Consider the following 115,343-nt stretch of genomic DNA (forward strand, 5'->3'; position numbering starts at 1 on the left):
GCCCGCTACTACACCTCACCCGAAGACGACCTCTACGCCCTGTCTCCCCATCCGCTCGTACAGACCGTCGTCGTCCAGTACACCCAGGCCGCCGCCGAGCATCAGACCCAACCGACGCCCGAAACCGAGGTCGCGCTCACCCAGGCCGAAGACTACCTCCGCGTCCTGGTAGACCCTCTCCAAGAAGTCGCGGCTCTCATACACCAGCACGCTCATTCACCCACCGACCACACCACCGACCCCGCTACCCGTGGACCACCTGCCGCACCTGCCGATCAAAGCTCCCGGCAACCACAACACCCGCCGCCCATCGGTTTCCAGCCGCCCAGCCCGTCGCGGCAGGATGGTTCGGGACAGTCGCCACGTGCGGATGACTTCCCCGCGCCCAGCTCCGCCCCCGGTGCCGGCACGGCTGTCACACAACACGAATCGTCTGAAACCGAGCTGCCGCAGCGGCCGCTGCGCGCTGCCGAAGAACAGCGCTTCCTCGACTGGTATCGAGGGCGGCCGGCCGATCGGTCAGGGCTGTCTCGCCAGAGTCTCGCGGAATATGTCGAGATGCACCATCTGGAGCTCGATCAGGTGCGGCGATGGTTGACCGGGGCAGGGATCGAGGCGAATAGTCACGCGGCGGAGCCCATCGCGCAGCTTCCATGGCCCGGCGAGGGCGACAAGACGACATGGCTATCGGAAATGCGCCGATATCTCGGGATAGCACCGGCCGAGATGGACGCACTGGTAAATGTAGCTCGAGGCACCTGGGAGGAAATCGAACGGGGGGAACGGGACCTGGAAATCGAGCAGATCAGGGCCTTGCTGCGTCGGGTACCCTACGCCCGGAGAATGTACACGGATGCGTCGTCATATTACCCGGAGCTGCTCACCGATAACGGCACTGCCGCGTACCCCGAAGGTTATCAGGATATCGGTGCATATATTCGTTCGATGCGCACCGAATCGGGTCTTTCAGAAGAGGACTTGGCCGCTGCGGTAGGAAAATCGAGCGGCACGGTCAAAAAGTGGGAAATAGGCGACATCTGGCCCCCAGCCCCCACGGTTCAGATCATTGCCGAGGCCTCCCCGTTCTCACACAATGCCACCTATGACGAGCTCGTCGAGTGTTTTACATACCTCCCCAGGGCGACCCTGATATTCCCCGACCCACGTGCCGTCGCATCCTTCGGTGAGTATCTCCGGCACTTCCTCCGGGTCAACCAAATCAAGGATTCGGACGCTGCGCGCGTTTTCGGACTCACACGAGTGCACATCGGGCGTCTCAAAAAAGGTGCAGAGATAGATGAACTGACGATGCTGCAAATCTACCGTGATGTGCTGCAGGAGCGCGGTGTCGAGCGATGGAATGACCTGGCCGAGGCGTGGGGTCTCACTTACCGGATGGACCCGGCAGGCGAGACCGTTCCCGATCCGGCCCTTTTCCCTACGGTCCACGATTGGCTGACCGCAGTACGCCTTTACTACGGAATGAGTCGATCGCAATTCGCGGCACGAACCGGAGTAACGAAGAACACAATCTCCCGAAGAGAGACACAGACAACACCGAGCGTTGTCGCGCTCCGGCAACTTCGGGACATTCTCGAAGATTTCGATGAGCAACTACCGGGGACACCCTTCACCAATGAAACTTTGGTGAAGGGATTGCAGCGGTTTTACGCACGCCGAGACGTGGGAACCGGAGACGAAGAGGATACTCGTCTGATCTGGGAACTGATAGCGACTCGGCCCGGATCCCCCGAGGAGCGGGGAATTCGGAGCCAGATTCTGGAAAAGTATCTCTGGATTGCGGAGGCAGCGCCACGGTATTGGACGGTTCCGGGAGAGGAATACCAAGATCTCGTCCATCGAGCCCTCGAGGCGATCGGGGTGGCCGCCGGCACCTTTGTTCCGCCTGGCGAATTTCCCAGAGCTGCCATGGCGAATGCCCGCTGGGCTATGAAGAATATCTACTACAAGCAGATGTACGCGAATTTCGGTTCGAAGGACCGCGAGCTGATCTACAGCGTAGACACGTACATCAGGAACCATACCGCTGCCCCCGGGGCCGCCGAACCCGATAACGCCGAGATCAGTGCGGCTCTCGGACTGGAGCTCACCGCCGTCGAGAAAGCGAAGCAGTGGCTCCACCTGCGCAAACCGATATTCCTGGATCAATCGAATACCGGCACCGACGAAACCGACCGAGACGAGAGTGACGACACGCCTCCGGTGGATGTGGCGGCACCCACCGGCGCCCGCTCCACTTCGGAAAGTGAACTCTCTGACGAGAACTTTGCGGCGAAGCTGAGACAAGCTCTGCCCGAGCTGTCCGACGCAGCGCGGCGCACCGTGCTGCTCTACCTCATACAGGACATCTCGCTGGCCGAGTTGTGCACGCGACTGAACATCGGGCAGGAATCGGCCACGAAGCTGATGGCGAAGGCCACCGAAAGCATCCGACAGGTTTACGTCGCGGAGCGTGACGGTGATCCGGCCGACGCTCCGCGCCCGGACGTCGGGCAGTCGAAGCCACCCGCGGAACCCACCGGCGCCCCCACGCCGAGAGGGGACGACAGGCCGCACGATGATCCGGTGCAGGGCGAGTTCGCCCCGATCCGTGCAGCTCTCTCCGATTTCCCGGACGGACACGTCGATGCCGCCGAAGCGATGTTGGCCGCGTTGCTGTCGACGACTCATGGGCGTACGCAGGTGCGGCACGGCCTTTTCGGAGAGCCGGGCAACCGGTGGGTAGTCGTCGAGGTGACCGAGGAATTCGACGCGACCTTCGACGTGGCGTCCGAACCTGCTCTGCCCGTGCGCGATGTACCCGGCCGATCAACGGAACCGGGCCGACTCACCGAGTTGCTCGACGAGAACGCCGCAGTGTGGGGCTACGAGTTGGCTCACCTCGGGCAACACGCCCGCAGCGGCCACGGTGGAAGAAGGAAGAGGTGGTTCAAGCTTTTCGAATCTCCCGGACAGCATGACCCGTCGAATGTACTGCCCGACCCGATCGTGAAGCTGAGCTTCGCGCGGGAGTCGGTGCCACGTGGCGTCGGGACCTCTCGCCATGCCGCGCGTGAGGTGCTGACCGGCGCGGGCTGGCAGGACACCGACCAGATCGAAGACGTGGAACTGTCGGTCACCGAACTGGTCACCAATGTGCACGTGCACAACGCAGGGGACGCCGAGATCCGGTACTGGCTGTTCGATGACGTGTTACGGGTAGAGATCGCCGACGAGAGCCGAGGTTTGCCGAAGTGGCAGCCGGAGAGCAACTTCGCCGCTCTCGAGGACACCGCACAGAGCAGCCCTGACGAGGCCTCGGCCGACTTCGACGTGGACGACTTCCTCGACGCCATCGATCTGGGCGCACTGATGGCGGGCCGGCGAGAACCGGGCATGCGCGGGCGCGGCTACGGACTGCTGGACGACATGGCCGCCGCATGGGGCGTGGACTTGGGCCGCACCGGGGGCAAGACGATCTGGTTCGAGGTTCAGCGCAACAGCCCACCGGGCACAGCACAGACCGATCCCGAAACACCGGGTGTAGCGCCGATGGCGCCTCAGCTCCCTCCGGACACACGGCCGGGCCAGGTATCGCAGGCACATTCACGGACAGAACCGGCGAACGACGATCCTCCAACCGAGCCGTCCATCGGCGAAACCACCAGCGACGAGACGCCGTCGGTCCGACCTGAGCAGCCGAAGCGCTCCGGCGGCGGCGGGCTGCCCCCGTCTGGAGTCGAACCCTTCCACGATGTCGATCCCCGCGCCGCCCTGGACCTCCCGCCCGGCCCGGAACAGAATCGGCGCTTCGGACGCGGACGTAGACCCGACTTCCGAGTCTTCCATCACCACGAAGACGATCCGCTGGGCCGCCCCTATGGCCCGGGCGTACCGCGTCGAGACGATGGCGAATCGAGCCACCGACAGTACGAGGTGGCTTCGCCGGATCGTCCGGATGCGGTGCGCCCCGAAGAAAGCACAGACATCGATTACATGCGAGTCACTGTGCGCGGCGGAAAGTTCTACCGCGATGGGCAGTTGTATACCACTGGATCCCTAGGTGACATCTTCCTCATCGGCACGGACCCGGACGACATCCGTGTGGCGCCCGCCACCGAGGCTACGCACCCGGCGCTGTACCGGACCTATCGAAACCGACGTGAAGGTCCGATCAGCCTTGGTGTCTGGCTGTTCACCGCTGGTGAACCGGACTGGATACATTTCGGCAGCGGCGCGTTCAGCAAGGCATCGCGGGATCCGAAGTTCGGCGCTTATCTGCGACACAGGCTGATCAGTCTCGACGTAGATCTCGACGGCGTCACCTTCAACGTCAGGAGCAAGGACAGCCAAGGCCGGCTGTGGCATTCCGATGCGGTGCGGACGACGGTCGGCTCCGTGATCGACTCCGGCGGGGACAGTGCCGAAAGTACGTTCACCGGGTTCGGCGATGACTACTGGGTGACCGTCACCGCCGTGGAAGCGATGCCGGATGGCGTGGCGATAACGTTGTCGTTCAATCCTGTTCTCGGCGCTCCCGGTTCGGTGACGCTCGTGCTCGGTCGCGAAGGCGGGGTCATCACCGCGGAATACACCGATATCGAACTCGGTTCGGACGCTGCCCTGGTTGCGGCAGCATTCACCGAGTTCCATTCATCTCGGCTCGAGCCCTGGCTGGCGGAGTCGGACGTGCGCTTGGCACTCCCGACTACAGCACTGAGCCCATCCGTCGGACGCAGAGCCGGACCCGATCCCAGCGTCTTCCATCACGACGAGAACGATCCGCTTGGCCGCCCCTATGGGCAAGGCGCTCCTACCCCGCCCGCTGCGGGCGAACCGTCGGCCACCGCACCGGCCGACGGGAGCGAGGGCGTCGCGCTCGCAGGAAGCGTCGATCCGCGTGTGCGACGAACACCCGAAAACGCCTCGGTGCCGGAAGGTGATTCCTCGGCGCGGCAGTTGCTCGCGGCTGTCGACCCAGCACTGCTGGAGTTGGTCCGTGAGGGCGTCGCGGTCGAACGCGATGCCGCCATCCTCGATACCGGTGTGGCCGCGGAACCTGCGGATGTGGCGCGCTTCCGGCGCCTGGACGACATGCTCGCGCACCTCGACGAGTTGCGTGCGGTGCGGGGGCGATCGGAGGTGACCAGCGCACCGGATCGCCTCCGTCTGCTGGTCCACCACTTCCACGCCGCCGCGGAATGGCTGACGGCCTTGATGGACGCGAACCACGTCACCGACGGACAGGTGCACCCGGACCTCGAGAGTCGGAAGCTGGACGCCATGCTCGGTCATCTCGACGAACCGGTGGCCGCGATGGGTCAGCGGAACACGACCGTCCCACGAGAACGCCTCACGCTGCTGGTCCATCACTTCAACGCCGCGAAGGAGCGGCTGGCCGCGTTGATGGACGCGACCAACGCGGCCAACGGGCAAATCCATCCAGACCTCGCCACTCGGATCCAGCTGGCAACCGAAGCTGTGAACCGGTATCGATCGTCCGACACGCGCGTCACACACGTTCAGGCAGCGTTGGGGTCCCCCGGGCGGAGTGATGTGGAGGCCGGGGGTAGCGACCCGGTGACCGCCGCCGGCCCGGAAGACCGATCATCGGCCGAACTCGCGACACACGACGGTCCACCCCGAACCGACGTGCCGCGAGAACGGCTGGCCGCATATGTCGAGCTGGGAGAGCTTCCACCCGGGACGCCCGAGCATGAGCGGTTGGCCGACGACATCGCTCGACGCGACGCACTGGCTCACCGCTGGCTCACACTCGAATTGGGCGTGCTCGCCTTCGAACACCGGCTGCGCGCACCGGATCTGCCCCGAGCCACTGTGGACGACCTCACCCGCAGGCTGAATGATTGGCGCGCCGAACTCGAACGCGCACGCCGGGCGCTGGCCCCGCGGCACACCGACCCCGCGGCTCTGCGCGGAACACCGCCTCACGCGCGCGCCGACTCGAGCATGCAACCCGAAGAGGCGCGTCTGGCGTTTCAGGTGGTCAACGATCGTTACGGACGACAGGTCGTCACCATCCCCGCCGGTGTGCGGGACACGGCTCTCATCTTTTCTCGGGGAGACCTCGCGCGGGCGGTGGGTGAGGACAACCTGCATCAGTTCGCCTCGTTGACCGAAGCTTTCGACCTCATCGACCAGATGCCCGCCAAAGCGACAGCGATCGTGCGATCGCTGTCGAGCTTCAATACCGACAACGTGTTCGTATTGACCAAGGACAGCGGCGGCCCGGTCGTTGAAATCAGCCCAACCATCGCACGGATGAAGCCGATCGACCGCTCCACGGGCGCAACGAAATTCGATTCGGTCGTGCGCAAAGTATGGGTTGCGCTATACGACGAGAACGGCGTGCTGATACCTCCCCCGGCTTCGAATCCAGGCGGCGTCGCGCCGTCGATCGGGCCCAGCACGCCTGGCCCGACGACGATGCCGCCAGAGCCCGCACAGCGCTCGCAGCAAACGCCCCCAGCCGACCCGGCCCCCACATCCCGGCAAGGCGGTGCAGCTGACCCGCGCCTCGCGATGTTCACACCGAAACAAGGCGATCCAGCACAGGAAGACCGCGGATCGGCTCAGCCGCAACAAGTCGTGTGGCCGGAGGCGCCCACCGACGCAGACCACGCACAGCCCCACGAACCGGCTCTTCCAGCCGAGGGGGATCCATACCAGCCGGTCGGCGCACCCCGTTGGCGGGATCATTACGAAGTCGATCTGACCTCGGCAGCCGGGGTGAGCGACCGGGGCGGGCGAACCGGCGAACAGCACAACGTGAACGAGGATTTCTTCGCAGTCGAGACGGCGTATATCGGTCACGAGCGTTGGACTTTGGCCGCGGTCGCCGACGGCGTGTCCAGCCAAGGAGACAGTGAAGAGGCATCGGAGGCAGCTGCCGAAGCAGCCGTGGCTGTTCTCCATGAGGAGGCAGGCCGTGTCGCACAGGGCGGCAGGCCGGACCCGGAAGGAACCACGAAGAAGGCGCTCGAGGCCGCTGACCGTGCCGTTCGCGATCTGATAGCGGGAAAGTACGCTGATCCCCCTCTTCCGCCGGCCACCACACTGGTGCTGACCCTCGCCACTGCGACACAGCTCATCACCCTTTCGCGCGGCGATTCACCCGCCTTCTGGATCCCGCTCGACGGTGGCCCCGCGATCGAATTGACCAACGCCGACCCCGCCATCGTCGAAATGGCGAAAAGCCTCGGGATGACCGTGCACGCGCTGCGGCACTCATGGCTCGCTTCGAATTTGAACAGCTATCTGGGTGACACCGAATTGGGCGACATCGAAATCAGTGCGCGCGACCTTCCTGGAAACGGCTTCGTAGCATTGTTTTCCGACGGTGCCGTGAACATCTACTACGAAGACGAGTCGAACGCGGGCACACCCGAGCAGAAAATCGCCGACATGCTTCGACAGAATCTGGCGGAATCGTCGGGCAACCTGCTCGGTGCGGCGAGGGCATTCGTACAACACGCCATCGATGAGGGTGAACACGACAACGTCACCGCCGTGCTGATCGGCACGCCGTCTCCCGAGACCGGCACCGCGAAAGCCCCGCACGCGGCGACCGAACCCGACGACCGACCCGTTCCGCCCGAGGGCCACGTTGGACCCGCCCCAGCACCGACGCATCGCACGCCCGGCGCCACGCCATGGGCGGGAGCTGCGAATACCGAGCAGGACTCTCCGTCGAGCACACCGTGGAGCTCGAGCGCCGCCGAACGGTCCACCGCCACTCCCGCTGACGACCCGCGAATCCAACAACGCAGCGCCCGCGAGCCTGACCCGTTCGCCGCCACTCGTTTCCGCGCAGCCGGCTGGAACCGGCGCACCCACCGCATGAACGCGGTCCTGGCCGTCCAACGCAACAACGATATCCCGGACGATCCGGTGCACGGGATCCGTAACAGACAGCGCACAGCACCGGACGCGCCACCCTCGCCCGACCCGCCACCCGCACCGGACGCCCCACCCTTACCCGACCCGCAACGATCCGGCCACGACACTCCCGAGCATCGGTTACCCCTGTCCGCCGAGGCTGCGTCCACCGGCGGAGAGGCTGATCTGCCACCCATACCGGATCTGCTCACCTCCTCATACTGGGAGCTGCGGAACTGGGCGACCATGCTGTATGTCGAGGACGCGGAGGCGCTGATCGCCGCTACGCATGCCAGAACCGTTGCGCACCTGAAAGCTTTCGATCGGGGTGAGCCGCCACCCGCAGCGGAGATGATCGGCACGGCACGGGCACTGAACGTCCTGGTATGGGAGCAAAGCAGCCGTCTCTGGGAAGACATCCCTCTCCGGGGACTTCGGGACTACCCGATGCTGTTCAGGGTTGGGCGAGAGATGTCCGCCCGACTCCCGGAAGCAAGAGAGCTGTATATCGCGGCCAGTAACGTATTCAATGTCGCTGGGGCCCTACCCAGGGACATCACCGGTGACGCACCGACGCGATGGGCAAACCCCGGCGACGAAGTTAATTTTCTGCACACTGTTCCACAGCACATCGGGCGTATGACCCACTATATGGAACGTGCAGTGGCAGCAATCCCATGGTCGGAAGAAGACGATCTTTCATCCCGGAATATGAGACCGGGTATCGAACACCTCGGTCCCACCGCCAGCGCCTTGGCGCAGATATCTGGCCTATCTCATCATCTCGAAGAGGTGCGGAGACATGACGGAACGGATTGGTCGGAGTATATCGATGGCTATCTGGTTGCCCGGTTCGGGACGGCATTCGACCCGAGCTTGATTCGAGCCATCCGATCACTACCGTCGGAGGCAGTGGCATTCACACAAGCACAGACCGGATCGGATGAGGCTTTCGGAGGGGCGGCAGCAGCTTATCTATCCGATATCACTCTGGTGGCCGAGCACTATCTGACCCGCAGCCGCGACGGCTCGTACGCATTCGACCTGTTGCGCCGAGCGGATGAAGCGTTCAGCGCAACGGCTGCGCGTCTGGCCGATTCACAAGCTGCGCAGGACGCCGCCCGAGCGATAAGACTGCTGCACAAAGACATTGCCGACGTCCGCGAGGAGCGAGAAGACTACGAGGTCATCATCGTCGGCGGTAATGCACTCGCCCATTTCGAAAACCCCGCATTCGCCGAATCGATCGATCCTATTCTGCGAGAACTCCACTCCATTACTGCGGAAAGAGATGCGGCCGATTCCAAGGTGCCGTCGACGTCCGACAACGAACCGGCGAACCCGTCCATTGGCAGCGCCGAGTCAGCTGCGCGACCTCCCCGCGGCACCCCATGGAGCGGTCATCGCGCTACCGCGACCACATCCGACGTCGACAAGGTATCGACCGAGCAGGCAACCCCCGACGACCTCGAATCGGCGACCACCGCCGGTTCCATGGATCAGGCCACCACAACTCCCACGCCTTGGGATCGAACCGCGCAGAACGAGCCCCACTCCGCCCTGACCGGAGACGATCTCCCAGTCCACCACATACCGCCCACTGCAGCGCGTCCCGACCGTACTTCGCTGGAAGGCGCTATGGACTCGGGAGAGGGTGGGCACAAACCCCACTCGCCCATGTCGGTAGGCCAGTCAGGTGGCGGAGCCGCGCAGCAGCAGACCGATGCGACCTCGGAACCGGAGACCCCCACGGCCGATGCCGCCGCAATCACAACCGTGCGGGAAGCCGGACTTCGCCCGGAATATGACGCCGTGCCAATGCCACCGGACATGTACATGTACACGCCGGAAATCGCCGCAACGCTCGACTACACGAATGTGTATACCGCCACCGGGGGCGGAATCAATGACGAAGACGCACCCTATACCACCGGGCCGGAAGGTGATGTATTCTTCCTTACAGCCAAGGGCGACCGCTCGATGCCGGCTCCCCCTGGAACGCATGCTCTGCTTTACAGTACATTTCCCAATCCCGACATACATGCATATTCATTCGGGCATTGGTTTATCGACGGTGGCCGGAAGGTATACATCACCTTCGGCAGTAAGATGCTTCCAAAAGCATCGGCCGACCTGAAGTACGTTGCCCAGGGCCTATTCGAAATGGCCGAGCGTGGTGTACCGGTCGAATTCGACGACAACATACTTGGAGACCTGTGGCGAAAGCAGATCCCGGTTAGCGTGCCGACCGCCGGTCCACTGATCGATCAGCGCGGCGAAAGCCCCCACCCGGCAGTTCCCGATGCTCGTACCATGTTCCCTGGGGCCACCGCTCAGTTCTGGATGTACGTCACAGCCGTTGTCCCGGCGGATGATTCGCTATCGATCGTATTCTCGATCAACCCGGTTCTGGGAAAGCCGGGCCGGATCACCTTGGTACTCACGCGCGAAAATGACGCAATCACAGCCAAATACACGGATATCGCCCTCGGCGAGGATGCCGATCGGGTAACCGCCGCGATCGACGACTTTCACACCAGGGTTGTGGATCCGTGGCTGACCAGGTCGGGAGCCGTTTTCACCGGCAGCGATGCGCCCGTAGATAGCGCGACCGATGATCCGGGAGCTCACCTGCAAGAACTGCGCATTCGCCTGGAATCGACACGGGCCGAACTGGCCGAGGTATTGGGCGTGCTCACGGATCTGGTGCGAGCCGGGTGGGTGCGGCAGGCAGTGACCATCGCTCAAGGGTGGATTCGAGGGCTGGACGAAACAGGCTGGGCGGGGGTGGCTTCAGCCCAGGATATGGACCTTCTCATCGACTGGGTCGCACTGCGGCTTCCCGTGCTTCGGGACATCGAAGCCGCGAATGCGGCGCAGGCCGACCCGGTGACACAGCAGCAGCTCGCAGATCCAGGCGAGGAGCTGGATCACCAATTGGCGAACCTACTAGGACTATCAGAACCTGGCACGACAGCCCACACATCCGCCGACAATCCACTGATGGAGCTACGTGCGCTCGCCGATGCGACGAGCGACCCGGGCCTCCAGCGACTCGTCGAGGCGATCGAGAACTTCCTGCTCGCCGACCGCGCCGTCGCTCGGTTCGAGAATGAGATGCGTGTCGGCAGCGAGCCCCGCCGCGGGCAAGCGGAAGCGACCAAAGCACCGGACGATCCGGACGCGGCCTCCACCACACGGATAAGCCGAGCGCCCAGCGAAAGCACGCGCGAAAACCCAGACGAATCAGCGCCGTCCCACCCCGGTGTGGTCGACTCCGACTCGTCGCCGCGGTCTCCTTTTTACGGTTGGGACGAGAATGGTCGCTACGTCGAATTCGAGTTCGACGATGTCTGGATCATCCCGGTGTCTTCGTCCGACGGGAAGATTTCTGGTGCAGGATTTCCTGGGGACGAGCAAAATGCCGATGAGATCAGAGCGTGGGGCCTGACGGACAACAGGCCGGGAAACCGAGAATTCATACCCGTATGGCCGGTGTCGGATGTGGCCACAAGAATGTCGGATATAGCTCCGACATCGCAGTGGGCTGACGACCCGCAGCCCGAGAAAGCCCCGTACTTCGATGCCGAAACAAATGCTGAGCCGATCGTCTTGTTCGCGCATGCAGAAGAAGACGGCTATCTGATCAAGCTCGCAGATCGGCAGACTGGGCAGCGTAGGGGAGTCCTTGTCGACGGGGTCGTGTTCGGCCGCATTGTGTGGTCGAGTGATTACTTCCAAACCGCCCTTGCCCAACATCCGGGAAGTCAGTTGCTGCTGGTCGGGTGCAGCGCAGCGGCCGGAGATGCACACCGGTTGCTGTCGAACTATCTCCACAAACAAGGTTTCACAGGGGATGTCTGGGGCGGTCGCGACATTATGCTCACGAGCGATGAGGGGCATGTATGTATTCGGATCGAAGTGGCCCCGGACGGCACCATGGTTCCGCCATTCGACGTTACTCGCGCTCCCGGATCTCCTGACGAGGAAGCCCCGGCAGAGTCTCCGCCTCGGCAGGCGGCACAGCCGGAGGCGCGTCCGCCCAGCCAGGGGGCTGAACCGTCGACTACCCCGGGCGGACTCCCACCCAATCCGCTACCCCCGGGGGTCGAACTCTTCCACCATGTCGACCCCAACCCTGTCGACGCCCACTTCCCACACCCCCCACATGGCATAGGAGCGAACAAACAACGAAACCTCAACCAGCACCTTCTCGAATTCCACCACCACGGCAACGGCGATGACCGTTTCTGGGACGAACCACATCCGGAGGACGCACGACAACAACTGGAAGAAGGCACCCCCCAAACCGACCCCGACATCGCACGCGAACGCGCCTTACCCCCGGCCGACGCCAGCGCACTAACCTCCGACGACCACGCCAGCTCCGGAGACGGCGAGGCATTGCTGGCGGTCAAGGTAGCGGCCGAGGCAGCTCTGGACGCGGCCGCCAAGGGGGACGAGCGCCAGCTGAAACGGCTGCGGCGGGCCATCCGGCAACTCGGCAACCGCGACTATGAGCAGTACCTCGAGCTCCGTTTCCTGCAGGGTCTGACGGTTGCCGAGGCCACGGCCGCGATCACCGCCAACCGTACGGCCGATGCCGCCAAGTCGCTTCGGCGCCGCGCCGTGCATGCCTTCGCCAAGATCCTCCCCGTGACCCCCGAAGAGTTGCTGCAAATCCTCGACACAGCAGCGCCCAAGACGAGCCTGGCGGAGCATGCCAACCGAATCGGGTGGGAGAACGCGCTGCGTCTGAGGTTGCGCGCGGCGATTCTGTCGGGTGGGCTGGCCGAGGGTCGCTCTCTGCCCGGGGCACTGGCCCTCGCCCAGCATCTGGGCATACCGTGGAAGCGCCCCGTGGGTGACGCATATCGTCAGCTCTCCGACGAAGGCTATGTGGTGATCAAGCATGCGGTCGGAGTGGCTGTAGCGAGCCACGACCGATGGCCCAGCACACCGGCGTTCGACGTCGGATGGCTGATTGCTCCCGCAGATTTGCTGGAGATCTTTACAGCGGAGTCATCGATCAGGGACCTGGTGGATGCAGCCCGGGGCGCTTGGCGCATGGTTTCGACCGCTCTGCGTCACGCGATCGTGTCGGGAGAGCTGCCGGAAGGCGGATTGTTGCCTACGGCTCGGGAACTCGCCCATTATGTGCCGACGTCGACGGATTCCGTGGCCAGAGCCTATGGACAGCTGAGCGCTGAAGGGTACTTGGTCACCAACACCAGGCTGGGCACCGCGGTGGCGAGTCGAGACAAGTGGCCGACCCCGACTCCTACGCCGACAACGCCGCCCAGAGGCCATGGCCTGTCCGATCTCGATGTCAAAGTGCTAGAGCTGACCGCGGAAGGCCTATCCGTCAGAGAGATCGCAGAGGCCGCCGCTGTCCCTCGGAAGAAGGTGCACTACAGCCTCGAACGCATTCGCGTCAAGCTCGGCGTCAGTGGCGATCGAGCGGAGATCGTAGCGGTAGCCAAGCAGAGACGAATCATCGGCGACCAGGATCATCAATTAGGCTCCCGGATCACGAGTCGAGATAAGTGGCCCGTGCAGGCATCCGCCACACCGGCGGCCGATTCCATCAAAGCGGGCGTTACGAACACGGGTTCGCTACGGTACCTATGGCCGGAGGCGCTGCTGGAACTCGGAGCGGACGCGACGCTCCAATGGCTGACCACGCCCGCCGAACGCCCGTCGGGCACCGACCTCGAATCGTGGTGGAACGACCGGCTGACACCGGCGCTGCGCGCGGCGATGATCCAGGCGTTTCCGTCCGAGGTCCTGGCGATGGACATCGCCCTCTCACCGGAGACCGTGGCCGCTGCCGAGCAGCGGCGGATGACGCTGCTCGAAAACTCCCGGGACGCCCGGACCGCCGCTGTACCCGCCGCAGCTCAAACCACCGCGAGCAACCCTGATAGGCCCCGCGGACGCGAGGGGGCACGAGACCAGCCCCGTGATCCTTCCGTGGCGGAGGAATCGGTCCGTACCGCGATCGACGAGTCAGTTCCGCGGTGGCCGTCCGCCGCACGGACGGCTGCGTCCGACACCGCCGTCGCGGTGGCGGCCGACGCCGCTCGGCACGGGGCCACGCGGACAGCGGTCGTGACACCGCACGCGGACGTACTGCGGGTCACCGTCGAACACGAGAGCGCCGCCGATTTGTCCCCGGAACTCGTGCGAACATTGGAGACCGGCACCACCAGTTGGCGGGCCGAATCGTCAGGCACCACTCGCCGGGTTATCTTCGAATTCCACCTCCGCGGTGACTCGGCGGACGTGCCCGAACGCGCCGACCCCGCAGACGATCCGGTCGTGGGTTCCCAAACTGTGCGGGTCGGTCCGATGGACGATGCGTCGGCCACGATCCGCGCTTTGGCGTTCATCATGATCCGACCGGATATCCCTTTCTGGAACCACATCGGACCTGCGGTGAACGAAGCGGCGGCGCTGGCGGAGACGCTGGTGCGAGAAGTGGGCCGGGAGGGCCGGGCGGTGAGCGCGACGGCGACGATCACCCGGTCCGGCCGGTGGGCCCTGGATGTCGTCGAGGAGGCCGCCGACTCGCCGCGATCCGGCCGTACCGTCTTTCGGCCGAGCGAATACCGTCCGGCGAGCGACAGCATCGCCGAGATCCTCGATCGTGCAGTGGCTCCGGGCGCGACGACACGGGCCTCGGAGCCAGGGGCCGCGCCGGAGCGTCGCGATGTCGTGGCCGACGCCGCTGGGAACGATCCCCTCCGCCTCCTCACTTGGAATATCGCGGGTGCGCGCCGTTCGCGCTCCGCCGAGGCGTTCGACTACGTCGACGATCTGCCGTCTTTCGTCCGGGTATTGAGCGAGATCGGCGCGAAGGTCGCTTTCTTGCAGGAGTCGGAGGTCGGCCCGGACGGTTCGAACGCACGGCAGTTGGCTGAGATGCACGGCTACCAGTACGTCTACGAGACAGTGATGTGCCCGTCACACATGGATACGACCAAGGCGATCAGCCTTGCCGTGCTCAGTGATCGGCCGATCGAGGCCGCTGTCGACATACTGCTGCCCGCTACGGGCGTCGAGCTCACACTCGGGGGCCGAGCACTGGAGCCGGACGAGCAGTTCGACCGGTACGCGCAAGCCGTCCGGATCGCCGGTACCTGGTTCGTGAATCTCCACCCCGCGCCCCTGGGTTTCTTCGGCCGCAGCTACGAGGAGCACCAGGACGTCGAAGGCGCGGCGCATGCCAGGGCGATCGAGCAGTTGCTGCACTCCCTGGCGGATGGCCTGCGGTCCCTGGCGGGTGGTCCGATCGTGTTGCTCGGCGACTTCAACACCGATGACCCTGGTTCGGTATATCGAGCGCTGATCGGCGAGTTGGGTCTCACCGCCGCGCTCGATCCGGCGACCAAGACCGTTCCCTGGGGCAGTGCGCCGGACCAGGTGCTCGTTTCCCCGGAACTACGGACGACCCGCAGCGGCATCGTAAGCACCGAAACCGACCACTACCCGGTAGTGACCGACCTTTCGGCTGCCACCCCCGATTCGCTCCCGGTTACAGCGCGCGAAAGCCGTGCAGTGAACCAGCCTTCGACCGTACAACGCTCGCCGGAAGCAGCGGCACAGCCAGACCGCACTTCGTCCAGGAACGAGCAGGTGTACGAACAGCCGCCTGCGAAAGGTGGACAACCGAGTCCGGAGGTGGCCCTCCGGATCAGCAACCTCGAGGCGCGACACACGGAAATCAACACGATGACCGTGCAACGCCATCGGGAGGGAAAGGCGGTCAGCGCGGATAGGTTGAATCGGGCCTACGGCCGGATCGAAGCCGAACTGGCCCGTCTGAGGAGTACCGAAACGGTAATCGACGACGTGCCGGTGGTCACCGGCCCAGACCACCAGCTGGCGATGGACTCGGTGTTCCATCCCGAGCGCGCCTACCAGCGGGCCTACCGTGACGCCATGAACAGGCTGCTCGGTTATCCCTTTGTCCGCGCCAACCTCGCGCCGGCCGAGGCACAAATCGGGCTGACCGAGATACGACGGGCGATCGACCGCGCCGCCGAGCTCGCCGCTGATATCGGCCGCGCGGAAGAAATGGGGGAGATCGAGGTCCTCGTAACGATTTTCGAATGGACCGAGCAAGCCGATGCGGGCGGTCAACCGATTCCGCTCGAAGACGATCAGGCAGATCCCCGGGGTGGTGAAGTTTCCGAGACGGCGACCATTCGACTGCTCGACTCCGCCGACAGTGACGCAGGCGCGGCCACAGAGATCGCATCGACGATTTCGATGCAAGCGGATCCCATTCGGAACGAAAACGACTCCACCGACATGCGACGCGAACAGGCTCGTGAACGGGGCCACCAAGCCGCACTGCCGGACGACACCGTGTACGCGGTCCCCGAACCCGACGAAACCGCCGCCTTGGGCCGCGTTTCGAAGCTCTACGCCGCGCGAATGCCGGACGGCAGGACCGTTCACTTCCGCCTACTGGGCCACCCATACGGCTACCCGATCCTGCTCTCGCCCGGCACGCCCGTCGGAGTCGACGGCCCGCTACCGGATCATCAGGCGCTGTACGACCGCGGATTCGCGGTCATTGTGGTGGAAAGACCCGGTTACGGCGACTCGGATCCGCTGCCAGGACGCACCGTAGCCGATTGCGCCCGCGACATCATTCACATCGCGACCGAACTCTTCGCGTTCGACCGCTATTCCGTGCTCGGACGATCCGGTGGTGGATCGGTGGCCATCGCGGTCGGGGCGCTGGATCCCGACCATGTCGACCGGGTCGTCTCCCTCGTGGGTACCGCTCCCCGGCTGGACGACATGGGTGAGTGGATGACAGGCATGGCCGAGCCGAACCAGCGGATCTACGCCAGGCCCGACATCGAAGCCATGACCGCGACGCTCACCGGCATGGCCGAGAACATCGCGAGGGACGGGGAGTGGTTGCTCCGCTACAACCAGGAAGCCTTCACCAGGGTGGACCACATGTGGGTCGGCACACACCGCAAAGAGCTCGCACGCGGTTATCAACGCGCGTTGCGGAACTATCCGCAAGCATGGGCGGACGACGCTATTCAGCTGACCGGGCACTGGGGAATCCGGTTCGACCAGTACCGCGTCCCGGTAGACATCGTGCACGGCGCCGCCGACCAATTCTCACCTGTCGACCACAGCCGCAATAACGCCAGGCTGATCCCGACATCGAAGCTGTATCTCTTCCGCGGCGTCTCCCACATGATGGGCATGGACGCACTGCCTGTCATCGCGAGCCACTTCCGTGCCGAACGGGACGCGTTCTGTAGTTCCTGGCGCGACGACCAGCGCATACAAGCGATCCAGCGCGCCGAATCGAACCCCCTGCCGTTCCCGAAGTGGATGTACTGGGCGCGCGACAGATGGGATTCGGTACCAGACTACGAAGAGAACGGTCCAGTGCTGGATCTTCCGCCGCACCGTGCCCGTGGTCTGGATGGGCTGGGTTTCGATCCGCCATCCGCAGTGCCGGATCCATTCAGCGGAGTGGCGCGCGGAGTGCCCCACGGTGTGGTGGCGCACGCCGCCGACCCGAACCGCCGAGAGTACGGCGCCCTCGAGGGAACCGATCACACCCCGGTGCAAGCGGCCACAGCGCAGTCCGGGGATCAGGGGATGCCTCCCGAAGACGCGAATTCCACCCGAGCGGCAGCGGACTCGGAATACTGGGCCGAGGTAGACGCCGCCATCGAGCGAGTGGTGGCGATCAACCCCGCGTTCGAGTACCTCCGTAAAATGCCGAAGCCCGCCGAGGGGGCGCCATTCGGAGCGGAGTGGGTCAGCAATCGCCGGGAATGGTTCCACGCGTTGTTCCACGAAGATGTCGAGACGCTGCGGGAGATAGAACTCACCGAGAAGGATCTGCTCGAACTGGCGCGACTGATCAAGCGTGCGCCGCTCTACATGACGCTCATATTGGTCAACGTGACCGGTTCATCGATCGATCAGCTGGTGCATGAGCGCAAGGTCGATTGGCGCACATTGTTCTTCACGCAGGAGAAGATCACCCGCGACGGCGATACCATCCCCGTTTGGAAGTTCCGGACCCTGCGGGTGGATGCGCCCCCCGAGGAGGCCAGCGACCGGAACGTCATCAACGAAATCACCCCGTGGGCGAGGCTGCAGCGCACCACCTCGATGGACGAGTTGCCGCAGCTGGCGTTGATCGCCGCCGGCATCATGCAGTACTACTCCGGCAGACCGATGCTGAACCCGGACATCGAGCTGATGGACGACGCCCGCAGGCGCGGGGTGATCACCGACGAAGAGTACGCGTTCTGGCTCGGGTATCTGAAGGACGACTTGTGGTCGGCTGCGTTCTTCCCAGGGTGCCGGTGGCTCGAAGCCCAGGGAGACGACTACCTGAAGGCTCGGGTCCTGTGCGCCTTCATCTGGTCGCGGATGGGCTCCCGCGCGGCCGAGGAGTACCTGATGGAGGTCGTCGACAGGTACCTGTTCAGCACGGTCCTGCGGGAAGGCGCTGAGTTCGTACTCGGCACGGCGACAGAGATCGTGGAGAGCATCGCCGGTCTGCTCCCTGGGCAAGCGGGGCGAAAGATTCTGGAAACCGGGCAGCACGTCTTCGGCGGCGTGACCGGTGCGATCGGAAACGTCATTCGCGGCGTGGCCGGTCGGGCCGCGGACCTCGTATACCCGACGCCCGAGAACCACACTGACGCCCCCGGCAACAACAACTCTGCGCCCGACGCCAAAGACCGGGGCCGCAATACTGAGCCGAGAACACCCGATGTCGGCGCCGACCGCGATGCGTCTGATGACAACGTCGATCTCGACGAACCGCTGTATGTGGCACACGTCCCGGACGACCTCGATGAACCGCTCTATGTGGTGACATCCGAAGAGGAAATGGCGATCGATCGATCGGACGAGCCGATCTACTCGGTGTCGCCATACGCACACCTGTCCCTGTATCCAGTGCTGCGAGATCTGCTGCCGGTCAAGGAGTACCGGCATCTCGGTGGCGATCAGGGTGTGGTGCTGCCACGAACGACGGCGCTGGCGCTCCGTGACACCGCGGTCGAGCACGGTCAGCCGATGTCGGGTTCCTACAACAACGTCTACCTGCTCGGAGATTTCGCGATCCGCATCCCGAAGGAAGGCCCGGATCGGCTGGACTTCGTGCTCTGGCCGAAGGAGTACCAGACGTTGCGCGCGTTCGCGCAGGCCGGGGTACAAGGGGTGCCGCGGGTGCTGCACGTGGAGTTGGACGATCAGGGCGAGGTGCTGTTCGAGATTCAGCGGCGGATCTACGGCGAACCTGTGACGAGCCTCCACGACCTACGGGTGCTCGAGGCTATCGTGGAAACAAATCGTCAGCTGAATGCGGTTCCCGTCCCGCAGACACTATTGCCGCTACCGGCCGGATACCCGGAATCGGGCGATTCGGTAGGGTTCTTCCGAATGCTCATGGAATTCATCGAGCAGAAATATCAGCGATATCGCTCGGTTGAGCCGTACCGAACCATGCTCGCTCACGTCGGGCTGGGTGCCTCCCTGAGACCCGTACTCGAGTCGGAAATACCGTACATTCGTTCCCAGCGATTCACCGTCATACACGGCGATCTGACAGATGCCAATATTTTGGCGAACCTACAAGGTTACGAAATCGTGGACTTCGGGCTGGCACTCTACGGTCCCAAGGACTACGAAGCGGCGGTGTTCTCGCACCGGAGCCCGAGCGCCCCAATGGTACTCGACCGGCTCCATGGTCACCTGGAGCCCTGGGTTCGTCTGCTCGATGTGAGCCGAGTCTTCATCGACACTGTCCGCTTGGTGGACGCGGCGACGTCACCGGACTCCGACCACCCTCAGCTGTACGGGTTGGCTTGGAATGTGGCCAAGTCACTTGGCCGGGCCCAGCAGTACGGCCCTGATCGGCAGGTTCTGGCGGCCGACGAGATACTCCAGCTGGCTTACACCCTCCGGGTGGAGACCGCGATCGATCGCGAAGAGGATCTCTTCATAACCGCCGCGCCACAGGAGCCCTATCCGACCGATACGCCGGAGGACCGATCCCCGGAGTGATAGTCATTCCGGCAGCTCTCGCCTGCCTTTATCCACTCGGCTGTTGCCCGATAGGGAGGAGGGGGCGGCGCAACATCGGTATCGAAGCTTCCGCCCAGCGCGACGCGGACCAGGAACCGGCTCGGCGGAATAATGGGAAGGTTCAGGGGCGGCGGCGCGCGTAGTGATGCTGCTAGAACATTCTCCGTCATAGTTCATCGGGCGTGAGATGCGCCCGAGAAGGAGGAGAGTTGGCGGACGAAGCGAACGAATTGACCGCCGACCACAACCTCGCCCGGGTCTTGGCAGCGAACGGACCCGCGGGCTGGCAACGCGTCGACGCGGCTTTCGCGCTTACCGCGGTTGGTGAGATCTGCCACGTCGTCTATTCCGTCGGGACGCAGGCGATAGCGGTGGACCTGCCGGATTCCGCGGTCGACCTGATACGCCAGATGCGCATCGCGGCGGCGCGGTCCAGTTCCGGCCCGTGGTGGCGACTGCTGGTGTCCATGACCAGCTCGGCCGAGATCGAGGTCGCCTACGACTACGGCGACGAACCCTTCCCGGACGGTCAACTGTTCGTGCCGGAGGCGTATCGGGCCGACCTCGAGACGTATCCGCGCGAGAAGGTGCCGGTGTGGCTGGCCGCCTACATCTGGCACGGTGACCGGCAGCGGCGCACCCCGCAGCAGGCCGCCGCCCAGGCGCGCGCCGACCGGGCCGAACAGGTGTGGGCGGTACTCGCGGAGAACGAGTTCCCGCCGTTTCCGCAGATGTGGGCGCGTTGGACCACTATCGCCGCGGCCTTCGTGGCCGCGAAGAAGGAATGGGGCCCACGGATGCTGCCCTGGGTAGGCGTGTTCGAAGGCACCTCACGCGGGGGATCGACATTGCACGCGCTTCCCGCCGGACGGGCCGTATTGTCCGGTGGCGTATGGAACGCGCCGACCTTGGACGCGGTGTACAACGCGGGCGCGCCGATGCCGGAGCTGTACGGCGGCGCGCCGGACTGGTTGGCCGACCCGGTCTTGAACCCGCGGGCGGCATCCGGCCTGTTGTCGTTCTGCTACTGGTGGGAAGCGGGGCGCTGGTACCGGGGGCAGTCACCGCCCGCGCAGGAGTGCGCGCCCGCCGTGCCGGGCATGTGGACGCGGGAGACGGCGATCAAGATCGTGGCGGGTCTGCTCGCGGACAGCGCGGGAAGGGACGCGCCGGAGGCCATCGGCGCGTTGTTGTCCGCGGCCGAGGCGGGGAGAGTGACGCGATCGGAGCTGGTCGCCGTATTCGGCGATGACGGCCGTTACGACATCGACGGCGCTCTCTATCAGTTCTCGGCGGCCGGGCTGCTGTCCACCGTGCCCGAGCCGATGCCCGCCGCACAGGCGATCGGCCGGGTACGGGACTACATCACCGGACGGCAGCTGGACACCACCGGGTATCCGCTGTCGCAGCTGAGCGCCGATCGCTTCCGCTTCGGCTGGATGGTGCACGTGCCCGCCCACGCGAACGCGCAGACCCGCCGGGCGATCTTCTACGTCGCCGACGACGGTGAGTTCGCGCACTCCTCCTCCGCAGACGACCCGGAGCGATTCGTCGCCGCGTTCGAGCAGCGCTTCCTCGACCGCCACGGCCCGCTGACCTGACAGCACGCGCGGGTACCTTTGCCACCGGTTCGCTGAGCTACTTTTCGTTATTCTGAACTCAGTCGGTAGAAGTTGCTGTCCGCGCGGCGCGACACTCGGGTACACAACGGCCGTTCGCCGCCCGGCACCCGAGCAGGAAGGTCGATCATGTCGCTGGAAGCCAACAAGGCGCTGGTCCGCCGGTTCTATCAGGAGATCGACGCGGGAAACGTCGACGCCATGGACGACCTCGTCGCGGAGGATTACCTCGACCACTCGCCGCCGCCGTTTCCCGGCCTCGCCACCGGCCGCGAGGGCCTCAAACAGGCCTTCCGCATGTTCTGGGACGCCACTCCCGGGAGGCACGTGATCGAGGATCAGCTCGCGGAGGGCGACCGGGTCGTGACACGGCTCACGGCGTACGGCCGCCACACCGGGGACCTACCGGGGATACCGGCGACCGGGAACGAATTAACGATGACCGGTACCGCGATCCACCGGATCGCGGACGGCAAGATCGCCGAGAAGTGGTCCGACAAGGACGTGCTCGGGTTCCTTCAGCAGCTCGGAGTATTACCCGCCCTGGGAGGACACTGACCGACTGCGGCCTGATCGCGGCGTTTCGAAACACGAAAATAGGGAAAGCCGCGTATCAGTACCAATCCGATAAGCGGCTTTCCCGTCTGTGGGCGAAGGGGGACTTGAACCCCCACGTCCCGAAGGACACTGGCACCTGAAGCCAGCGCGTCTGCCATTCCGCCACTCGCCCGAGCGACTGGGAGACAGTATCACGGCCTCGCGCCGGATACGAAATCGCCATTTCAGAGGCCTGACCGGCAGGCTGGACAGGTCCGGGAACCCGGGGCCGTCGCCAAGAGTTACAGGTGTGGACGATCGTGGATATCATGCAATGAACGTGGTCGATTAACGACACGCCATACACGCGTGTCGTTGTTACGAATCAGGAAGAGACGCGCACCGAAGGGAGGCCTTGATGGGCATCGTTTCGCGATTCGAGCGTCGCCTGCAAGGTGCCGTCGGTGACGTGTTCGCCCGAGTATTCGGCGGCAGTGTCGTACCCCAGGAGGTGGAGGCGGCGCTGCAACGCGAGGCCGCCGATCATGTCCAGGACGTGGGCGGAGGGCATCTGCTGGCACCCAACAGCTATGTGATCACGATCAACTCCTCCGATCACCAGCAGTTGGACGCCGACCACGACCTCACCACCCGCGCGTTCGCCAAACACCTGCAGGACTACATCCGCGAACAAGGCTGGCAGACCTACGGCGAAGTACACGTGGCGTTCGAGGCATCACCTACGCTGCACACCGGACAGTTCAGGGCGAGTGGCCGCGTCGATCCCGACGCCGGACACAGAGCCGGCGCGGCTCGCGGCCCCGAATCACCGCCACAACGACCTGCAAACCCGCAACCAGGAGCTGGCCCCATGACGCAGAACTCAGGCTACGACCCGAGCCGTGAGCCCGCGGAGTCCGATCCACGCAACCGCGGGTACGCTCCACCGCCTGCCGGTCGCGGCGGTGCGCAGAACGGCGCGTACCGCGACGACTACGGCCGCGGTGGCGCGTACGGGGCGGATTACCAGGCTCCGGACGCGCAGCAGGGTTACGGCGACTACCAGAACGGCTACGACTACCCCCAGGGTGGCCAGGGCGGTCAGGGCTACGGCCAGCAGGGTTACGGCGAATCCGGCTACGGCCAGCAAGCAGGCTACGGCGAATCGGGCTACGGCCAGCAGGGCGGCTACGCCGAACGCGGTTACGGCCAGCAAGGCTACGGCGACCAGGGCTATGGCCAGCAGGGCTACGCCGATCAAGCCTATGGCCAGCAGGGCTACAGCGATGCCGGTTACGGCCAGCAGGGCTACGCCGAGCCGGGCTATGGCCAGCCAGGCTATGGTCAGCCCGGATACGGGCAGTCGGGATACACCGATCCGGGCTACGGCGATCAGAGCTACGCCGATCCAGGCGGCTACGGTCAGGACGACCAGGGCGGCTACGGTCAGGCGTACTCGCAGCAACCCGGCTACGGCGCCGCGCCGCAGGCTTACGCGGGCGGCCAGGGCTACGGCGCCGCGCCGCAGGCCGGTTCGGGCTATTCGGCGACCCTCCAGCTGGACGACGGCAGCGGCCGGACTTACCAGCTGCGGGAAGGCAGCAACATCATCGGCCGCGGCCAGGACGCGCACTTCCGCCTGCCCGACACGGGCGTGTCGCGCAGGCACATCGAGGTGCGCTGGGACGGACAGACCGCGATGTTGTCCGACCTCGGCTCCACCAACGGCACGCTGGTGAACGGCTCCCCCGTGCAGGACTGGCAGCTCGCCGACGGCGACGTCATCCGTGCGGGGCACTCCGAGATCCTGATCCGTATCGTCTGATCCCGTAAGCTCGCGGTGCAGGTCACGACATGGCTCTCGAGGGATTCGTCGGCCGTATCGTGATCGAACTCGACCGACGGCCCTATGATGCTGCCTACACACGCGCGGCGCCGACACCGGGGCCGGCAAGACCAGCAGGCTGGTGGGGGTGGTCGAACCGCACCTACGGCACCGACGTACACGGTCGAACAGGAGGTGGAGCGCCGTGCAGGGACTGATCCTGCAACTGACCCGTGCGGGGTTCCTTCTGCTGTTGTGGTTGTTCGTGTGGGCTGTGCTGCGCACGTTGCGCAGCGACATCTACGCGGCATCCGGCATTCGGATTCAGCCCAGGGCCGCACGCGGTTCCGCGGTGCTGCCTTCCTTCAGCCGGGGCCAGAAGGGCGCCAAATTTCTTGTGGTGACTCAGGGTTCACTCGCCGGCACCCGCATCTCGCTCGGCACCCAACCGGTGCTGATCGGGCGTGCGGACGACTCCACGCTGGTACTCACCGATGATTACGCCTCGACCAGGCATGCGCGACTGTCTCCGCGTGGTGACGACTGGTACGTGGAAGACCTCGGCTCGACGAACGGCACGTACCTCGATCGCGCGAAAGTCACCACCGCCGTCCGTGTTCCACTCGGCACGCCTGTTCGTGTCGGCAAAACAGTGATCGAGCTGCGATCGTGACACTTGTTCTCCGCTACGCAGCGCGCAGCGACCGTGGTCTCGTCCGAGGCAACAACGAAGACTCCGTGTACGCGGGCGCCCGGCTGCTCGCACTCGCCGACGGCATGGGTGGCCATGCCGCGGGAGAAGTCGCGTCCCAGTTGATGATCGCCGCGCTCGCCCATCTCGACGACGACGAACCCGGCGACGATCTGCTCGGCAAGCTCGACGCGGCGACCCGAGAAGGCAACGCCGCCATCGCCGATCAGGTCGAGGAGGAGCCCGAGCTCGACGGCATGGGCACCACGCTCACGGCAATCCTGTTCGCGGGCAAGAAACTCGGCCTCGTGCACATCGGCGACTCTCGCGCCTATCTGTTGCGCGGCGGCGAGCTGGCCCAGATCACCCGGGACGACACATTCGTCCAGTCGCTGGTCGATGAGGGCAGGATCACACCGGAGCAGGCGCACACGCACCCGCAGCGTTCGCTGATCATGCGCGCGCTCACCGGCAACGAGATCGAGCCGACGCTGATCATGCGCGAATCGCGCGCCGGCGACCGCTACCTGCTGTGCTCCGACGGGCTCTCGGACGTGGTCAGCGACGAGACCATCGCGAACACGATGCGCGAAGGCACCACCGACGAGTGCGCCGACCGGCTCATCGAGCTGGCGTTGCGCAGCGGCGGTCCGGACAACGTGACCGTCGTCGTGGCCGACGTCATCGATCTGGATTACGGCCAGAGCCACCCGATCGTGGCGGGCGCCGCGTCCGGCGTCGACGAGGACTCTCCTCCGCCCAACACCGCCGCGGGCCGGGCCTCCGCCCTGCGTCCGCCGCGGTCCGCGCCGCGCCGGGCCGCCGCCGCGCCCGAGCCGCCCGCGAAGAAGTCGCACCGGCTGCGCTGGATCGTGCTCGCGCTGGCGCTGGTCGTCGCCGTCTGCGTGGGGCTCGTGGTCGGCTACAAGATGATCCGCAGCAATTACTACGTCGGCGCGGACGACGGTTCGGTGGTGATCCTGCGCGGGCTGCCCGGGTCGATCCTCGGCTACTCGATCCATGACGTGAACCTGGTCGGTTGCGTGACCCGCAACGGTGAACTCACCCTGTCCGAGCCCGGCGCGGATTCGCCCTCCTCGTGCAAGCCGTTGAAGGTCAGCGATCTGAAGCAGACCGGCCGTGACCAGGTGGACAAGGGATTGCCGCCGGGTTCGCTGGACAAGGCCAGGGACTCGATGACCTATCTCGCTCAGCGAGAACTGCTACCGCCGTGCCCGGTCAAGGAATCGGCGCCGCAGCCGGGAGTCGTCCCGTCCGCCGAGACCACACCACCCGCGCCCAACGGCGCTTCGCCCGCACCGGCCACCACCACACCCGCGCCCGCGCCTGCGCCTGCGCCTGCGCCTGCGCCTGCGCCGGAACAGGGTGACGCCAGGGGCACCGAGATCAAGACGCCGACCAAGTCGGAGGCTCCTGCCACGCCGTCGAGCACCTCGCCCAATCCCCAGACCACGGGGGAGAACTGCCGGGTGACGGACTGATGTCCGCGCCGGCACCGCCGTCGGCTGGGGCTTTTCCCAGTCCCCCGGGCGGCTTCGCTCCCGCGCCACCGCCGAGCACCAGACGCAATGCGGAACTGCTGCTGCTCGCGGGGGCAGCGGTCATCACCACCGTGTCCCTCTTCCTGGTCGAGGCCAGTCAAGAACAGTCGATCACCTGGGATATCGCCAAGTACGGTCTGGCCTACCTGGCACTGTTCGCGGTGGCGCACCTGGCCGTGCGGCGGTTCGCCCCGTTCGCCGACCCGTTGTTGCTGCCGATCGTCGCGTTGCTCAACGGACTCGGTCTCGTGCTGATCCATCGGCTCGACCTGGCCGACCAGCAGACCGCCGCCTACAACTCGTGGGCGACCCCCTCCCCCGACGCCAATCAGCAGATCCTGTGGACCGCGCTGGGCACGCTGGTGTTCATCACACTGCTGATCGCCCTGCGCGACTACCGCACGCTCGCCCGCTACAGCTACACCCTCGGCCTGATCGGCCTCGTCGCGCTGGCCATCCCGGCGCTGCTGCCCAGCGCGTTCTCCGAGACCAACGGCGCGAAGATCTGGATCCGGCTGCCCGGGTTCAGCGTCCAGCCGGGTGAGTTCGCGAAGATCCTGCTGATCATCTTCTTCGCCTCGGTGCTGGTGGCCAAGCGCGAGATCTTCACCGCCGCCGGGCGTCACGTACTGGGCATGGAGTTCCCGCGCGGCCGCGACCTCGGTCCGATCCTGGCCGTCTGGATCGTCTGCATCGGCGTGCTGGTGTTCGAAAAGGATCTCGGTACCTCGCTGCTGATCTTCAGCACGGTGCTCGTGATGCTCTACATCGCCACCGAACGGGTCGGCTGGCTGGTCATCGGCGGCGGACTGCTCGCACTCGGATTCATCTTCGCCTACCAGTTGTTCGGCCACGTGCGGGTCCGGGTGGAGACCTGGCTGCACCCGTTCGACGACTACAACAACACCGGCTATCAGATCTCGCAGTCACTGTTCGGCCTGGCCACCGGCGGTCTCGCCGGAACCGGCCTCGGTAGCGGCAGGCCCAACCAGGTGCCCTTCGCCAAGACCGACTTCATCGTCACCACGATCGGCGAGGAGCTCGGCCTGATCGGGCTCGCCGCCGTGCTGGTGCTGTTCCTGGTGTTCGTGGTGCGCGGGCTGCGCACCGCCCTCGCGGTGCGCGACAGCTTCGGCAAGCTGCTCGCGGCCGGTCTGTCGTTCACCATCGCGATCCAGCTGTTCGTCGTCGTCGGGGGTGTGACCAAGCTGATTCCGCTGACCGGTCTCACCACTCCGTTCATGTCCTACGGCGGCTCCTCGCTGTTGGCCAACTACGCATTGCTGGCGTTGCTGATCAAGGTCTCCGACGCCGCCCGCGCACCTGCCCCGGTGCGTAAGAAGGAACCGGCGCCGATCGCCGACGCGCAGACCGAACTCCTGCGCCGCGACGGGGGACGACCGGATGCGGGGCCGCTGACATGAACACTCCACTACGCCGAGTCGCGGTCGCGGTGATGGTGATGGTCGTCGCACTGCTGGCGAACGCCACCTACGTGCAGGTGATCAAGGCCGACGACCTGCGCTCGGATCCACGCAACTCCCGGGTGCTGCTCGACGAATACGCCCGCCAGCGCGGGCAGATCTCGGCGGGCGGCACCGTGCTGGCCAGCTCGATCGCGACCGACGATCGCTACAAGTACCTGCGCGCCTACCCGAGCGAGCCGGAGGCGTACGCGCCTGCCACCGGCTTCTACTCGATGCAGTACGGCAGCACCGGTTTGGAACGCGCCGAGGATTCGGTGCTCAACGGCTCCGACAGTCAGCTGTTCGGCAGCCGTCTCGTCGACCTGATCTCCGGCCGGGACCCGCGCGGCGGCAACGTGCTCACCACGCTCAACCCGCTGATGCAGAAGGTCGCCTACGACCAGATGACCAGCAAGGGCTACACCGGCTCCGTGGTGGCCATCGAGCCGAGCACCGGCAAGATCCTCACCATGGTGTCCACGCCGAGCTACGACCCGAACCTGCTGTCCGGGCACGACGGCGCGCGCGGCACCCAGGCGTGGGAAACGCTGAGCGCGGATCCGAACCACCCCATGTTGAATCGCGCTATCTCGCAGACCTACCCGCCCGGGTCTACGTTCAAGGTCGTGGTCACCGCGGCCGCGCTGGCCAACGGCGTCGCGACCCCCGACGACCAGTTCACCGCCGCGCCGACCTTCACACCGCCCGGCACCAGCACTCCGATGGAGAACTACAACGGCACCACCTGCGGTCCGAATCCGACCGCTTCGTTGTTCGAGGCGTTCCGGCGCTCGTGCAACACCGCGTTCGCCGAACTCGGCATCAAGGTGGGCGCCGCGGACCTCAAGGACGAGGCGGCCGCGTTCGGCGTCGGCCCGCACCGGGGGATCCCGATGCCGGTGGCGGAGAGCACCGTCGGCCCGATCTCCGATGACGCCGCCCTGGCGCAGAGCAGCATCGGACAGCGCGACGTGGCGCTGACCCCCTTGCAGAACGCGGTCGTCGCGGCGACCATCGCCAACGGCGGCGTCCGGATGGAGCCGTACCTGGTGGATCAGTTGCAGCGCCCGGATCTGAGCGAGCTGACCAAGACCAAGCCGGTCTCGGTCGGCCAAGCCGTCAGCGCCGATGTAGCGTCGACCATAACCAACTTGATGATCGCGTCGGAGAGCAACACCTCCGGAGGTGGCCAGACCCCCTATCAAATCGCGTCCAAGACCGGCACCGCGGAACACGGGACCAACCCGCGTAACACGCCGCCGCACGCTTGGTATATCGCGTTCGCCCCCGCGCAGAACCCGAAGATCGCCATCGCGGTGATCGTGGAGAACGGTGGGGACCGGGCGCTTGCCGCGACCGGTGGCTCGGTCGCCGCGCCGGTGGCTCGCGCGGTTCTTGACGCCGGTCTTCGAGGGGGCTGAACGATATGGATGTGCGAGTGAAGGTACGGGGACCTCGATGCTGAACAACGGTGCGATGATCGCCGACCGATACCGGCTGCAGCGACTGATCGCGACCGGCGGCATGGGCCAGGTCTGGGAAGCACTGGACACCAGGCTCGACCGCAGGGTCGCGGTCAAGGTGCTGAAATCGGAGTTCTCGGCCGACCCGACGTTCCGGCATCGATTCCGCACCGAGGCGAAGACCACCGCCCAGCTGAATCACTCCGGCATCGCGGGCATCTACGACTACGGCGAGACCATCGACCCGCAGGGCAGCGAGATCGCCTACCTCGTCATGGAGTTCGTCCAGGGCGAGCCGCTGAACACCGTGCTCAACCGGCTCGGCAGGCTGTCGGTGGCCCAAGGACTCGATCTGCTCGAGCAAACCGGGCGCGCCCTGGACGTGGCGCATCGCGCTGGCGTGGTGCACCGTGACGTGAAGCCGGGCAACATCCTGGTCACGCCGACCGGACAGGTGAAGATCACCGACTTCGGTATCGCCAAGGCGGTGGACGCCTCCCCGGTGACCAAGACCGGCATGGTGATGGGCACCGCCCAGTACATCGCACCGGAACAGGCGGTCGGCGAGGACGCCACCGCGGCCAGCGACGTGTACTCCCTCGCCGTGGTCGGTTACGAAGTGCTGGCCGGACAGCGGCCGTTCACCGGCGACGGCGCGATCACCGTCGCGATGAAGCACGTGCGCGAGACACCGCCTCCGATGCCGGCCGATCTGCCCGGCAACGTGCGCGAACTGATCGAGATCACGATGGAGAAGGACCCGTCGCGGCGCTACGCCAGCGGCGGTGAGTTCGCCGACGCGGTCGCCGCCGTCCGCGCGGGCCGCCGCCCACCGTCGCCCCGCGGAGCGCACTCCGCCGCGCCCCTGACCGGCGCCACGCGGGTGCTCCCGCCCGGCCCGACCGCCGTGATCCCCTCCACGCCCGCCGACTTCGACGGTGCGACGGTGCGCTACTCGACGCCCGCCGCGGGCGCGGTGGGCGCGGCCCATCAGGGGGGCACCGTCGCGGCTCCGGCCACGGTGCTGAGCCGTGGTGCGGCGAGCGGTCCCCCGCCCGGTAACGGCAACAGGTTCACCACGACCCAGAAATGGCTGACCGGGCTCGGCATCGGCGCCGTGCTGCTCGGGGCGCTCACGGCCTACCTTCTCTTCGGTGGAGACACCAATCCGGATTCCACGCCGTCGCCGACCGTGACGGTCGCGCCGAACCCCAAGCCCGTCCCGCCGGTGGCCACGACGACCCCCAAGCCCGCACCTCCGCCCGTGGACACCGAGACCTACGAACCGCCCACCACCGAGCCGAAGACCACGACACCGGAGCCGACGACGACCACCCCGCCGCCCACCAGCACGGCACCGAGCACGACGAAGCCGCCGACGACCACCGCGCCCACCGCCACCACCAGCCGTCCGCGCATCCCGACTCTCGACATACCATTCCCGGAGATTCCCGGTGCCCGTGGGCCTTCGGCCACCCGCAGCGGATCCGCCACTTCTTCGCAAGGACTGCCATGACGACCCCGAAGAATCTCTCGTCTCGCTACGAGCTGGGCGAGATAATCGGGTTCGGTGGTATGTCCGAGGTGCACAAGGCTCGCGACATCCGGCTGAGCCGGGACGTGGCGATCAAGGTTCTGCGGGCGGACCTGGCCCGTGACCCCACGTTCTACCTGCGGTTCAAGCGCGAAGCGCAGAACGCGGCCGCGCTCAATCATCCGGCCATCGTCGCGGTCTACGACACGGGCGAGGCGGAGGTGGACGGCGGCCCGCTGCCGTACATCGTGATGGAGTACGTCGACGGCGACACGCTGCGCGACATCGTGCGCGGCAAGGGACCGCTGCCGCCGCGCCGCGCGATGGAGATCATCGCGGATGTCTGCGCCGCCTTGGACTTCAGCCACAAGGCCGGGATCGTGCACCGCGACATGAAGCCCGCGAACATCATGATCAACCGGTCGGGCGCGGTGAAGGTGATGGACTTCGGCATCGCCCGCGCACTCGCCGACAACTCCAACCCCATGACCCAGACCGCGGCGGTGATCGGCACCGCGCAGTACCTCTCCCCGGAGCAGGCGCGCGGCGAAACGGTGGACGCGCGCTCGGACGTCTACTCCGTTGGTTGTGTGTTGTTCGAGATCCTCACCGCGGAGCCGCCTTTCACGGGTGATTCCCCGGTGGCCGTCGCCTACCAGCACGTCCGGGAAGACCCGCGACTGCCCTCGCACGTGTATTCCGGGGTGCCGCGCGAACTGGACTCGGTCGTGCTCAAGGCGATGAGCAAGAATCCGGCCAACCGATACCAGACCGCCGCCGAGATGCGCGCCGACCTGATCCGGGTGCTCGGCGGCCAGAAGCCCAGCGCCCCGATGGTGATGACCGACGAGGACCGCACCACCATGATGGGCGCGGACGAGCCCCCGCCGCGTAACTACCGTACGGTCGAGCGCCACGACGACACCGCCGAGCAGGATCCGGCCGAGCCGAACGGACGGCGCCGGACCGCCTACATCGCGATCGGCGCCGTCGCGGCCGTCGCGGTGGCTTTCGCGCTGTTCTGGGTGCTGCTCGGGCCGGGAAGCCGACCGGACCAGGTGGCCATTCCCGACCTGTCCAACAAGTCCTCGCAGCAAGCGCAGGACGCGCTGCAGAAGCTCGGCTTCACCGTGGCGATCCAGCAGAAGCCCGACAGCAAGGTCGCCACGGGCAACGTGATCGCGACCCAGCCCCTCGGCGGCTCGCGGATCGACGAGGGCAGCACGGTCACGGTCCAGGTGTCCTCGGGTCCCGCGCAGGTCCAGGTGCCGAAGCTGACCGGTCTGTCCCAGGAGCAGGCCGAGCAGGTCTTGAACTCCAAGGGCCTGCGGATCAATCCGAACGTCGAGCGCAAACCGTCGAGCACCGCCGAGAAGGACCAGGTGATCGAGCAGAATCCGTCGCCGGGTTCGAAGGTCGACGTCGACTGGGAGATCGTCGTCACCGTCGGCACCGGCCCGGAGGCGGTCCGCGTTCCCTACGTCGTCGGGCAGAGCATCGACGTGGCCCAGCCGAACATCGAGGGCAACGGCTTCAAGGTCGTCGTCCAGGAGGTGCAGTCCTCGAAGCCCAAGGGCGAGGTGGTCGCCTCCAGCCCGGCAGGCGGCAGCAGCGCCGAGAAGGGTTCCACGGTCACCGTCCAGGTGTCCGCGGGTGACCTGAAGATGCCGTCGCTGGTCGGTCTCACCGTCTCGCAGGCGGTGGAGAAGCTGCGCGCGGAAGGCTGGACCGGCAGCACCAGCCAGATCAGCCAGTCCCCGCAGGGCACCTTCGACGCAGGCAATGTCGGCCGCATCCTCAGCCAGCAACCGTCGGCGGGCAGTTCGATCCAGAAGAACAGCGCCATCCTGGTCGGCGTGGGGGTACTCGGCCCGCCGTGATCGGCGCCGCCGCCGGTATCCAGAAAACGAGACCAACCGGTGTGAATTGCGGGAGAATGATGCTGCTTCATCCCAATCAGCGCAGCTGAGCACGAGGAGGTAGCTCATGACCACTGCCAGGGACATCATGAAACCGGGCGTCCAGTGGATTTCGAAGGACACGACGATCGAGCAGGCCGCACGAACCATGGCCGAACTCAACGTCGGGTCCCTGATCATCTCCGACCAGAACGAGCGGATGTGCGGCATCGTCACCGACCGCGACATCGTGGTGAAGTGCATCGCCCAGGGCAAGGCCCCATCGGATTGCCGGGTGGATGAACTGTGTGAATCGACGCCCCGGTGGGTCGATGCCAACGCCGACATCGCGGAAGTCCTCGACGAGATGGAAAGCAACCGGGTCAAGCGCATGCCGGTCATCGAGGACAAGCGGTTGGTCGGCATGATCAGCGAGGCGGACCTGGCCCGGCATCTGGATGACAACCAGCTCGGCGAGTTCGTGACCGCCGTCTACGGACGTCCCTAGGTTTCGGACCGGCGCGGAGGAACGTACCCGACAACGTCTTCCGTGTCCGCACAAAAGCACTTCGGCACCGTGCGGCCGCGCTCCCGCTCGGCGATGAACTCGAGCGGTCGGGTGTCAGGTGAGTTCGGACCGCGGACGGCCGATGGCCGTCCGCGGTCGCTCGTCCTCCACGGTCGCGCTGCGCGATCAAGCTGAAAGCCTCGCGATTGCGGCGCTTGGCGAGTTCGTTGGGCGATCGGCAGCGTCCTGGCCGCGACACCGCCCCTTCGCGGCGGCGTAGGCGGGCCGCCCGATCCAGCCGTCGGAGGCCGCGACCGAGGGGGCCTCACGGCCAGACTGCGCCGAGGTGTCTCGCGCGCGTGCCCGGACGGTGCGGGATCGTCGACGTGCGCCGACGTCAGACCGTCTCGGCCTTCGGCAGGTAACGCAACACCGCGACATCCCCGACTTGCGTCACGCCGGTAAGGCGCATCCGGCGATGAGGCGCGCCCGGAAAGTCGGCCGGGTCGAGAAAGCGCGGCGCCGCGATGTCTCCCACCAGGATCGGGGCGATCGCCAGATGCAGTTCGTCGGCCAGATCGTCGGCGAGGAACGCGGTGTGGATGCGGGTGCCGCCCTCCACCATGAGCCGGTCGACACCCCGTCGGCCCAGATCATCCAGCAATGCACCGAAATCGAGCTCGGTCCCGAGATCCACGACCTCGGCCAATCCGGCCAGGCGGGCGGTGAGCTTCGGCGCGGCCGCCGCGGTGGAGTACACGAGCTTGTCGCCGCCGTAGTGCCAGAACCGCAGCTCCGGGGCCAAGTCGCCGCTCGCCGATACGGTCACCTTCAGCGGGAATTCCGGTTTGCCCGCCGCGAGGCGCGCGGCCCTGCGTTCGGCGTTGTCGACCAGCAACCGCGGGTTGTCGCTGCGCAGTGTCTGCGCGCCGACCAGGATGGCGTCGGAGTCCGCGCGGACCTGGTCCACCCGGTCGAAGTCCGCCGCGTCGGACAAGCGCAGCCGCTGCGGGCTCGCGTCGTCGATGTACCCGTCGATGCTCGCCGCGACCGACAGCAGCACATGCGGACGGGTCACTGCAACACCAGCGCGGCGACCTCCGCCTCCAGCGTCTGCACCAAACCCTCGGCGGGGCGCTCCCCGCACACGCCGAGCCAGTTGGCCAGCATCCGGTGCCCACCCTGGGTGAGCACCGATTCCGGGTGGAACTGCACGCCGTGGATGGGCAAGGTGCGATGACGCATGGCCATCACGATTCCGCTCTCGGTGCGTCCGAGCACCTCGATCTCCTCGGGCAGAGTGTCCTCGACGACGGTGAGCGAGTGATACCGCGTGGCGGTGAACGGGTCGGGCAGACCGGCCAGCACACCCGCGCCGATGTGGAAGACCTCGCTCGTCTTCCCGTGCAGCAGCTCCGGGGCCCTTATTACGGTGGCGCCGAACGCCTCGCCGATCGCCTGGTGGCCGAGGCACACGCCGAGCAGCGGAACACTCTGCTCCGCGCAGGCACGCACCAACGGAATGCTGGCGCCCGCACGGTCGGGTGTGCCGGGGCCGGGACTGATCAAAATGCCGTCGAAATCGCCTACGACCGCGCCGACGTCGGCCAGATTCGGGTCGTCGTTGCGCCAGACGACAGCGTCGACACCGAGTTGCCCGAGGTACTGCACCAGGTTGAAGACGAAGCTGTCGTAATTGTCGACGACCAGAACACGCATGACATCGAGATTACGTCCCCGCCCGGCACCGCGTCGCATCCATTACCTGTTGGGATAGCCTAGACACCACGACCTGCAGCCGAATACGAGGACGTCATGCCCAAGTCGAAGGTCCGTAAGAAGACCGACTATACGATCAACCCCGCCAGCCGGACGCCGGTGAAGGTGAAGGCGGGGCCGTCTCCGGTCTGGTATGTCGCCATCATGCTCGGGTTCATGCTCGCCGGACTGGTGTGGCTGCTCGTCTACTACCTGGCGGCCGAGCAGATCAGCTGGATGAACGACCTCAACGCCTGGAACTTCCTGATCGGCTTCGGCTTGATGGTGGTCGGGCTGATCATGACGATGCGCTGGCGCTGAGCACAACGCCGACCCGGATTACAGACGTGTCATTCATGCACACCTGTGGATGAGCCTGTGGACAACTCGAGGAGCGATTGGGGAGTGCTGTGAGTCCGGAACTCCCGGTCCCCGGCCCGCGGGACCGCGAAGAGCCGCGCCTGGCCTGGACCACGCCGACACCCGCGCTCGTCGCGGTCACCGTGGGGGGTGTCGCGCTGGCCGTCGCCGCGGTGGTCACCTCCGAAGCGGCCAGCCGCCTGCTCGTGGGACTCGCCGCCGTCGGACTGCTCGCCCTTGCCGGGCTCGGGTTCCGGCAACGCCCGCGACTGTCGGTGCTAACCGGCGCGCGACCGCGCATGGTCGTCCGCACGCTGACGGGGGCGGACGAATACGCCCCTGAGCAGATCATCCGCGCCCGCGTGGTGAGCTACCGACGCCTCGGGCGCAAGATGCCGATGTTGGAACTCGACGTCCAGCACGACGGCACCGAGCGGCTCCTGATCTTCGGCCGCTGGGACCTGGGCGCCAGCCCTGAACTCGTCTACCAAGACCTGGTAGGAGCACTGCGGCTCACCGAGGACAAGACTCGCTGACGTGCATTCGTCCCACGCGGACGCGGATGTTTCACGTGAATCGAATCCGCGTGTCACGCAGCGGAAGTGATCGCGCTCACTGCCACCGTTGCCAGCGCCGCGACGGCGACGAGCGCCACCGCTGCCCAGCCGACCACCCGTGCCGCTTGCGGCGTTTTCACTCGCAGCCACCCGGGCAGGAACAGGATGCCGAGGGTCGCGAGCGTGCCCGCGGCCAGACCGCCGAGATGGCCCCAGAGTGAGATGCCGGGCAACGACAAACTGATGACGACGTTGATGCCGATGATGATGAGCATCTGATTCGGGTTCTGCCGCAACCGGAGCAGGATGATCGTGATCGCACCGAACAAGCCGTACACCGCGCCGGACGCGCCCGCCGTCAGGCTGTTCTGCGAGAACAGCATGACCCCGGCGGACCCGCCGAGCAGCGAAGCCGAGTACACCGCGAGATAGCGCGATCGTCCCAGCACCAGCTCGGCATCGCGGCCCACCACGTACAGGGCGAACATGTTGAGCAGCAGGTGGATCGGGCCGTAGTGCAGGAATCCGGAACCGAGCACCCGCCACCATTCGCCGTCCGCGACGGCTGGCGCCCATAGCACCCAGTCCAGGAACAGCGTGGAGCCCAGCTGGTTGTCCATCAGGTTCTTGGACTGGACCGCGGTGATCGCGTAGATGACCACGTTGATCGCGATCAGCGCATAGGTCACATAAGGGGCGGACGTCCGTGCCGCTGCCGCACCCGAGACCGTCCGCACCGGCGCGACGCCGCGCTGCTCCGCGCGCAGACAGTCGACGCAGTGGTGGCCGACGGCTGCGGGACGCAGGCATTCCGCACAGGACGGCCGCCCGCACCGCGTGCAGGCCAGGCCGGTCGGGCGATTCGGATGGCGGACGCACGTGGGTGCGGGCGGCTGGGGATTCATAGTCTCATTCGATCGTGATCTTGGTGATGACGACGGGTTCCAGCGGCCGGTCGTTGCGATCGGTCCTGGTGGTCGCGATCGAGTCGACGACCTTCCGGGAATCCGGGTCCACCACTTCACCGAAGATCGTGTGCTTACGGTTGAGATGCGGCTGCGGGCGGACGGTGATGAAGAACTGCGAGCCGTTGGTGCCCGGCCCCGCGTTTGCCATCGCCAGCAAGTAGCCCCGGTCGAACCGCAGCTCCGGGTGGAACTCGTCGCCGAACTCGTAACCCGGGCCGCCGCGACCGGTACCGGTGGGATCGCCACCCTGGATCATGAATCCGGCCATCACGCGATGGAACAGAGCGCCGTCATAGAACGGGCCGGTGGTGCCCCCGCTGGCGTTCGCGGTGGTGTACGGCGCCGAACCCTCGGCGAGACCTAGGAAATTGCGCACCGTCTTGGGCGCGTGGTTACCGAAGAGCGCGAGCTTGATATCGCCGTGATTCGTGTGCAGCGTTGCCACGGATGTCTGATTCGGTGAGGTCACGACGCCCATCGTGCCACGGTTGGCGATCCAGCCGCGGAACTGGGCCGGACCGTGCTGTGAGCTGGGCCTCCTGCGCGAATCGGCGGGCTGTGCCTAGAGTGGTGCAATGACCTCGGGGCGCTTGCATGTCTCTTCGCGTTCACGTAACCGGCTCCTCCTCGCGGCGGCAGTCGCGCTGGCGGGCGGCGTGGCCTATCTGGTCCGTAGCCGGCGGCCGCAACAGCCGGAGCCCGCCCCCGCTCCCCCGCGCATCGGGTACTCCCGTAACGGCTCCGCGCCGGCGCCCTTGGCGGAAGCCGGCGCGGAACACGATCGCTGATTCGGGAATCGCCGGTCAGCGACTGACCGTCTTCTTGTACTGACGCAGAGCCAGCGGCACGAACACCACCATGATCACCACCACCCACACCAGGGAGGTGATCACCGGGTGCCGCAGCGGCCAGGAGTCCGACGTCGGTGCGATCGGACTGGTGTTGCCGAACAGGTCACGCGTCGCCTGAGTCAGCGCGGATACCGGGTTCCATTCCGCGATCACCCGCAGGGCGGTGGGCAACTTGTCGCTGGGGACGAACGTGTTGGCGATGAACGTGAGCGGGAAGATCACCATGAAGCTGGCGTTGTTGAACACCTCCGGCGCCCGCACCAACAGGCCCACCACGGCCATGATCCAGGACACCGCGTAGGCGAACAGCAGCAGCAGGATGTAGGCCAGCACCGCGTCCAGGAACGAACCGCGAATCCGCCAGCCGACGACCAGACCGGTCAGCGACATCACCGTCAGGCTGACCACGTTGATCACCACATCGCTGATCGTGCGGCCGACCAGCACCGCCGACGAAGCCATCGGCAGCGAGCGGAATCGGTCGATGATGCCCTTCTGCATGTCCTCGGCCAGTCCCGCGCCGGTGAAGGTCGCGCCGAACACCACGGTCTGCGCGAAGATGCCCGCGATGAGGAACTCGCGGTACCCGCCGGACAGACCGGGCACATCGATGGCCGCGCCGAAGACGTAGGCGAACAGCAGGACGAACATGATCGGCGAGAGTGTGGAGAAGATCAGGACGTCGGGTACCCGCTTGATCTTGATGACATTGCGTTTCGCGATCGTCACGCTGTCACTGACAACGATGGACAGTCGCTCGCCCAGCGAGGGCCGTGTCAGGGCCGGGGCCGTCGCGGTCATCGGATCGTTCCTTCCGTAGCTTCCAGCTTGTCGTTCGCCGCGTCGTCGCCGGCGCTCGTCTCCGCTTCGTGGCCGGTGAGGGTGAGGAAGACGTCGTCCAGGGACGGACGGCGCAGACCGACATCGTGGATCTGTACGTTGTGCTCGGCCAGCCGCCCGACCGCCTCCACCAGAGCCTGCGATCCGTCGGCGACCGGGACGGTGATCCTGCGCAACCCCGGTTCGAGGTGGATCTCGCCGTCGGCCAGGCTTTTCAACGCGGTCTCGGCCGTCGCGAGATTGTCGACGCGGTCCACGGTCAACTCGATCCGGTCGCCGCCGACCATGGTCTTGAGTTCGTCCGCGGTGCCCTTCGCGATCACCTTGCCGTGGTCGATCACCGCGATCGAATCGGCGAGTCGGTCCGCCTCTTCCATGTACTGCGTGGTGAGCAGCAACGTTGTCCCGCCTGCGACCAATTCCTCGATGACGTCCCAAAGATCCAGACGGGCGCGGGGATCCAGACCGGTGGTCGGCTCGTCGAGAAACAGGACGGGTGGATTCGCGACCAGCGCGCCCGCCAGGTCGAGACGACGGCGCATACCGCCGGAGTAGCCCTTGACCGGTCGGTCCGCGGCGTCGGTGAGCCGGAATCGTTCGAGCAATTCGCGCGCTCGTTCCTTACTTCGCTGTACGCCCATGTGATAAAGACGTCCCACCATTTCCAAATTCTCGAAACCGGTGAGGTATTCGTCGACCGCGGCGTATTGCCCCGACGCCCCGATGCGGGAACGCAGCGCTTGCGGCTCGCGCAGCACATCGATTCCCGCGACCGTGGCGCGTCCGGCATCCGGCACCAGCAGGGTGGTGAACACCCGGACGGTGGTGGTCTTACCTGCGCCGTTGGGTCCGAGCAGTGCGGTGACGGTCCCTTCCGGGACGCTCAGGTCGAGGCCGTCGAGGGCCACCAGTTGGCCGTATCGTTTGACCAGACCCTCGGCGACTATTGCGTCGGGCATGATTCTCCTGGGGTTGATGAGTTCGATGTGATGCAGTGCGACGCCAGGCGCCCAACGACTCGCTGGATCGGGTGACCGGCCGATACCCGAGTCAGTATTGTCCCGCCCGCCGACAATTTCATCCGATTTGTTCCGGGTGGGCGGCGTCGGGAACTACCCGGGCACAGCAGAAGGCCGCATTCCGATCCAGTCGGTGCTCGGGGGTACCGGATCGGAATGCGACCGGTTCGATGGTCCCGCGTGCCCCGGCATCGGAGCGCGCGTAGCGGACTACCCGAATCGAGGAAGACCCGTACTCGAATGGGTGACGTTCGAGCGCTAGCTGTCGCGACGAGCGGGTGCGCTCGGCGGGAACCATCGAGTCGGTGAACACGAACACATGTTCGCATCGGGGTACGACAAGTTCGGGCGACACGCACGCCGCGCGGCGCCACACCCGGCGTGGGCGACACGCCGGACTTTCCATCGATTTCATGGCGCGGCGACTGGTCGGCATGTTCTGTGCCGCTCGGTGCAGCAGCAGGTCACCCCCATGAAAGGACTCGGAAGAGGTTGCTCGCCAAGGCTTTTGGCAAACTATAGGACAACAGTCCGGAGCGAGGGGGTCGGCCGGTCGCGCGGCAAGGGCCGTCAGAGGTCGTCCGGAAGGTGAGCCAACCCGAAAAAACTTGGAACGTGGCCGTCCCCGCGCACACACAATCACACATCATCGAGTAGCATCGTTCACGTCGGCCCCTCCCCCCCGGGCCGACCCTACGCGGGCCTCGGCTAACTCCCCCCCTTCGCCGAGGCCCGCTCCCCATTTCAGGCCGCGTCGGGTCGAGCGCTATTCCGACTGGTCGTCAGGTTCTATCGCCCGCCACGCGGCGGTGAGCCGTTGCCCGCGCACCCGCCCCGCGGTGGCCAGCAGCGGCCGGTCGCGCTCCCACCGCTGTCGCGTCACCGGCTCCGCGGACTGCCACAACGGCTCGAGTTCGGCAAGCAGCGAACCGAACAATTCGAAGACGCCGCCGAGAGCGATGTGCACGCCAGCGGAACTCGGCGCGGCGATGTCCAGGCCACGCACCGCGGCGACCGCGGTCAGCAACTGTTGCCGACTCGCCCGCGGCCAGTCCGACGCCCGGGCCACCCGTACCAGCCAGCCCAGCGTGGCAGCCAGCACGTGGATGTCCTCGATCGTCCGGAACGGCTTGAGGTAGTCCAGATAGCCGTCGCCGGGCAGCACCAGCACGGGCGCGCCGGTCAGCACGACGGATGCGTGCGGAACCTCGGGCGCGAACGGGAGCGCTGGACGATCGGTGAGACGCACGCCGGCGTCGCCTGCCTCGACCATGCAGGCGCGCAGCCGATTCCGTCCGTCGGGCGCCGCGCCGACACTGGCGATCACCACCAGCTGTCGTGCGAACGAGCCCATGGTCGCGAACGACTTCGTACCGTCGACCAGCCAGGCCCCGTCCCGTTCGGTGAGCGTGGTGTGGATCGCGGCGGGGTGGCCGCCGCCCTCCTCGGTCGCGCACATCGCGACCAGGTCGTCGTCCGGCAGGTCCGGAATCAGCGTCCGCAACGCCTCCTGATAGCCGGACAAGAAGGCGAACCCGAGCCGGTCGGCGCCGAAGCCACCCGCGATCGCGATCTCCACCGGCTGGTCGAATCGATTCGCGGCCACGCGATGTCGCGTCCACGCGGCGGCGACATCGTCCAGCGGCGCGGTCGCCACCGGCTCGGTCAGCAGGAAGTCGAACAGAGTATCCACCTCAGCACGGTAACCGAGTAGCGATTCCGCCTGGGCCGGCTCGGCCGCCTGCCACATGTGGCCACGCAGATCCATCTCCTGCTACCTCGTGCCGACGCCTCGTACCCGGTCCATCCCGAGCCCTACCCCAGCCGCCGCGTCCGGACGCTCGATGCCGGTTGCGCAGGGTGACCGCGCGGGACGCGTTGCCGCTGGACAGTGGCGAGCTATCGGCGCTGCGTCCGCGAATCCGATGAACTGCCTGCTTCACTGGGGTGTCGCGCCGTACCGGAAGGAGTTCGACCTGTGCCGGAACTGGAGGAAAGTCGGAGAAAAGCACTATTCGACTCCGAGGCCAGACTGTCCTGGGTACTGGCCGCACTCGCCGGGCTGATCGGCGCTGCGGCTTTCACGCATACGGCCGGCTATTTCGTCACGTTCATGACGGGCAATACCGAACGGGCTGTCCTCGGGTACTTCCACGACGAGCCGGACATGGCGTTGGCGGCCACCGGGTTGCTGATGTCATTCCTCGCCGGTGTCGTCGTGGCCTCGTGGTGCCGAAGGCGTTACTGGTCCGGGCACCCGCACGGATCCACCCTGCTCACCACCGCGTGCCTGGCGCTCGCATCCGTCATCGACATTCTGGAGTATCGGAGGGGAATCGAGCCGATCGGGCTGCTGCCGATCATGCTCGTCGCTTTCGGCGTCGGGGCGCTCAACACATCGTTCGTGCACAACGGTGAGGTGTCGGTCCCGCTCAGTTACGTCACCGGGACACTGGTCAAGATGGGGCAGGGTATCGAACGTCATCTCAGCGGCGGCGACTACGCAGACTGGCTCGGACACTTCCTGGTCTACACCGGTTTCGTGCTCGGCGCGCTGCTCGGCGGACTGCTGAGCCTGCTGGTGGCGGGTTGGGCCATGCTGATCACCGCGACCGTGGTGTGCCTGTTCGTCACCGGATTCACCTACCTGCACCTGGACCGGCACGGTCCCCTCACGGACTGAGTCGCCGGGCATCTGTCGGTGCTCGTCGCGGCAGTCTCTGCCGACCGGGAACCGCCGGTGTGGATTCACCAGAGGAAGTCAGAATCGGCGGGCGCCGGACACCGGCATCGAGGAGAGCGGGGAAGTGGTCACCCCGACACCGTAGGTCGATGCGTGGATGACTTTGCCCTCGCCCGCGTAGAGGGCGGAGTGGCTTCCGCCGTAGAACGACACCACGTCGCCTGGCTGCAGGTCGTCGAGCGGCACCGGCGTTCCGGTGGCGAGCTGGTCGTAGCTGGTGCGCGGCAGCTCCACGCCGGCCTGCTCGTAGGACCACTGCACCAAACCGGAGCAATCGAAGGAATCGGGGCCGACCGCCCCATAGCTGTAATCGGAGCCGAGTTTGGTTCGTGCCGCGTCGACTGCCATCTCTCCGGCACTCTTCTGCGGTATCACCGCCGCGGGCGGGGTGGGCGCCCTCGGCATGATGTCCGGGAACTCGGCGAGGAACGGGAGTTCGATCTCCGGGAGTGCGCCGAGGAGCGGAATCTCGATCGCCGGAATGATCGTCGGCACCGGCAGTTCGATCGCCGGGACGACGACCGAGACCGGGAACTCGACCGCCGGGCCGAGCGTGGCCGGTGCGATTTCGATGTGCGAAACGGGAGTAGCGGCGGCGGTCTCGATTTCCGGGATTCCAGCCGTTACCGGAGCTTCCGTGACCGGAAGGATAGCGTTGTTCCGGAACAGCTTTTCCGGTGCGTCGGGAAGCGGTACTTCGTCGGAAACCTCGAATGTTCCTATGCCCGGGATGGTCACCGGCTGAGCAGATGCCTCCGCGGCGTTGAACAACATGCCCAGCAGGGCGGCCGCTCCCGCGGTGAGTGCCCAGAAGACGGCACGCCGCAGGTAGCGGATATATCGGACGTCGGTCGATGATGCCATGATGCGGTCCTCCGATGCTCATATCGCTTGCCTTCGGTGGGCCGTACGACGCCGTGGTTCCCGACGCGTGGGACGTCACCAAAGACTTCGAATTGATTCGAAAACCATCACGGTGATTCGTCAGTCCAGCGGATCCGATCCGAGCGTTCACCTTTCGGCATATATCGCACCTTGTAAAGCACAACGCGCCTTTGATTTCGTAACGAAATAATAACTCGTTTCGCCGTGTGGTTCTGCGATATGAATTCCACGACACCGAAATGTATTCACCCGGAGACACTGCGCCCCGCACGGAAACGGTTTCGCTGCGGGGCGCATCGTCCTTCGTGGTTCACGCGGTGATCTGTTCCTCGATCTGTCTGGCGATCGTCCGGAGCCTCGCCGCGAACTCGCGGGCCGCGCGCGGGTCGTCGTTGGACCCTCTGACGACGCGCTTGGTCAGCGCGGCGAGCCGGGATTCCATGGCGGTGAAGATGTCGGCCGCACGGTCGTTCTCGCTGCCCTCCAGTTCACCGCGCAGCCACGCCTGAAGACGCTCGATCACCACGTCTTCGTCATAGCGTTCGGGCAGCAGCGCCACCGCTTGCCGGAGCTTTCCCGCGGTGACCTTCACGTCGGCGCCCGCCGCCACGGTGGTGTACACGGTGACCGCCGCGTCTTCGCCGTATTCGGCCACCACCGGCAGCAGTTCACGCACCTGCCCCTCGTTGATCGCGGGCGCGATCGGATGCAGCCGCGCGGCCAGCGGCCAAGCGCGAATGAGCTTGTGGGCGTAGGACCGCTGCATGTCCCACCGCTGTTCCACGTACTCGTCGAACGTCTCGTGGCTGTCCCGGTACAGTCGGCCGTCGCGCACGATCTGCAGGGCGCGCCCGGCCGCCCAGAACGCGATGCGCAGCGTGTCGATCGACGATTCACACACCGTCAACTGCGCGCGCTCGCGGTCGCTCAGCGGCCCGTCACCCGCGTCGGGCACCGGCATGGTCAAGACATTCGGGCTCACGGCCGGCTTCGACCGCCGCCATTCGGCATCGCGCAGCGGTGAGACGGGCGGGGTGTGCTCCGCGGCGTCGGACAGCGGATTGGCGCCGCCGATCGAACCCTTCCTGCGTTGCGGAGGCATCAGGCCGGCACCTCCAATAGTGCCCGGTACGCGTTCACCAGCTCGTCGCCCACCTGCCGGTATTCGCCGAGATCCTCGATCGGGTTCTCCGCGCCCTCCCCGACCTCCCCGTCGGCCGCTTCTCGATACCATTTCCACGCGCTCAAATAGGAATCGAAGACGTCGTAGCCCGCGCTCTCCAGATATCCCCGCTGCGCCCGATATTCGGTCGAGACATTCACACCTTTCTTCATGATCACCGGCACTTTGGTCATCAGCACCCGCACCCGTATTTCCCGGTTGCTTTCGGCCGCTGCCTCCTCGGCGGCTTTGAAGGTGCTCGGGACTCGTTTCACCTCGGACGGGCTGACACTCGTCAGCAGCAACAGTTCATCGCTCTCGGGAATCGCGGCCTTGAAGATCTCGGCCGACTCACCCCCGGCATCCACGATGATGACGTCGAAATCGGCGGTGTTGTCGGTGATGCAGTCGTTGACGTGCCGCGAGGGGAAAGCGACCAGGTCGAACGGCACCTCGATGCCTCCTTTGACCAGGCGCCGGTACCAGGAGTACCCGGTTTGGCTGAGCGGGTCGGCATCGATCACCAGCACCCGACGTTCGTGAACCGAAGCGAAGTAGCTCGCCAAGAAGAACGCTGATGTCGTTTTACCGACACCGCCCTTGAGATTCCCCAGCGTGATGACCAGAGGTTCGGGCAATTCGAGTGGCGCAACAGAATTCGTCATAGACGGTCCTCCGAGGGTGAGGAATGCATTACTGTGCCGGGCCAGTCTGGCACAGTGCCGGCTAATACCGTCCGATTGCGCCGTGTTGTCGCGGCTGTGCCGCCACTGCTCTGTGTCCAATTGGACACAAAACCCGTCGGTGGATCGGCCGAGGAATCCATCGTGCCGCCGAAGCGAGGACCGGCAGGGCAACCGCCTTACGTCGTCGCACCTTCCGCGTCACGATGACACCACCGAACCCAGCAGAACTTCCCCATATTGGGAATATTCGAGGTTAGCTCGGACTGTGCCAGACCGATGATTACCGCGAAGACTCTCGCGGTTCGATGAGGGACCGTGTCGAGAAGGGCAGTTTGTGATGGAGCCGCAACCGGTGACGATCCGGCGTGACGACTGGCTGTTGTTACTCGATCGCGGGTGGAAGCGGGCCAGCCCCTGGTCCGAACCGCCCACAGAAGCCGTCATCGGCGGCTGGATGATGGACGAGGGCGGCAAAGCCGGTCCGTTTCAACCGAATCCGGCATATCTTCCCGGTGACGAAGCGACACCGACCGACCCCACAGATGCGCTGCTGCGTTCGATCGCCGCGGGCAATCCCGTCGGCGAGGAACTGCTGGCTCTGATCCGCAACTCGGTGGTCGAGATAGTGTGCGATGAACAGGACAAACCGATTGTGGACACCGCGCCGGACGGTGTTCGGTGTGTGCTCGTAGCCACCGCGGAAGCACAAAAGGTGGACGTGGAGCCCAACCGCTGGTGGCCGGTACTCGGGAGCGAACTTCCCTCGGTGGTTCCCTCGGGAAACGATATCCTGCTCAATCCCGGCGGGCCGGCCCCATTCCGTCTCGCGGCGGAGGTGTTGCGGGGCGCCGACCGAAATCAGTGAGAGCGCTCCGTGTTACCCGTATTCGCCCGGATGGTCGGGCGTCTGGATACAGCTGTCGAGAACGCGGCACGAGCGGTGGCAGGCCGCCTTACAACCACCGGCGCTCATCTGCGGGGGACGGCTGTGCGCCTCGAACACGCCGATGCGGAAGGCGCACTTCCCTTCCGGCATTCGGACACACAACCTGTGGCCCGGCGCATGGTCGGTGCGGATCTTCGTTCAGGACAGTTCGTCCGCTTCCAGGCCGACGACGTCATCACCATTCCCCTGACCGATTCGCGGGGGAACGTCATAGGCGTGTCGTTTCCTTCGAGAAGGGGCGATGTCGGGAGCAAGAAGCGATGGGCGCGTGCGAAATTCAGGTCCAGCGATCACGTGCACTATGCCTTCTGGAAGGAGGATCCGGAGGCGAAGAAACCCAAGTGGGTCTTCGGCCGCCGGCGCGCGGCGCCGTGGGCGGACACCGACCCCGTCTACTCCCATGCGCACGCCGACGCCCGCACGTTCCATGTCTCGATCAAGACGGGGCGTTGGGGATCGAAACCGGTGCAGATCGATGGAGCGACATACGCGGAGTTGCTGGCCGCCAACAAACATTTGGCGCAAGCGCTGGACACGAGAGCGGGGCCATTGGTCCTGCTGTCTTGCAGCCCGGCTCGACCCGGCGGTTCCGCAGCGGCATCGATGTCCGGACACCTGCACAGCCGGACGAACATCGATCGTGACGTGTACGCCGCGAAAGGTGACGTGATGACCCAGACATGGCGCTCGCGCGAGGAGGTCTCAAGTGTCGGCGTCGAGGTGGATTCTTCGGTCGGAGACGCAGCCGACTCCCTGTGGGAAGTTCATCGGGCCCCTCGCGACACCCCCGCGGGGTCCGACGACCAACTCCCGCCCCCGACCGTGCGGAACGAGCTTTGAACTGCGTGTTCGTGGAGCCTAGGGGAATCGAACCCCTAACCCCTGCCTTGCAAAGGCAGTGCTCTGCCAATTGAGCTAAGGCCCCGGGTTTCAGCGGGTGGTCACCTCGTGCCACATGTCCGCGTCGCTGCGCCGGCGCAGTTTGGAGATGCCGAAGAGAACCAGAAGCGCGACACCGGCGGTGAGCAGAAGTTTCATGGTATCCACCCTACTGCGCCGCGGGAAGCGGGCCCAGGAAGGCTCGAGCCGTCGGCGCGATCCTCGCGAGCGCGCGACCCGAATCGAGGCATGGCTGCGCAGAGTCCCGGCAAGCCCCGGGCGGAGCGCTGCACGGCGCCGTCCGGACGGACGAGAACCGCGCGAGCGCCGGCCCGCCGCAGCCACCTCCGCAGATCGGTCCCTGGGGCTGCTATCACCAGCACTCCCCCGCGTTCGCTGACCAGTGCGCGGTCCGCCGAGGTCGGTTGAACCGCGGTGACGATCGCGTACCGGCCCCCGATGACGTCGTCGTAGCGACGACCGTCCTCCAGGACCGCGTTGGGCACCAGATGGCCCGCCCGGCCGCCACCCAGGCGCGGCCGCGCGACCAGCCCGGACCGGCGTAGCGGCGGTGTCTCGCCGCTGGTGACCAGTGCGTGGAAACCGGGTAGGCGGCGCAAGCGCGGAGCGAGGAGGCGGCGCAGCAGGTTGCCCAGTTCACCGCCCTCGGTCATCGCAATGCCGGTGATCTTCGCCAGCCGAATCATGTTTCGCGCGTGTGGTTTTCGTTCGCTCTCGTAGGAGTCCAGCACCTGTTCGGGCAGGTCTCCGGCGAGCACGCCTGCGAGCTTCCAGGTGAGGTTGGCCGCGTCCCGCAGGCCCGCGCCCATGCCCTGGCCGATGAACGGTGGGGTTAGATGGGCGGCGTCGCCCAGCAGGAAGACCCGGCCCGCCCGCCAGCGGTCGGCGAGCTGCGCGCGGAAGGTGTACTCGGCCACCCGGAGCAACTGGACTTCCTCCACCGGAATATCGCCGGTCCAGGGGCGGATCAGCTCGTGAACCCGGCCGATTTCCTCGTAGTCGGCCGCTGCCTCACCGGGACGCAGGCGGAACTCCCATCGATACCGTGTCGTTCCGATGCGCATGTAGGTCGCGGCGCGGAAGGGATCGCAGACCTGATGCACGCCTTCCCATGCTCCGAGGTCGGCCGTGGTGGCCACGTCGACGACCAGCCACCGTTGCTCGAAGTTCAGCTCACGCATCTCGGCGCCGATCGATGCGCGAACCAGGCTGTTCGCCCCGTCGCAGCCCAGGACGTACCGCGCATGGATCGACTCCGCCGCGCCGGTGGTCCGGTCGGTGAAGTCGACCCGGGCGCCGCGGATCTCCTGGGTCACCGCGGTGACTTCGGCATCACCCCGAACAGTCACTCCCCTATGGCGCTGCGCCGCGGTACGCAGAATCGCCTCCAGCTCCGGTTGGTCGAACATGTTCGCGTCCGGGTACCCGTTGCGGCCGCCGGCCGGATCGCGGGGGAATTCGGCGAGCACCCGCAGATCTCGGTCGAGCAGACGCAGGCCGAGCGCAGGCCGGGAGATGGCGTCGAATTCGTCCCCGACGCCCAACCTTCCCAGGAGCCTGCGGATTTCACCGTCCAAGTGCACCGCGCGCGGCTGCGGATAGATGCGCTCCCACCGTTCCAGGACCAGCGACTCGACACCGTATCGGGCGAGCAGTAGGGCCGCGGTGAGCCCGGTGGGTCCGGCGCCGACGATCACGACCGGAACGTTCACCGGGCGGCTCCCAGCAGCGTCACGAGATACACGACGGCGACGAGGCAACCCACGATCGCCGGGGCGAACTCGCGGACGCCGTCGCCGATGCGCACGTGGACGACGACGGCGCCGACCAGCAACAGCGCCAGGCCGATCCCCGCCGCGAGGCCGAGCTGCCACCAGCCGATGCCGAGCAGGAGCCCCAGGGCGCCCGCGATCTCCGCGAAGCCGATGCCCCGGTAGGCGGCGACGGAGTATCCGGTGTGCGTGGCCCGTTCCCGCATCGACGGCACCGCCAGTATCTTCGCCACACCGATCGCCGAGAAGAACACCGCCAGCACCGCGGCGAGCAAGACCGATGCGACGCTCATCGGAGCACCCCGCGTTTCCACGCGAGCGCGTACCGACCCGGAATCACCGCGACAATCCTTTCGCCGCTGGTGTGGTCCAGCTCGACAATGGCGACTTTCGCGCCGTCGTCGACCGTGACCGCGATACTCCCCACTCCGGCCGGCTCGTCCAGGGCGCCGAGAAGATCCCGGCGGGTTGCGTCGGCGCGCGGCGGCCACCGCAGGTCCTCGGTCACCGGTACCTCACCGTGGTGCGCTGACGGCCGAGGTCGATCGCGCCGTCGTCGGTGGCTATCGCGGCCTCGATGACGTCGCCGTCGTGCAGATACTTCGGGTTCTTGGCCTGGTTCTTGAAGAACATCTTCCACTTGACCGCGGGCGGAAGCAGCGAGCCGATGATCTCGACCGGTTTGGGCGGGGCGCTGATCGCCGTGCCGACGGGGGTTCCGGTGAGCAGCAGGTCGCCCGCGTCCATGCGCTGGAAACCGGTCAATGCCCGCAGGGTCTCCAACGGCCGGTAGATCATGTCGGCGACGGTCATGTCCTGACGCAGGCCGCCGTTGACCCACAACCGCAGCCGCAGATCGGTGAACCGTTTCAGCTCGTCGTCTTCCAGCAGCACGAGCACAGGTCCCACGGGGGTAAACGTCGGATACGACTTCGCCTCGTAGAACTGGGTTTTCGGCAACTGGACGTCGCGGGCGGAGATGTCGTTGGTGACCACGAGACCGGCGATGTAGTGGGCCAGGTTGTCGCTCGTGATCTCCGATCCGACCGGCATGTCGCGACCGAACACGAGCCCGATCTCCACCTCGTAATCCAGCAGCCGCACATGCGCGGGCCGGATCACGTCGTCGTGCGGGCCGCTGATCGACCCCGAGGCCTTGCGGAAGAACGTCAGCGGCACCTTCGCCGGATCACCGCCGGAATCCCGGACGTGCGAGGCGAAGTTGGTCATCTGGGCGACCACCCGGCACGGCGCGGTCACCGGCGAGACCGGCGCAAGGCTCTCGACCGGCACGACCTCGCTGCTCGTGGACGCCGCGCGGATCGCCTGCCGATCCGCCAGCAGTTGCCCGGTGGTGGTCGCCATGGTGTCGACCCTGGCCGCGCCCGCGGGTGTGACCACCCACCAGGCGTCGGCGGTGCGGAGAACGGAAATGCTCATGAACCGGCTACTTTCAACAGGCCGCGCAGGCGACGGAGATCGAATTCGTTGTCCTCGCGCAGCGCGTCGACCATCGTGCGCAGCTCGCGAAGGGTTTCCCGGCTCGGTTTGAGGCCGAGGAAGTCTTTGCTGGCAGGCGGCCCCCACTGCGCCAGCCCGGAGGCGGTGAACGGCGCCCAGCCGGGTTCCACCGTGCAGTCGAACATGTCGCCGTCGCTGAAATGCTCGACGAGGAATCCCTCCGGGTCGCGCCAGTAGTCGAAGATCTGGCTGCCCTGGATGTGCCTGCCGATCCCCCACGACCGGTGGTAACCGTGATCTCGCAGGTACTCCCCGCCCGCGGCCATGGCATCCAGGTCGGCGACTTGGTAAGCCGAGTGCACGTACCGGTTCGCCGGGCCGAGCACCAGTGCCAGCGTGTGGTGGTCCGCGGGCGTCCGGCCGCGATCACAGCGGATGAAGCTCATCACCGGGCCGCGCTCGCGTTGCCCCGGGTAGTAGAGGAAGTCACTGACGATCAGCCCCAAGTGCCCCAGGTACCAATCGAGCGTTTCGAGATACCTGGTGGTCTGCACCACCACATGCCCGAGACGCTGAACCCGCGCGGGCACCCGGGGCGGCCGCTGCGTCCGATTGACCCGCGCCACTTCGTGCCCGAAGTTGAACGTATGCGGCTGCTGGGCGGGCAGAGCGGCGAGCTCGTCGGTGTCGGCGACTACCCGCACCCGCAATCCGCTCGGGTCGGTCAGCTCGACGGTCGACCCGCCCACGGTCTCGGGCAGGGGCGCCACCGTGCGGCCTGTGGCCTCGGCCAATCGGAGCAGGTCTGCGGTGTCCGCCGCACGAAAGGCCGGGCCGGCGAACCGTGAGCGCACGCCTCGGTGGATCAGCACGCACGGTGCCTGCGGATCCGCGCCCCGCAAGTACAGCTCGTCTCCGGTGCGGAACGAGGTGGCGAAACCGAACGCGTGCGCGAAGACCTCGGCGCGCTCCAAGTCCGGCTTCTCGAATTCGAGCCACGCCAGATCGTGCACTTTCACGATCGGTTCGCGCGCCCGCCCCGGATGTTCGCCCGCTACCGCGCCGTTCTCGCTGTGCAATCCGCTGTGTGGGTCGTGACGGTCCATCAGCGACCACTCCCTTTCCTTGTCTGACGATATCGTCACATACGACGCGATTTTCAGTCAAGGCATTACTGAGGAATTCGTCATTATTGAACCGCAGCGCTACCATGGTCGGGCGCCGACAGGGAGAGGAGCGGGCATGACCGATCGGACCGAGGTGGAACCCAACCGCCTGGAGCGCCGCAAGGCCCGTACCCGAGCCGCCCTCGTGACGGCGGCCCAGTCGTTCATCGCGACCGGGAAGCCGAACGCGCCGATCCTGGAGATCACCCAGGCCGCGGATGTCGGCATGGGGTCGTTCTACAACCACTTCCAGAGCCGGGAGGACCTGTTCCAGGCGGCGGTGGAGGAAGCGCTCGAGAAGCACGGCGCGGTACTCGACCACTTGACCGAGGGCATGGACGACCCCGCCGAAGTCTTCGCGCAGAGCTTCCGGCTGACCGGCCGTATGCACCGCAGACTGCCGACCCTGAGCAAGGTGCTGCTCAACGCCGGCCTCGGGCTCACCACCTCCGACAGAGGACTCGCACCCCGCGCTCGGCGCGATATCGAAGCCGCGGCTCGCACCGGTCGGTTCCAGGCGCCTGACGCGGAGCTGGCCATGACGATCGTGTCCGGGGCCGCGCTGTGCCTCGGCCAACTGCTGCACGATCACCCCGAGCGCGACGACGCGGCCGCCACCGATCAGGTCACCGAGGACCTGCTGCGCATGTTCGGTATTCCCGCCGACGAGGCGCACGAGATCTGCTCGCGTCCGCTGCCGTCCCTCGACTAGGCCGCCGGAGCACCGGCAGGCGTCACCCGCTGTTGGCCCGGACGGCGCTCGCGGTGAACTCCTTGTCCAGTTCGGTGCCCTCGATGTCGAGATCGGGGACGTAACGTCCGAACCAGCGCGGGTGGTACCACATGCGCTCGCCGATCAGGGCCATGACCGCGGGCACCAACGTCAGCCGCACGACGAAGGCATCGAGGAGCACGCCGATCGCCAGCGTGAGGGCCAGCGGCTTGACGACCGGGTTGTCGACCCAGGTGAAGGCCACGAAGACGGCGAACATGATCAGCGCCGCCGCGCTCACCACCCGGGCCGAGTGTGCCACCCCGTTCTGCACCGACCCGGTCGCGTCCCCCGTGCGGCTGTATTCCTCTTTGATCCGGGAGACGACGAAGATCTGGTAGTCGCTGGAGAGCCCGAAGATGATCGCCAGGATGATGATCGGCAGAAAACTCAGCGTCTGCGCTTTCGTCACACCGAAGAATGCCGCTCCCCATCCCCACTGGAACACCGCGACCTGGACGCCCAGTGCCGCGAAGACAGACAGGATGAAACCGACGATCGAGGACAACGGCACCAGCACGGTGCGAAAGGCGATCGTCAGCAGCACCAGCGCCAAGCCGACGACGACCAGGAGAAAGATCGGCAGCGCCTCGGCCAGCCGGTTGGAGGTGTCGATGTTCGCGGCGGTCGTTCCGCCGATCAGGAAGGTGGCGCCCGTATTCGCCTCGATCCGGTCGCGGTTGTCGCGCAGCCGGGTGACCAGCTGCGCGGTCGCCTCGTCGTCCGGCCCGGTGGTCGGCACGACCTGGATGAGTACCAGGCCGTCACCACTGCCCGCGGGCTGAACCGCGGCGACATCGGGTTCGGCGCGCAACCTGTCCGTCAACGTCTGGGCGGCGTCCGGGGTGGCGGCCCTGGACAGATCGGTCACCATCAGCAGCGGTCCGTTGAAACCCGGACCGAACGAACGGTTGACCAGGTCATAAGCCTTGTGCGCTGTGCTCGATTCCGGCTGCGACTCCCCGCTGGGCAACCCGAGATGGATCCGGGTGACCGGAATCGCCAAGACGATCAGCGCCGCGATACCGAGCACGAGCAAAGGCAGCCGATAGCGCGTGACGAACCGGCCCCAGCTGTGCCCCATCGTGCGCTCCGGTTCGTAGGCCGCGATCCGCGCCACCTCTTCGGCGCGTCCGGGATGCAGCGGCGGCGAGACGAAGCGCGCGACCGTATCGCCTGCGAACCCGAGCAGCGCGGGCAGCAATGTCAGGGCCACCAGCATCGCCACCAGCACGGCGCCCGCCGCGGTCAACCCCATCACCGTGAGGAACGGGATACCGGCGACCGCCAGCCCGCACAACGCGATGATCACCGTCACCGCGGCGAACACGACCGAACTGCCCGCCGTGCCGACAGCCAGGGGTATCGACTCCTCCGCTGCCAGACCCAGCACGATGTTGTGCCGATGCCGGGACAGGATGAACAGCGCGTAGTCGATTCCGCACGACAATCCCAGCATCAATGCCAGGGAAGTCGCCGCCGCGGGCACGTCGACGAACGCGGCCACACCGAGGATCGCGGTCAGACCGATCGCTACGCCGACCAATGCCGTGACGATGGGCAGGCCCGCGGCGACCACCGCCCCGAACGTGATCAGCAGGATGACGAAGGCCGCGGCGATGCCGAGGATCTCCGGCGTCTCGGGCACCTCGGCGGTGAAGCCCGGGTACACCGCTCCGGAGAACTCCACCTCGAGCCCCGCCTCGCGGGCGGGCGCGGCGAGGTGGTCGACCTCATCCAATGTCTGCTCGGTCACCTCCCCCACCTGCACCGAGAACTGGACGCTGCCCAAGGCGACGCGCTGATCGGGTGAGATCGTCTCGGCCTCGAACGGGTCGACCACTGTGGCCACCTGCGACAGCCCGCGCAACCCGGCCATGACCTGCTGGATCTGCGCGCTCGCCTGCGAGTCGGTGACCTTGGCCCAGCCCGGGGTGGCGAACACCACCTGCATCTGCGCGCCGCTGTAGGCCGGCATCCGCTGCTTCAGCAGCGAAACAGCATCCTGCGACTCGGTGTTCGGAATGGTGAAGTTGTCCGTGGTTTTGCCGCCGCTCACCGCGGCGAACCCGATCGCGCAGGCGAGCAGCACCAGCCACACCGCCAGCACCCACCAGCGCAACCGAGCGACCGTGCGGCCGAGGGCGAACAGATACCGAGACATGCGGGTCCTCTCATCGAGCAACCGACAACACATCGAAGAACCGGATCGTGACGCTGCGACCAACCCTAAATGTCCATACCGGGCCGGACAGTGGCATCGCCGCAATCGACCTTCACCTCGGCGCCACAACCTGCCGTTTTGACCATCTCAGCGGGGAGAAGGTACCGTTTCGAGGCGTCTGTACGCGCAAGCCGTGACAGCTGCGGGGCCTTAGCTCAATTGGCAGAGCACTGCCTTTGCAAGGCAGGGGTTAGGGGTTCGATTCCCCTAGGCTCCACTCCTCGAAGGCTCATGCTCGCAAAGAGCATGAGCCTTTGTCGTTCCACGGTTTCGTGAATGCAATCCTCGTACCCCGCCCAGCGGGCTTCCCGGACGTGATCGCGTTGAGTGGTCGTGGTCCGAGTAAGCGCCCACTCAGGTGGTTTTCACGCGTTTCCGAGCCAGCGGGATTCGGATGGTCGACGACCAGATGAAGAGAAGATGGAGTGGGCCTAGGAGGACTTGAACCTCCGACCTCTTCGTTATCAGCGAAGCGCTCTAACCGCCTGAGCTATAGGCCCGTAGTGGTGTTGTTCGCGTGAACAACAACGTGTAGAGACTACACAACAGTTCTCCGATGAACCAAAACGGCTGGTAGAAGCCGTGCGGCCAAGGGAAACGGCCGGCACCCGACCAATGGTGGCGGGTACCGGCCGTCCGTGGATGCTGGACTTGCTTGCTAGTCGGGGTCGGCCAGGGTGACCTGGATACCGCCGACGAGATCGCAGCACTGGTTGTAGATGAAGGTGCCGACGGTGCCGAGCGCGGTGAACAAGACGACGTTGATCAGGCCGATCACGCCCGCGTAACCGAACACGGTGCCCGCGTCGATCAGTCCCACCGAGCCGCTGTCCTGCGACACCATGTCGGTGAACGTGTTGTTCAGCCGCTCCCACACACCCATGCCCTCGAGCACGATGTAGAGCAGGCCGACCGCGAGCATCCACACGAAGAACATCGCCACGCTGATGACGAGCGAGATCTTCAGCGTCGACCAGGGATCGATGCGCCGGATCTGCACCGTGGCCCGCAGCGGCTCCCCGGAGGCGACCGCGGCGACCGCGACCGGAACCGCGGGCGAAACCGGCCCGGCCTGCGGAACTCCTGCTTCGTTCGGCGGCAGCGGGTGCCGGATCTCGGACAGGTCGGGCATGTCCTTGATCAGTTCCGGGCGCGCGATGCTGCGGGTGGGCCCGTCGATGCCGACCGACTTCACCATGGCCGCTTCCTTGCGCGCCGCCTTGGCCGCCAGGTCGGCGGTGGTGCGTGCGTTGGACGTGCCGCCGCCGAGACCCCCACCGCCGGAGTTCGGGCGTCCGGTGACCGGCGCCTGACCGGGACGGTACAGGTTGGACTGCGGCTCCCGCTGCGGCAGCTGCGCCCACCCGTCCTGGTACGGCGACTGTTGCCCGCCGTTGCCTGCGGCGCCGACCGGTTGCTTGTCCTCGCTCTCGGGCGCGGACTGCGGGGCCTGGTTGTTGATCCGCGCCGTCTTCTGGTCGAACCGGTCCTGGCCGTCGCCGCCGGGCGCCAGGTCCGGTGCGCCCTGCTGCGGCGCGAAATCACCCTGCTGGTCGCGGATCTCGCGCTGCTGAGCGTTGTTCGGCTGGTTGCCGCCGGGCTGGTTGCCCGGCTGCCCACCCGGGTGCCCCCCGGACTGCGGCCCGTTCGGCTGGCCCGGGTGACCACCCGGCTGCGCGCCACCGGGGTGACCGCCGGCCTGGCCACCACCGGGGTGACCGACCGGCTGGCCGCTCTGCTGGCCGCCGCCGGGCTGACCGTTCTCGGCCGAGGCGACCGGCCGTGGGATCGGCCGCGGCGGGATCGGTGACGGTGCGATCCGCTCGGTCACACCGTTCGTCTGGTGCCGCTCGTCATTCGGCTGATTCGGAGTGGTCAATGGGAATCCTTGGGTCCGTTCGTTGCCGCCGCTGATGGGTTACTTCTCGGAGGAGTCGGTGTCGCCGCCACCGGAGACCTGATCGGGATCGGGCTCGTCGGCATTGCGCGCGATCGCAAGCAAGGTATCGCCCTCCGCGAGGTTCATCAATCGCACGCCCTTGGTCTGTCGTCCGGCCTTGCGAACCTGCTTCGCCGCCGTCCGGATCACGCCGCCACCGGAGGTGATCGCGTACAACTCATCGTCGTCGTCGACGATGAGCGCCCCGACCAGGGTGCCACGTTTCGCGTCGAACTGGATGGTCAATACGCCTTTACCGCCGCGGCCCTGCGCGGTGTACTCCTCGATCGCGGTCCGCTTGGCGTAGCCGCCGGAGGTGGCGACCAGCAGATATGTGCCGTCCCGAACCACATTGAGCGACAACAGCTCGTCGCTCTCGTTGAACCGCATGCCCTGGACACCGGAGGTGGCGCGCCCCATCGGCCGCAGCGCCTCATCGGTGGCCGAGAAGCGGATCGACTGGCCGAGCGCGGAGACCAGGAGCAGGTCGTCGTCGGCCGAGCAGAGCACCACACCGACCAATTCGTCCTCGTCGCGCAGATTCACCGCGACGATGCCGCCGCTGCGGTTGGAGTCGAAGTCGGTCAGCTTCGACTTCTTCACCAGGCCGTTCCTGGTGGCGAGCACCAGGTATGGCGCGTCGTCGTAGGACTTGATCTGGATGATCTGGGCTATCTTCTCGTCCGGCTGGAAGGCCAGCAGGTTCGCCACGTGCTGGCCGCGCGCGGTGCGGTTGGCCTCGGGCAGTTCGTAGGCCTTGGCCCGGTACACCCGGCCCTTGTTCGTGAAGAACAGCAGCCAGTCGTGCGTCGAGGTGACGAAGAAGTGCTTGACGATGTCGTCCTGCTTGAGCCCTGCGCCCTGCACGCCCTTACCGCCGCGCTTCTGGCTGCGGTAGAGGTCGGTCTTGGTGCGCTTGGCGTAGCCGGTCTCGGTGATCGTGACGACCACGTCCTCGCGAGCGATCAGATCCTCGTCGGCCACGTCGCCGTCGGCGGCGATGATCCTGGTGCGCCGATCGTCGCCGTACTTGTCGACGATCTCGGCCAGTTCGTCGCGGACGATCGCGCGCTGGCGCTCCGGCTTGTCCAGGATGTCCTTGAGGTCGGCGATCTCGGCCTCGATCTTGGCCAGTTCGTCGATGATCTTCTGCCGTTCCAAGGCGGAGAGGCGACGCAGCTGCATGTCGAGAATCGCCGTCGCCTGGATCTCATCGATCTGCAGCAGCTCCATCAAGCCGAGCCGGGCGGTATCGGTGTTGGCCGAACGGCGGATCAGAGCGATGACCTCGTCCAGCGCGTCGAGTGCCTTGACCAGGCCGCGCAGGATATGGGCCCGCTCCTCCGCCTTGCGCAGCAAGTAGCGGGTTCGCCGGATGATCACGTTCAACTGGTGCTCGACGTAGAGCCGGATCATCTGGTCGAGCCGCAGCGTCCGCGGCACGCCGTCGACGATCGAGAGCATGTTCGCGCCGAAGCTCGTCTGCAGCTGGGTGTGCTTGTAGAGGTTGTTCAGCACCACCTTGGCTACGGCATCGCGCTTCACCGTCACCACGATCCGCATGCCCACGCGGTCGGAGGACTCGTCGTGGATATCGGAGATGCCCGCGATCTTGCCGTCCTTCACCTGCTCGGCGATCGAGTTGATGAAGTTGTCGGTGTTGACCTGGTACGGGAGCTCGGTGATGACGATCGTCGTCCGGCCCCGGTTGTCCTCTTCGATCTCGACGACGCCGCGCATCCGGATCGAGCCACGACCGGTCGTGTAGGCGTCGTGGATACCCTGGCCGCCGACGATCAGGCCATGGGTGGGGAAGTCCGGGCCCTTGACGCGCTCCATGCACGCCGCCAGCGTGGCTTCCTCGTCCGCGTCGTAATTGTCCAGCGCCCAGTAGATCGCCTCGGCGAGCTCGTTCAGGTTGTGCGGCGGGATGTTGGTCGCCATGCCGACCGCGATGCCGTTGCTGCCGTTCATCAGCAGGTTCGGCACCCGGCTCGGGAGCACGACGGGTTCCTGGGAACGGCCGTCGTAGTTGGGCGTGAAATCGACCGTCTCATGGTCGATCTCGCGCAGCAGTTCCATCGCGAGCGGGGTCAGGCGGCACTCGGTGTACCGCATCGCGGCGGCGCCGTCGTTACCACGGGAACCGAAGTTGCCCTGACCGTCGACGAGCGGATACCGCAGCGACCACGGCTGGGCCATGCGGACCAGGGTGTCGTAGATCGACGCGTCACCGTGCGGGTGATAGTTACCCATGGTCTCGGCGACCGGGCGGGCGGACTTCACGTAACCGCGGTCCGGGCGGTAGCCGTTGTCGTACATCGCGTAGAGCACGCGCCGATGCACCGGCTTGAGGCCGTCGCGCACATCGGGCAGCGCACGGCCGACGATCACGCTCATCGCGTAATCGATATAGCTGCTCTGCATCTCGTTCTGGATATCGACCGGTTCGATACGGTCGCCCGCACCGCCATTCGGGGGCAGCGTGGTCTCGGTCATGCGGTCTCCTTACCGGGCCTGGCGTGAACAGGGCTGTGTGAACTCACGCCGGCTATACGTCGAGGAAGCGAACGTCCTTGGCATTGCGGGTGATGAAGCTGCGACGCGCCTCGACGTCCTCGCCCATCAGGACCGAGAACAGTTCGTCGGCAGCAGCCGCGTCATCGAGCGTCACTTGACGAAGCACCCGCACCGCGGGATCCATGGTGGTCTCCCACAGCTCCTTGGCGTTCATCTCACCGAGGCCCTTGTAGCGCTGCACGCCGTCGTCCTTATTGATCTTCTTTCCGGCGGCGAGCCCCGCTTCGAGCAGACCGTCACGCTCGCGATCGGAGTAGGCGAACTCCGGATCGCTGCGCTGCCACTTGAGCTTGTAGAGCGGCGGCTGCGCGAGATACACGTGCCCGTGCTCCACCAGCGGGCGCATGAAACGGAACAGCAGCGTGAGCAGCAGCGTGGAGATGTGCTGGCCGTCCACGTCGGCGTCGGCCATCAGCACGATCTTGTGGTAGCGCAGCTTGCTGATGTCGAACTCGTCGTGAATGCCCGTACCGAAGGCGGTGATGATCGACTGGACCTCGTTGTTCTTGAGAACCTTGTCGATACGCGCCTTCTCGACGTTGATGATCTTGCCGCGCAGCGGCAGGATCGCCTGGTACATCGAGTCGCGGCCGGACTTCGCCGAGCCGCCTGCGGAGTCACCCTCCACGATGTAGATCTCGGACTTGCTCGGATCCTTGGACCGGCAGTCGGCCAGCTTGCCGGGCAGACCACCCAGGTCGGTGGCGGACTTGCGCCGCACCAGCTCGCGCGCCTTGCGCGCGGCGACGCGGGCCTGCGCCGAGGAGACCGCCTTGTTGACGATGGTCTTCGCGTCGGCCGGGTTCGCCTCGAACCAGTGCGTGAGGTGCTCGTTGCAGGTGCGCTGCACGAACGACTTCACCTCGGTGTTGCCGAGCTTGGTCTTGGTCTGGCCCTCGAACTGCGGCTCGCCGACCTTGACGCTCACGATGGCGGCCAGGCCCTCCCGGATGTCGTCACCGGTGAGGTTGCCGTCCTTTTCCTTGATGAGCCTCTTGTCTTTGGCGTACTTGTTGACCACTGTGGTCAACGCCGCGCGGAAGCCCTCTTCGTGCGTGCCGCCCTCGTGCGTGTTGATGGTGTTCGCGAAGGTGTGTACCGACTCGGAGTAGCCCGAGTTCCACTGCATCGCGACCTCGAGCTCGTGGCCGGTGCCCTTGCCGGTGAACCCGACGACCGAGTTGTGGATCGGCTGCTTGGTGCGGTTGATGTGGCGGACGAAGTCCTCCAGACCGCCCGGGTAGTGGTAGGTCCGAGTCTTCACCTTGTGCTCGGCGGGCGCGGTGCCCTCCTCGGCGTGCTTGGGCGCCTCCGCGGTTTCGCTGACCACCTCGTCGGTCACATCGGAGTCGCTGACGCGCTCGTCGGTGAGCTTGATGGTCAGTCCCTTGTTCAGGAACGCCATCTCCTGCAGCCTGCGGGCCACCGTCTCGAAGTTGTAGGTGGTGGTCTCGAAGATCTCCGGATCCGCCCAGAAGCGGATGGTGGTGCCGGTCTTCTTGGTCGGCTCGCCTTGGATCAGCTTGCCGGGGATGGCGTCCTTGTAGGTCTGGCTCCAGTGGTAGCCGTCGTGGTCGATCTCCGCTTCCAAGCGGCTCGACAGCGCGTTGACCACGGAGATACCGACGCCGTGCAGACCACCGGACACCGCGTAGGAATCCGAGTCGAACTTGCCGCCCGCGTGCAGCTGGGTCATGACGACCTCGATGGTCGGTATGCCTTGGGCGTGCATCGCCACGGGAATGCCGCGGCCGTCGTCGACCACTTCGACGCCGCCGTCGGCCAGCAGCGTGACCTCGACCTTCGTCGCGTACCCGGCCATCGCCTCGTCGACGGAGTTGTCGACGACCTCCCAGATCAGGTGGTGCAGACCACGCTCACCGGTGGAGCCGATGTACATGCCCGGACGCTTGCGAACCGCCTCGAGCCCCTCGAGAACCTTGATGGAGGAGGCACCGTAGTCCTGCTTCCCGGTCGTTCTGGTCGAACCCGATGCGGTGGAGTCTTTGGCAGCCACTGGTCGGTAGCTCTCCTTACTTGCTGATCCCGGCATAGAGCGATCTGACAGCACGCGTCGACCCTGGTCATTCTCTCGAGAATCAGGGTCCACGCGCGGACTGTGCGGAACGCGCCGAAGGTATCGCCGCTAGTTACGTCACCATCCTACTGGTACACCCAACTTACAACCCACTTCCGACACCCCTCACAGCGCCGTGGATGCGAGAAATCGGAATTCGGCGACTCGGTTCCGCCTCCCGCAGGTTTTGATCCATCAGAAGTGGCCTGAGAGATGCGTCGGCGGCTCACCGCTCCGGATCAGCGCGGGGCGTCGACCCGAGCGATGAACGCGGCGGTGTGGCGCGCCAGCTCTGCGGGGTGGGAGATCGGCGACCAGTGCCGCGCCGGGATCTCGACCCGGGTCAAACACGGCACCCACCGGTCGGCCTCGGCGTTCGCCACGGGCCGCACGGCGCGGTCGCGAGTGGCGACGATCAGCTGGACGGGCACCTCGATCGGGCGAGGCCGCGGATGACGCAGGTGAGGCCGGATGTTCGCGCGGTAGAGCTTCAGACTGTTGAGCATATCGGTGCGCAGCGTCGGCGCCGTTTCCACCAGTGCGGGGTCCAGGCCATCGAAGAACGCGAGGAAACGCGGCCAGCGGCCGGAGAGCACCCGCAGCACCGGATCCGGCAACTTGGGGATCTGGAAGGCGACGGTATAGGCCGAGGCCACGGCTTGGGCCAGGGCGCCGCGCAGCCGCGCCGGGGTGAGCGGACCACGCAGATAGGCGCCGAGAAAGTCCAGGTTGGGGCCGGACACCGAGGTGAAGGACGCGATTACCGATGCGGCGTCCGCGGCGGCGACCGCTTCCCACCCGATCACCGATCCCCAGTCGTGCCCGAGGACGTGCACCCGTTCGCCGGGCGCTACCGCGTCGATGACCGCGCGGACATCGGCCGCGAGTTCCTCGATCCGATAGTCCTCCACCGCTGTCGGCGCCGAGCTGCTGCCCACGCCTCGGTTGTCGAAGGCGATCACGCGATGGCGGCCGCCGAGCCGGGCCCCTACCCGGCTCCACAGCAGATGGGTATCGGGCCAGCCATGGATCAGCAGAACCGGCACACCGTCGGGGTTGCCGCATTCGTAGACAGCGAGTTCGACGTCATCCCGGCGAACCGTCCGAGTCGCGCTCGCCGGAAACGGACCGACCGCCGTGGTGATCGTCATCGAAAAGTCTTTCTGCCCGCACGATTCCGGTCCGGCGTCGCGAGCTGCTCGGTGCGACGTCGAACCGGCGCGTTCCACGTGAAACGCCACTTTCGGAATAAACGTAACACCAAGTATCAGATACTGCTCGCGATGTCAGCCGTAGGTGTCGCGCGGTCCGCGACCTCTGATATGGCGTTCACCCTTGCGCCAGCTCGGCGCGGCAGGCCCCGAGATCTTCAGCGAGGTCACTACGCCCTGGCCCACCGCGGCATTGATCTTCGCCAGGATCTGGCTCTGCAGCATCCGCAGCTGCGTCGCCCACGCGGTCGACTCGGCGGAGACGCTCAGTACGCCGTCCTTCAGGGTGATCGGTGTGGCGTGCGCGGCGATGTCCTCGCCCACCACTTTCGTCCAGCGGCCGAAGACCATGCCCTCGGCCACCTTGTTCGACCACCCGCGGTTCTTGGCGATGGAGCCGGTCAGCCTGGACAGCGGTTGTGGATCGCGCTCGTCGGGGCCGGCGCCGGACCATCCGGTGCGCCTGCGGGCGCCGGGTCGCAGCCTGCGCTGAGGCGAGGAGCGCCCCTGACCGACAGCCTTGCCACTCGCCCGTGCCGCGGCGCGCGCTTCCTCGAGGGCGCGCCGCGCCAGGTCGATGCCGCGCAGTTCGGGCTCCGCTCCTGCGGATTCGGCGGGGCCGGGCTCCGCGGGCTGATCGTTCATCGCCCCCCTCTCTCCGCAGTCGGTCGTTTGTCCCCAGTTTCGATCAAGTTGTCCCCAGCCGTTTCCCGAGGTTGCCAGTACCGGGAATCGTGCGCGCGACACGCCCGGGTAGCCGAGCGAACGATCTGTTCACCGCCCAAATCGTCGGATTCCCGACAGGTTCAGCTGCTTGCTCATCGGTTGCTGAAATAAGTCCCACAGGAGCGGTCACCCCTGGCCGGGCGAGTTTTCCACAGGTGTTGGGGAATCGGGCTCAACTGGGGAGAACTCGATCGGTAGCACCGACGACTGGTCACTGTAATGGACCGGAGCGGCGCATGTGCATGCTGGGATCACCTGTCCACTCCCCTGTGGATGATTACGGCGCCCGCGACTCCGTCGAACCGGTGACCGGATCACGTTCGCTCTCGATCGTCGGATGCGTGGCCTCGTCGTTCTCCCGTTCGCCGCCCAGATCGTCGCTGCCCGACGGGTTCTCCGCGACGATCCGGGAGACGCGGCCGTCGGGACCGCCCGCGGTTTCCACCCGCAGCGGCGCCGCGGCGAGTTCGGCGGGCACGTCCTCCGGCACGGCCGCCGTGATCAGCACTTGCTCCGCGCCGGCCGCGACGGCCGCCAGCGCGGCGCGGCGCCGTCGGTCGAGTTCGGCGAACACGTCATCGAGCAGCAGCACCGGCTCGGCGCCGGTGGCGCGCAGCAGTTCGAACGCGCCCAACCGCAAAGCCAAGGCGAACGACCAGGACTCGCCGTGGCTGGCGAACCCCTTGGCGGGCGAATCCCCCAGCATCAGGTCCAGTTCGTCGCGGTGCGGACCGACCAGGCACACGCCGCGCTCGAGTTCCCTCGGTCGCGCGGCGGCGAGCTCGCGCAGCAGGATCCCCTCCAGCTCCTCCTGGTCCTCCGGGCGCGGCGCCCTGGCCGGGTCCAGGAATTCCGGGGGCAGCGCGGCGCTGCGATAGGCGATCGCGGCGGGCCGCGACTCCGGGGCGATCGAAGCATAGGACCGAGCCAGATACGGCGCGAGTTCGTGCACCAAGCGCAGCCGCTGGGCGAGCAGAACGGACGCGTGCGCGGCGAGGTGCCCGTCCCACACGTCGAGGGTGCTCAGATCGGCCTTGGACCGAGCTTGCCGCCCAGCCGTTTTCAGCAGTGCCGAGCGCTGGCGTAGCACCCGGTCGTAGTCGCCGCGAACCGCGGCCAATCTGGGGAGGCGGATTGTGCACAACTCGTCCATGAATCGACGGCGCTCGCCCGGGTCACCGCGCACCAGCGCGAGATCCTCCGGCGCGAACAACACGGTTTGCAGAATCCCCAGGACCTCCCGCGTCCGGCGGACCGGTGAGCGGTTGATCTGCGCGCGATTGGCGCTGCCCTGGTTCAGCTCCACATCGATGCGGAGCTCGCGGCCGGTGTTGACCACCGTGGCGCCGACCCGGGCCCGCTCGGCCCCGGTGCGGATCAACGGAGCTTCCGAGGCGACGCGATGCGAACCGAGCGTGGCCAGGTAGCCGACCGCTTCCAACAGGTTTGTCTTGCCGTTGCCGTTCGATCCCAAGAAAACGGTTCGACCTGGGGATAATTCGAGTTCCGCATACTCCCACGAGCGGAAGTCACGCAGCGACAGAGTTCGGACGAACATCCGCTATCGCGCCCCTGCCTGGGCCGAAGCGGACATTCCCGCCGATCGGTACATCGTCGCCGTCCTGCGCGGATGCCCTACGGCGCGCCGCAGCCCTGTGGAGCACCTGTGGATAAAGTTCGCCCCCAACTGCACGTAAACCGATTTCTCCGACGTCGCTGGGGAGTTTCCAGCCGCATCACCGTTCACCCGCGCTGGACCACGCGGCGCGGATCCATACGGAACCAGGTCATGCACAGGCGATCAGCCCGGCAGCCGGACCGGCATCAGCAGATAGATGTACGGGCTCGACAACGCCGCGAACGTTCCGGAGTCGAGCACCTCGGGTTCTTCGTCGGAGGCGGGCAGCAGCACCGCGGGCCTGCTCGGCGTGGTGAAGCCGAAGGTGACACGGTCGGAGTGCAGGGCGGACAAGCCGTCGATGAGGTAGCCGGGGTTGAACGCGATGGTGAGCGATTCACCGCGGAAATCGGCCTCCAGCCACTCCTCGGCCCGGCCCGCGTCGTCACCGCCCGCGGACAGCAGCAGGCCGTCGGCGGAGAACTCCAGCCGCACCTGCGCGCCTCGTTCGGCGACCAGCGCGACGCGCTTGATCGCTTCGGTCAGCGCGGCGACGGCGAGGGTGGCGATGGAAGTGTGCTCCTTGGGGAGCAACTGGCGGAACTTGGGGAATTCCGCGTCGAGCAGGCGGGTGGTGGTCCGGCGGCCCGCGTTCACGATGCCGAGCAGGCCGTCAGACCCCGCACCGGTGCCCAGGGACAGCTGAACGGGCGCGTCGGAGGGCCCGAGCGTCTTGGCGGCCTCCGAGAGCGTCCTGGCAGGGATGAGCACCGAAGTCTCGATATCGGCGCGCGCGGGCTGCCACTCGATGTGCCGGACGGCGAGGCGGAACCGGTCGGTCGCCGCGAGAACGACCTTGGATCCCTCGATCTCGACGCGGATACCGGTCAGCATCGGCAGGGTGTCGTCGCGGCCCGCGGCGACGGCGACCTGCCCGACGGCCTCGGCGAAGACATCCACACTCAGTTCACCGGTCTGCTGGGGCACCTCGGGCAACTGGGGATAGTCCTCGACGGGCATGGTCGGCAGCGAGAACTTCGCGCTGCCACAGGTGATCAGCACGCGGGTGCCGTCCACGGAGACGTCGACGGGCTTGTTGGACAGCGCCTTGGTGATGTCGGCCAGCAGACGACCGGAGACGAGTACCTGGCCCGGGCCCGCGACCTCGGCCGCGACCCGCACCTGCGCGGAGACCTCGTAGTCGAAACCGGAAACGGTCAGACCGTCCTCGTCGGCGACCAGCAGCACGCCGCCGAGCACCGGAACCGGAGGCCGGGACGGCAGGCTGCGCGCCACCCAGGCGACGGACTCGGCGAAATCCTCGCGGGCGACCCGAAACTTCATGCTTGCAAGCTCCATCGCCCGATCTGTCCTCTCCCGGTTCCGTGATCTGTTGTCGGCTCGTCAGTGTCGGTGCTCGAAAGGGTCCTGCCGAATCGGCCGCCTTCGCAGTCTGGCACAGGCGACAGACATCAAACCGTACCCGCGCGAGCGACGTGCACCTAGCCCGACCCTCCGGCGCCATGAATAGGCGAGTCCTGAGCGCGGACGAGCGGGCGGAGCACGGGGACCGAGTCGGGGGCATACCGCGGGCACGGATGACGGATGCCGGTCCGGCTTCGGCACTCGTGGATCCCCTGTGGTCCTTGCGCAGAAACCGGGACCGCCGGCGAAGGTGCGGCGTCCGACCGACTTTCCACACACCCTGTTTTGAAGAGAGATCTCTAATGAGAAGAACTGAAGTAGTAGTAGGCGCTGTGGATTCTGTGGACTGCGCCCGAATCCGCTGCTCAGGGGGCGTGGTGCCGTGGGGATGGCCGTGGAGTGTCTCGAGGATGAACGCGAGGGGTCTGTGGAGGTTCCGCAGTTGTCCCAGATTCATCCTCGAGTGGTCCTCGAGTTGTTCCACCGGATTCACCCGGTTGTTCACACATGTGCACAGAATCGTGGACAGCTCGAGGATTCCTCGAGGACTCCACACGGACTCCTCGAGGAATCCACAAGGCCCGATCCGGACAGGTCCCAGGTCAGCGCCTGTGCGCAAACATGCCTGGGGAAACTGTGGAATTCTCCCTGTGAGGGGACTCGAGGAGGCGATCACCGCGCCCTGTTAGCGGATCGGTGGACAAACCAGTGGATTCCTCGAGGACTCCACAAGGATTCCTCGAGGAATCCACAACCCACAAAAAAGCACCGCCCCAGGTCAGGGGCGGTGCTCGGGTGTGGATACCGCTCAGCGAGAGCGCTGCTTGATCCGGGCTGTGAGTTCCTGCACCTGGTCGTAGACGCGGCGCCGCTCGGTCATCTCCTTGCGTACCTTTTTCTCCGCGTACATCACCGTGGTGTGGTCGCGGCCGAACGCCTGGCCGATCTTCGGCAAAGACAGGTCGGTCAGCTCGCGGCACAGATACATGGCGATCTGCCTGGCTTGGGCCAGCGGGCGAGCCTTACCGGGACCGGTGAGCTCCTCCAACGTGGTGTTGAAGTACTCCGCCGTGACGGCCATGATCGTGGCGGCGTTGATCTCCAGCGCCGCGGTGTCCGGCATCAGGTCGCGCAGCACCACTTCGGCCAGCGGAAGATCCAGTGGCTGGCCGTTCAACGAGGCGAACGCGGTCACCCGGATCAGCGCGCCCTCCAGCTCGCGAATGTTGCGCTCCACCCGGCTGGCGATCAGCTCCAGCACGTCGTGCGGCACATCGAGCCGGTCCATGCGCGCCTTCTTGCGCAGGATGGCGATGCGCGTCTCCAGCTCCGGCGGCTGCACATCGGTGATCAGTCCCCATTCGAATCGCGTCCGCAGCCGCTCTTCCAGCGTGGCCAGCTGCTTGGGGGGACGATCCGAGGAGACGACGATCTGTTTGTTCGCGTTGTGCAGCGTGTTGAAGGTGTGGAAGAACTCCTCTTGGATGCCTTCCTTGCCCTCGATGAACTGGATGTCGTCGACCAGCAGGATGTCGGTCTCGCGGTAACGGCGCTTGAACGCGACCTTGCGGTCGTCGCGCAGGCTGTTGATGAAGTCGTTGGTGAACTCTTCGGTCGACACGTACTTGACCCGCATACCCGGGAAGAGACGCTGCGCGTAATGACCCGCCGCGTGCAGCAGGTGCGTCTTGCCCAATCCCGAGGCGCCCCAGACGAACAACGGGTTGTAGGCGCGGGCGGGGGCTTCGGCGATGGCCACGGCCGCCGCGTGCGCGAAGCGGTTGGACGCGCCGATGACGAAGGTTTCGAAGGTGTACTTCGCGTTCAGGCTGGCCGAGGACGTCGACGGAGCGGGCGATTCCTGCGACTTGGCGAAGTAGGTGGGCCACGAGTTGCGGACGTTCACCACGGGCTCGTCGTCATGATCGCCGCGCGGACGTTCGGCGACCGGCTCACGTACCGGATCGTGCGCCGGTCCCGAGTCGTCGTCGGTGGTCTCGCGCAGCGGTGCACGGAGCGGGCCGCGCGCACTGCCAGGCGACGGTTCGGGGTTGAACAGTGACTCCTGCCCCGGCGGGATGGCAGACTCCCGGCGCGGCGGGAGTCCGGGTTCGCGGCGCGGTGCGGCGTCCGGCCCGGACATCATGGGCAGCTCGGCCGTCGTGGAGTACTCACCGTGCTGTGGATAGTCGGTATGGGCGTACTCCGGCTGGCGGTACTCCTCCGGCGGGGCGAAGTCCTGCCCGTAGTCGGCGCCGGGGTAGTCGGAGCTGTCGTTGTAAGGAGAAGCCGCGGGGAAGTCGGCGGCGGGTTGTGCATAACGCGGCCCCGGGTACGCGTCGCGGCCGGGGAATTCCGAACCGGGGTAGGAGGCGGGAGGCCGGCCTTCTCGTGGGCGCTCGGGCCTGCTCGTCATCCGCGCGTGCCGTGGGGTGTTGCTCTGGCGGTCGACGGTCGGGGTGGTCGGGGCGGCGATGCGGACGCCGAGTCCTTCCACCTGGGGGCCGAGCCTGCGGCCGAGGGAACGGAGGATGGGCTCGCGCAGATCGCGTTCGATGGCCTCCTGAGCCAGCGACGAGGGCACCGAGAGCAGGGCGAACCCCTGTGCGACCGTCAGCGGCTTGACCAGTTTCAGCCAGGCCTGCTGCGCCCGGGTGACCGGAGGGATGGCGCCGTCCGGCGATCCGGTGGTCAGCTCGCTCACAACCTCGGGCCATACCGTGGCCAGCACGTTCTGCTCGTCGTCCATGCAGTTTCCTCCCCGGAGTAGGTCGATAGGAGCAGACGGCCGGGGCACGCGTGGAAGGTGATGCTCGGGGGTGGTCCCGTGATCCTGCGTACGTCCGTAACCGGTTCGGACGCTGTCCGGGTCCCCCATCAGGACAGCGGCGTGGGCACCGTCGGCCCTACGAATATGCCACTCCAGGGGTCTTTCCACACAATTATCCACAGATGTGGAGAACCCTGGGGAACTGTGAAACGCGCGCCTGCGCGGAAAGGGCAACGCTGCGACCTGCGGTTCTACAGCAATCGTCTGGCTACGTACCTTAGTGGCCAGGCCTACGCGATGGCTAGGGGTGTGGACGAACTCACGGGGATGGCCGGAACGCCTGACTCCGGACGATCGATTCCGCCTGGTCGCCGGGGCCGTAGAAGAGGGGGGTCGAGTTTGACCCGTCTCGGACCGATCAGTACCCTCGTACAGTCACCCCTTGGTGCGGTGGCGGTCTTGTGCTGACCGCGTTTAGGTCGTGATCGACCGACTGTGCGCCAGGACCGACACGCGCCGATGATGACCAGACCTGCGATTCATTCGCGCAATATACGTATCACCGACAAGCTTCGGGCACCACCTGGTGCCCGCCTACTCGAGGAGTGTTGACCGTGGCCAAGGGCAAGCGGACGTTCCAGCCGAACAACCGTCGTCGGGCGCGGGTTCACGGCTTCCGCCTCCGGATGCGCACCCGTGCGGGTCGCGCCATCGTCTCGGCGCGTCGCCGTAAGGGCCGCGCCTCCCTCACTGCCTGATCTTCGCTCTCGGACGCTCGGGTGTTGCCTGAGCCGTATCGGTTGCATCATCGTGCCGACTTCTCCCGGACGGTGCGCCGCGGCCAGCGAATCGGGAGGCGTGATCTGGTCGTGCATGCGCTCGCACACGGGTATGACGGAGTTGTGGGCGCGAATGGACGACATGATCAGGTCCCGGACGACCTGCTGGTCCGCGTAGGCGGGCCGCGGTTCGGGTTGATCGTCAGCAAGGCGGTGGGCAACGCGGTGATTCGACATCGCGTTGCCCGCCGCCTGCGTCATATGTGCGCCCAGGTGGTCGACGAACTGCCGCCAGGGACCGATGTCGTGATCCGTGCGCTTCCGGGCGCCGCGACGGCTTCGTCGGAGGACCTGCTGCGCCAGGTACGCACCGCGCTGCGCAAGCTCGGCCTCGCCGCCGAGACGGGCGTGTCGACGGGCGGCCGGGCATGAGCCTTTGGGCGAAGATCGCCAGACTGCCCGTGAACGTGCTGATCTTTTCGATCGAGCTGTATCGGACCTACGTCTCCCCCACCCGCATGCCGGTGTGCCGTTTCACCCCGACCTGTAGCGCGTACGCGGTTACCGCACTGCGCACTCGGGGCCTGTTCATCGGGCTCGGACTGACGGTCGTGCGCTTGGCCAAATGCGCGCCCTGGCACCCTGGTGGGTGGGACCCCGTCCCGGAGCGGAAGCGGAGCACATCCTGCGCCGAGCCGGCGGACGGGTCAGCGACCGACGCGGCGACGCAGGAACCGAGCCTGCCCGCCGAACCGCGGTCGGAGCCGAACGCTTGTAAAGGATCGCCGCACGCGGTGATCGGCGACACGAACGACGGGAGTGCATAGAGCCGTGCTCGACTTCATTTATTACCCGGTGTCCTGGATCCTCTGGTTCTGGCATCGGGTCTTCGGGTTCGCGTTCGGCGCGGACAACGGTCTCACCTGGGCGCTGGCCGTAGTGTTCCTGGTGTTCACCTTGCGCCTGGTGCTCTACAAGCCGTTCGTCAAGCAGGTGCGCACCACCAAGCAGATGCAGGAACTGCAGCCGCAGATCAAAGAGCTGCAGAAGAAATACAAGAACGATCGCCAGAAGATGGCGGTCGAGATGCAGAAGCTGCAGAAGGACAATGGTTTCAACCCGCTGATGGGTTGCCTGCCTATCCTCGCTCAGGTCCCGGTGTTCCTCGGACTCTTCCACGTGCTTCGCTCGTTCAACAGGACCGGCCACGGCCTCGGTCAGCTCGGGATGACGCCGGAGCAGAACGCGAACACCGCGAACTACGTCTTCAGTGCAACCGATGTCCAGTCCTTCCTGAGCGCCCGTATCTTCGGCGCGCCGATCTCGGCGTTCATCACCACACCCGTCAACGAACTGCAGGCATTCGCCAGCTACGGCGGCGTACCGAGCAAGCTGAGCATCGCGCTCGTCGCAATTCCCCTGATGGTCATCGCGGGTCTGGCAACCCACTTCAACGCCCGCGCGTCGGTGGCACGGCAGACGCCGGAAGCCGCGGCCAACCCGCAGGCCGCGATGATGAACAAGCTCGCGCTGTGGGTGTTCCCCCTCGGCGTGCTCGTCGGTGGCCCGTTCCTGCCCATCGCCATCCTGCTGTACTGGGTCTCCAACAACATCTGGACCTACGGGCAGCAGCACCTCGTGTTCGGTCGCATGGCGAAAGAAGAAGAAGCCAAGAAGCAGGCGAAACTGGAGCAGCGCGCGCAGAACGCGCCGAAGCCCGGCGCCAAACCGGTCAACGTGAAGAAGAAGCCGGCATCCGCCGCCGCGGCCGATGCCGGGTCGGACGAGGACACTGCTGTCGCATCGACGAATGGCACCGCGAAGCCGTCGAAGCAGGCCGCGGCTCAACGCCGACCGGCCGGCCAGAAACGGCCGGGCAACCGGGGTAGGGCGAATCAGAAGCGCAAGCGCTGACGACCGATCGGTGGGCTGACCCGCCCACCTCGACCGCTGAGCAACCCTTGATCGCGAATACCGCCCGGCGGCGATTGCCCGGCGCGCGCGATGAGCAGATGAAGGAAATCAAATGACTGTTGAGACCGACGGAGGGGATGCCACCGTGGCGACGACGATGGCGAACGCCGAGGCGGACACCGGCGATGTCGTGACCGATGCCGAGGAAGCGCTCATCGAGGAAGGCGAGATCGCCGGCGACTACCTCGAGCAGTTGCTCGACGTACTGGACTTCGACGGCGACATCGATCTCGACGTGGAAGGCGACCGCGCGGTGGTGAGCATCGACGGCGGACGTGATCTGACGAAGCTCGTCGGACGCAACGGCGAGGTGCTCGACGCGTTGCAGGAGCTGACTCGTCTCGCCGTCCAGCAGGCGACCGGCGTGCGCAGCCGACTGATGCTGGACGTAGCAGGGTGGCGGGCCAAACGGCGGTCCGAACTGAGCGAGCTCGGAGCGGCGGCGGCGCAGCGAGTGCTGGACTCCGGCGAGCCGGAGTCGCTCGCACCCATGACGCCGTTCGAGCGCAAGATCGTGCACGACGCGGTGGCCGCCGTGGAGGGCGTCAGCAGCGAGAGTGAAGGCGTGGAGCCGAACCGGCACGTGGTGGTCGTTCCCGGCTGACCCACGGCATCTCCAAGCGGGCGGCATGTTTCGCGGCCCGCACGGGTAGTGGTTGGATAGGGCCTCTGGTCTTCGGATCGGGGGCCTTGTTCGTGTCCGGAGCCCGATTGCTCGCTCGTAGATCGACCCGAGTTCGGAAGGATGTTTCACGTGGAACGAGATCTCGGTGGAGCCGCCGCGGTACCCGCGGAGCTGGAGCCACCCGCGTCGGCGGCCACCGTCTTCGGCGACCGACTCGATCTCGCGCGTCGATATTGCACAGCGCTCGCGACCGCGGGCGTGGAGCGCGGCTTGATCGGCCCACGCGAGGTGCCCCGCCTCTGGGATCGCCACATCCTCAACTGTGCAGTCCTCGGAGAGTTGATCGCTGAGGGAGCGTCCGTGGTCGACATCGGCAGTGGCGCCGGCTTGCCCGGTATCCCGCTTGCGATCGCGCGGCCGGACCTGCGGATCACCCTGGTCGAACCATTGCTGCGCCGAACCGTGTTCCTGAGCGAGTTCATCGAATCGGTGGACTTGGATGTAACCGTGGTGCGAGGACGGGCCGAGCAGTCCGGTGTGATGAAAGAAGCCGGTGGCGCGGACGTTGTCACCTCTCGTGCGGTAGCCCCGCTCGGCAAACTCGCTCAGTGGTCACTCCCCCTCCTACGCGACCACGGGCACATGCTCGCACTCAAAGGTTCCAGCGCAGCAGAAGAACTGGAACGTGATGGCGCCGCGCTGGCGAAAGCCGGAGCCGGCAATGCGGTCGTGCTGCAATGCGGTGTCGGCCTGGTGGCCACGCCGACAATGGTGATCAGCGCCGAGCGGCTCCCCCGCGCCGAGCGCAGTTCCCTGCGACGGGCCGAACGCGCGGTCGAACGCGAAGGTAAAGCAGGGCGGACGGCGGCGAAGGAGCGCGGGCGCAAGCGTGCAGCGCGCAAGGCCAAGTAGAAGCTTCGATGCCGAAGGTTCCATGCCCGACCTGGGACGTGGGCGCATTTCGTCACTCTGACGAAATGATGAAAGTCGAACACGGGCAAGCGGATATGTTCGCTACCCCGGAATCCCACCGCGATCGCCATCGGCCGCGCGAAAACATCATCCAGGCGTGCCGAGTCGCCCGGCTGTAGATCCGTATCAGGCAGGCGCGCCCCCGCATTCGCGCGTTGTCCGCGTCGATTTCGACGCGGCGGATCCGCAGGGGCTGTGGACTGTTCGCATCCAACGTCAGTGCCTCGCGTCCGTCGGACACGTTGCTGGCAAAGGGACACCAGCCCGTTCACCCCGAGGGAGGCGACAACAGGACCGCGACGTTTGGCGGCGCCCGACTCCCGAGGAGGATCCATTCGAGGCAGTGGCGAGGTCGCTTCACTGGTTGGGCGACGTCAAGTCGAAGGGCTGCCGCCTCCGTATGTTTCACGTGGATCCGAGCCAGAACACGCGGTTCGTAGCCAGCACGCTTGAGCATCCCAATGTTTCACGTGAATCAGTCGGCTTCTTGTTGGGCCACGACGTGTCATGCGTTGTAGCCGCCGCTCGCGGCCGGGTGAGGTCGGAAGGACCATCTTCGGCAGGAGGGGCGGGCACGGGCGGGAGCCGGTGCGATCATCCACCGCGCGACGGTTAATGGAGTCCTCTGCATCTCTGAAGATCGCGGTGCGGCAGAAGATCTGCCGCTTCTAGGAGCGCTGTGCGAACGAGCCTTCGGTGTCCTCTTGCAGACGGACGTTAGCCGAGCGTGACTACGTGTGCCTCGCGGCGCGGCAGGCCAAGCCAGTCCGTTGAGTATTTGGATAGCGCCCTCGCGTCATGCCGGGTTGCGGAGCAGAAACGGTCGAGTGTTCTACGCCCGGGGCCATTCCAATTGCGTCCCCGACTTGGTTCGCGCCAACGACGCACATGCGGAGCGGTGAGGGGAGTGCGCAGAGGCGAAGGTGAGTGCGCGCAGAGTGGATGTGCGGCTGCGCAGATGAGAGGAGTGCGCGAATAGCGATAGCGGGGCGCATTCTCGAGGGGCGCAGATTGGTGAACCGCGCAGAAGAGTTGAGCGCGCAAGGTGTGGCGTACGAAAAGAAAAGGAGCAAGGCGCGCCAACGCAGTAGATGTGCACGGAATGACGGAGGGCACAGACGGAGGCGGAGGCACGGAAGGGTGGAGACGCGGACGTGGTGGGCACGAGAGCCGAGGGGGCGCGGACGAGCGGAAGGCGCGGACGAGCGGAGGGCGGAGAGCGCGGAAGGGCGGAAGAGCGCGAGAACCGAGGGCGCGGACGAGCGGTGGGTACGGAAGAGCCGGGGTGCGCGAGAACTGAGCGCGCGGAAGGGCGGAGACGCGAGAACTGAGCGCTCGGACGAGCGGTGATACGGAGGAGTCGAGGGCGCGGACGAGCGGAGCGCACGGACGAGCGGTGACACGGAGGAGTCGAGCGCGCGGACGAGCAGAGGGCGCGGACGAGCGGAGGTCGCGGACGAGCGGAGGTCGCGGACGAGCGGAGGTCGCGGACGAGCCGAGGAGCGCGCGAGAACCGGGCGCGCGGACGAACGGTGGACACGGAAGAGCCGAGCGCACGGACGAGCGGACGCGAGGAAGAACTGAGCGCGAGGAAGGGTGGGAGAGCGCGAGAACCGAGAGCGCGCATGAGCGGAGATCGCAGAAGGTGAAGAGCACGCACGAGTGAAGGGCACGCACGAACGAAAGGCGCGAAAGACCGGAGGGGCGGTGAATTTGGAGGGGCAGTGGGGTGGGTATACAACACGGGCATGATGCGGCTGTGCCCGCGATAAGCAAGTCTTCGGCTTCCGTGTCCACCGCTCGTCCGCACGCCCAGTTCTTGCGCTCTCCCGCAATGGACAGGCGGTGGGCCCCGAGGTGACTCCCCCTCCCCTGAGCCAACGCCCACGCTGGAGAATGGTTGTCTGCCGGTGGGGCGACCAGTGCACCGAGTCGCGAGCGGTGGGCCATCTGCGGGCGCTGCGTGCGCAAGCTTGGAGATTGCGGCACACGATGATTCACGTGAAACATCGTGTGCGGTGATGAGCAGAGGGCTGAACCGAGTGGCTGATACTTCCCCTCAACTCAGGTCGCCAGCGGCCGATCTTCCATTGGCGATGCGGTTGCGTATGCTCCAGCTTTCCCGGCGGAGCGCTTCTCCGCCTCTGCCACACTCGATCGCTGCCGCATCCCAAGCGGAACGCCGATGGCTCAGTGCGGCGCGCAATGGAACCTCGACCGCTTCCGCTCAGCAGCCCTGGCATGACGCGAGTGCGATCCAGGCACCCGACGCCGATGCACTCCCAAGGCATGGTGGAATCCCCTGTCCGTGATCGCCATCGGCCGCTGCAACGTCCATCGCCTCGTCGTCCGCCCCTTCGTGGCCAGGCGAGCCCATCCCATGGAACGAAGAAGCATCCCTGGACGGAGGACGCTCGTCGAGGCGGCCGGAAGCAGGTCGGCCAAACCGTCGCTGCGACCCAGCTGTCCGGTCTTCGATGCTGGGTCCGCCACGTGAGGTCGAACCGTCCCGCCCCCTGGTTCGCGGCCAATGTTTCATGTGAAACAGCGCGCGTGGCGGAGTGAATTCGTGCGGATTTGCGTGTCGCTTTGCGCCTCGCCGCGATTCAGCTTTCTTAAACCGCTCAGTGCTGGCAAGCTAGTGTCCGTCGGGCGTGAGCGTAGGTGCCACGGAGGGATCTGGTTGTCACAGCGGCGAGGAGCTCCGCTCGGTCGATCGGGCGCCGCGGACCCGGTTGTGCATCGTGTTCGATCCGACAAAGGCTGTTGCTGGCACGGCGCCGATCTGTCCTATCGCGCGTACGTGTTCTGAAGTTTCTCGGGTTAGGAGCTGTCTATGTCGAGCGGTCCGGCGAATGTTTCACGGGAAACAACGTCGCGCGTGCCGGGGATGCTGGACTCCAGCAATTTCGACGCGGAGGCATTCGGAAATACGCCGTTCGGGCACATCTCCCCCAGTGAGACCCCGATCGCTGCCGAAGCGCAACGTGCAAGTCAGGTCCTCCATCCAGGAAAGGTGACTGTGCCGAAACCGCACGAGCAACGCATCATCACGATCGCCAATCAGAAGGGCGGGGTCGGGAAGACGACCACCACCGTGAATCTGGCGGCTGCCCTGGCGCATCAGGGGATGACGGTTCTCGTGATCGATCTCGACCCACAGGGCAACGCCAGCACCGCCCTGGGCATCGAGCACCATTCGGGCGTTCCCTCCAGCTACGAGTTGCTCATCGGCGAGGTCTCGGTGAGGGACGCGATCCAGACGAGCCCGCACAGCGAGCGTCTCCTGTGCATCCCCGCGACCATCGATCTGGCGGGCGCCGAGATCGAACTCGTGTCGATGGTGGCCAGGGAGGGTCGGCTGAAAGCCGCGATCCAAGAGGCGAACATCGCCGGTTACGACATTGATTACGTGATGATCGACTGCCCGCCTTCCTTGGGTCTGCTGACGGTGAACGCGCTCGTCGCGGCGAAGGAGGTGCTGATCCCGATCCAGTGCGAGTACTACGCGCTGGAGGGCGTCGGTCAGTTGCTCCGCAATATCGGACTGGTGCAGGCGCACCTGAATCCGGAGCTCCACGTGTCGACCGTGATCCTCACGATGTACGACGGTCGCACCAAGTTGGCCGACCAGGTCGCCGAGGAGGTCCGCGGGCACTTCGGCGATGTTGTGCTGCGGTCGGTGATCCCACGCAGCGTGAAGGTGTCGGAGGCGCCGGGTTACGGCATGACGGTGCTCGATTATGATCCAGGCTCCCGGGGCGCGATGAGCTACCTGGATGCCGGACGCGAGATGGCGGCCCGCGCGGTCCCGCGCGTCGCCGCGACGAAGTCGGCGGAGTGACTCGGCGGGCCGGGTCGCCGCCCGGCACAGTCCGGTTTGGTGGCGGAACGAGGAAGGGGTCGGTAGACCGATGAGTCAGGCGAAGAAGGGTGGGCTCGGGCGCGGTCTCGCCGCGTTGATTCCGACGACACCGACGGCCTCTCCGGGCCTCAGCAGCGCCGCTGCGAGTGTCATCGGCTTGGATCCGGTCGGGCCGCAGCCCCCTTCCACCTATCTGCATCGGGTACCGGATCCGGCCGACAACGCCGAACTCGAGGCCGGCGGAGCCATCTACCGGGAGATCCCGCCGGACCAGATCGAGCCGAATCCGAAGCAGCCGCGCACGGTCTTCGAAGAAGACGCCCTAGCCGAGCTGGTGCATTCGATCCGCGAATTCGGTCTGATGCAGCCGATCGTGGTGCGCCGGACCGAGCCGGGTGTGGACCGCTATCAGCTGGTCATGGGCGAGCGGCGCTGGCGAGCGTGCCAGGAAGCGGGCCTGGCCGCCATTCCCGCGATCGTCCGGGAGACCGCGGACGAGTCGATGTTGCGCGACGCCCTGCTGGAGAACATCCACCGGGTGCAGCTGAACCCGCTCGAAGAGGCGGCGGCCTACCAGCAGCTGCTGGAGGAATTCGACGTCACCCACGAGGAATTGGCTGCGCGAATCGGCCGCTCTCGACCGGTCGTGACGAATATGATCCGTCTACTGAAGTTGCCGATCCCGGTGCAGCGCCGGGTCGCGGCGGGCGTACTGTCCGCCGGGCACGCGCGAGCACTGCTCGGTCTCGAAGCGGGTGCGGACGCTCAAGAGGTGCTCGCCGCCCGAATCGTCGCCGAGGGACTCTCGGTCCGGGCCACCGAGGAAGCTGTCATGCTGGCGAACCGAGAGCAGGACGCGGCCGCGCCCTCTCCCGTCGTCCGTCGCAAGCCGATCGAGATGCCGGGCCTACAAGCCGTGGCCGATCGGCTGTCCGGCTCCTTCGACACCCGGGTCCTCGTGAGTATGGGCAAGCGCAAAGGCAAGATCGTCGTCGAGTTCGGGTCGGTCGAAGACCTCGAAAGGATCGTCGCCCTGATGGAGCAGAGCGCGCCCCAGGTGTGACAGAAGTGACGAAATTAAACTTGTGGTTTCGATAGGTGCGAGTTCCCGGCCGAAACGTCACTGTGACGGCAGGGTTTCGCGCGGTCGTGGAGCGCGCGTCGCTCCCGGCGAAGCAACACAAGTTCTTTTGACCAACAGCACAGCGACATGGAATGAGGCGGGTTCCCCTTGATCGCTTATTCTTGCTGGCGAGCAAACTTTGATGCGACGTGAGCGTGGATGAATCGGACAGCTGGAGGCTGAGCAGAGCGGTGTCGACCAGCGTCACAGCACTAACCCTCGGCGGACTGGAAAAGCTTCCCGCGCATGCGCGGCGCTGTGTCTTCTGGGAGATGGACCCCGCGGTGGCGGAGGACTCGCGCAATTTCAGCGATCCGGTGTTCGAGAAGGAAGCCTGGCTGTCCACGGTCATGCTGGAGTGGGGTTCGTGCGGACAGGTGGCGAACGTCGACGGCAGCGTCGCCGGCTGTGCCTTCTACGCACCGCCGAGGGTGGTACCTCGGGCCGCGCTCTTCCCCACCTCCCCCGTGAGCCCGGACGCGGTCCTGCTGACCACGCTGCGGGCCGAATTCCCGTATCAGGGTGTCGATGTAGCCCATCGCCTGGTCCAGGCCGTGGTAGCCGATCTGGTGCGCCGTGGCGTGCGCGCTCTGGAAGCGTTCGGCATCCGTACCGACCCGGCGACGCAGGCACTCGCGGAGCGATCCGGCTCGATGACATTGCTCGAGCGGATCGGCGCACCGATCAAGGGGGCGGGTGCGACGACCGAGTGCTCGCCCGAGAGCTGCATGATCGACGCCGACTTCTTGGAGGATGTCGGCTTCGAGGTCGTGGCCCAGCATCACCGATTCCCCCGCTTGCGGTTGGAACTCGACTCCGACCACGGCTGGAAGGAAGACGTCGAACGGGCGCTGGATCAGCTGCTCGCGGCGGCATCGATGACCGCGCCGACCCGTATCGGGGCGCGCTGACGCAAACGCAGAAACGCCCCCTGCCGAGTCGGAAGGCAGGGGGCGTTTCGTTGCGAGAAAGCCGAGGCTACATACGGTCCGCGGCGGCCAGTTCTTCGGCCAGCAGCTCAGCGAACGTGTAGGTACCGGTCGGCTGGTCGTCCTGCCCGAGCAGGTACAGCCGCTTCACCGAGATCAAGATGGCTTCGGCGATCACGTCGCGCATACGCGGGTTGGTGAGCACCGAGGCATCGTATTCGTTGGTCAGATAACCGATGTCGACCTGCACGGTGGGCATCTTGGTGAGACGCAAGAGATCCCAGGTTCGCGCATGGGTTCGGCAGTCCTGCAGAGAGGTTCGGGCGACGACCTCCCGCTGGATGAACCCGGCCAGCACCTGCCCGATCATGGACACCGAGCCGTGCGAGTTGCCGAAGTAGAACCCGGCCACACCGTTGGCCAGCGGGCTCGGGTTGGTGGCACAGCGCAGCGAAATCATCAAGTCGGCGTCGAAGGCGTTGGACGTGTCCGCGCGTTCGGCGTCGGTGGGGTTGGCGCCCCACGGACGCGACAAGAAGGTCTCCATGCCCGTGGCCGCCATCCGCCCTTCCAGACGGCTGGCCAGGTCCCAGAGGATTTCCGACTCGTAGACCTCGCCGTATTCGGAGGGCACGGCGCAACCCTTGTCGGGACCGCCGAGACCCGGATCGATGACGATCCGCTTGCCCGTCAGCTGGGGCCCCGCCCGGTGCACCACCTCTTCCTCGGCGATCCGGTGCGGATTGCCTCCGGTCACCCTGGCGCCGAGCAGATCCAGCGAGCGCAGGGTGTCGGGACCGCAGATGCCGTCCGCGGACAGCCCGATCTCCCGCTGGAAAGCGGTCAACGCGTCATGGGTGTGCGGACCGAAGTAGCCGTCGACGCGGTGCACGTAAAAGCCGAGGTCCTGCAGCCTGCGCTGAAGCGTGGCCACGTCGTCGCCGTACAGCGGCGCGGACAACTGGTAGATCAGCGTGCGCGCGCCGAGCCGGTAGGACGCTTCCTTCAGTGCCCGGTAGGTGGCCGGGCCGACCACGCCGTCGACGAGCAAGCCGCGATGCTGCTGGAATGCGCGAACCGCGGAGTCGAGCTGGTGGTCGAAGGAGACCTCGGTGTCCTTCCAGTACTCGCGTGTGTCCGCGTGGTCGGTAGCGATATGCGTGTGTAGGAACCCAAGGCTTGCCAGGGTGCTCCGAACCTCTGCTACGGCTGGACCGGAATCGCCGTGACGAAGTCGGTGCATGCGTGAGAGCCCTTTCCTTCCGTCAAACCCGCGGGTACCCACTCATGCGATGGGATACACCTTCGCACGACCGGAACGTCGGTCGATTGTCTCAGACCCGGACCGGGTTTCGACAATCCCCGGGTCCAGGCATCGTACGGCGCGTCGTTGGATCGCGCCGTCAGATGACGTCTTCGAGTTCGCGCAGAAGAGCCGCTTTGCCCTTCGCCCCGACGATCTGCTTGACCGGCTTACCGCCGCGGAACAGCATCATAGTTGGCAGCGAGAGGATCTGATAATCGCGGGCGGTGCTCGGGTTGGCATCCACGTCCACCTTCGCGACGGTCAGCTTGTCCGCGTACGCGGCCGCGATCTCCTCCAGGACGGGCGCGACCATCTTGCACGGTCCGCACCAGTCCGCCCAGAAATCGACGAGGACGGGCTTCTCACTCAACAGCACGTCGTCGGCGAAGGACGCGTCGGTGACGGTGACCGTGTTGGCGGACTCGGGCATGGGTCTTCTCCTTGCGATACAGCGAGATGAAAGGTGTTGCTCGTTCGCGCGAGCTCAGTTGGCGGAGACGGTTACCGACTCACCCGCGTGGGCGAGGGTGTTCGAGGTGATGTCGCCCTGGTCGGCCAACCAGCGCTCGGCGTCGATGGCCGCCCGGCAGCCCGTGCCCGCGGCGGTGATCGCCTGGCGGTAGGTGTGGTCGACGAGATCGCCGGCGGCGAAGACGCCGGGGACCTCGGTGGCGGTGGTCGGGTGCTGCACCAGTACATAGCCTTCGTCGTCCAAGGCGACCTGGCCCTTGACGAGTTCGCTGCGCGGGTCGTGGCCGATCGCGACGAACAGGCCGGTGGCGGCCAGTTCGGAGGTCTCGCCGGTCCTGGTGTCGCGCAGGGTCAGGTGGGTGACGCTGGTCTCACCATGCACCTCGACCACTTCGGCGTTGAGCGCGAACTTGATCTTCTCGTTCGCCTTCGCCCGCTCCAGCATGATGCGGGAGGCGCGGAACTCCTCGCGGCGGTGCACGATGGTGACGCTGGCGGCGAACTTGGTGAGGAAGGTCGCCTCTTCCATCGCGGAATCGCCGCCGCCGACCACCACGATGTCCTGGCCCTTGAAGAAGAAACCGTCGCAGGTGGCGCAGGCGCTGACACCGCGCCCGAGCAAGCGCTGTTCCCCCGGAACGTTCAGGTAGCGTGCGGCCGAGCCCATGGCGAGGATGACGGCGTAGGCCTCGAAGGTCTCCCCGCCGACGACGACCTTCTTGATCGGGCCGGTCAAGTCGACGGCATCCACGTCCTCGGTGCGGATATCCGCGCCGAACCGCTTGGCCTGTTCGCGCATCTCCTCCATGAGATCAGGGCCCATGATGCCGCCGCGGAAGCCGGGGAAGTTCTCGACTTCGGTGGTGGTCATCAGCGCGCCGCCGAACTGGGTCCCCTCGAACTGCAGCGGTTGGAGCTCGGCACGGCCCGCGTAGACGGCGGCCGTGTAACCGGCGGGTCCGGAGCCGATGATGATCAGGTCGCGAACTGGCGTGCCGGTGTCGTTTCTTTGCTCGCTACGCTCGCTCATGGGGCCCTTCCGGGAAAATTCGATCGGACGTGTCGGTCAACAACAGGGTAATGGCTGTTGTTCCCGGCTTGTCCGGGTCACACCCGTGTGCGTGGCGCAGATCGCAAGGTCAGCCGATGTCCTGCAATGCCTTGCGCTGTGGATCGCCGGTGCCGCAGCCGGTGCCGACCACCAGCGCGGTGATCTTGGGCGGTTGCGGGCCGTTGAGCAGGATGAGCACCGCGTTGCCGCCCTGGAATCTGATGTCGGTCGACCCGAGCACCGTGCGGTCGAGACCGTTCGCCCGGACACAACGTTCGAGCGCTTCCGGGCCCGCCAGCGATCCGGTGACGGTGTGCCTGCCGAGCGCGCTGAGGGCCGTGGTGGCGGTGAGATCGTCACCCCAGTCGTCGTTCCCTGGTGTCGGTTGTGCCGTGGGCGCGGGGGCATCGCCGTCGAAGGACGTCGAGAACCAGGCACCGGCGCCCGCCACCGTGACGATCGCCGCGGCCGCCGCCGCGAGCCAGCGGGATCTGCCGCGCCGATGCTCATCGAGAACCACCGGCGCGGTTCCGGAAACCTCTGCTGCCGCAGCGGATTCGCGCGTCCGGGCGGGGGAAAGCTCGTGAACCGCGGCGTTCTCGGCAGGAGTCTCCTCGGGCGGTTCCAGTTCATCGATGAACAGAGCGAGCCGGGCCGCCACGTCCTCCGGCATCGAATGGACGATGTGCTCATCCCGGCCGAGAGCACGCAACGCGGTGGTGACCTCGTCCAACGCGTCCAGGTGCCGCACTGCCTCCGGGTCGCGCGAGACCGCGGGCCACAGCTGCTCGCGCTGCGCCGATGTCACATTGTCGGCATGAAGGTCGGCCAGCAATTCGGGCGTGAACGGGGGCTGCGGCACGGACCGGGTAGCCATCGCACCTCCGTTGTTCGCATCTGACATCGCGGGGATCCCCTCGCCGACGGGACCTGCCTCTGAATCGTTCAGTGGTTCGCCACTATTAATGACGCATCCCAACTACCTCCGGTTCCCCGGATCACGCAGATAATCCAATTGCTGTTTCAACCGCTGTCGCCCGCGAGCGCACCTGCTTTTGATCGTTCCCTCCGGTACACCCAGCAACGCGGCCGCCTCGGCCACGCTATACCCCTCCACATCCACCGCGACCAACGCCGTCCGCTGCTCCGGCGGCAACGAGAACAACGCACGATCGATGACCATCGACATCTCCACCGCCGCCATCTCATCGCGCTCATCCCTCGGCTCGGGCATCGACTCCGGCGACAACGACAGCGCGCGCCTGGTCTTGTTGCGGCGAATACGATCCAGGCACGCGTTCACCACGATCGCATGCAACCAACTACGCACCTGGGACTCCGCACGAAACGCCCCCGCCGTGCGATGCGCCGACAACAACGCATCCTGCAACGAATCAGCAGCGTCCTCACGCGTATACGAGGTGCGCAACGCCGTCTGCCACAGATGATCGTTATGCCTGCGCAGCAACTCGGCGAACGCATGCCGCCGACCACTCACATGCGCCTGCAACAACTCCACATCGGTGCACTCACCGAGCACGAGGGAACGCTCGTGACACATCACCGGCCGCGACGCCCCCCTGCCCAGCTCCTCGTTCACTTCGGACGACAATGCCAACCCCTTGGACGGCTCTCACGGCGGCAACGGGCATGGTTGACCATCACCGAGATCTCGCAGCATCCAGGACCGAAATGATCGAAACGCCCGTCCTGGAAACTCCCCTGCTGAGAGCGCTCCAAGATCATATCGTCCGTAACGTTTTGGCAGCAACCAAATGAGCGACCGGAGTACGGCGGAACACGCGACGATCAACGTCGCGCGACGAGTGGCCCGCACGAAGGAATGTGCGGCAGAAGCGGAGCCCGGCTAGGGCGCGGCGTCGAAACGGATGTCGGCGATAGCCGTCTGGAACTGTCCTCCGGAATTCCCCAGTCCGGTGATCCAGACGAGAACGTAGCGTGCGGCTTGGTCGGCGCGCACCGGGATGTCGGTGACGCCGTTGTCCAGCCGGGCGGAACCGATCAGCTGGGTCTGATCCAGCGTCGGCGAGCCGGTGGGCGAGGTGCGGATCTCCACCGACGTGCCCGCGCTGGCCGAGTTGATCGAGACATTCGTGAGCTTGGCGGGGGCGGGCAGCGTGGCCAGCAGCCCGACCCCCTTCTTGAGCGCCGGGAACTGCTGGAAGTACTGATCGGTGCGCCACTGTGTGCCCGGATCGTTGTCCAGCACCGCCTGGACGTTGGCCACGCCGTCGGCGGTGCCCTCCGGGGAGAACACCGAGACCCCGGTCACCGGAACCGGCACACCGGTCGACGTGAGGTTCGGGCCCGCGGCCGCCGGCGTCGGAACCGGCTGGTTGTTCGTGGTCAGGCCGATATTGCGCTGTTCGTTCAGCGGTGCGTCCGAGGCGCTCGGCGCGAAGAAGCTGACCATCCACCAGATGACGACGCCGACCACCAGCGCGGCGAGGATGCCGAGGCCGACCATGATCCACATCATCCGCTGCGAGCGCTCGCGTTCGGCCGCGAGCAGTTCGGGATCGGCGAGCGAGTCGTCCATGTTCGCGGGCGCGCGCTGGCCGAGCCGGAGCACCGGAATGAAATCGGTCTTCTGATCGACCACCGACGCCTGTTCCAGCACATGCTGGACCGTCGCCGCCGTCCGCACGCCCTTGTTCGACTCCAGCGAGCGCACGGCGACCGCGGAGATCTCGAACGGCACCTCGGGACGGATCTGGCGCGGCTCCACCGGAGTGCCGTCCGGGCCGAAGTCGGCGAATCGGAGTCCGCCGACGGTCGCCGCGGATCCGCTGACACCGCCCGAGCGGATCGGCCAGCGGGCGGTGATCAGCGCGTACAGCATCGCGCCGAGACCGCGCACGTCGGACTGCGCGTCGGAGTCGGAGAGGGTGCCGGGGAAGGCGAGCACCGCATCACCCGAGGCGCTGATGCGCACCCGGTCGGGATGATCGATGGACAGCGAGCCACCACCGCGGTGAGCCAGCTCGGCCGCCGAGGCGAGGGCGCGGATGGCCCGCGCCGCGCCGATCGGCGACGGCACCGTCTCGGCCATCTCGCGCAGCGAGCGACCCGGCGTCCACTCCGCCACCACGATGCCGCCGGAGCTGCCGCGCACGACGTCCAGAACGCGGGCGAGGCCCGGCGAGTTGATCCGGCCGAGGCGCAGCGTCCGGGACAGGATCGCCTGAGGACCGTCCTGCCCGGAGTTCTCCGTCGCCTTCTGGTCGGCGTCGACGAAGGTCAGCGCGACCTCGCGATCGAGTTTGATATCCAGCGCCTGCCAGAATTTCAAGCCGCGGGCGCCGCCGTGGCCCGCCAGCAGACGGTAACGCCCGCCTGCCACCGAAGCGCCCGGAATGAGCTTGGGGCCGCGCGGAATCCGCCGTGCACCCAAGTTCTCGCCGCCCATCGGCGGCATCTCCGGCGAGCCGACCGGGATCATCCCGGTGTCGTACATCGGATCCCTTGGCGGCAGCTGATTCTCCTGCGGTCTCGCCGCGTCCTGTTCCGGCGGAGCCGTACCCGGCTCCTTGTTCGCGTACGCGGGATCCAACGGCTCCCCCGCGGTCGGCGGTACATCGGTGGACAGTCCGCCGGGCGTGGTCGCAGAAGAATCGGCGGCCGGGACGCCGCCCACCGCGTCGTCGCTCACCCTCGGTCCTCCTTCGCCCTGATATGTCGAGGTTCCGGCGAATTCGCCACTTGTGCTTCTCTGCCGAACAGGGTACGGGAACTCACCCATGCCGGTGCGGTCAACGGCATCGGCTCTGATTACCGGCAGCACCATGGTCTGGGCGTCCATGTACGGATCGAACCGCGGGTACGCCAAGTAGGGGTCGGGCCTGCGGAGCACCTGCGTGACATACGGATCTTCGACCGGGCTCTCCAGGTCGAGATCCGGCGCGGGCGGGGTCCAGCCGAGCCGCCGGGAGATGGCCACGGTGATGGCCACGATCTCCGGGATTCCGGCGAGTCGCATCAGGCCGAAGGCCACCGCGAACATGACGACCGCCGTGATCGCCACCCGGATCAGCGAGCCAGGGCCGTGGAAGGACGCGGTCAGTCGATCCAGGCCGAGTACCCGATCCACGATCCACATCACCGCGCCGCCCGCGAGTGACGCAAGCACGACACGGGTCACTGTGCGGCCGACATTGGCCATCCGGAGATCACCGAGGCTGCGGTGCAGCAGCCAACCACCCACGACGGCGCCGACCGTGAACCCGAGGCCGTTCGCGACGCCGAGCGCGATCACCACGTGCTCGGCGTCGGTGACCACCGGGGCCAGCGCGGAGAAGACGATCTTGGCGGCGGTGATGCCGAGGATGATCCAGGTCGGAATCCACGCCTGCTCCCTGGCGTAGAACACCCGCAGGTGGATCAGCACCAGCGAGTACGGGATCAGCGCGAACGCCGACCAGCTGACCGCGAGGCCGAGGCGTTCGGCGTCGGAACCGAAGTTGCCGTAGCCGTAGAGCGCTTGCCCGACCTGGGGACCGGCCAGCGTGAGGAAGGTGACCACGGGGACCAGCGCGATCATGGTCAACCGGGTGGCGGCGGAGAGATCGTCGACCACCGCGGGCGTGTCGTCGGCGGCGGCGTTGCGGCTCAGCCGCGGCATGATCGCGGTGAGCACCGTGACACCGAGGACGCCGTACGGCAATTGCAGCAGCAGCCACGCGTTGTTGTAGATGGCCGGGCCCGCCGCGTCGGCATGCGACGAGATCCGCGTGGCGAACACGAAGCCCGCCTGGCTGATCAGCACGTACAGGATGATCGCCGCACCCATGCCGCCGAACTGCTTCAGGCGAGCGTCGACCCCCCACAGCGGGCGCAGGTCGATGCCCGCCCTGCGGATGGCCGGAAGGAGGCTGACCGCCTGCACCACCACGCCGACCGTGACGCCGACGCCGAGCACCAGCAGCTTCGGATCGCTCATGCGGACCGGATCCAGCGTGATCTCGCCTGGCATCAGGACGTACAAGCCGAGCACCGTGAGCACGACCACGTTGTTCAGCACCGGCGCCCATGCGCCGGGCTTGAACATCTGCCGGGTGTTCAGGATCGCGGTGAGCAGCGCCGACATGCCGTAGAACAGGATCGCGGGCAACAGCAGGAACGCCAGCGCGGTGGTGAGCGCGGTGTTGACCTTGCCGTCGTCGGACAGGAAGACATGGGTGGTCAGCACCGGCGCCGCGGCCGTCGCCAACAGCGCCGCGGTGGCCAGGACCACGAAAGCCGCGGTAACCAGGCGCCGGACGAACGCCGCACCACGATCCGGATCCTCCTGCTCCGCGCGCACCAGCGTGGGCACCACGATGGCGGTGAGCACGGCGCCGAGCACCAGTTCCGCGATCATGTTCGGAATCTGGCTGGCGACGGTGAACGCGCTGGCGATGGCCGGGCCGAGCACCGTCAGCAGCATCAGTTGCTTGCCGAATCCGGTGATCCTGCTGATCAGCGTCGCGAACGCGATCGATCCCGAGTCGCTGAGCAGCCGGGAGTTCGCGCTCTGCTTCGATTCGTCCGCCTTCGGCGGCTCCGCGGTGTCGGTGGCCGCGGGCCACTCCCTGGTCCGCGGGCGATCCGGTTCGGCGGGGTCGTGCCGGACCGGGCCGGCCGGCCGTTGCCGCGGCGGTGGTGGGAACTGCTGTGGCTGCGGCGGGGCGTAGCGCGGCGGCGGCACGCGGTCGGACTCCGGCGTGGCGACCGGGATCGGCCCGGAGCGGGGCGGACGCGGCGTGGCGGGGATCGGACCCGACTGCGGGGGCCGGGGCACCGCAGGGATGGCGCCGGACCGAGGCGGACGCGGCACCGCAGGGATGGCGCCGGACCGAGGCGGAGGCGGCACGGCCGGAATCGCGCCGGACTGCGGCACGCGTGGTGGCGCCTGCCGAGGAGCGCCGCCGGGAGGGCCGGAAGGCGCGGGTCCCGGGCGAGCCGGACCGGGCGGAAGCGGTCGCGGTTGACCGGGCCCGGCCGGTGGCGGCGGAGCGGGATACTGCCGTGGGTTCGGGTTGGGCACCGGGCCGGGGCGCGGCGGTGGCGGCACGGGCGGCCTCGGCTGCGCGCCGGGCGGTGGCGGTGGCGGCATGCGCTGACCCGGCCGCGGCTGCGGTGCGGCCGGAGGACGACTGATCCGCGGCACCAGCGGTGCCTGTTCGTCGTTGTATGGGCCGCCGTTCACGTCCGGATGGTCGGATTCGGCCGGAGCCGGGCCGCGTTCCCACGGCGCGACCGGCGCTCGGCGCACCGGCGGCCCGTCGAACCGGTCGCTTGGTCGAGGGCGATGAGCCGATATGTCATCGTCGCTCATCATGCCTCCTGTACCAGCCGGGATATCCGCACCCCCATCGGTGCGGTGAGCCGCGGCTCGCCGCAAAGTTTCGCCGTGGTCGGCGAACATTCTGTCAGTGGCCCCCGTCCGGGCCGGACCGGCTGGGGAACACCGTGATTGTCCTCCACCGTGCCACACGACACCGCACCGCACCACATCAATGCAGGTAGCAGCGGTTTTCGTAACCCGATCGAAGCGGGATCGCTCACCGCGTCTCCTGCAACTGCTCCTGCTCTTGTTCCTGCGCCCGCAGCACGCGCAGGCGCGCACGCCGATAGCGGTTGACCCGGCGCCTGGTGCCCGGATCGAAACCCTCGTCGGCCGGATCCGGCTGTCCGCGGAACCGGCGCCACAAGCGGCGACCGGCCAGCAGGAGCAGCAGGAGTGCGGCGCATCCGGTAATTATCGCCAACGCCTTGCCGTAGGCATTCGAACGCACCGAGACCTGGGTGGGATTGCCGAGCGCGACGCCCTCCGGCGTGGTGAGCGAGATCGGAATGACCAGGTTGCGGCTGTCGCTCACCTCGGTCGGGACCTGGAAGGAGCGCGACCCGTTCGCCGGGAGTTGCTGTTCGCCGGGATCGGTGATCTTCGTCTCGGCCGGCGCCTCGATCCGGAATCTCACCCGGATGGCCACCGGCAGGTCGTTGCGCGCGACCAGCAGCAGTGGGCTCTGCTCGGACGCGAGCGTGTACACCCCTCCCGGCGGTAGCACGGTGACCGAGCGGTAGAGCTTGTCCATCGTCCGTGTGTTCTGGTCCAGCCGCCGCTGGGCGAATGTATCCGGCGGCGCCGCATCGTCGGCACGCCGATCGGAGAGGCTGAGCACCCGCAGCAGATCGTCGCGCAGCGGCGTCAGGAAGTCGTGCGGCGTCGGTTCGGCCTCCGGCACGTCCACCAGCGCGCGCATCATCTCGGTGATTCGACGGCTCTGCTCGCGCGCGGGCGGCAGGAACCGGTCCGGCACCGCGTCCTGCGCGGCCTGCGACAGATAGTCCAGCGCGTAGGGCTGCGGGTCCGGCGGCAACGCCACCAGATCGTGGAACGGACGCGCGGTGGCGAGATTGCCGCGCAGCAGCTGGTCGACCTGACGCAGCAGCGCGGTCGCCTCGTCCCGGTTGGCACCCCACTGTTGTGGCGGGACCAGCAACAGCGAACGGCTCGCCTCCGGGTGCAGCGCGCTCCACGAGATCGCCCCGAGAGCGTCCTGCAGGCGGGCCGCACGCGAGTCGTTGGTGACGTCGTAGCGGACCCGGGACGGAGTGAAGGGCGGGGTGGGCGGATTGGAGCCCACCGCGGCGAGCGCCGTCGCGGACCAGATGTCGAAAGTCACCGCGTGCAGTGCCGGGTCGGCGGCGGGAGCGGGTGAACCCGCGGCCGGCGGCGCCGGACTGCCCGTGACCTGCGGTGCTGGTACCGGTGCGGTGGGCTGTATCGCGGTGATCTCGGGCAACCGCACCACTTCGGGGCTGACCGGGTCCGCGGTGGCTCCGGCCTCGCTCGCACCGGCCGTGGTCTGGTGGCTCGCACTGCTCGACTGCGCCCAGTCCACGCTGTCCTGCGGAACCGCCGCCGTCGAGGCGAGCACTGCGGTGCTGAAACCATGGCTGCGCAACAGCCGGCCCGCGCCTTCGTCGATGCTGCCGGAATCCGGCAGGCCGACCCCGCGCACCGACCGGGTGGAAAGGATCGAATCGATGATCTCGGCCGGTTCGCTGACCGCGCGCGCGGACAGCGCCGGATCGTTGACCGCGGCCAGCGCGGTGAGATCGACCTGCGCGAACGGCAGCGCCACGGTGCACATCGATCCGGCCAGCGCGCGCAGCCGGTCCAGCCAGGTCTGGGCTTGTTCGGCGCCCGCGCCCGCCCTGGTCGCGCCGTCCGGATCGGACGGGCTGGCCAGCACGCGGTAACCCCTGGTCATCGCGCGCACCGTGAGCAGCAGGTCGGGGTCGACGGCAAGGCACACGGCCGAAGCCAGGTCGGCGTTGCGGCCCGCGCCGGGGCTCAACGTCCCCTCCAGCGCGGCGAGCAGTTGATCGAGACGTCCACCCTTGCCGAGCGAAGCGGCCAATTCGTCGTCGGTGAGCTCCACCTTGCCGTCCACGCTGCCCGGATGACCCCCGACCTGCCTGGGCCGGTCGGCCAGCGGCCACAGCAGCGTCGTCGCCACCGGAGCGTGGGTGGGCGCGGTCACCGATGGGGCCTCTTCACCCGCGACGGGCGGCACGCCGAGCACCGGGAGCAGGAACCTGGCGTCGTCGAGCCTGGCCTGCGTGCCGTAGGCGGGTTCGCCGTTCACGTTCAACAACAGCGGGTAGACGCCCGGTTCCGTGATGCCCAGCGACGTGGCGCCGTTCTCGGACCGCAACGGGATGCTCAGCGTGAACTGCTTGCGCTGCCCCGGATTCAACCGCTGCGCGACATCCTCGAAGTCGCCGTTCACGTCGTAGTTGACCTCGTCGAGGCGCAGCGTGGCACGCAACCCGGCAGGCGCGGTGATCGCCGCCGCCCGCTGGACGCGGATGCTGACGTCGTCCACCACACGGTCGCCGATGTTCGTGACCGTGCCCGAGACCGTCAGCACCGAATCGCTGCCGGTGGTCACCGTGGTCGGCGTCACCGAGTCGAGAGACAGCTTCAGGAATTTGGGATTCGTCGAGGTGCCGGACCCCGTAGGTTGCGCTGCGGCCGAGGCGGAATCGAGCAGTGGCAGCGTCGTCACCGGGCCGATGATGGTCAGGACCGCCACGAAGATCCGGAACAGTCCACGCGTCATCGCTTGCCGGTCTCCATCCGGTCGATCAGCTTGTTCGCCATCTCCGCCAGCCGCCGCTCGTCGGCGTAGGCCAGCCGAGAATCCAATTCACTCAACGGGACCCAGGCGACCTGGGTCACTTCCACGTCGGCGTCGGACAGTTCACCACCGACCGAACGCAGCAGATAATGATGCACCGTTTTGTGTACCCGCCGACCATCGGTCACGAACCAGTAATCGATGCTGCCGAGTTCGGCGACCACGACACCGTTGATGCCGGTCTCCTCGGCGACCTCGCGGATCGCGGTCTGCTCGGCGGTCTCACCTTCTTCGATATGTCCCTTCGGCAGCGACCACAATAACCGCCCGCGGCGATCGGTGCGTCCGATGAGTGCCGCACTGCGCGACTCCCGAGGGCCGTCCAAGCCGTCGACGACGAGTCCGCCCGCCGAGGTCTCCCGCACCGTACGCATCCGCGGCTTGGCGGCATTGGCGGCATTGGCGGCCGAACCGCGGCGCCGAGGCTGGCGGCGTCGACTGTTCGCACGATCGGCCGGAGACACCTGGCAATCCTACTGTGTTGGATTGGCCGCGCCTCCGCGCGGCGTGTTCGCGGCCCCCTTATGGCTCGCGTCTGCGCGACCGCCGCTTGCTCCTTCGTCGCCTACGCGACGGCCGCGCAAACGCGAGCCGGGCCGCGAACGGAACATGCTCGGTCTCGCTTCGCTCGAAACCGGGAGTTGAGGTGCGCTGGGCGCGTCGGTATCGGCGTTCGGGACGTGGGGCGCGCCCGCTCGGCGCGGATTGTCGAGGGCGACCGGTATTGGTGGTTCGTGGGGGGAGCGGTGGCCGCTCGGGTGGATCGCGAGGGTGGTTGCGCGGTCTTCGGATGCCGCTGGCTGGGTTGATGTCGGTGTCCTTATATATCTGGGCTGCTGCGTGGGCCTGCGGCGCGATAACCGTTGTCGTGGCTCGGTAAGCTGCTGCTTCGTGGTTTCGCCGAAGTCGCAGGACGCTGCGCTGGATAGACGTACCCGATTGCTGGCCGCCGCGGCGGTGACGCTCGGGGGGCTGGCGGATGTGCTGACGCCGCTGGGTGAGATGTTCGCGGCGCGGGGGCACGAGCTGTACCTGGTCGGCGGGAGCGTGCGGGACGCGGTGCTCGGCCGGTTGGGGACCGATCTGGATTTCACCACCGACGCGCGGCCGGAGGTGGTGCAGGACATCTTGCGCGGGTGGGCCGACCATCTGTGGGACACCGGCGGCCTGGCATTCGGCACGGTCAGCGCGTCGAAGGCCGGGCAACAGCTGGAGATCACCACCTTCCGCGCCGACAACTACGACCGGGTGTCGCGCAATCCCCAGGTGACCTTCGGCGACTCGCTCGCCGAGGACCTGGTGCGCCGGGACTTCACGGTGAACGCGATGGCCGTGAAGATCGGAGCGGACGGCGCGCTGGAGTTCGTCGATCCGCTCGACGGCATGACCGCCCTGCTCGAAGGCGTGCTGGATACGCCTGCCGCGCCGGAGGATTCGTTCAACGACGATCCGTTGCGCATGTTGCGCGCCGCGCGATTCGTCTCCCAGCTCGGCTTCGAGCCGCATCCCCGGGTGCGGGCCGCCGTCACGGCGATGGCCGACCAGATCGACCGCATCACCGCCGAGCGGGTCCGGGTCGAGCTGGACAAGCTGATCGGGGGCGCGCATCCGATCGACGGCATCAACGTCATGTGTGAGACCGGGCTGGCGCAGCGGGTGCTGCCCGAGGTGCCCGCGATGAAGCTGGAGATCGACGAGCATCACCAGCACAAAGACGTCTACTGGCATTCGCTCACCGTGCTGGAACAGGCGATCGACCAGGAGGAGGGCGACCCCGACCTGGTGCTGCGCTGGGCCGCGCTGCTGCACGACATCGGCAAGCCCGACACCAAGCGCAACGAGCCGGGCGGCGGCGTCAGCTTCCACCACCACGAGGTGGTCGGCGCCAAGATGGTGCGCAAACGGATGCGGGCGCTGAAGTACCCGAAGCAGTTCACCGAGGACGTCGCCCGGCTGGTGTTCCTGCATCTGCGCTTCCACGGTTACGGCAAAGGGCAGTGGACCGACTCCGCCGTCCGCCGCTACGTCACCGACGCCGCCGAGCTACTCCCCCGCCTGCACAAACTCGTCCGCGCCGACTGCACCACCCGCAACAAGCGCAGGGCCGCCGCGCTGCGCGCCACCTACGACGAGCTCGAGGTGCGGATCGAGCGGTTGCGAGAGCAGGAGGATCTGGCCAAGGTCCGCCCGGATCTGGACGGCAACGCGATCATGGAGCTGCTCGGCTTGCCCCCGGGGCCCGAGGTGGGCCGGGCCTGGCGCCATCTGAAGGAACTGCGGCTCGACCGTGGCCCGCTCGACCGGGACGAAGCCGAGGCGGCGCTGCTCGAGTGGTGGAAGACGCAGAGCTGAATAGGTCAGAAGACGATCAGGGTGGTGCCTGCCAGGATCGCGGAGCGCATCTGGGCGAGATCGAACGACCCGGAGATCTCCGGCAGTTCGACGCGGAAACGGATCAGGTCGTCCTCGCGCTCGGCATGCGCGATCCGCGCGTCCTTGGGCAGGTGTTCGAGCGGTAGGACGGGAACGTCGATCATGCGGCGCGGAATGCGCACGCCGAACCAGGTGACCCGGCGTATCTCGATGCGCAGTCGGTTGTCCGCGACCGACGCGTCCACCAGGGCGGTGACCAACCGTCGGCGGTGCCTGGCTCGGATCAGCCCACTGCGGTGCACGTCGAGGTCCCAGTCCAGCGGCTGGGTGTTGAGCCATCCGACCAGCGCCGCGGTGGTGACGGTGCCCACGAGATCGAGCCGTGCGGTGCGCACCTTGGTCGGCACGCCCGGAATCAGGCGGACGCCGTGGGCGATCACCGTGACGGACTCGATCGGATGATCGTCCCAGCTCAGCCGCGACAGCACCGTCTTGGTCTGGAAATGCGCGCCGCGGCGGCGCACCTTCAGCACCTGCAAGGTGGCGTGCAGTTCGTGGCCGAGCAGTGTCGCGCTGACCTCTTGGCCGCCGAACCGGCTCAGGATGCCCTCGCTGAGCATGGTCATCAGCACATCGGGCAGCAGCGCCGTGACGGTGCCCGCGCCGAGGTCGGCGACCGGATCCATCCAGGCCGTGCTGAGCGCGACCCACTGCTCCAGCCAGGATTGATCGAACAGGCGCTTTCCGAGATCGACGGCCCGCAGCGGCGACCAGGACTTCGGATCGAAATACGTGGCCATGATTGGAACGAGCGTACTTGGCGCGGGGGCTCGAACCGGCGCGCTGTGACCCAGGTCGCGTGGAACGAGTGTCCTTGCCCGGGGCAAGGCTCGAGCACGAGAATCGAAGGGCCGTCTGTCACGCACTGCTGGGAGGACGCACATGGCGCTGGATCTGAACAGTGATCTCGGCGAGGGCTTCGGACCGTGGACGATGGGCGACGACGCCGCCATGCTCGACATCGTCACCAGCGCGAACATCGCCTGCGGATTCCACGCGGGTGACCCCGTGATCATGCGCAGGACCTGCGCGCTCGCGGTGCGCAAGGGCGTGCGGATCGGCGCCCACGTCGGTTATCGCGACCTGGCCGGTTTCGGTAGGCGAGAGATCGCCGTCGCGCCCGGAGAGCTGCGCGACGAGGTGCTGTATCAGATAGGCGGCCTCGACGCTTTCGCGAAAGCCGCCGGGGATCGGGTGCGCTACGTGAAACCGCATGGCGCGCTCTATCACTCGGCAGCGCGCGATCGGGAACTGGCCGACGCCGTCCTGGCCGCGATCACGGAGTACGACCCGCGGCTGGCCCTACTCGGCCCGGCAGGCACCCATTTGGAGACGGCAGCGCAGGCCGCCGGAGTGCGCTTCGTCGGCGAAGGTTTCGCCGACCGCGCCTATACGGCCGAGGGCTCGCTGGCGCCGCGCGGTACGCCCGGCGCGGTGCTGGAGCCGCGGGACGCGGTCGCCCAAGCGATTTCGATCGCCGAGTCGGGAGCCGCGCGGACGGCCGACGGCTCCGGCAAGGTCGCGGTGCGCGCCGCCAGCATCTGTGTGCACGGTGATTCGCCCGCGGCGGTGGAGATGGCCCGGCGCATCCGGGGCGCGCTGGACGAAGTCGGCGTGCCGGTCGAGCCGTTCGGCTGAGGCCGGGACATGAAGACGAAGGGCACGGTGACGCACGCGCAGCGGCAGGCGGCCGAGGAGGCGATCCGCGCGGCGGGTGATCGGGCGCTGTTGATCACCCCCCAACGTCGTGCGGTGGTCGCGGAACTCGTGACCGCGCTGCGGGAACGTCCGGTACCGGGTGTGCAGGATCTGCTTCCGGCCGCGGAAACCGTATTGCTGACACTCGATTCACCGCGCGACGCGGAATCGGTCCGCCGGGCGCTGACGACGCTCCTGATCGCATTGCACGCCGAGGGGGCGACCGCTGTTTCCCGTGGAACATCGCACGCTTCGCGCGCCGAGCCGGTGTCTATCCCGGTGCGCTACGACGGGGCCGACCTCGACGAGGTGGCCCGGATGCTGGAAGTCACGACCGCGGAGGTGATCGCCGCGCATACCGGCACGGTGTGGCGGTGTGCTTTCGTCGGATTCGCGCCGGGCTTCGGCTACCTGGAATCGCCCGACGGCCGGTTGTCCGTTCCGCGCAGAGCGCAGGCGCGTACGTCGATTCCGGCGGGCGCGGTCGCACTCGCGGGTGGATACAGCGCCGTGTACCCACGGAGCACACCCGGCGGGTGGCAGCTGATCGGCACCACCGACCTCAGGATGTGGGATGCCGAGCGCGATCCGCCTGCGCTGATCCGAGCGGGCGCTGCGGTTCGCTTCGTCGACGCGAGATACGGCCGATGATCGTCGTCGAGCAGGTCGGTCCCCTGGCGACCATCCAGGATCTCGGACGGCCGGGTTGGTTCGACTCCGGGGTCGGTCCCGCGGGGGCGGCGGATCGCGCGTCCCTGCGGCTGGCCAATCGGCTGGTCGGCAACCCGGAGGGGCACGCCGCCGTCGAAGTGCTGCTCGGGGGCCTCGCGCTGCACGCGGAAGAGCACGTCATGCTGGCGGTCACGGGCGCCCCCGCGCCCACTACCGTCGACGGCAGGCCGGTGGGTCACGCGAGTGTGCTGGAACTCGAACCGGGACAAACCCTCCGGCTGGCCTACGCGTCCGTCGGCCTGCGCAGCTATGTCGCGGTGCGCGGCGGCATCGACGTACCGGAGACACTCGGTTCCCGCAGCCGCGACACCATGTCGGGCTTGGGTCCGGAGCCGTTGGAGAAGGGCGATCGCCTTCCGATCGGGCCGTCTCCGCACACGATTCCGGTCGTGGACGTCGCCCCGGTCGCCGCCTTGCCCGCGGACGTCGTCACCGTACGGGCCGTGCTCGGTCCGCGCGACGATTGGTTCACCGACGCCACGGTCTTGTTCGAGGGCGAGTGGGAGGTCTCCACCGATACCGACCGGATCGGCGCCCGATTGGCACGCCGTCGCGGCCCACCGCTGACCCGCAAGGTCACCCGCGAACTGCCGACCGAGGGCATGGCACTCGGCTCGATCCAGGTGCCACCGAGCGGACAGCCGGTCGTCTTCCTCGCCGATCACCCGGTTACGGGCGGGTATCCGGTGATCGCGGTGGTCCTCGACGCCGACGTCGACGCCATCGCGCAGACCCGGCCCGGTCAGCCCGTCCGGTTCGTGCGGGTGGGCTGACCACGGTGCACGCCCGGCTGGAGCCGGGCGTGCATGAGATAGACGTTGTAGCTGTCCCACGCCGAGAGCGTGAAGTACAGGTCCTCGCCGGTCGACCACGGGTGGATGAATCCGCCGTAGGACTTCGGATAGTCGGCGGTGGACACCAGCGGGACCGCGTCCGTCCACGCCCCCTGCGGGCTCGCCGCGGTACGCAGCACGATCGCGCCCCGGGCGGAATCCAGGTAGACCATCTGCCACTGCTCGGTCTCCCGGTCGTAGCGCACCGAGAGTTCGCTCGCCATACCGAGGATCAGAGGGGTGGCTCGATTCTCGGCCGCGGGCGCCCAGCTGCCGCCCACCCAGTACTGATAGGCGGACTTGTTCAGGATCTGGCGTTTCGGGACCCGGGCCAGTGCGATCGTGCCGATGCGTCCGTTGGGTGTGCCGAACATGTAGACGTAGTCACCGTGCGGCACCATCGCCGCGACCTGGAACTTACCGAGACCGAACAGGTTCTCCCATTTGGCATGCTGATCTTTCTTCCAGGTGCGCCCGCGGTCGTCGGAGTAGGCGATGCCGCCGTAGTTGGTCCACCACAGGCCCGGGATGCGGCTCCACCTGTTCACCGACATATAGCTGAGGTACTGCCGGTTCCCGACGGCGAACCCGGAGGTCGGGATGGTGGTCGTCTCCCAGTTCTTGATCTTGCGGCTGCCCAGGATCTCCGCGGCGTGGCAGCGGCTGTCCTGCGCGAAGGTATCCAAGGTCAGGCCGTCGGACAGCTCGCGGTCGGTGCTGAAACCGATGACATTGCTGCGCCAGTCCTGGTCGTCGTTGCCCGCGCCACCGACGCCCCAGCCTTCGCCGAAGGTGTCGCCGAAGACAACGGCGACCTCACCGGGCGCGGTCTCCCACATCAGGCCGAGATCCGTGCCGTCGACCTGCCAGCGCATGTCGGTGCGGTTCGCCGAACCGTGCCCGGTCACCTGCTCGACCAGCTCGACCGACTCCACCGCGGGCGCGGTCACCGGCGCCGTGAGCGGACCCGGTTCGGCCGGATGGACCACCTCGGGTGGAGCCGGTTGCGGCTCCTCGCCGGGACCACCGGGCACCGGGACCGGAATCGGCTCGACCTCCGGCTTGAACTCGATGCGCGGGAGTTTCACCGGCGCACCGGATCCGCTGCCCGAACCGGATCCCGAGGCGGAGCCGGAACCACTGCCCGAATCGGGCACCGAGGCGGAACCGGAGGAACCGGTTCCCTCGTCGGTACCGGTCTCCGGCGTCGGGCTCGGATCGGGATCGGGTTCGGGGTGCTCGGGATAGTCCCTGATGTCCGGGCACGGGTTGTCGCACGGGTTCTCCGGCAGCGGGTCGGGGACGATCCGCGTGTTGTCCTGCGGCGGATCGGGCACCGGAACCGGCGTGAGTTCCGGGATCGGCACCGGGATGTCGATCTGCGGCGGCAGCGGCGGCGGAGGCGGTTGCGCGGGATCGGGCTCGCGAGCGAGCGGGTCGAACCCCACCTCACCGCAGCTGTTCACCGGCGGCGGCGCCCACGGGAACGGTGCGCTCTGTGCGGTGGGCAGCGGAACGATGAGGACGCCGACGAGCAGTGCGCCGAACAAGACCGGTGCACAGGGGGTTTTGATTCCGCAGGTGCGCATCAGGTCGGCCCGGCCGCGGTCATCACGCGATCGGACGCCCGGTGACGGACCGAGTTTCCCACGCGCCCAGCAGTTCTCGTACCGCATCGGGGGTGTGCACCGGAAAACCCATGTCGTATCGACTCCTGTCGGTCGGCCGCTGACAGGTCAACTTACCGGAACAACCACCGCGGACGGGGGACGGCGAATCGAAAAAGCGCCGCGTGATGGAACCCGCGCCGTACCGCGCGCGTCCAAGAACATATGAACGAGATCGAGTACGTGTTCGGTACCGGTGACGGACCCGTGCACGTCTGGGCCAGCCAGGCCGACCTGGAACTCGGCGACACGGGCGCGGCCGACGCGGTGCGGCTGGACTTCGACGGGGACGGCATCGCCGATGACGCGCTGTGGGATCCGGCGGGTTCGGGCCGCGCAGGCATCGCGGCGCTGGATCTCGACGACGACGGTGTGCCCGACCACTTCTTCACCGATCCCACCGGCCTCGGCACGTGGAATCACCAAATCACCGGCCTGCCCGGCGATGCGGCCAGCGAGCCGCTGGACTGGATCGTGCGCACGGAGACGGACGTGCCGGATCGTGCGCTCGGCGATGCACGATTATCGGAGGCACAGGCGAATTCCGATTACGCGGCCGCATCGCCCGGCGACTCGGCGGCCGAGAGCATGCCCGAGCACCTGACGCACCGACTGAACCGTGGCGTGCGCAATCTCGGCGACGAACCTTTCATCAACTGATCGTCCGGCGACGCGTGTTCAACGCGATGGCCGCGATTCCCGCGGCGTAGGCGGCGGCGCCGGTCAGCACCACGATCGCCGATCGACCGTCGTCCGGAATGATCAGGGCAGCGGCCGCGATCGCCAGCACGAACGTGATGTTGAAAACCGTGTCTTGCAACGCGAACACCTGGCCGCGGCGGGCGTCGTCGATATCGATCTGCATGGTCGCGTCGCTGGTCAGTTTGATCGTCTGTCCGGCGAGTCCGAGCAGGAAGGCGCCGGCCAAGAGGAGTTCGTGGGCGCGCTCCACCGCGGCGCCCGAATCGGCGAACGCGATCGGCGTGACCAGCGTCAGCTGCACCAGCATGGCGGTGATCAGACCGGCGACCACGGTGCGCGCCCGTCCCAGCCGGGGAATGAGCAGGGGCGCGACAACGGCCGCCACCAGCATGCCCGCCGCGGTGGCGGCGATCGCGACGCCGAAACCGACCAGACCACCACTGAGGCCGGTGCCGTCCACCGGGGCCTGGCGCAGCACCAGCACCATGATCAGCGTATTCACGCCGAAGACGATCCGGTGGGTGCCGATGCCCAACATCGCCGTCGTGACCGCTCTCGATTCCCACACCGCCGTGGCACCGGTACGCAGGCCGGTGGCGATCGCGTGCACGGTGTTGTCGCCCTTCGCCGCGTCGGGCGCCGGACCGAGCACCCTCGGCCGGAACCCCGTTGCCAGCGCCGCGCCGATCAGCGACCCGGTCCCGCTGATCGCGACCGCGACCGCCGAGGCGAAGTCACCCGCCCCCATCAGCCCGATCACCCCCACCGCCACGGCCGCACCCGCTCCGGCACACCCTGAGGCGATCGTGGCCAGCACCGAGTTCATCGGCACCAGCCAGGCCTGCGCCAGCACCCGTGGCAGCGCGGCCGAGACGCCCGCCAGGACGAATCTGCTGACGCCCACCACCGCCAAGGCCAGCAACAGCAGCGGTGTCTCGCCGACTCCGGCGAGCAACCCCACGCCGACCAGCGCGATCAGCACCGCGCGCAGCACGTTGGCCACCAGCAGCACGGCCCGCCGGTCCCAGCGATCCAGCAGTGCGCCCGCGTACGGTCCGATCAGCGAATACGGCAGCAGCAGTACCGCGAAGCCCGCCGCGATGGCCAGCGGATCGGTCTGCCGCTCGGGGTTGAACAGGATCGCGCCCGACAACGCCGCCTGGAACATCCCATCACCGAATTGCCCGGCGAAACGCACCACGGCCAGACGCGACACGCCCGGGCTTTCCCGAAGTGTGGCGCGCAGTCCACCCGGCCGTTGCTCCGCGGGAGTGAGGCCTTCGGCGTGACCAGTCGACACGTCCGCGAGCGTACTGCGTTCGCCGACGAGGCCGCACCACCGCGCGTCGGAGGCGAACAATACGGCGCGCGAGTCAGACCCGGTCGACCAGCGCGCTCACCGTCGCGCGCATGTCCGGCGCCATCGGCAGCTCGTCGAGCGCGCCCGCGTCGATCCAGGCGAACGCGTCGTGCTCTCCTGGCGCGAGGACGACGTCGCCCGGCTCGGCCTCCACCACGAAGCTGTATTTCCGCACTTTCGACTTGGTGCGGGTGGCGTAATCGAATCCACCGAGGAAGTCGAGCACGGCGCGCAGCCGCAGCCCCGTTTCCTCCAGCAATTCCCGCTCGACGCACTCGGCGAAAGTCTCCCCCGATTCGACTCCTCCGCCGGGCAGTTCGTACATACCGCCGTGATAGTCGTCGGCGACCCGGCGCACCACCAGGAGCCGCCCTTCGCGGAACACCGCGACGCCGACCACGAAATGTTCGATGCCGTCGCGGCGCGCTTCGCTGCGGAGTTGCTGCTCGATCCGGGTCAGGTCATCGGATTCCAGCACGTCGTTCCCTCCGGTCGGCGTTGTGGCGCTTGGCAATCGGGGCCGGACGACGATATCCGGCGAGGTCGCCCGACGTTTCGACGTACCGGTTGGTTCTGCTCGCCTCCCGTTCACCTTCCGGTCGCTCGCGTAAAATGCCGAGTGCGGCACAATTTACTAGGAATGCGGAGTACCGCGGCGGAAGTGCTCCTACCCTGAATGGCGATCGGTGCACGGTCCCGAGAGGAGGACCATGATGTCCACACTCACGACACCACACATCGATGTCCACCGTGGCGGCGACCGTATGAAGACGCGGGTCTCCTGGCTGGATTCGAAGCATTCGTTCTCCTTCGGGGAGCATTACGATCCCGACAACACCCACCACGGCCTGCTGCTGGTCAACAACGAGGACGTCGTCTCGCCCGGGCAGGGTTTCGACACCCACCCGCACCGGGACATGGAGATCGTCACCTGGGTGCTCGGTGGCAGCCTGGTGCACCAGGACTCCCTGGGCCACAGCGGTGTCATCTATCCCGGGCTGGCCCAGCGGATGAGCGCGGGCACCGGCATCCTGCATTCGGAGAAGAACGACTCGTGGCGGCTGGACGGCCGCATCTCCGAACACGAGGAACCCGTGCATTTCGTGCAGATGTGGGTCGTGCCCGACGAGCCGGGTCTGACTCCGGGCTACGAACAGCTCGAGATCGATGACGAACTCGCGGGAGGCGGTCTGGTCACGGTTGCCTCGGGCCTGCCCCGCTACCGGGATCGCACCGCCATCGCCATCAACAGCAGTCATTCGGCGCTGCATGTGGCGCGCATGGCAGGCGCGGAGCCGGATGCCGAGCCGGCCATCGATCTGCCCGATGCGCCGTACCTGCACTTGTTCGTGGCGCGCGGGGAGGTGGACATGGAAGGAGTCGGCCCGCTCTACGAGGGCGACGCGGTGCGTTTGACCAGGTCGGGCGGCCAGCGTGTGGTGGCGCGACGGCCTTCGGAAATCCTGGTCTGGGAGATGCACGCGCGGCTGGGCGCCCAGTAGCCGATTCGCATTAACATCCGTCCGCGGGGTGCGCGATCAGTAGGCGACGGCCGCGCCGCCCCGGACCACCTCGTCCGGACCGAGCATCGCGAGGCACCGACGGAGAGGAAGTCCATGTCGCAATATCCACCCCCGCCGCCCGGCCAGTACCCGCCGCCAGGTCAGTACCCGCAGCCACCCGGCGGCCAGTATCCCGGTCAGCCCTCCTACTGGCAGGAATCGCCGAAGGGTCGAGGTCTGGCGATCACCGCGCTGGTTCTCGGCATCCTCGCGTTGCTGTTCTTCTGGACGATCATCGGCGGCTATGTCTGCGGCATCTTCGCCGTCATCCTCGGCGTCGTCGCGATTTTCAAGGCCCGCGCCGGCACCGCGGGTGGCATGGGGATGGCGATCGCCGGTGTCGTCCTCGGTGTGCTGGGCATCGTGGGCGCCGTCCTGCTCACCGTCGTGGGTTACAGCTTCTTCGTGAACTCGGGTGGCAAGGACTTCGTGGACTGCGTGAACAAAGCGGGCGACGACCAGTCCAAGATCGAACAGTGCGAGCGCGACTGGAACGAGAAGCTGCAGGACAAGTACAGCATCACGCTCACTCCGCCGCCCGCGCCGACACCCCGGTAGCCGCGGCGCACGCTCGGGTCGTGGCGATCACCTCGGCGAAGTCGCGGCGGAAGTCGCGGTCGGGCGCCACGACCCAGGTTCGGTAGCCGCCGTGCTCGTCGGCGGGTGACGGCAGTACGAGGTGGCTGCCCGGCAGTGCGATCGCGGCGCAGATCCGGAACAGGTCGGCGAACAGTCCGGTGTCCAGGTACGAGTTGTCGGTGGGGCCGGTCAGGAAGGTCCATCGGTTCGCGCGCGGATGCGCGATGATCGGTCCCGGCCGGGGCTCGGGCCCGGCGGTCAAGCGTTCGCGCACCCGGCGACCGAACTCGGCGGGCATCACGACCGCTCCGACCGAGCCGACTTCCAGCATGATGCGGCCGAGCATCGGGTCCACGAGACCGTACAACCCGTTGTTCTCGCGATAGGTACGGCAGCGAGCGAACGCGTCCTGGATCGACGGGAAGTCCGTGGACGCGAGATGCCTGCCCGATTCGATGCGCGATGTACTCATGTCGAACAACCTCGCCTCGCTGTGGTGGACGCGTGCTCGGAAGAAACGATCGCTGCCATGACCCTAACCCTGGGCAAGTCGCTTGACAATAGTCACCCGGGGCGCGCGTCGGCGTGGGCGTAGCATCCTGCCCATGGCACCCCTCTCGCCCACCGTTGCCCGCTGGGAGCTGGTGCTGCGGTTGCGTGAACTGCGGGAACAGCGGGGGTTCGACTCGGCGGGCTTCGCAAGGCGAGTGGGCTTCACGCCGGCGAACTGGTCGCACGTGGAGAAGGGCAGACGGGTACTCACCACCGAGACCATCGGCCCGGTGCTCGACCTGCTCGAGGTGGAAGCCGAGGAGCGGGCCGAGCTGCTGACCCTGTTGCAGGCCAGCAAGCAGCGCGGATGGTGGGCGAAGTCCTCGGCGTTGATCGGACCGGAACTGCAGCGGCTCTACGGCATGGAATACGGCGCGCAGAGCATCCGCAGCTACGACAGCCTCGTCGTGCCGGGCTTGTTGCAGACCGAGGACTACGCCCGCGCGCTGATCAGCGCCGATGTGATGATCCGTCCGGTCCAGGTCGAGCAGTTGGTGGCGATCCGGATGCGGCGCCAAGAGCGGCTGCGCGGCGCGGATCCGGTGGAACTCACGGCGGTGTTCGGTGAGGGCACGCTGCTACAGCAGACCGGGGGTCCGGATGTGCTGCGCGGACAGCTGAACTACCTTGCCGCGTTGATCGAGGAAGTGGACACCGTGGAGGTGCGCGTGATCCCGTTCGCGGCCTCCGCGGGCGCGGTGCTCGGCGGCTCCAGCTTCCACCTCATCGACTTCGCCGGTGAACAGCTGCCCACGTTCGGCTGGGTGGAGAGCGCGGTGTTCGGCGGGGCCGTCGAAGACCCGGATCTGGTCCGCGATCTACGCTTCGCGTACCTGCGCGCGGTGGACCAGTCGCTCTCACGAGCGGAGTCATTAGCGCTGATCAGACGCTATTCTCGCGTGTAAAATCCTGCCCATGGCCATCACCGCGCGGCCGGCACGCACCGGCTGGTTCACGTCGACCAGATCGAACAATGGCAACCAATGCGTCGAGGTCAGGTTCGATGGTGATGCGGTGCTCATCCGTGACAGCAAATATCGCCGCGACCCGGCGAACCGCCCCGGCGACGAGCCCGTCATCACCGTGACCGCGGCCGAGTGGACCGCTTTCCTCGACGCCGTGCGCACCCGCGGGCGATCGAACGGCGAACTGCGCGCGCACCCTGTCGCCGACGGTCACACCGCACTGCGTCACGGCGGAATCACCCTCACCTACACCCCTGAGGAGTGGGACGCCTTCCTGCTCGGCGCACACGACGGCGAATTCGATCGCATCATCGTGCCCGCCTGATCTCCCCTGCTCGCCACCCCCCGGGCACGCCGTGCCCGGGGGCCGACTCACGCTCTTGTCGGCATACTGGACACCGTGACTTCCGAACTGACCCGTCCTTCCGGTATCGACCTGTCCCACCTCGACGAGGACGTGCGGGTGCAGGACGATTTGTTCGCGCACGTCAACGGCAAATGGCTGGCCGACTATCAGATCCCCGCCGACCGGGCGGTGGACGGCGCCTTCCGCGCGCTGTACGACCAGGCGGAGCTGGACGTGCAGGCAATCATCCAGAACGCCGCGGCCGCCGACGCCGAGCCGGGCAGCGAAGCCCGCAAGATCGGTGACCTGTACTCCAGCTTCATGAACACCGACGCGGTGGCCGCCGCCGGGCTCGCGCCGATCGCGGCCGAGCTCGCGGCGATCGCCGAGGTCGGCGACAAGGGGACTTTCGCGTCGCTGCTCGGCCGGTTGCAGCGCACCGGCGTCGGGGGCGCCGTCGGCGTTTTCATCGACACCGATGACAAGGACTCCAACCGCTATCTGGCGCACGCCACCCAGTCCGGCATCGGCCTGCCCGACGAGTCGTACTACCGGCAGGACGAGTTCGCCGAGATCCGCGCGAAGTACATCGCGCACATCAACCGCATGTTCGCCCTGGCCGCCGCCGACCCGCAGGTCGCCGGGCTGCTGCCGGAGGACCTCGGCGCCGTCGGAGAACGCGTCTTCGAGCTGGAGCGGAAACTGGCCGCCGGGCACTGGGACGTGGTGCGCCGCCGGGACGCCGAACTCAGATACAACCTGACCACCTTCGACGCGCTGGTCGCCGAAAATCCCGAGTTCGATTGGGCCGCTTGGACTTCCGCGCTGGCCGAAGGCGCGGACGCGGCCGGCCCCGAGCTGTTCGCCGAGTCGGTGGTGCATCAGCCGGATTATCTGCGTACGTTCGCGCGGCTGTGGGCCGACGAGCCGCTCGCGGACTGGCAGGCATGGGCGGCATGGCGAGTGCTCCGCGCGCGGGCGCCGTATCTGACCGACGAGGTGGTCGAGGAGAACTTCGACTTCTACGGCCGCACGCTCACCGGCGCCGAGGAGAACCGGGAACGCTGGAAGCGCGGGGTCGCGCTGGTGCAAAGTCTGCTCGGTGAGGCGGTCGGCAAACTGTATGTGGCCGAGCATTTCCCGCCCGAAGCCAAAGCGCGCATGGTCGGACTGGTGGCCAACTTGCAGGAGGCCTATCGCCGCAATATCGCCGAGCTGGAGTGGATGGGCGAGGGCACCAGGCTCGCCGCGCTGGCGAAGCTGGAGAAGTTCACCCCGAAGATCGGCTACCCGGACAAGTGGCGGGACTACTCGGGCGTGGTGATCGACCCGGCCGATCTGGTGGGCAACTACCGCAGAGGCTATGCGGCCGAACACGATCGGGATCTGCAGAAGCTCGGCGGTCCGGTCGACCGGGACGAGTGGTTCATGACCCCGCAGACGGTGAACGCCTACTACAACCCCGGCATGAACGAGATCGTCTTCCCGGCCGCCATCCTCCAACCGCCGTTCTTCGACATGAACGCCGACGACGCGGCCAACTACGGCGGTATCGGCGCGGTGATCGGCCACGAGATCGGGCACGGCTTCGACGACCAGGGTTCGAAGTACGACGGTGACGGCAACATGGTGGACTGGTGGACCGACGAGGACCACGCCGAATTCGGCAAGCGGACAAGGGCACTGATCGATCAGTACGACGTGCTTTCCCCGAAGGACCTGCCGGACGAGCACACGGTGAACGGCCGGTTCACCATCGGCGAGAACATCGGCGACCTCGGCGGCCTCTCCATCGCGCTGGAGGCGTACAAGATCTCGCTGGGCGGCGCCCCCGCACCGGAGATCGATGGGCTCACCGGCCTGCAACGGGTGTTCTTCGGCTGGGCGCAAGTGTGGCGCACGAAAGCCCGTGCGGAGGAAGCCGTCCGCAGGCTCGCCACCGATCCGCACTCCCCGGCGGAGTTCCGCTGCAACGCGGTCGTGCGCAACATCGACAGCTTCCACGAGGCGTTCGACCTGAAACCCGGTGATGCGCTCTACTTGGATCCCGCTGAGCGTGTGAAGATCTGGTGATTCGCCGAGCCGGGGCGGTCGCGAGCGGCCGTCTCGGCTCGGACGGTCGTGTGCCGCGGGACAACCGGTCACCGAGTCGCACCTGAAAGCGGCGGTCGACTCTCGCGACCACTGTCCGAATACAGCGAAAGCCGAACATCACGATCGACTACTGCGATGATTCGATCGTAATGTTCGGCTTCGCGCCGATCCGGGGTTACCGAATCGTCAGTTCCAGTCGCCCAGGCCGTCGCTCGCGCTGAGCGTGCCGCCCTGGGTGTTCTGCACGACGACCGGGTCGCCGCGGCGCGCGTTCTCGAAGAACCACTTGGCGTCCTCGGTGCTGACGTTCAGGCAGCCGTGGCTGGCGTTGGACACGCCCTGCTGCGCGACCGACCAGGGAGCCGCGTGCACGAAGATGCCGCTGTTGGAGATGCGGGTGGCGTACTCGACCTCGAGCTTGTAGCCCTCCGGGTCGGTGACCGGCACGCCGTAGGTCGACGAGTCCATGGTCATCTTGCGCAGCTGCTCGCCCACGATGTAGGTGCCGTTCGGCGTCTCGTGCTTGGGCTTGCCCATCGAGGTGGGCATCTCCTTCACCACCTCGCCGTTGCGGGTGATGGTGATGGTGTGGGTCTCGTCGTCGGCGGTGGTCACGAAGGCGTCGCCGATGCGGAAGGAGCTGGTGGTGCCGCCCGCCTGGACCTGCACGTCGGTGTTGTCCGGCCAGAACTCGTCCGGACGCCAGCGCACCTGCTTGTCACCGCGCCAGTAGAAGTGGCCGGGGGCGGCCTTCGACGAGGTGATCTGGATGGCCTTCTCGGCGGTGGCGTGGTCGGTCACCGGCTCCTTGAAGGTGATGATGATCGGCTGCGCGACGCCGACGACCTCGCCGTCGGCGATGTTGATCGAGGGCGGGGCGAAGTTCGCCTGCGGCGCGGGCTCGGTGGCCGCGGCGGCCGATCCGGTGCCGAGACCCGGGATCGGTTCGGCGTGAGCAGGCGCGACGAGCAGAACACCGGCCGCCGCGATCGCGGCGGACAGCAGGGCGCCCTCACGCATCCGGCGGGTCAGCCGCGCTCCCTTGCGGCGAGCAGGCAACGATCCGGTGTGCAAAGCGACATGCATAGGTTTCTCGTCCATTCCATCTCTCGCGCGCACGCGGAAGCGCGCGTGGCGAGATCTTTCATTTCAGCGCGGAGCCAGAAGAGCGCCCCACTGGTATCGACGGCCCGACCCGTCGTCCATTCCTACCGTCCCGGCGCGCCCCCTAGCCACCGGCGTTTCAGAGTGATACAGCAACCGTGCTCGTTGTGGTCCCGGTCACAATCACTTCCTTTGGGTATCGGTGCGGGCAAACCTCCCGGTCACAACGGAACGGACAGCATCGGCGCGGAGCCGACGAGTGCGTGAAAGTTGGTTCACCGCAAACCAGTTAGTGACCAAGCTCACTGATCACCTCGAACGAAATCGGGCGATGCGGACCGGTCGCGATGTTGTGCGGAACCGAGCGCGGGACGCCTCTGCGCGCATATCGTGGGGGCAGCCGCAGGCTTACCCGCCCGAGGATGGTGGCCAGCGCGATCCGCAACTCGTAGTCCGCGAGGGCCGCGCCGACGCAGCGCCGGTGGCCGCCGCCGAACGGGGCGAACTCGTACGGCCGGTAGCGGCGCTCGGTGAAGCGACCTGGGTCGAAGCGCCGCGGGTCCGGCCACACCTCTGGATCGGAGTGCAGCAACGGCACCGCGATCCCTACGGTGTCTCCGGAGGCGAGCGCCACTCCGCGCAGCGCGAAAGGCTCGATCAGGCGACGCAGGACGATCGGAACCGGCGGGTGCAACCGCAGCGTCTCCTGGCAGACGGCATCCAGGTAAGGCAGTGCGGCCAGCTCCGCCGGGCTCGCCTCCGGGCCCGCGTCGCGCAGCTCCCGCCGCAGCCGCGCCAAGACCTCCGGCGCGCGGTGCAGCCGGAACAGCGCCCAGACCAGGGTTGTCGCGGTGGTCTCGTGCCCGGCCACCAGCAAGGTGCGTACCTGCTCGCAGAGCTCGTCATCCGCGGCGGCGTCCGGGTATGCGGATAGCAGCACGTCGAGCACGTCGCCGGGCTGTGCGGCGACGTGCCCGCGCCTGCGTGCGATGTCGGACCTGATCAATCGATCCAGTCGTTCGCGCGCGGCGCGAAACCGGTCCCAGGGTCCGTGCCCGCCCAATCCGTGCCGCAGCGCGGGGACCAGGAGCAACGGCCCGGAGAACGCGGTGAGGAATTCCGTCACCGCGGTGGAGTACGCCGCTTGCCGCCGCGGGTCGCACACGCCGAACACCGCCGTGGTGATCACCCGAAGTGTGAGCGCCCGCGCCGCCGCCCGCGCGTCGACCCGCGCGCCCGCCGCCCACACCTGACCGCTCTCCCCGGCCATCTCGCGCAAGGTGGCTTCCCGGATGAGCGCGCCGTAGTCCCGTATCCGTGCGCTGTGGAAGGCGGGGGCGAGCAGCGCGCGGTCGCGGCGGTGGCGCGGCCCCGAGGCCAGGATCAGCGACGCGCCGCCGACCATCGGTTCGATCGGGTTCGGCCGCGGTGGCTCGGAGAAATCCGCCGGCGAGCGAAAGATCTCCTGGGCGCTGACGGCCGTCCCGGTGAACAGCACGGCGCCGAATCCCGGAAAACGGACATAGAACGGATCGCCTTCGCGCGCTCTGCGCCACCGGAAGTACCGGTCGAAATCGATCCCCGCGGCCACGGCGTGCAGTGCGGTCGAGCGCGGCACACGCGGTCCGGCGCGGTGGTCACCCATATCGGCTCGACGCATGCGCACATTCATACCGAGAACTACGAAGCCGCCGCCGGAGCGGTTCGACGCTAACCCGGGGCCTGCTTGTGCTTGCGCACCGTGGTCTGCGCCGTCGCGGCCAGCCGCGCGAGCCTGGCGTCGCCGAGTGCGGTCACCATGCTGCCGAGTCCGTTGGTCACGAACGCGATCGACATGCCGAGATCCGGGTCCGCGTACGCGCCGGAGCCGCCCACGCCGTAGTGGCCGAACGCATGTCGCGGCTGCTGCTTGGACATCAACACCGGGCGGTGATAGCCGAGCGTGAAGGTGATCGGCAGACCGAGCACGTAATCGCGGCTGTGGGCCGACTGCGCCCGGCCGATCGTCGCGATCGTCTCCGGCGCCAGGAACCGCACGACCTGCTGCGAGTGGCCGGCGTAGACCACTCCGCCGTTGGCCAGCGCGCCGTACATTCGCGCCAGTGCGCGCGCCGAGAAGACGCCGTTCCAGCCCGGCATCACCGCGTCGTGCACCCGGGGGTCGCGGACCAGCTCGTCGAAACTCTCCGGCATGCCCGCCTCGGCGAGCCCGCGCACCGGCCGCACCCAGGACAGCACCGAGGAGGCGGTGTTCCAGCGGATGCCCGGCGGCCCGAGGGGTCGGAAGATCTTGGCGATCCGGTGTCGCTCGGATTCCGGGACGCGGAACCAGTACTCGTCCAACCCGAGCGGCTCGGCGATCTCGGTGCGCAACACCTCGGTGAACGGTGTGCCCGTCGCCCGCTGCACGAGTTCGGCGACCAGCCAGCCGAAGGTAATCGCGTGGTAGCCGGAGGTGCGGATGCGCCGGGGGTCCGGCGGGCTGTCGGCCAGCGCCCGGACCACGGCGTCGTAGTTCAGGATGCCTTCGCGGCCTGGCACCAGGCCGCGCACCCGGTGCAAGCCGGCGCGGTGACAGAGCACGTCGCGAACCGTGATGTCGTCTTTGCCGTGCGCGGCGAACTCCGGCCAGTACTCGGCCACCGGGATGTCGTAGCCGATCAGACCCCGTTCGGCCAGGCGGTGGACGACGGTCGAGGCGACGCCCTTACCGGTGGAGAAGGTCAGCGCGACGGTATCGCCGTTCCAGCGCCGCTCCTTGTCCGCCCAGCCGGCCCAGATGTCGACCACGGGCCTGCCGTCGAGGTAGACCGCCAGTGCACCGCCGCCGCGCGCGGGTTGGGCGAACAGGCCGAAGAATTGATCGGCCAGCCGGATGAAACGCGGGTCGACCAGCATCTCGCGCGGTGCCGCCAGCTTGTCGCGGGCCGAATCGGCGGGCTCGAAGTCGTCCGCCGCCATTGCCGAAACCATGGGGTCACCTCCTGACCGCCGTTATCCGGGCTGGTCAACCAGGGTAACCCGTTCAGTGGGTCTGCCAGAGTCCAAAAGGGGTGGCAAGGCACGCGCCGCCGCTGTCGGCGTTCCACGCGAAGGCCGCGACGCCCAGACAAACGACCGACTGTTCGGCGGTTTCCACCCCCGCTCGCGATCCTTCGAGTGCGATGGAGATCGCGAACGTCCGTGCCGCCGGGTCGTCGTTGGTCGAGGTGACCGCGACCGCGTCCGGGCCGAGGCCGACCGCGACCGGAACTCCGCCCGCGCCTTCGCTGGCACCGACGCCGCCCGCCGCACCGATGCCGATGGCCGTGGCGCCGAGGGTCGCGTTGGCGTAGCCGACCCCATCGATCCCGCTGGCCCTGGCCGAGCCGTAACTATCGGTCGCCGCGCGGCACGCCGTCTCCCCGTCGATGACGGTGATGTCGGTCCCGTGGTCCGACCGGCAGTGCACGTCGGCAGCGGCCGCCACCCCCGGAACGACGAGGGAGCCTCCGATCGCGGCGGTCGAACACACGATTGCGCTGATCAGCTTCACCCGGGGACTCCTCTCGGACCAGAAATCCCACCATACCCAGACTTGTTGCCAGCGGTTCGTTTCCGCCTTCGGCTCGACGTGCGCTCGGTCCATGGTGTATTCATGGCGTGGTATTTCAAGCACAGCCAAGGCAACTTCGGATCACGGGGGCGTGAGTTCGCCGGCGTTACAGCTCGGGAGGACTGTACGTGTCTCGTCAACTGACCTGGGGGCGTCTCGCCTTCGCCGGATTCGCCATCGCGGCGGGATTGTCGCTGGTCGGCTGTAGTTCCACGATCAGCGGTACCGCCCAGCCTGCCGTGGACAACGGGACGATCGACGCGGTGTCGGTGACCAGCACGCCGAAACCGTCGTCGGGCAAGCCCACTCCGAGCACCGGCAAGCCGACGACGAGCAAGCCGAGCGGCAATACCGACTTCGACGCGAACGTCAACGACTGCGTGAAACTCGGCGGCACCACCACCAACGCCACCATCGAGAAGGCGTCGTGCGGCAGCCGTGAGTCGAACTACAAGGTGATCGACAAGAAGGCGAAGAGCTCGCAGTGCAGCAGCGACGCCGACAACTACTACGCCGAGACCATCAATGGCATCGAGCAGGGTGCGCTGTGCCTGGACATCGACTGGGTGGTCGGCGGCTGCATGGACGTCGGTGGTGACGATCCCAAGCGCATCGACTGCACCGGCTCGTCGCCGTCGAAGGGCGTGAAGGTGGTCAAGATCCAGCAGGGCGCCGATGACGTCAGCGTCTGCGGCAGCGGCACCGGGTACGTCTACGACAAGCGCCGCTTCGTCGTCTGCGTCCAGGAACTCTGACCGGGACTTCCCACCGCCTGCGGGCCGCTAGGTTGGGTTGGTGAGCACCACCGAGCTACCGCGGCTGCGATCCGGCACGGGTCGCTGGATTCTGCTGGCCACCATCCTCGGCTCGTCGGTCGCCTCGCTCGACGCGACGGTCGTGAACATCGCGCTGCCGCGGATCGGCGAATCGCTGGATACCGATGTCGCCGGGCTGCAGTGGACGTTGAACGGGTACACCCTGACCCTCGCCTCGTTCATCCTGCTCGGCGGCTCGCTCGGCGACAAGCTCGGTCGGCGCCGGGTCTTCGTGTGGGGAACCGTGGCGTTCGCGCTTGCGTCGGTGTTGTGCGGCGTCGCGACGACCATCGAGATGCTGGTCGCGGCCCGGATCCTGCAGGGTGTCGCGGGCGCGATGCTCACACCGGGCAGCCTGGCGCTGATCTCCTCGTCCATCGATCGGCGCGATCAAGGCGCGGCGATCGGCCTGTGGTCCGGTTTCGGCGGCGTGGCAGGCGCGCTCGGGCCGTTCCTCGGCGGCTGGCTCATCGAGGTCGCGGGCTGGCGGTCCATCTTCTTCCTCAACGTCCCGCTGACCCTGGTCGTCGTCCTGGTCGCGCTGCGGCACGTGCCCGAGAGCCGCGATCCCGACGCCGCCGCCGAACTCGACGTGCCCGGCGCACTGGTGGTGGCCCTGGCGCTCGGTGCGTTGACCCTCGGACTGATCGACACCATGCCTTCGCTCATCGTGGCCGGTGTCGTGCTGCTCGGGGCCTTCGTCCTGATCGAGCTGCGCAGCGATCATCCACTGGTGCCGCCCGCCCTGTTCGGCTCGCGGGTGTTCACCGCGGCGAATCTCGTGACGCTCGCGGTCTACGCCGCCCTCGGTGGCGTGTTCTTCCTGCTGGTGCTGGAACTGCAACTGGTGGCCGGATACTCGCCGCTGATGTCCGGCGTCGCGACCGTGCCGGTCACCGTGATCATGCTGGCGCTCTCGGCCCCCGCCGGACGTTGGGCGCAAGTGCACGGGCCGCGCATCCCGATGACCGCCGGACCGCTGCTGGCGGCGGCGGGTCTGGTGCTTCTGCTGCGCATCGGACCCGAGACCAGGTACTTCGTCGATGTGCTTCCGGGCGTCCTCGTGTTCGGGCTGGGGCTCGCGGTGCTGGTCGCGCCGCTGACCGGCGCGGTGCTGGGCGCGGTGCCCGCGAGCGAGGCCGGCATCGCCTCGGGGGTGAACAACGCCGTCGCGCGCACCGCGCAGCTGCTCGCGGTGGCGGCGCTGCCCGGGGTCGCGGGCATCTCGGGTGCGCTGGGTGATCCGGCCGCCTTCGACGACGGCTTCGCCACCGCGATGTGGCTGTGTGCCGGGCTGCTGGTGACCGGCGCGGTGCTCGCCGCCGTGCTGTTGCGTCCTGAGCGGCACGCGCCCGCGTTGGACAGCGTCGACTGCATGCCGCAGTGCGCTGTCGCGGGTCCGGCGGTGGCGCCGGCTCCGAGCGAAAAATAAGCGGCCCGAACGGATCGCTCCGCTCGGGCCGCAAGTCGAAAGTGTGGTCCGCTCAGATCGGGACGTAACCCGTGCCGACGCCGCCGCGTGCGTTGATGTCGGCCACGATGGCGCTCATGTTGGTACCGACCTCAGGACCGAAGCACGCCAGGGCCAGATAGGCGTTCACCATGCCCACCAGCGTCGTCCCGACGACCACCGGCGCACCGGAGTCGCCTTCCACCACGCACATCTGGCTCCAGGTCTCGACGTTCGTCCGGAAGACGTCACCCCAGGCGATACCACAGGTGTTGCCGGTGGTGCGCCCTTCCTTGCACACGATCTGCGGGAAGTTGGCCGGTGCGCCCAGCCCGGTGATGGTGACATTGCCGATCCGGTTCACCGGGGTGATCTTGCCCGGATCGAACTGGATGACGGCGTAGTCCAGGTCGTGGTTGGAGTAGGCGAACCGGCCGATCACGCCCGCCTCGCGATCGGCTTCGGCGTAGACCTGCGCGCCCGGGTCGCCGCAGTGGCCCGCGGTCAAGCCGACCAGACGTCCCGCGTTGTCATGGCCGACAGTCGTGACCGTGCACTCGAACTGGTTGTCGATGATGATGCCGGATCCACCGCCCAACACCGGCGGGCCCGTTTGGGCGTTCGCGGCCCCTGTGCCCGTGCCGAGCAGCGCCGCGCCCAGGGCGACGGCGAAGGCGGCGTTGGCCACCTTGGCGAGTTTGCTGAACATGTCCCTCCAGACGTCGGAAGCCCGCACGATATCAATCTGTCGCACCCATCGTGTCAGTAAACGATCTCGGGCGCGTCACCACTACGGGGTTGTCCCCACTGCTCCGCACTTCAACCCTGTTTCGTACAACTGAGATGGAATGTATCTTACGCGCCTAATAGCATTCGGCTATCACAATTGTGAAAAGCCTGTCGCCGTTAGTGTCCGAGTGATAGTAAGGAGCTGTTGTGTTGGTCTCCGGAAACAAATCTGATTTTCGATGAGAATTATCCAAAGAAATTCGCCGAATCGCCGTTGCGGATCCCGGATTCGTGCAGTTGGGCTGTAGCTTGTGCCAGAGCTCGGGCCGCCGTCTTTGGGTTCGTTCCCAATGTTCCACGGCTTAACCTTTGCTTTCCGGCAGCGGTGAGCGACATCTATGACAGCGATCACAAGGGGATGGTGTGTTCTGCACTACTCCGTAGTAAGGTGCGTCAAGCAAACGAGTCGCCGGGGCAGCCAACCGGCGTCGAGGAGGATTAGCCAGTGCAGTCGACCGAGAGTCCACCATCAGGGTCACGGTTCAGTGGTGCGGCCGATTGGACGAGGTCTTACTGGCAGGATCATCCGAAGCGTTCGCTGGAGACCTTCGGCAGGCAGATCACGATGGGCTTCGCGGCTGTCGCCGAACTGTTCGTCTCGATTTTCCGCAGGCGCTTCCCCTTCGCCGAGTTCGTCCGGCAGTGCGCGTTCATGGCCAGCGTCTCGGCGGCGCCGACGCTGCTTGTCGCCATCCCGATCGGCGTCATCGTCTCCATCCAGGTCGGATCGGTCGCCGGCCAGGTCGGCGCCACCTCGTTCATCGGCGCGGCCAACGGCCTCGGCATCATCCAGCAGGGCGCGCCGCTGGTCACCTCGCTGATGATCGCGGGCGCCGTCGGCTCCGCGGTCTGCGCCGATCTCGGCTCGCGCACCATCCGCGAGGAGATCGACGCCATGAAGGTCATGGGCGTCGACCCCCTGCGCAGGCTGGTCGCTCCGCGGCTCGGCGCGGCGATGCTGGTGAGCGTGCTGCTGTGCGGCTTCGTCGTCTTCGTGGGATTCCTGACCGGCTACATCTTCAATATATTCGCGCAGAACGGCACGCCGGGCTCCTATGTCGGCACCTTCTCGTCGTTCGCCGTTACCACCGATCTTCTTGTCGCGCTGGTGAAATCGCTGATTTTCGGTCTGCTGGCGGCAATCATCGCCTGCGATACCGGATTGAACACCCGCGGTGGTCCCGGCGGTGTCGCGAACTCGGTGAATTCCGCGGTGGTGGGCTCCACCATCATGCTGTTCGGGGTG

The 115,343-nt window shown here is 66.9% G+C and carries 81 protein-coding genes and 4 tRNA genes (2 of these 85 running past the window's edge); 40 read left to right on the plus strand and 45 right to left on the minus strand.

The features are described 5' to 3' along the window. The 3 genes from ACGF7Y_RS09825 to ACGF7Y_RS09835 all read left to right on the plus strand — a co-directional run. Positions 1–19,971: the 3' portion of an alpha/beta fold hydrolase gene (locus tag ACGF7Y_RS09825; RefSeq protein ID WP_393231535.1), read on the plus strand. The gene continues 5,412 nt to the left of window position 1, outside the view; the window shows 19,971 of its 25,383 coding nt (coding positions 5,413–25,383); the start codon falls outside the window, past its left edge; it ends in the stop codon at positions 19,969–19,971. 230 nt (positions 19,972–20,201) lie between these two features. Then, positions 20,202–21,593 carry a hypothetical protein gene (locus ACGF7Y_RS09830; protein WP_393231538.1) on the plus strand — a complete coding sequence of 464 codons (1,392 nt, stop codon included), beginning with the start codon at positions 20,202–20,204 and terminating at the stop codon, positions 21,591–21,593. 147 nt (positions 21,594–21,740) lie between these two features. Further along, on the plus strand, positions 21,741–22,169 hold the full coding sequence (locus ACGF7Y_RS09835; protein ID WP_393231541.1) for an ester cyclase: 429 nt from the start codon (positions 21,741–21,743) through the stop codon (positions 22,167–22,169). An 89-nt stretch (positions 22,170–22,258) separates the two neighbouring features. Here ACGF7Y_RS09835 and ACGF7Y_RS09840 read toward each other — a convergent pair. After that, a tRNA-Leu gene (locus ACGF7Y_RS09840) sits at positions 22,259–22,341 on the minus strand. 225 nt (positions 22,342–22,566) lie between these two features. Here ACGF7Y_RS09840 and ACGF7Y_RS09845 point away from each other — a divergent pair. The 8 genes from ACGF7Y_RS09845 (at position 22,567) to ACGF7Y_RS09880 (ending at position 33,095) form a co-directional block, all read left to right on the plus strand. Continuing rightward, positions 22,567–23,973 (plus strand): FhaA domain-containing protein, encoded by a 1,407-nt coding sequence (locus ACGF7Y_RS09845; RefSeq protein ID WP_393231543.1) that lies wholly within the window; start codon positions 22,567–22,569, stop codon positions 23,971–23,973. Between the two features lie 205 nt (positions 23,974–24,178). After that, on the plus strand, positions 24,179–24,646 hold the full coding sequence (locus ACGF7Y_RS09850; protein ID WP_014980860.1) for an FHA domain-containing protein: 468 nt from the start codon (positions 24,179–24,181) through the stop codon (positions 24,644–24,646). Continuing rightward, positions 24,643–26,166, plus strand: coding sequence for a PP2C family protein-serine/threonine phosphatase (locus ACGF7Y_RS09855; protein WP_393231547.1), 1,524 nt, complete (start codon positions 24,643–24,645; stop codon positions 26,164–26,166). The genes ACGF7Y_RS09850 and ACGF7Y_RS09855 overlap by 4 nt, the downstream gene beginning before the upstream one ends. After that, positions 26,166–27,650 carry an FtsW/RodA/SpoVE family cell cycle protein gene (locus ACGF7Y_RS09860; protein WP_393231550.1) on the plus strand — a complete coding sequence of 495 codons (1,485 nt, stop codon included), beginning with the start codon at positions 26,166–26,168 and terminating at the stop codon, positions 27,648–27,650. Before ACGF7Y_RS09855 ends, ACGF7Y_RS09860 begins: the two co-directional genes overlap by 1 nt. Beyond that, on the plus strand, positions 27,647–29,113 hold the full coding sequence (locus tag ACGF7Y_RS09865; RefSeq protein WP_393231552.1) for a peptidoglycan D,D-transpeptidase FtsI family protein: 1,467 nt from the start codon (positions 27,647–27,649) through the stop codon (positions 29,111–29,113). Before ACGF7Y_RS09860 ends, ACGF7Y_RS09865 begins: the two co-directional genes overlap by 4 nt. Before the next feature lie 37 nt (positions 29,114–29,150). Further along, a complete protein-coding gene (locus tag ACGF7Y_RS09870; RefSeq protein WP_393231554.1) occupies positions 29,151–30,671 on the plus strand; it encodes a protein kinase in 1,521 nt (506 codons plus the stop codon). Then, positions 30,668–32,569 carry a Stk1 family PASTA domain-containing Ser/Thr kinase gene (gene pknB / locus ACGF7Y_RS09875; protein ID WP_393231557.1) on the plus strand — a complete coding sequence of 634 codons (1,902 nt, stop codon included), beginning with the start codon at positions 30,668–30,670 and terminating at the stop codon, positions 32,567–32,569. Before ACGF7Y_RS09870 ends, pknB begins: the two co-directional genes overlap by 4 nt. Before the next feature lie 106 nt (positions 32,570–32,675). Next, complete coding sequence (locus tag ACGF7Y_RS09880) at positions 32,676–33,095, plus strand: CBS domain-containing protein (protein ID WP_393231560.1); 420 nt, start codon at positions 32,676–32,678, stop codon at positions 33,093–33,095. A gap of 397 nt (positions 33,096–33,492) precedes the next feature. Here the strand turns inward: ACGF7Y_RS09880 and ACGF7Y_RS09885 are convergent, their stop codons facing one another. Together ACGF7Y_RS09885 and ACGF7Y_RS09890 are read right to left on the minus strand one after the other, a co-directional pair. After that, entirely contained in the window at positions 33,493–34,173 is a 681-nt protein-coding gene (locus tag ACGF7Y_RS09885) for a RibD family protein (RefSeq protein ID WP_393231563.1), read from the minus strand. Further along, complete coding sequence (locus ACGF7Y_RS09890) at positions 34,170–34,814, minus strand: aminodeoxychorismate/anthranilate synthase component II (protein ID WP_393231566.1); 645 nt, start codon at positions 34,812–34,814, stop codon at positions 34,170–34,172. The genes ACGF7Y_RS09885 and ACGF7Y_RS09890 overlap by 4 nt, the downstream gene beginning before the upstream one ends. A 96-nt stretch (positions 34,815–34,910) precedes the next feature. Between ACGF7Y_RS09890 and crgA the strand changes: the two genes are divergently transcribed. Further along, positions 34,911–35,174, plus strand: a complete 264-nt coding sequence (crgA, locus tag ACGF7Y_RS09895; RefSeq protein ID WP_040871406.1) for a cell division protein CrgA — start codon at positions 34,911–34,913, stop codon at positions 35,172–35,174. 89 nt (positions 35,175–35,263) lie between these two features. Beyond that, positions 35,264–35,749: a PH domain-containing protein gene (locus tag ACGF7Y_RS09900; protein WP_393231569.1), complete on the plus strand. Its 486-nt coding sequence runs from the start codon at positions 35,264–35,266 to the stop codon at positions 35,747–35,749. Between the two features lie 53 nt (positions 35,750–35,802). Here ACGF7Y_RS09900 and ACGF7Y_RS09905 read toward each other — a convergent pair whose 3' ends face one another. The 5 genes from ACGF7Y_RS09905 to ACGF7Y_RS09925 form a co-directional block, all read right to left on the minus strand. After that, a complete protein-coding gene (locus ACGF7Y_RS09905) occupies positions 35,803–36,675 on the minus strand; it encodes a rhomboid family intramembrane serine protease (RefSeq protein ID WP_393231571.1) in 873 nt (290 codons plus the stop codon). A gap of 4 nt (positions 36,676–36,679) precedes the next feature. Beyond that, on the minus strand, positions 36,680–37,207 hold the full coding sequence (locus ACGF7Y_RS09910; protein ID WP_393231574.1) for a peptidylprolyl isomerase: 528 nt from the start codon (positions 37,205–37,207) through the stop codon (positions 36,680–36,682). A gap of 334 nt (positions 37,208–37,541) precedes the next feature. Then, positions 37,542–38,390, minus strand: coding sequence for an ABC transporter permease (locus ACGF7Y_RS09915; protein ID WP_393231576.1), 849 nt, complete (start codon positions 38,388–38,390; stop codon positions 37,542–37,544). Beyond that, positions 38,387–39,388: an ATP-binding cassette domain-containing protein gene (locus ACGF7Y_RS09920; protein ID WP_393231578.1), complete on the minus strand. Its 1,002-nt coding sequence runs from the start codon at positions 39,386–39,388 to the stop codon at positions 38,387–38,389. The genes ACGF7Y_RS09915 and ACGF7Y_RS09920 overlap by 4 nt, the downstream gene beginning before the upstream one ends. An 826-nt stretch (positions 39,389–40,214) precedes the next feature. Further along, entirely contained in the window at positions 40,215–41,216 is a 1,002-nt protein-coding gene (locus ACGF7Y_RS09925) for an acyl-CoA dehydrogenase family protein (RefSeq protein WP_393231581.1), read from the minus strand. Between the two features lie 210 nt (positions 41,217–41,426). On the opposite strand from ACGF7Y_RS09925, the gene ACGF7Y_RS09930 reads away from it, so the two are divergent. Beyond that, positions 41,427–42,131 carry a YoaK family protein gene (locus ACGF7Y_RS09930; protein ID WP_393231583.1) on the plus strand — a complete coding sequence of 235 codons (705 nt, stop codon included), beginning with the start codon at positions 41,427–41,429 and terminating at the stop codon, positions 42,129–42,131. A 78-nt stretch (positions 42,132–42,209) separates the two neighbouring features. Here the strand turns inward: ACGF7Y_RS09930 and ACGF7Y_RS09935 are convergent, their stop codons facing one another. The 3 genes from ACGF7Y_RS09935 to ACGF7Y_RS09945 form a co-directional block, all read right to left on the minus strand. Further along, positions 42,210–43,055, minus strand: coding sequence for a C40 family peptidase (locus tag ACGF7Y_RS09935; RefSeq protein ID WP_393231584.1), 846 nt, complete (start codon positions 43,053–43,055; stop codon positions 42,210–42,212). Positions 43,056–43,386: 331 nt separating this feature from the next. Then, a complete protein-coding gene (locus ACGF7Y_RS09940) occupies positions 43,387–44,178 on the minus strand; it encodes a hypothetical protein (protein WP_393231587.1) in 792 nt (263 codons plus the stop codon). After that, complete coding sequence (locus ACGF7Y_RS09945; RefSeq protein ID WP_393231589.1) at positions 44,178–45,023, minus strand: ParA family protein; 846 nt, start codon at positions 45,021–45,023, stop codon at positions 44,178–44,180. Before ACGF7Y_RS09945 ends, ACGF7Y_RS09940 begins: the two co-directional genes overlap by 1 nt. Positions 45,024–45,276: 253 nt before the next feature. Between ACGF7Y_RS09945 and ACGF7Y_RS09950 the strand changes: the two genes are divergently transcribed. Together ACGF7Y_RS09950 and ACGF7Y_RS09955 are read left to right on the plus strand one after the other, a co-directional pair. After that, a complete protein-coding gene (locus ACGF7Y_RS09950; RefSeq protein WP_393231591.1) occupies positions 45,277–45,789 on the plus strand; it encodes a type VII secretion system-associated protein in 513 nt (170 codons plus the stop codon). A gap of 123 nt (positions 45,790–45,912) precedes the next feature. Continuing rightward, complete coding sequence (locus ACGF7Y_RS09955) at positions 45,913–46,710, plus strand: hypothetical protein (RefSeq protein ID WP_393231594.1); 798 nt, start codon at positions 45,913–45,915, stop codon at positions 46,708–46,710. Between the two features lie 12 nt (positions 46,711–46,722). Here the strand turns inward: ACGF7Y_RS09955 and ACGF7Y_RS09960 are convergent. From ACGF7Y_RS09960 to ACGF7Y_RS09985, 6 genes are all read right to left on the minus strand, one after another. Next, positions 46,723–46,795 (minus strand) — tRNA-Ala (locus ACGF7Y_RS09960). 109 nt (positions 46,796–46,904) lie between these two features. Next, positions 46,905–48,482 carry a bifunctional 3-(3-hydroxy-phenyl)propionate/3-hydroxycinnamic acid hydroxylase gene (locus tag ACGF7Y_RS09965; protein ID WP_393231597.1) on the minus strand — a complete coding sequence of 526 codons (1,578 nt, stop codon included), beginning with the start codon at positions 48,480–48,482 and terminating at the stop codon, positions 46,905–46,907. Next, entirely contained in the window at positions 48,479–48,835 is a 357-nt protein-coding gene (locus ACGF7Y_RS09970; protein WP_393231599.1) for a DoxX family protein, read from the minus strand. Before ACGF7Y_RS09970 ends, ACGF7Y_RS09965 begins: the two co-directional genes overlap by 4 nt. Then, entirely contained in the window at positions 48,832–49,050 is a 219-nt protein-coding gene (locus tag ACGF7Y_RS09975; RefSeq protein ID WP_393231602.1) for a hypothetical protein, read from the minus strand. Before ACGF7Y_RS09975 ends, ACGF7Y_RS09970 begins: the two co-directional genes overlap by 4 nt. Further along, on the minus strand, positions 49,047–49,982 hold the full coding sequence (locus tag ACGF7Y_RS09980) for a fumarylacetoacetate hydrolase family protein (RefSeq protein WP_393231604.1): 936 nt from the start codon (positions 49,980–49,982) through the stop codon (positions 49,047–49,049). Before ACGF7Y_RS09980 ends, ACGF7Y_RS09975 begins: the two co-directional genes overlap by 4 nt. Next, entirely contained in the window at positions 49,979–51,112 is a 1,134-nt protein-coding gene (locus ACGF7Y_RS09985; protein ID WP_393233101.1) for a VOC family protein, read from the minus strand. The genes ACGF7Y_RS09980 and ACGF7Y_RS09985 overlap by 4 nt, the downstream gene beginning before the upstream one ends. A gap of 133 nt (positions 51,113–51,245) precedes the next feature. Here ACGF7Y_RS09985 and ACGF7Y_RS09990 point away from each other — a divergent pair, with 133 nt between their 5' ends. Continuing rightward, positions 51,246–51,881, plus strand: coding sequence for a TetR/AcrR family transcriptional regulator (locus ACGF7Y_RS09990; RefSeq protein ID WP_393231607.1), 636 nt, complete (start codon positions 51,246–51,248; stop codon positions 51,879–51,881). A 22-nt stretch (positions 51,882–51,903) separates the two neighbouring features. Here the strand turns inward: ACGF7Y_RS09990 and ACGF7Y_RS09995 are convergent, their stop codons facing one another. After that, complete coding sequence (locus ACGF7Y_RS09995) at positions 51,904–54,105, minus strand: MMPL family transporter (protein WP_393231609.1); 2,202 nt, start codon at positions 54,103–54,105, stop codon at positions 51,904–51,906. A 204-nt stretch (positions 54,106–54,309) separates the two neighbouring features. On the opposite strand from ACGF7Y_RS09995, the gene ACGF7Y_RS10000 reads away from it, so the two are divergent. After that, a tRNA-Ala gene (locus ACGF7Y_RS10000) sits at positions 54,310–54,382 on the plus strand. A gap of 209 nt (positions 54,383–54,591) precedes the next feature. Here the strand turns inward: ACGF7Y_RS10000 and ACGF7Y_RS10005 are convergent. From ACGF7Y_RS10005 to dnaA, 9 genes are all read right to left on the minus strand, one after another. Then, positions 54,592–54,665, minus strand: a tRNA-Ile gene (locus ACGF7Y_RS10005). A 158-nt stretch (positions 54,666–54,823) separates the two neighbouring features. Beyond that, positions 54,824–56,044, minus strand: coding sequence for a DUF3566 domain-containing protein (locus ACGF7Y_RS10010; RefSeq protein ID WP_393231612.1), 1,221 nt, complete (start codon positions 56,042–56,044; stop codon positions 54,824–54,826). 39 nt (positions 56,045–56,083) lie between these two features. Beyond that, positions 56,084–58,603, minus strand: coding sequence for a DNA gyrase subunit A (gyrA, locus tag ACGF7Y_RS10015; protein WP_393231614.1), 2,520 nt, complete (start codon positions 58,601–58,603; stop codon positions 56,084–56,086). A 52-nt stretch (positions 58,604–58,655) separates the two neighbouring features. Further along, the gene (gyrB, locus tag ACGF7Y_RS10020) at positions 58,656–60,701 is read right to left on the minus strand and encodes a DNA topoisomerase (ATP-hydrolyzing) subunit B (protein ID WP_357040985.1); all 2,046 of its coding nucleotides are present in this window, start codon (positions 60,699–60,701) and stop codon (positions 58,656–58,658) included. Positions 60,702–61,000: 299 nt separating this feature from the next. Next, positions 61,001–61,912: an alpha/beta fold hydrolase gene (locus ACGF7Y_RS10025; RefSeq protein WP_393231616.1), complete on the minus strand. Its 912-nt coding sequence runs from the start codon at positions 61,910–61,912 to the stop codon at positions 61,001–61,003. A gap of 135 nt (positions 61,913–62,047) precedes the next feature. Further along, positions 62,048–62,617 carry a DUF721 family protein gene (locus tag ACGF7Y_RS10030; RefSeq protein ID WP_393231619.1) on the minus strand — a complete coding sequence of 190 codons (570 nt, stop codon included), beginning with the start codon at positions 62,615–62,617 and terminating at the stop codon, positions 62,048–62,050. A 358-nt stretch (positions 62,618–62,975) separates the two neighbouring features. Continuing rightward, positions 62,976–64,256: a DNA replication/repair protein RecF gene (gene recF / locus ACGF7Y_RS10035; RefSeq protein WP_393231621.1), complete on the minus strand. Its 1,281-nt coding sequence runs from the start codon at positions 64,254–64,256 to the stop codon at positions 62,976–62,978. 243 nt (positions 64,257–64,499) lie between these two features. Continuing rightward, the gene (gene dnaN / locus ACGF7Y_RS10040) at positions 64,500–65,675 is read right to left on the minus strand and encodes a DNA polymerase III subunit beta (RefSeq protein ID WP_357040996.1); all 1,176 of its coding nucleotides are present in this window, start codon (positions 65,673–65,675) and stop codon (positions 64,500–64,502) included. 874 nt (positions 65,676–66,549) lie between these two features. Continuing rightward, the gene (gene dnaA, locus ACGF7Y_RS10045) at positions 66,550–68,490 is read right to left on the minus strand and encodes a chromosomal replication initiator protein DnaA (RefSeq protein ID WP_393231624.1); all 1,941 of its coding nucleotides are present in this window, start codon (positions 68,488–68,490) and stop codon (positions 66,550–66,552) included. A 635-nt stretch (positions 68,491–69,125) separates the two neighbouring features. Between dnaA and rpmH the strand changes: the two genes are divergently transcribed. From rpmH to ACGF7Y_RS10090, 9 genes are all read left to right on the plus strand, one after another. Beyond that, on the plus strand, positions 69,126–69,269 hold the full coding sequence (gene rpmH, locus ACGF7Y_RS10050; protein WP_006550910.1) for a 50S ribosomal protein L34: 144 nt from the start codon (positions 69,126–69,128) through the stop codon (positions 69,267–69,269). Between the two features lie 21 nt (positions 69,270–69,290). Further along, positions 69,291–69,722 (plus strand): ribonuclease P protein component, encoded by a 432-nt coding sequence (rnpA, locus tag ACGF7Y_RS10055; protein WP_357041003.1) that lies wholly within the window; start codon positions 69,291–69,293, stop codon positions 69,720–69,722. Further along, entirely contained in the window at positions 69,719–70,117 is a 399-nt protein-coding gene (gene yidD / locus ACGF7Y_RS10060; RefSeq protein ID WP_393231630.1) for a membrane protein insertion efficiency factor YidD, read from the plus strand. Before rnpA ends, yidD begins: the two co-directional genes overlap by 4 nt. 4 nt (positions 70,118–70,121) lie before the next feature. Then, positions 70,122–71,204, plus strand: a complete 1,083-nt coding sequence (yidC, locus tag ACGF7Y_RS10065) for a membrane protein insertase YidC (RefSeq protein WP_393231633.1) — start codon at positions 70,122–70,124, stop codon at positions 71,202–71,204. Between the two features lie 157 nt (positions 71,205–71,361). After that, entirely contained in the window at positions 71,362–71,868 is a 507-nt protein-coding gene (locus ACGF7Y_RS10070; protein WP_051175727.1) for a protein jag, read from the plus strand. 141 nt (positions 71,869–72,009) lie between these two features. Further along, positions 72,010–72,801 carry a 16S rRNA (guanine(527)-N(7))-methyltransferase RsmG gene (gene rsmG, locus ACGF7Y_RS10075; protein WP_357041010.1) on the plus strand — a complete coding sequence of 264 codons (792 nt, stop codon included), beginning with the start codon at positions 72,010–72,012 and terminating at the stop codon, positions 72,799–72,801. A 2,950-nt stretch (positions 72,802–75,751) separates the two neighbouring features. After that, positions 75,752–76,705, plus strand: coding sequence for a ParA family protein (locus tag ACGF7Y_RS10080; RefSeq protein WP_040871376.1), 954 nt, complete (start codon positions 75,752–75,754; stop codon positions 76,703–76,705). 70 nt (positions 76,706–76,775) lie between these two features. Further along, positions 76,776–77,789, plus strand: coding sequence for a ParB/RepB/Spo0J family partition protein (locus tag ACGF7Y_RS10085; RefSeq protein ID WP_393231637.1), 1,014 nt, complete (start codon positions 76,776–76,778; stop codon positions 77,787–77,789). 251 nt (positions 77,790–78,040) lie between these two features. Then, a complete protein-coding gene (locus ACGF7Y_RS10090) occupies positions 78,041–78,760 on the plus strand; it encodes a GNAT family N-acetyltransferase (RefSeq protein ID WP_393233103.1) in 720 nt (239 codons plus the stop codon). A 67-nt stretch (positions 78,761–78,827) separates the two neighbouring features. On the opposite strand, the gene ACGF7Y_RS10095 is transcribed toward ACGF7Y_RS10090, so the two are convergent. From ACGF7Y_RS10095 to ACGF7Y_RS10130, 8 genes are all read right to left on the minus strand, one after another. Continuing rightward, positions 78,828–80,021 (minus strand): peptidoglycan-binding protein, encoded by a 1,194-nt coding sequence (locus ACGF7Y_RS10095; protein WP_393231640.1) that lies wholly within the window; start codon positions 80,019–80,021, stop codon positions 78,828–78,830. A 160-nt stretch (positions 80,022–80,181) separates the two neighbouring features. Then, positions 80,182–80,514 carry a thioredoxin gene (trxA, locus tag ACGF7Y_RS10100; RefSeq protein WP_040871372.1) on the minus strand — a complete coding sequence of 111 codons (333 nt, stop codon included), beginning with the start codon at positions 80,512–80,514 and terminating at the stop codon, positions 80,182–80,184. 54 nt (positions 80,515–80,568) lie between these two features. After that, positions 80,569–81,585: a thioredoxin-disulfide reductase gene (trxB, locus tag ACGF7Y_RS10105; protein ID WP_393231643.1), complete on the minus strand. Its 1,017-nt coding sequence runs from the start codon at positions 81,583–81,585 to the stop codon at positions 80,569–80,571. A 109-nt stretch (positions 81,586–81,694) separates the two neighbouring features. Then, positions 81,695–82,483, minus strand: a complete 789-nt coding sequence (locus tag ACGF7Y_RS10110; RefSeq protein ID WP_393231646.1) for a hypothetical protein — start codon at positions 82,481–82,483, stop codon at positions 81,695–81,697. A 102-nt stretch (positions 82,484–82,585) separates the two neighbouring features. After that, the gene (gene sigM / locus ACGF7Y_RS10115; protein WP_393233106.1) at positions 82,586–83,167 is read right to left on the minus strand and encodes an RNA polymerase sigma factor SigM; all 582 of its coding nucleotides are present in this window, start codon (positions 83,165–83,167) and stop codon (positions 82,586–82,588) included. Between the two features lie 306 nt (positions 83,168–83,473). Then, positions 83,474–87,943, minus strand: a complete 4,470-nt coding sequence (locus ACGF7Y_RS10120; RefSeq protein WP_393231648.1) for a lipid II flippase MurJ — start codon at positions 87,941–87,943, stop codon at positions 83,474–83,476. Positions 87,944–88,169: 226 nt separating this feature from the next. Beyond that, entirely contained in the window at positions 88,170–90,743 is a 2,574-nt protein-coding gene (locus ACGF7Y_RS10125; protein ID WP_393231651.1) for a DUF6049 family protein, read from the minus strand. Then, positions 90,740–91,285, minus strand: a complete 546-nt coding sequence (locus ACGF7Y_RS10130; RefSeq protein ID WP_357041030.1) for an NUDIX hydrolase — start codon at positions 91,283–91,285, stop codon at positions 90,740–90,742. The genes ACGF7Y_RS10125 and ACGF7Y_RS10130 overlap by 4 nt, the downstream gene beginning before the upstream one ends. Positions 91,286–91,712: 427 nt before the next feature. On the opposite strand from ACGF7Y_RS10130, the gene ACGF7Y_RS10135 reads away from it, so the two are divergent. Then, the gene (locus ACGF7Y_RS10135) at positions 91,713–93,173 is read left to right on the plus strand and encodes a CCA tRNA nucleotidyltransferase (protein WP_393231654.1); all 1,461 of its coding nucleotides are present in this window, start codon (positions 91,713–91,715) and stop codon (positions 93,171–93,173) included. A gap of 5 nt (positions 93,174–93,178) precedes the next feature. Here ACGF7Y_RS10135 and ACGF7Y_RS10140 read toward each other — a convergent pair whose 3' ends face one another. Further along, the gene (locus ACGF7Y_RS10140) at positions 93,179–93,994 is read right to left on the minus strand and encodes a hypothetical protein (RefSeq protein WP_393231656.1); all 816 of its coding nucleotides are present in this window, start codon (positions 93,992–93,994) and stop codon (positions 93,179–93,181) included. A gap of 142 nt (positions 93,995–94,136) precedes the next feature. Between ACGF7Y_RS10140 and ACGF7Y_RS10145 the strand changes: the two genes are divergently transcribed. Genes ACGF7Y_RS10145 through ACGF7Y_RS10155 form a run of 3 tightly spaced genes read left to right on the plus strand, consistent with a single transcriptional unit; the run spans position 94,137 to position 96,457 of the window. Continuing rightward, a complete protein-coding gene (locus ACGF7Y_RS10145) occupies positions 94,137–94,892 on the plus strand; it encodes a LamB/YcsF family protein (protein ID WP_393231659.1) in 756 nt (251 codons plus the stop codon). 9 nt (positions 94,893–94,901) lie between these two features. Beyond that, positions 94,902–95,603, plus strand: a complete 702-nt coding sequence (locus tag ACGF7Y_RS10150) for an allophanate hydrolase subunit 1 (protein ID WP_393231662.1) — start codon at positions 94,902–94,904, stop codon at positions 95,601–95,603. Continuing rightward, entirely contained in the window at positions 95,600–96,457 is an 858-nt protein-coding gene (locus tag ACGF7Y_RS10155) for a biotin-dependent carboxyltransferase family protein (RefSeq protein WP_393231664.1), read from the plus strand. The genes ACGF7Y_RS10150 and ACGF7Y_RS10155 overlap by 4 nt, the downstream gene beginning before the upstream one ends. Here ACGF7Y_RS10155 and ACGF7Y_RS10160 read toward each other — a convergent pair. Continuing rightward, positions 96,427–98,106 (minus strand): DUF4185 domain-containing protein, encoded by a 1,680-nt coding sequence (locus ACGF7Y_RS10160; protein ID WP_393233108.1) that lies wholly within the window; start codon positions 98,104–98,106, stop codon positions 96,427–96,429. The genes ACGF7Y_RS10155 and ACGF7Y_RS10160 overlap by 31 nt on opposite strands. Positions 98,107–98,349: 243 nt before the next feature. Between ACGF7Y_RS10160 and ACGF7Y_RS10165 the strand changes: the two genes are divergently transcribed. Further along, positions 98,350–98,844, plus strand: a complete 495-nt coding sequence (locus tag ACGF7Y_RS10165; protein ID WP_393231666.1) for a hypothetical protein — start codon at positions 98,350–98,352, stop codon at positions 98,842–98,844. Here the strand turns inward: ACGF7Y_RS10165 and ACGF7Y_RS10170 are convergent. Both ACGF7Y_RS10170 and ACGF7Y_RS10175 read right to left on the minus strand, forming a co-directional pair. Then, entirely contained in the window at positions 98,837–100,186 is a 1,350-nt protein-coding gene (locus ACGF7Y_RS10170; RefSeq protein ID WP_393231669.1) for an MFS transporter, read from the minus strand. The two genes, ACGF7Y_RS10165 and ACGF7Y_RS10170, sit on opposite strands and share 8 nt — an antisense overlap. A gap of 73 nt (positions 100,187–100,259) precedes the next feature. After that, a complete protein-coding gene (locus tag ACGF7Y_RS10175; RefSeq protein WP_393231672.1) occupies positions 100,260–100,724 on the minus strand; it encodes an NUDIX domain-containing protein in 465 nt (154 codons plus the stop codon). 235 nt (positions 100,725–100,959) lie between these two features. Between ACGF7Y_RS10175 and ACGF7Y_RS10180 the strand changes: the two genes are divergently transcribed. Both ACGF7Y_RS10180 and ACGF7Y_RS10185 read left to right on the plus strand, forming a co-directional pair. Continuing rightward, positions 100,960–101,748, plus strand: coding sequence for a pirin family protein (locus tag ACGF7Y_RS10180; protein ID WP_393233111.1), 789 nt, complete (start codon positions 100,960–100,962; stop codon positions 101,746–101,748). A gap of 114 nt (positions 101,749–101,862) precedes the next feature. Continuing rightward, on the plus strand, positions 101,863–102,366 hold the full coding sequence (locus tag ACGF7Y_RS10185; protein WP_393231674.1) for a DUF4190 domain-containing protein: 504 nt from the start codon (positions 101,863–101,865) through the stop codon (positions 102,364–102,366). Here the strand turns inward: ACGF7Y_RS10185 and ACGF7Y_RS10190 are convergent. After that, positions 102,335–102,859, minus strand: coding sequence for a hypothetical protein (locus ACGF7Y_RS10190; protein WP_040871356.1), 525 nt, complete (start codon positions 102,857–102,859; stop codon positions 102,335–102,337). The genes ACGF7Y_RS10185 and ACGF7Y_RS10190 overlap by 32 nt on opposite strands. A 133-nt stretch (positions 102,860–102,992) precedes the next feature. Between ACGF7Y_RS10190 and ACGF7Y_RS10195 the strand changes: the two genes are divergently transcribed. The 3 genes from ACGF7Y_RS10195 to ACGF7Y_RS10205 all read left to right on the plus strand — a co-directional run bounded on the left by ACGF7Y_RS10195 (position 102,993) and on the right by ACGF7Y_RS10205 (position 106,323). Further along, positions 102,993–103,844 (plus strand): helix-turn-helix domain-containing protein, encoded by an 852-nt coding sequence (locus tag ACGF7Y_RS10195; protein WP_393231677.1) that lies wholly within the window; start codon positions 102,993–102,995, stop codon positions 103,842–103,844. Positions 103,845–103,854: 10 nt separating this feature from the next. Next, positions 103,855–104,229, plus strand: coding sequence for a DUF397 domain-containing protein (locus tag ACGF7Y_RS10200; RefSeq protein ID WP_393231680.1), 375 nt, complete (start codon positions 103,855–103,857; stop codon positions 104,227–104,229). Positions 104,230–104,304: 75 nt separating this feature from the next. Further along, complete coding sequence (locus ACGF7Y_RS10205) at positions 104,305–106,323, plus strand: M13 family metallopeptidase (protein WP_393231683.1); 2,019 nt, start codon at positions 104,305–104,307, stop codon at positions 106,321–106,323. Between the two features lie 207 nt (positions 106,324–106,530). Here ACGF7Y_RS10205 and ACGF7Y_RS10210 read toward each other — a convergent pair whose 3' ends face one another. From ACGF7Y_RS10210 to ACGF7Y_RS10225, 4 genes are all read right to left on the minus strand, one after another. Next, complete coding sequence (locus ACGF7Y_RS10210; RefSeq protein WP_393231686.1) at positions 106,531–107,430, minus strand: Ig-like domain-containing protein; 900 nt, start codon at positions 107,428–107,430, stop codon at positions 106,531–106,533. Positions 107,431–107,737: 307 nt separating this feature from the next. After that, complete coding sequence (locus ACGF7Y_RS10215) at positions 107,738–109,108, minus strand: cytochrome P450 (protein WP_393231688.1); 1,371 nt, start codon at positions 109,106–109,108, stop codon at positions 107,738–107,740. 50 nt (positions 109,109–109,158) lie between these two features. Then, complete coding sequence (locus ACGF7Y_RS10220) at positions 109,159–110,346, minus strand: serine hydrolase domain-containing protein (protein WP_393233113.1); 1,188 nt, start codon at positions 110,344–110,346, stop codon at positions 109,159–109,161. A 127-nt stretch (positions 110,347–110,473) separates the two neighbouring features. Beyond that, positions 110,474–110,983: a DUF6764 family protein gene (locus ACGF7Y_RS10225; RefSeq protein WP_393231690.1), complete on the minus strand. Its 510-nt coding sequence runs from the start codon at positions 110,981–110,983 to the stop codon at positions 110,474–110,476. A 188-nt stretch (positions 110,984–111,171) separates the two neighbouring features. Between ACGF7Y_RS10225 and ACGF7Y_RS10230 the strand changes: the two genes are divergently transcribed. Together ACGF7Y_RS10230 and ACGF7Y_RS10235 are read left to right on the plus strand one after the other, a co-directional pair. Next, a complete protein-coding gene (locus ACGF7Y_RS10230; RefSeq protein ID WP_393231692.1) occupies positions 111,172–111,798 on the plus strand; it encodes a hypothetical protein in 627 nt (208 codons plus the stop codon). A gap of 40 nt (positions 111,799–111,838) precedes the next feature. After that, a complete protein-coding gene (locus ACGF7Y_RS10235) occupies positions 111,839–113,290 on the plus strand; it encodes an MFS transporter (RefSeq protein ID WP_393231695.1) in 1,452 nt (483 codons plus the stop codon). 52 nt (positions 113,291–113,342) lie between these two features. On the opposite strand, the gene ACGF7Y_RS10240 is transcribed toward ACGF7Y_RS10235, so the two are convergent. After that, positions 113,343–114,017, minus strand: a complete 675-nt coding sequence (locus tag ACGF7Y_RS10240) for a S1 family peptidase (RefSeq protein WP_040871286.1) — start codon at positions 114,015–114,017, stop codon at positions 113,343–113,345. Between the two features lie 525 nt (positions 114,018–114,542). On the opposite strand from ACGF7Y_RS10240, the gene ACGF7Y_RS10245 reads away from it, so the two are divergent. After that, a protein-coding gene (locus ACGF7Y_RS10245; protein WP_062966837.1) for an ABC transporter permease crosses the window boundary here: on the plus strand, positions 114,543–115,343 show its 5' portion. The gene runs 54 nt beyond the window's last position; only the first 801 of its 855 coding nucleotides appear in the window; the start codon lies at positions 114,543–114,545; its stop codon lies beyond the right edge, outside the window.

This window comes from Nocardia sp. NPDC047654, assembly GCF_043205035.1.
Taxonomy (GTDB): Bacteria; Actinomycetota; Actinomycetes; order Mycobacteriales; family Mycobacteriaceae; genus Nocardia.

Coding starts and splice junctions, on each gene's coding strand:
- ACGF7Y_RS09835 (WP_393231541.1), top strand. CDS start 21,741: ATGTCGCTGGAAGCCAACAAGGCGCTGGTCCGCCGGTTCTATCAGGAG.
- ACGF7Y_RS09845 (WP_393231543.1), top strand. CDS start 22,567: ATGGGCATCGTTTCGCGATTCGAGCGTCGCCTGCAAGGTGCCGTCGGT.
- ACGF7Y_RS09860 (WP_393231550.1), top strand. CDS start 26,166: ATGTCCGCGCCGGCACCGCCGTCGGCTGGGGCTTTTCCCAGTCCCCCG.
- ACGF7Y_RS09865 (WP_393231552.1), top strand. CDS start 27,647: ATGAACACTCCACTACGCCGAGTCGCGGTCGCGGTGATGGTGATGGTC.
- ACGF7Y_RS09870 (WP_393231554.1), top strand. CDS start 29,151: ATGCTGAACAACGGTGCGATGATCGCCGACCGATACCGGCTGCAGCGA.
- pknB (WP_393231557.1), top strand. CDS start 30,668: ATGACGACCCCGAAGAATCTCTCGTCTCGCTACGAGCTGGGCGAGATA.
- ACGF7Y_RS09880 (WP_393231560.1), top strand. CDS start 32,676: ATGACCACTGCCAGGGACATCATGAAACCGGGCGTCCAGTGGATTTCG.
- ACGF7Y_RS09890 (WP_393231566.1), bottom strand. CDS start 34,814: ATGCGTGTTCTGGTCGTCGACAATTACGACAGCTTCGTCTTCAACCTG.
- crgA (WP_040871406.1), top strand. CDS start 34,911: ATGCCCAAGTCGAAGGTCCGTAAGAAGACCGACTATACGATCAACCCC.
- ACGF7Y_RS09905 (WP_393231571.1), bottom strand. CDS start 36,675: ATGAATCCCCAGCCGCCCGCACCCACGTGCGTCCGCCATCCGAATCGC.
- ACGF7Y_RS09915 (WP_393231576.1), bottom strand. CDS start 38,390: ATGACCGCGACGGCCCCGGCCCTGACACGGCCCTCGCTGGGCGAGCGA.
- ACGF7Y_RS09920 (WP_393231578.1), bottom strand. CDS start 39,388: ATGCCCGACGCAATAGTCGCCGAGGGTCTGGTCAAACGATACGGCCAA.
- ACGF7Y_RS09925 (WP_393231581.1), bottom strand. CDS start 41,216: ATGGATCTGCGTGGCCACATGTGGCAGGCGGCCGAGCCGGCCCAGGCG.
- ACGF7Y_RS09935 (WP_393231584.1), bottom strand. CDS start 43,055: ATGGCATCATCGACCGACGTCCGATATATCCGCTACCTGCGGCGTGCC.
- ACGF7Y_RS09940 (WP_393231587.1), bottom strand. CDS start 44,178: ATGCCTCCGCAACGCAGGAAGGGTTCGATCGGCGGCGCCAATCCGCTG.
- ACGF7Y_RS09970 (WP_393231599.1), bottom strand. CDS start 48,835: ATGAGCGTCGCATCGGTCTTGCTCGCCGCGGTGCTGGCGGTGTTCTTC.
- ACGF7Y_RS09980 (WP_393231604.1), bottom strand. CDS start 49,982: ATGAGCATTTCCGTTCTCCGCACCGCCGACGCCTGGTGGGTGGTCACA.
- ACGF7Y_RS09990 (WP_393231607.1), top strand. CDS start 51,246: ATGACCGATCGGACCGAGGTGGAACCCAACCGCCTGGAGCGCCGCAAG.
- ACGF7Y_RS09995 (WP_393231609.1), bottom strand. CDS start 54,105: ATGTCTCGGTATCTGTTCGCCCTCGGCCGCACGGTCGCTCGGTTGCGC.
- gyrA (WP_393231614.1), bottom strand. CDS start 58,603: ATGACCGAGACCACGCTGCCCCCGAATGGCGGTGCGGGCGACCGTATC.
- ACGF7Y_RS10025 (WP_393231616.1), bottom strand. CDS start 61,912: ATGACGATCACCACGGCGGTCGGTCCGTTTCCGGCGAGCGCGACTCGG.
- ACGF7Y_RS10030 (WP_393231619.1), bottom strand. CDS start 62,617: ATGAACGATCAGCCCGCGGAGCCCGGCCCCGCCGAATCCGCAGGAGCG.
- recF (WP_393231621.1), bottom strand. CDS start 64,256: ATGTTCGTCCGAACTCTGTCGCTGCGTGACTTCCGCTCGTGGGAGTAT.
- dnaN (WP_357040996.1), bottom strand. CDS start 65,675: ATGGAGCTTGCAAGCATGAAGTTTCGGGTCGCCCGCGAGGATTTCGCC.
- dnaA (WP_393231624.1), bottom strand. CDS start 68,490: ATGGACGACGAGCAGAACGTGCTGGCCACGGTATGGCCCGAGGTTGTG.
- yidD (WP_393231630.1), top strand. CDS start 69,719: ATGAGCCTTTGGGCGAAGATCGCCAGACTGCCCGTGAACGTGCTGATC.
- ACGF7Y_RS10070 (WP_051175727.1), top strand. CDS start 71,362: ATGGCGAACGCCGAGGCGGACACCGGCGATGTCGTGACCGATGCCGAG.
- rsmG (WP_357041010.1), top strand. CDS start 72,010: ATGTTTCACGTGGAACGAGATCTCGGTGGAGCCGCCGCGGTACCCGCG.
- ACGF7Y_RS10080 (WP_040871376.1), top strand. CDS start 75,752: ATGCTGGACTCCAGCAATTTCGACGCGGAGGCATTCGGAAATACGCCG.
- ACGF7Y_RS10085 (WP_393231637.1), top strand. CDS start 76,776: ATGAGTCAGGCGAAGAAGGGTGGGCTCGGGCGCGGTCTCGCCGCGTTG.
- ACGF7Y_RS10095 (WP_393231640.1), bottom strand. CDS start 80,021: ATGCACCGACTTCGTCACGGCGATTCCGGTCCAGCCGTAGCAGAGGTT.
- trxA (WP_040871372.1), bottom strand. CDS start 80,514: ATGCCCGAGTCCGCCAACACGGTCACCGTCACCGACGCGTCCTTCGCC.
- trxB (WP_393231643.1), bottom strand. CDS start 81,585: ATGAGCGAGCGTAGCGAGCAAAGAAACGACACCGGCACGCCAGTTCGC.
- ACGF7Y_RS10110 (WP_393231646.1), bottom strand. CDS start 82,483: ATGGCTACCCGGTCCGTGCCGCAGCCCCCGTTCACGCCCGAATTGCTG.
- sigM (WP_393233106.1), bottom strand. CDS start 83,167: ATGTGTCACGAGCGTTCCCTCGTGCTCGGTGAGTGCACCGATGTGGAG.
- ACGF7Y_RS10120 (WP_393231648.1), bottom strand. CDS start 87,943: ATGAGCGACGATGACATATCGGCTCATCGCCCTCGACCAAGCGACCGG.
- ACGF7Y_RS10125 (WP_393231651.1), bottom strand. CDS start 90,743: ATGACGCGTGGACTGTTCCGGATCTTCGTGGCGGTCCTGACCATCATC.
- ACGF7Y_RS10140 (WP_393231656.1), bottom strand. CDS start 93,994: ATGGCCACGTATTTCGATCCGAAGTCCTGGTCGCCGCTGCGGGCCGTC.
- ACGF7Y_RS10145 (WP_393231659.1), top strand. CDS start 94,137: ATGGCGCTGGATCTGAACAGTGATCTCGGCGAGGGCTTCGGACCGTGG.
- ACGF7Y_RS10150 (WP_393231662.1), top strand. CDS start 94,902: ATGAAGACGAAGGGCACGGTGACGCACGCGCAGCGGCAGGCGGCCGAG.
- ACGF7Y_RS10155 (WP_393231664.1), top strand. CDS start 95,600: ATGATCGTCGTCGAGCAGGTCGGTCCCCTGGCGACCATCCAGGATCTC.
- ACGF7Y_RS10160 (WP_393233108.1), bottom strand. CDS start 98,106: ATGCGCACCTGCGGAATCAAAACCCCCTGTGCACCGGTCTTGTTCGGC.
- ACGF7Y_RS10165 (WP_393231666.1), top strand. CDS start 98,350: ATGAACGAGATCGAGTACGTGTTCGGTACCGGTGACGGACCCGTGCAC.
- ACGF7Y_RS10180 (WP_393233111.1), top strand. CDS start 100,960: ATGTCCACACTCACGACACCACACATCGATGTCCACCGTGGCGGCGAC.
- ACGF7Y_RS10185 (WP_393231674.1), top strand. CDS start 101,863: ATGTCGCAATATCCACCCCCGCCGCCCGGCCAGTACCCGCCGCCAGGT.
- ACGF7Y_RS10190 (WP_040871356.1), bottom strand. CDS start 102,859: ATGAGTACATCGCGCATCGAATCGGGCAGGCATCTCGCGTCCACGGAC.
- ACGF7Y_RS10195 (WP_393231677.1), top strand. CDS start 102,993: ATGGCACCCCTCTCGCCCACCGTTGCCCGCTGGGAGCTGGTGCTGCGG.
- ACGF7Y_RS10200 (WP_393231680.1), top strand. CDS start 103,855: ATGGCCATCACCGCGCGGCCGGCACGCACCGGCTGGTTCACGTCGACC.
- ACGF7Y_RS10210 (WP_393231686.1), bottom strand. CDS start 107,430: ATGCATGTCGCTTTGCACACCGGATCGTTGCCTGCTCGCCGCAAGGGA.
- ACGF7Y_RS10215 (WP_393231688.1), bottom strand. CDS start 109,108: ATGCGTCGAGCCGATATGGGTGACCACCGCGCCGGACCGCGTGTGCCG.
- ACGF7Y_RS10220 (WP_393233113.1), bottom strand. CDS start 110,346: ATGCTGGTCGACCCGCGTTTCATCCGGCTGGCCGATCAATTCTTCGGC.
- ACGF7Y_RS10240 (WP_040871286.1), bottom strand. CDS start 114,017: ATGTTCAGCAAACTCGCCAAGGTGGCCAACGCCGCCTTCGCCGTCGCC.